Genomic DNA, 115,343 nt, shown 5'->3' with positions numbered 1-115,343 from the left:
GGCGCGATGTACGTAATGCTGGATATTCGCAGCACCGGTATGACGGGCGAGGAATTTGCCTATGCATTGCTCGAGAAACACCACATCGCAGTCATGCCTGGCGAAAGTTTTGGCGAGGCCGCGGCGGGACATATCCGTGTCGCAATGACGATCGAGAACACGCGCTTTGCCCAAGCACTGGCCACCCTGTGTGATTTTGCCGAAGCGCTTGCAGCCTGACACCGGCACCCCGACAAGAACCGATATGAAAGAATCTAAAAAGGCCGGAGGATAATCCTCCAGCCTTTTTGACTGGCACTTTTTATATATCATCTGCCGAAGAAATCGCGTTGCGACGCCCTCGGCAGATACACCGCCAGTTGTCAGCTTATCAGCTTAGAAACGGTAGGAACCACGAACGTTGAATGTGGTTACATCTGCGTCTGCACCGGAAACACCGCCTACGTCATCAAACTTGTGCTCGAGAAGTTCGGCACCAACGCTGTATTGCTCGGTGATTTTGTAATCCATGCCGATACCGTAGAAGGCACCGTCTTCGTCACCAATGGACGTGTCGGCACGAGCGTAACCGCCGGTTGCGTAGATCAGAGTGTTGCCCAGATCATAGCCGCCTTTGATTTTCGCACGAGCAACGGAGTCGATGCTGCCTTGGGTTACGCCGGCTGCGTCATCCAGGTCGATGTCTGTTTTGTCATAGTCGAGCTCGCCGCCCAGTACGAAGCGACCGAAGTCGTAGTTATAACCAGCGTGGAAACCGTAGGAACCGTTGTCGCCGTCAACACCAAAGTTGGTGTCGGCTTCGGAATAGCCCAACTGCAGACCTGTGTAGAAGCCTGTCCAGTCGCCGCCCAAGTTTGGTGCAGCAACGGGCGCGGTCATTACGGGCTCGATCACTGGCTCCGACAGGCTACCAGCGAATGCTGCGCCAGCGAATGCTGTGGATGCCAAAAAGGCTGCGGATGCAAGTTTCATAGTGCGTTTCATAATCGTAACTCCTCGATCAGTTTGTATCGGAGCGGGCGCTTCCCGCTTCATCGACACAACACGGCAGCTAAGCTCTGGTTGCAGGATTTCCCAATCACGGGTTGGTGATCGGTAATATGTTGCTCAAATGCACATTCCTTCGGCAGAGCACTACCGCCGTAGCCCCTTATAAATAACACCACGCAGGCGGTTTCACCGCACCCTGACACAACACTCGAAAATAAATTTTCCTAAAGCTGGAACCATACCCACGCGCACTGTAGTCAAAATTCGGCAAAAATGCTGCAAAATGTGGCGGCTAGACCGCTATGTGCTAGGTAGCTGAGCAGCCCGGATGGCGGGATTTTCTACGACTCAGGGGCAAAACGACCATGATTGCATTTCTCACCACTCATATAGAGGTTGTTGGCGTTATCCTGCTGACGCTTGGTGTGGCCTTTATTCTTTTGCAACAGCGCCGCAGCCCGCAATCAACGGCCGCGTGGATCCTGTTTTTGGTGGTCATGCCTTATGTTGCTGCTCCACTGTTTCTGGCACTGGGCTTCCGCAAGCAAGGGAAACGCTACGAGCCCATCCACTTTACTCAAAAGGAAGATCCACAAACTCCGGTGCATGCGCTTGACCAGATGTTCCAGAACTTCGGCCTGCCCCCCGCGCTAGAGGCGCAGCGGTTCAACCTGCATGAAACACCACAGACTGCCTACACCGCAGCGATGGAGCTGATCACCAGCGCGACACAGACCATCGATGTGCTGTTCTATATCGTTTCGGATGACGATACCGGTAATCATGTCGTCAATGCGCTGACCGAGAAAGCCCGCAATGGTGTAAAGGTCCGCTTGCTGATGGACCGGCTGGGCACGTTGCGCGGCCCCTCCAAGGCAGTCAAAGCGCTGCGTAAGGCGGGTGGCGAGGTTCTGTTCTTTTCGCCGATCCTGCAGTTGCCCAGCAGTGGCCACCTGAACCTGCGCAATCACCGCAAGATGATCATCGCCGATCACGCGCGCGTTTTTTCGGGCGGGATGAATATTGGCGAACACTATATGTCTGACCATCCCCACGCGGATCACTGGGTTGATCTGGCCTTTACCCTGGAAGGTCAGTCGGTGCAGACGTTTTGCGATGTGTTCCGGTCCGACTGGGAAGTCGCCTGTGGCGAAGATGTAGACCATATTACTACGCCCGCCCCCACAACGGCGGGCAATGCCACGGTACAGCTCATCCCGTCGGGCCCTGATATCGTCGAAGACCCGCTGCACGACGGGATCATTCGTGCGCTGCATCTGGCGCAAACCCGTATCTGGATCGCCACCCCGTACTTTGTCCCGACAGAGCCGCTGGCGAATGCGCTGCGCATCGCCGCGTTGCGCGGAGTCGATGTACGTATTCTGGTGCCGCATAAATCCAACCAGCATATTGCCGACTTCGCGCGCGGCGGGTACTTGCGCGATGCCCATACAGCGGGTGCTAAAGTCAAATATTACGAACCCGCCATGATCCATGCCAAGGCTGCGCTGATTGATGATGTGGGGCTGGTAGGCACTGCAAACTTTGATGTGCGCAGTATGCTTTTGAACTTTGAGGCGATGTTATTCGTTTATGACGCAAACAGCGTGGCAATCCTGTCGGATTGGTTCAAGGCCCGAGAGGCAGAGTGCCACGAAAACATGCCAAGTCCGCATCTGCCCCGCCGCCTAGCCGAGGGCGTCTTTCGCATAGGAGCACCGATCTTGTGACCCAGACCACCCTTCGCATCGCCAGCTATAACATGCGCAAGGCCATGGGCACGGATCGCAAGCGCGACCCGGACCGCGTGATGAGGGTGATAGAGACGCTCAATGCAGACATTGTCGTGCTGCAAGAAGCCGACATGCGGCTTGGGCCCCGCCCCTCGGCGCTGCCGGTGGATCAGGTGACCGCGCAAACCGGGCTGATCGCCGTGCCCGTCCCCAGTGAAGTCAGCATCGGGTGGCATGGCAACGCCGTTCTATTAAGCCCCGACGCAAAGCTGGTCGATGTCAAACACCTGAACCTGCCCGGGATGGAACCCCGCGGTGCGATGGTTGTCGATTTCGACCTCTACGATATCCCCATGCGCATCATCGCCACCCATCTGGGCCTTATGCGCAGATCGCGTCGCGCGCAGCTTTCAGCGTTGATCGCGCATCTGGATGAACAGTCTCAACGCCCGACGCTTATCGCGGGCGACATGAATGAGTGGTCGCTGAACGTCGGTCTTGGACGGCTGGCGCATCATTTTGAAATCTATGCTCCGGGCAAAAGCTATCACGCACGCCTGCCGCTGGCAGCACTGGACCGCATCGCGGTAGACGCCGCGCTGAACGTCACAGACGGCGGCGTATGCGAGACGGACGACGCCCGCCGCGCCTCGGATCACCTGCCGATCTGGCTTGATTTTACGCAGTCAGCGGGTCAGTGAATTCAGACACTTAACGCTGAAGCATAACATTATAAAACCACCGCATCCCACTGTTTTTATTTATTTTAAATCCGAAGTTAAACTGAACTATCAAGTTCTATTCTAGCGCCGCTCTCAACTGTAGCTCTTGCGCATGCGCGGCTTCGACAGCGGCGTGTTTTACCGGTCCGAAACCGCGTATATCCAACGGCAACGCCAGCAGCTTATGCACTACCTCACTGCGTGCATCATCAACCTTGGCCGGCAGCTCATCCATCAAATCTTCGTACCAGCGGATCAGGGCCACCTCTTCGCGGCGCTCTTGCGTGTAGCCAAACACATCCAGCGTCGTACCACGCAGCGGGCTGAGCTTCGCAAGGCCGGACAGCACAGGGGTGAGCCATCCACCGAAAGCACGCTTAACCGGGCGCCCGCGTGCATCCTTGCGCAAGGATACGATTGGCGGGGCCATGTGATAGTTGATCTTGAACCCCGGCTCGAACTCTTCCTCCAGCAGCGCGGCAAAGGTGGGGTCGCTGTGCAGACGCGCGACCTCGTATTCATCTTTGAACGCCATCAGCTTGTACAACGCCTTGGCGGCAACCTGCGTCAGATCTTCGGCGTGAGCGCGCGGAAGTGCGCTGCGGAATTGAGCTAAGCGATCAAGATAGCGCTGCGCATATCCGTCGTCTTGATACGCACGCAGCCGTTCAGCCCGGTCTGCGATAATCGCGGGGCTGTCCGCTGTCGGCTTTGTCTTTTGCGGCAAGGCAAGCGCATCGGGCGTTGCCGCCATAATGCGACCCAGATCAAAGGCGCGGTGGTTTTTGTTTATAGCCACGCCGTTCAATACAATCGCCTGTCGCAATGCCGCGTGGGATACCGGCACCAGCCCTTTTTGCCACGCGAAGCCCAGCATCATCATATTTGCAAAAACCGTATCGCCTAAAAACCGTTCGGCCATGGCGTTGGCGTCAAAACCAACAAGGTTCTCGCCCCCCACTGTAGCGCGGATAACCTCCTCACGCAGATCGGTGTGCAGCTGCGCATCGCGGTGCAGCACCAGATCACCCGTCGGCATTTCCGCAAGGTTCAGCACAACCTTGGTGTCGGCCCCATAATATACCGAGGCCTGCGCGGCTGAAGACACGACGATATCGCATCCAATCACGGCATCCGCCGCCCCGTGGTCAATACGCACCTGATGGATCGCATCGGGTGACGTCCCGATCCTGATAAAGCTCAGCACGGTCCCGAATTTCTGCGCAAAGCCGGTGAAATCCAGCACGCTTGACCCCTTGCCTTCCAGATGCGCCGCCATCGTGATCAACGCGCCCACGGTAATGACCCCCGTGCCGCCAACCCCTGTGACCAACAGGTCAAATGGCGTCTGCAACTTTGGCAATACGGGCGGGGTTATGTCGGACAGCAGCGCGTCGATATCCACCTCGGCACCGGTTTTCTTGCGCCGAACAGCGCCTTCAAGGGTCACAAAGCTCGGGCAGAAACCGTTCAGACAGGAAAAATCCTTGTTGCAGCTCGACAGGTTGATCTTGCGCTTGCGGCCCAGTTCAGTCTCCAGCGGCTCGATGCTCAGGCAGTTGCTTTCGAGCGAGCAATCGCCGCAGCCTTCGCAGACAGCCGGGTTGATGAAGGCAAAGCGTTTTGGGTCCTCCATCTGGCCGCGTTTGCGGCGGCGGCGTTTTTCGGTGGCACAGGTTTGCTCGTAGATCAGCACCGATACGCCTTTGACCTCGCGCAGGTCGCGCTGGACGATATCCATGTCTTCGCGCGAATGGAAGCTGGTGCCTTGCGGGAAATCAGCACGGTCGAATTTGTCGATGACATCCGACACCAGCGCGATCCGCGCCACCCCTTCGGCACGACACGTTTGGGCGATACCGGCCACGCTGATCGGCCCGTCCACGGGTTGCCCGCCCGTCATCGCAACCGCATCGTTATAAAGGATTTTATACGTTATATTCGTCTGTGCCGCGACCGCCTGACGAATGGCAAGCGAGCCCGAGTGGTACCACGTGCCCTCGCCCAGGTTCTGGAATAAATGCTTGCCACCGTTAAACTTGGACGCCACCACATGCGGCACGCCCTCGCCGCCCATTTGCGCATAACCGCCGGTTTCGCGGTCCATCCACCCCGCCATGACGTGACAGCCAATGCCCGATGCAGCCTGCGAGCCCTCGGGCAGTTTTGTCGATGTATTATGCGGACAACCCGAACAGAAATACGGCGTGCGCTTGGCCCCTGGCACGTTCAACAAAACAGGCGGCTTTTCAGTCAGCGCACGCGCCTTTTGCAGCAGGTTTTCATCCGGAAAGAACGCATCAAGCCGTTCGGCCACGACCGGCACCAATGCCAGCGGGCTTAGCTCTCCGGTCCATGGCAGCAGCGGATCGCCCGCCGCGCGGTGTTTGCCGACCATGCGACCGGGCTTGTGCCCCGGCCAATCGTAGAAATATTCCTTAAGCTGGCTTTCGATGATGCCGCGTTTTTCCTCGATCACCAGCACCTCTTTGGTGTCGGACACAAATGCCAGCGCATCCCGTCGCGCCAAGGGCCAGACCATCCCGACCTTGTAAATATCGATCCCCAAGCGCCGACACGCCGCCTCGTCCAACCCCAACAGACGCAGCGCTTCCATCAGGTCCAGATGGCCCTTGCCGGTGGTGACGATGCCAAAGATCGCGTCTTCCAGATCATAGATGCGCTTGTCGATCGGGTTGGCTTCGACAAAGGCTTCGACGGCACGCAGCTTATGTTCCAGACGTGTCTCGATCTCGGGGCTCGGCATATCAGAGCGGCGTACATGCAGACCGCCGGGCGGTGGAGTGAACTGCGGAAGAGTGAACGCGCGGTCAGGGCGCAGGATCACCGATTGCCCGCTTTCCACCGTTTCAGAGATCGCCTTGAAACCGACCCATGTGCCCGAAAACCGGCTAAGCGCCAGCCCGTACGCGCCAAACACAAGGAATTCGCCCACGTTTGCAGGGTTTAGCGTGGGCATCATCCACGTCATGAACGCCACATCGGACTGATGCGGCATCGATGACGACACGCACCCGTGGTCGTCCCCCGCAACAACCAGAACGCCGCCCTTGGGCGACGACCCATAGGCGTTGCCGTGGCGCAGTGCATCGCCTGACCGGTCAACGCCCGGCCCCTTGCCATACCACATGGAGAACACGCCCTCGACTTCGCAATGAGGGTCGAGCACCGCCTGCTGCGCGCCCAAGACGGCTGTCGCCCCGAGGTCTTCGTTTACAGCGGGCATAAAGGTGATATTATTGTCCTTCGTCACATCCCGCGCGCGCCAAAGCTCTAGATCGACGGCCCCAAGCGGCGAGCCGCGATATCCCGAGATAAACCCCGCAGTGTTCAGCCCCTGCGCCGTATCGCGCCGCGCCTGATCCAGCATAATCCGTACCAGCGCTTGCGTGCCGGTCAGAAACACTGTTCCTTCGGTCCGCGTATAGCGGTCCGACAGGGCGTAGGGGTAAAAGTCGTGGGTCTCTTTGGTCATAATGGCGATCCTTGGCTGTCATGACCATCAAACCACATTTCCGTGAAATATCTCTCCCCACTTGCACCCGATTGCGGAATGATCGAAAATTGTATTCGCATATGACAAGGAAGATGAAATGTCTGACCAGATGAACTTTGACGACCGCGACCGTCGGTTGCTTGATCTCTTGCAGCGCGATTGCCGTATCTCGAATGCCGAATTGGCCGACAAGGCAGGCATGTCCGCTTCTGCCTGCTGGCGACGGGTCAAGGCCTTTGAAGACGCGGGCGTCATCGAGCGGTATCGCGCGGACGTATCCCCGACCAAGGCAGGCAATAGTTTTCAGGCCTTGGTACAGGTGCAATTGGCCCGCCATAATCAGGAGAAACTGGCCGAGTTCATTAACGCAATTGCGCATCGCGCCGAGGTGCTGGAATGTTATGCCACGACCGGGCAAGCCGACTACCAGATGCGCGTCCTATGTCGTGACATCGCCGCCTATAACCGGTTTCTCGAAGATTTTCTGTTCCGTCTGCCAGCGGTCGAAAGCGCCCAGACCAACGTAGTGCTGCGCGAAATCAAGCGGAACACCAGCATCCCGATGTAAGCGGATATCGCGGATGGGAAAGCCGATATCTCGGTAAATTGCATCCTCGCTCAAGTGCTACCCACGCGAGGTCCCGACGCAACCAAAGAGATATCAACCCTGAGCTGAATACGGGCGCAGCTTGATCCGTCAAAAACCTCTTATAGACACATATGCCATTAGGGTTATTCGCTATGGGAAACGTAATATGTTTTCATCAGGAATTGAAATACAAAACGAAGGGAATATCAAAATGAAATAGATTTTATATCTACGCCAAACAGCACGCTGTTCTCATCATAAAACGCGACGTTCGAGTTATTCCAGGAATAACCGAAACTCACGGCGACATTCTTGTGAACCTGACTTTTTATATTTACTGCGTACTGATTGTCTTCTCTCGGTTCTCCGAAGTGCGAACCTCCCCCGAAATTCCCATATGAAATAGAAAGTGTTGTCTTTCGTTTTAATACGGGACGTGTGATCGACGCAGTCGCCCCCCATCGTGATGTGTGTTTTCCCGCGATTTCCTCGCCCCAACTTACACCCGTATAGATTGCGCCCACATCGGGCATGGCGCTCAGCAAACCAACGTTGAGATAACTTTTCGGATAGTCATCCCGGAACGATCTTTTGAACGCCCATTTTGCTTCGTGGTGCCCCCAGCCAGTCGCGAAGGCCTGCGATCCGCCAAGCGACGCGTACACTTCTTCGACGCTGGCGTTCTTCTTTTCGGCAACGCGCACGCCCGCGCAACTGTCGATCCAGGTATAAGACGCGACATGGCTGCCAAGGCACGCCGACGCCCCGACAGCGTGTTTTGACAGGCTGTGTTCGGGGGCGAATTCGTATGAGCCGTAGGCAGAAAATTTGAGAACATGCGCCGGTGCAACGCTGTACAGTAGCGTACCCATCGCCCTGGCACCCACGGTCATCCCCGCCTTGGCCTGATCTTCTTCGTCGGTGCGGAAGGTAAACTTTCCGATATTGAATTCGTCGCCGGGCAGACCGTTGTTGATGTTGGAATCGTAGCCGATCAACGGCTTGAGCCCCACGTAGGACAGCAGCTTCTGCGGCCCCCTTCCAGGTCGGTGCATCAAACCGTCATACCGCATAAGGCGCTTCAGGTAAGTCTCGTGTCCCGGCGGTTTGGCCTTGAGCACGCTAAAAAAGCTCAGACGCTGAGATCCCGATATCATCGCGGATTTCCATACTGGCAGAGGATCTGCCAAGGGCGCGGTCGCCAAGCCGCACAATAGAATAGCGGTGCCCGCTTTGAATAGGTTCAACAAATTAATTCTCAACATTTTTAGGAGGTTAAGGGGCGACATATGCCGCCCCCAAATTTTACTGAAGTTCCGGAGAGTATTATTTCTCTTCGACAATCCAGCCGCCGCCGACAAAGGAGCCATCGCTCTCGCCGTTGCTGAGGGTCGCCTCAATTTCGCCTACAGCGGCTTCTGCGTTGTCGCCCACGAACGCGCCGGTTGTTGTCCCTACCAAGGTAAGAGTTTCATCAGGGCCGTCGCCGGTTGTTTCAATCGTTCCCGTAAGATCGGCCGTCAGATCACCGCCAGAGATGGAGCCGTTAGCCAGATCAATTTGACCGCTTACGGTCATGTCTTCCTCGTTCGTTTGCAGATTCGTCATCGAACCGGTGATGGAGGAGCTGTCGAAGTCCGCAGTCAGATTGAGTGCCGCAACAACGGCGGGGTCTGCATCATTTTCCATGCGCTGCGCAAGGATTTCCTCGCTGTCGGCCACCCACAAACCGGCGACGCCGGTATATGTTGCCGAACCGGAACGCTGGGACATTTCCTCAGCGGTGGTGATGTTTTGGTACTCTTTCGTTTCCTCGTTGTAGTCGCCCACTACTTTTACGCGATCGATTACGGCGTCGGCTTTATTTACCAGCTCTTCATAGTCAGCAATACCGTTGCTGCTGCCGCATGCACTCAAGGCGACTGCGATGACAGGGGTAGCCAAGGCGAGTTTGAATGTTGAGAATTTCATGAAATATTCACTTTCTATACTTACGTTTATACACGTCGAAATTGAACAACTCCTGTTTTCCCCAGAGACTTCAGACGCACAACCCACAGTTCACAACCATTTGAACGAACGTATGTACTTGTTGCAGAATTGACACTCGTTTAAAGTGTACTGTGCTAATTCATAAATTGAGGGCACCGCGAAATACGGCACCCCCAAGTTGGTAATGAAATAGATTTTTAGCATCCATACTGTAGCGTCATTGCAATAAAACCGACGCGGAAAACTCAAAATCGAGAAATATAAGTTTCACAAAAAATGTCATCCATCTATACGCCCCATCGGTTAGAAAGGGTGATCGAGTCGATAACAATATACCTTGTCAAATATCTCTTTTTTAAACTCTCACGCAGGGCTGACCTGCGATCGATGAAAAGGTGTTACGATACCCTTTTCGACTCGTCTACCCCTGAGGGTATTATTTATCGCAAAAGTAGAATTATCGACGGATACCTCGGCGCGGGGGGCTAAAATTTGGCTCAGCGCGCAACCGTTCGGGCAATCATACAGACCTAGGCGCGTCAGCTCGAATAACGTCCTCCCGTATTTGCGGCATCCGACCGGGATATTGTCACTTTTGCCAGTTTCGCGGCTTTTGGTTTGGTGGCAAGGTGATAACAGCAACGTCAGATGGAGATGATCTCATGACACTCGACCCCGATCTTCTTGCCGCAGTCGACACCTATTTCGACGCGATCCATGACTGTGATATCCAAAAGCTGAACGCCGTGTTCCACCCGCAATCCAGCTTGTTTGATGCCGACAACGGATCGATCTTTGTAGAGCCTATAGACAGCTTTAGCCGCGACGTTGCGGGGCGTCTGTCACCGGCGTCCAAAGGCCAACCGCGTGAGGCCGAGGTATTGATGATCGACCACCTGTCGCCGATCAGTGCAACGGTCAAAATCCGTATTCGCGCGCATCAAAACATCTTTGTCGACCATCTTGGCTTTGTGAGGGGTGAGAATGGGTGGCAGATCGTTTCCAAGATCTGGCACCTCGAAGATACGCTGGGCGCGGCAGACGCGGATGACGAAAGCGCCTAAACCTCGATCAATCCCGCTTTGGCCAAGCGATGGGTCAACGCCCCCCATCCCTCGTCCCTCGTCCCCCGCGACAGGTCTTTCAACCCTGCGGATAGACAACGCCCAAACGCCAGTCAGAACCCTGAAACTTGATGGCGCAGAGTTTCCTCTGTGCTCCGGTTTGGTTTCGGGGTATCGAACGGTCCTATGAATGACACAGCTCCCCCATGCCCCGAATGCGCCTCGATCTACGTCTATCAGGTCGATGCCTTATTGAATTGCCCAGAGTGTGGACACGAATGGGGCGCTCAAGACCCCTCCGACACCGCGCCGGCCACCCGCGATAGCGTCGGGAATGTGCTAGAGGATGGTGACACCGTCACCGTGATTAAGGACCTGAAGATCAAAGGGTCTTCGTCCGTGGTTAAAGTCGGAACCAAGGTGCGCGGCATTCGGTTGGTCGACGGCGATCACGACATCGACTGCAAGGTTCCTGGAGTCGGCCAAATGGGTCTGAAATCCCAGTTCGTAAAGAAAGTGTTTGGATAGACGGCCCAAAAGGCTGGATTTTCCATCGCAAGGGCGAAGCTATCACGTGGCAGTCGCTGCTGCGTTCGACGCACCACACCGGGCTACAGACCACCTGAATGCCGGGCGTGGCAAAGCCCTTGGTCGCTTACACCGACAGTGCAGCCAAGCGGCTGATACAGATCACACCGAAGCGCATGGCCGGCAAACAGGATTTTCACTCGCTCATCACGCCAACATCCGAACGAAACGCTGCAATTCATAGCGTCGTCGCATGGTTCTTGGCGCAGGCAGAAAAACGAGCCTAGCCTAGCTGCAGATCAGAACTTTGCGGAGGGTCGAGTTCTAGTTCATGGCGCATGGCCCCAGGCTCAGACACAGCGTCAATCATGTGGGCCTTTGGCGGGTTTCTGCCACAAGTCGCCAAAGCTTCCAGCGCTGGACGCGTTGACAGATCGCTTTGTGTAAGGCACTGATTTGCCCATGCGTTGTCTTAAATCCATATCAAACCTCTTTCGCCTCGTTCTAGGCGCGGTATTGGTATGCGGCTTTTTGTTGCTGCCCCCCTCGTCGGCGCACGCGAACAGCGGGATGCACGAGGGTGCACATGCGACGCACCACACTGGGGCTGATTCTGAGATGGCCTTGAATCATGCGCAGCAAGCTGCGGTCGCTCAGCCTGCGCCCGACGACACACCTGACAGCTTTGAAGGTGACGCCTGCTGCGGCGGCATATGCATGACTGCTGCGCTTTGCGCATCGCAGCACGCTGAAGTGACAGCCGTTCAATCCGCCTGTTTCGCGCTCAGCTACCGGTCCATGGCCTCAGCCGACGCAACCAGCCAGCTGCGCCCCCCTCGAGCCTGACCTGATCGCCGCTGCATAGCGGCATTTGCGCCTGCGATACATTTGCGTCCGCGGGCAAGATCACCTAAATTTCAGGTCAAATATCCATGAAAACAGTATTGATTGCAGGGGCGATGTCCCTGACCCTTGGGGCTTGCGCAACCACGCTTCCACCCTTTCCCGATGTCACGACTGCCTATGTGCAACAGCCCACCCCCCTGCCCGAAGTCGCCGCGATGACCGCTGCTGACAGCAGCGCGCGTGGCAGCGCCACAACCGCCACTGAACAGCCCTTTGCAGGCTACCGCCGACGTGGCGTGGTGGAACCGCTCGACTGGCGACGGCTGAACGCGGAACAGGCACCGATGCAGGGGATGAACCACTGATGCGTTGGACATTGAAAACAGCCGCTGTCATCACGCCGCTCGTTCTTGGCGCCTGCACAGCCTCGACCTTGCCCGTCAGCTATTCCGCACGCGATGCGGGCTTTGCCGCCGTCGAGACGCGCACCTCCAAAGCGATTGGCAAGCGCACCGTTTGGGCGCAGTCGCAGTCCGAAACGGTGGCCACTTCGAAACAAGTCCGCGCCATGGTGCAGGGCAAGACAATTAACGCCGAAACCGCCGTGCAAGTCGCTTTGCTGAATAACAAGGGGCTACAGGCGTCTTACGCGCAGATCGGTCTGTCGGCAGCAGAAGCATGGCAACAGTCCACGCCTGAAAACCCTGTCGTCTCGGTTGGTCTTTTGGGCATCGGCGCGCCTGAGGTGGGGCTGTACCGGGCCCTTGAAAGCATGATCGCCGTCAACCTGCTGGATGCTCGCACTCGCAAACAGCGCATCGCCGCTGCCGAAGTGCAGTTCCAACAGGCGCAGATGCAAGCCGTCAATGACACGCTGGCACTGGCAAACGAGACTCGCGAAGCTTGGGTCAACGCCGTCGCGGCGTTCGAGACGGTGAGCTATCTGAAACGCGCCGCCATCACCACCGATGCGGCCGCAGAACTGGCGCAACAGCTTGGCAAAACCGGTGCTCTTAACAAGGCGGCACAAGCGCGCGAGCAGGCCTTTAACGCCGAGATGGCCGGTCAGGTGGCGCGGGCGCGGCTTGATGCGGAATTGGCTAAGGAACAGCTGACCCGTTTGATGGGGCTCTGGGGGCAAGACGTGGCGTATTACGTGCCCGATGCCCTACCCCGCGTGCCCAACACAGTGAATGGTCACCGCGGGATCGAACGGCTGGCGCTTGCCAATCGGGTTGATCTGGAAGTGGCGCGGCTGGGGCTCGCGGCCACAGCCAAGGGTTATGGGCTGACCGATGCAACCCGCACCTTGACCGACCTTGAAGTGATCGCCGGCGCAGAGATTGAACGCGAGGTAGAAGACGGCGAGATCGAGACCAGCATCACCCCGCAGGTCGAGTTCGAATTCGTCATCCCGATCTTCGACAGCGGCAAGGCGCGGATGCGCAAGGCAGAGCTGAGCTACCTTCAGGCTGCGAATGTGCTGGCTGAACAAGCGGTGAATGTGCGGTCCGAGGCACGCGCAGCAGCCACGGCCTATCGCTCAAGCCACCAGATTGCGCGGCACTATTCGGACGTGGTGATGCCCCTGCGGCGCACAATCAACGAAGAGGCGCTGCTGAGCAACAACGGCATGATCACCAGCACCTTCGACTTGCTCAATGACGCGCGCGAGAAGCTGTCGAGCGAGTTGGAAGCGGCTAACGCCAAACGCGACTTCTGGCTGGCCTCGGCTGGTCTGACCGCCGCGATCTATGGCGGTGGCAGCGGCGGCGGTGGTGCAGGCGCAGAGACGCAAATCGCCGCCGGTGGCGGTGCAGGACATTGAGACAGGAAAACAATCACATGATGAACAGACGTCAACTGCTAGGGGCCGGCGCGGCTGGGGCCACGCTTGTTTCCTCCAAAGCATGGGGCCAGACCATGAACATGGGCCTGCCCGAAGCCGCGGTGATGGACAGTGCCCTCACCCAGACCCCCACCCGCCCCACCAGCGGGCCTGACTACAATCCGGTCGTAACGCTCAATGGGTGGACTTTGCCGCACCGGATGAACAACGGGGTTAAGGAATTCCACCTTGTTGCAGAACCGGTCGAGCGCGAATTGGCCGACGGGATGGTTGCGCGTCTTTGGGGGTACAATGGCCAATCCACCGGCCCAACCATCGAAGCCGTCGAAGGCGACCGCGTCCGTATCTATGTGACCAACCGCCTGCCCGAGCACACAACGGTACACTGGCACGGGCTGATCTTGCCCTCGGGCATGGACGGTGTCGGCGGGCTCAGCCACCCCGGTATTCCGCCGGGCAAGACCTTTGTCTATGAGTTCGACCTGACCAAATCCGGCACCTTCATGTATCACCCCCATGGGGATGAGATGGTGCAGATGGCGATGGGTATGATGGGCATGTTCGTGGTCCACCCCAAAGACCCGGACTTCATGCGGGTTGATCGGGATTTCCTGATCATGCTGAATGCTTTCGACATTGATCCGGGCACCTACATTCCGCGCATCATGACCATGGCAGATTTCAACTTGTGGACTTGGAACAGCCGGATTTTCCCTGACATCGACCCGCTTGTGGTCAATCAAGGGGACAAGGTGCGCGTGCGCGTCGGCAACCTGACGATGACAAACCACCCGATCCACATGCACGGCTATGACTTCAAGGTCACCTGCACCGATGGCGGCTGGGTGCCGGAATCGGCGCAATGGCCCGAGGTGTCGATCGACATCCCCGTGGGTGCCATGCGCGCCTACGAGTTCACCGCAGACCATCTGGGCGATTGGGCGATCCACTGCCACAAGTCGCACCATACCATGAATGCGATGGGTCATGACGTGCCGACGCTGATCGGCACCAACAGTTCGAACATGACGCGCCAAGTCCGCCGCGTGCAGCCGGAATTTATGCCCATGGGCACGGCCGGCATGGCGGATATGGGCGAAATGTCGATGCCGCTGCCCGACAACACCGTGCCGATGATGGCCGGCTGGGGGCCGCATGGCCCGCTGGAGATGGGCGGCATGTTTTCGGTCGTGAAGGTGCGCCAGGGCATCGACGCGGACGATTACGAAGATCCCGGTTGGTACGAAAACCCACCGGGCACCGAGGCGTATGAATGGACCGGAGAGCTGCCGGACTTTGCGCAGAACCACAGTCCTAAAACACAAATCACGCCCAAACCTACCTCCAAGGGCTGAAGGGCCCTTGGAACACTATGAAAAACCACAATCACCAAAACTTACAGGAAAAACCATGAACAAACTTCTTATCTCGACCGCCCTGACACTGCTCCTTTCGGCCCCTGCTTTCGCTGCTGGCAGCCATGACGGCGGCCACGGCAATGATGGCCACGGCGACATGCATAAAGAAATGGCGATCGGCATGCCCGGTAAGGCAGACGCCGTCGACCGCACGATCGAAGTCACCATGCGCGAGACCGACGACGGCGAGATGATCTTTGAACCGTCCGAGTTCGACATCAAAAAAGGTGAAACCATCCGCTTCGACGTCACCAACAAAGGCGAGATCGAGCATGAATTCGTGATCGACACGATGGACGGCAATTCCGAGCACAAAGAAGCCATGGCCAAGATGGATATGGAGCATGACGACCCGAATTCTGTGCGTCTGGATCCCGGCATGAATGGCGAAGTGATCTGGACCTTCAGCAATGACGGCAGCTTTGAGTTCGCATGCCTGATCCCCGGCCACTATGAATCCGGCATGCACGGTCCGATTACTGTGGCGCAGTCAGACGAGGCCCCAGCGGCACCTGCTGTCTTCTCCACGGGCAAGATCAAAAAAGTCGACGCCAAAGGCAAAAAGGTCACCATCATCCACGGGCCGCTTGAAAACCTCGACATGCCGTCCATGACCATGGTGTTCAAAGCTGATGAGGCGCTGATCGCCAAGATGAAAGAAGGTCAGGACATCGCATTCGTCGCTGACCGCGTCAAAGGCAAGCTCACCGTCACACAGATGAAGTAAACCCAGCTTCGGGGCCGGTCACATTGGTCGGCCCCGAAAGCACTCTTTTTCCTAGCTAGCGCCAACTTTGAACTCATCCGGTAAGACACGATATGAATAGACGACAGTTTCTCGCGAGCGTTTCAGCCACAGCGATCTTCCCCCTGCCGGGATTGGCAGCTGGGGCTCCTTTCACGCTTAGGGCCGAACCCGTCACGCGGCAGATCCTGCCGGAAGGCGAAGGCAGAACCGCAATGCTGGGCTTCAACGGGTCGATGCCTGGGCCAGAGATCAGGGTGAAACGCGGCGAACGTATGACGGTGGAGGTCGAGAACGGTCTGGACGAAGGCACCGCTGTCCATTGGCATGGCATTCGGCTTGAAAACCGGATGGACGGGGTACCGATGATGACACAGGATCTGATCAACCCCGGCGACAACAAGACCTATAGCTTTGTGCCACCGGACGCGGGGACCTATTGGTATCATTCGCACTACATCTCGCAAGAGCAGGTCGCACGCGGCATGATGGGGCCATTGATCATCGAGGATGATCTGCCCCCAGATGTGGACCATGACATCACGGTACTTCTGTCTGATTGGATCATCGCCGAAGATGGCAGCCTCGTCGACGAATTCTCGGATATGCACAGCGTCGCCCACGCAGGCTATATGGGCAATTTCGCGCGGGGCTTCCTCTCGCAGGATGCGGTGAAAAAAACTGACCGTGTCCGGCTCCGTATTATCAACGCGGCCACAAACCGCATCTTTCCGTTGGCGGTTACCGGCGTCACCGGATCGGTCGTTGCACTAGACGGCATGGCACTTGAAACGCCGCGCAACTTGACTGACCTCGTGCTGGCCCCCGCGCAGCGGGCGGATCTGATCGTTGATATCACCGGTCCCGTGGGCTTTGACATGCAGTCGCGGCAGGGGTCCTACCGTCTGGCTGAGTTGGCAATCTCTGGTACAAACACAGATCGAAAGCCCAAACCGATTGCCCCGCTTGCAGTGCCGAACCTGCCAACGCCGGGCGACCCCAGCCAGCATCTGACGCTCACCATGATGGGCGGCGCTATGGGCGGGCGACACGGGGGGGCTAATATCTGGTCCTTCAACGATATCTCTGACCTGCACGACGACCCGTTTGCTGCGTTTGAGCGCGGCGAGACTGCGCGGATCACCTTCGCGAACGATACCGCATTCCCGCACGGCATTCACCTGCACGGCCACCATTTCTACGAGGTTGCCCCTGATGGTAGCCTCGGTGACCTGCGCGATACATCACTGGTTGCCGCAGGCGAAAGCAGGGATGTAATCTGCGTCTTCGACAATCCGGGGCGTTGGTTGATCCATTGCCACATGTTGAGCCACGCCGTCGGCGGGATGCGGACATGGGTCAAGGTCTCTGATTAGGGTCAGCTGTGCTCCGGCTTTGTGCCACCCGCCTTGGGTGGTTGCTCGTGACCAAACAACGATGCGCCGTCGTGCGCGCTGGCAGAGGTTTCAAATTCAAGGCTTGAATGGGAAATACCGAAATCAACCGCGAGCGTTCGTTTAAGCTCGCGCTTCACGGCGTCAAGTTCGGTCCAGTCCTGCCCCACCAACACGACATGACAATCAAGCGCCACCTCATGTTCTTGCATCTGCCATAGGTGCACGTGATGCACGTCACGCACCCCGTCCATTTTGGTCATCGCCTCGACGACTGCGGTGGCATCCATATCAGGTGGGCTGCCCAGCATAAGCATGCGGATCGGTCCGCCGATTTCGGTCAGCGCAAGATAGAGGATATACACAGCGATACCGATTGTGATCGCAGGATCGACCCAACGCAGGTCATACAGAATAATGAGCGTACCGCCGAAAATCACTGCGACCGAGGCCAGCGCATCTGACAGGTTATGCAAGAACAGCGCCCTGATGTTCACACTGTCCTTTTGCATGGAATAGGTCAGCAGCGCTGTCAGGGTATCAATCACAAGCGCAACACAGCCCAGAATGACCACGGTCCAGCCCGCCACTTGAGGCGGGTCGATCAGGCGCATTCCGCCCTCGTATATTAGGTAAAAGCCGACCAGAATCAGCGTGGTATAGTTGATAAGGGCGGCCACGATTTCGATCCGGCCATAGCCGAATGTCATGCGCGCATCCGCCGGCCGCCGCGCAATTTTGCGGGCGACAAACGCAATGACCAAAGAGGCCATATCAGAAAAGTTGTGAAGCGCATCGGCGACAAGCGCAAGCGACCCTGATAACACCCCGCCCACAATCTGCGCGACCGTGAGCAGCGCATTCGCCCAAATCGCGACCGACACTCTGCGATCACCGCTTTGCGGGTCAATATGGGCGTGATCTTGGGACATGGGGGCTACCTTTTTTTTCGGGAGAGCAATCGCTGCGCGTTACGCGGCTTCGTAGCTCGAGAACACTTCGGTGCTGCCATCGCGGGCGATCAAAAACACGTCATACGCTTCGCGCTTGGTCTCTGGCCCCATTCCCGGCGAACCATAGGGCATCCCCGGTACGGCGAGGCCAATGGCGTCTGGACGCTCGGCCAGTAGTTTGCGGATGTCAGCGGGCGGCACATGGCCTTCAATCATATAGCCGTCGATCTTTCCGGTATGACAAGACGCCATGTTCTGCGGAATGCCGTTGTCTTGCTTGTAGCGGATCAAGAGCGTTCCTAGGCTGCGTTCAGTCGTGACAGCAAAGCCCTCTTTTTCCAGGATATTGATCCAAGCTGAGCAGCACCCGCAGTTGGGGTCTTTCATCACGTGGATCGCAGGTTTCTCTTTGGCCCATGCCGCAAAGGGTGCGGCGGCGGCAAAGCTCGCAGTACAGGCCAACAAGCTGCGTCGTGTGAGGGTCATATCGTGTCCTTCCGAGGGTTCAAAATGTGGTTATTATAGGTTGTAGTGCGGCTGGCGGGTTCGGCCAGCCCATCAGCAACGGTTGGCCGGAAGAACAGCAGACGCAGCGCGTTCAACGTCACCAGAACGGTTGCCCCAGTATCAGCCAGGATCGCGATCCAGAGGCCCGTCACGCCGAGCATCGTCGTAACAAGGAATATGCCCTTTAGTCCAAGAGCTATGGCAATGTTCTGCCGGATATTGCCCATCGTCGCGCGGGCAAGCCGGATTTGGGAGGGTACATCTGTCACCCGGTCGCGCAAAATCGCTGCATCAGCTGTCTCGAGCGCCACATCGGTGCCGGACCCCATCGCAACGCCCACATGCGCTGCGGCTAATGCAGGCGCGTCGTTGATTCCGTCGCCGATCATCATGACCTTGGCCTCAGCCGCCAGGCTTTGAATGGCCGCGACCTTATCCTCGGGCATCAGCTCTGACCTATGGTCGATGCCAAGCCCTTCTGCGATAGAAAAGGCTGTGCGGCTGTTGTCCCCTGTAAGCATGACCGATGAAATTCCCAAGGCGTTCAACTGCGCCACCGCCGCTGCCGCATCGGCGCGCGGTTCATCACGCAGGGCAATGATGCCTTGAGCGACGTCATCGCGCAGTACGATCACCACGGTTTTGCCCTGCGCCTCGAGTGTTTCGACCTCGGCGCGCAAAGCCTCTGACAGCGCCCCGCGTTCTGCCGCCAAACGGGGTGAGCCCACGCAAATGGTAGCCCCTGCAATCACCGCCCTGGCCCCTTTGCCGGGCAAGGCGCGTGACTGTGTCGCAGTGGCGGGGTCGATCCCGTGCGCTTCAGCCGCGCTGCAAATAGCTTGGCCCAGCGGGTGGCTCGCGCCGCTCTCTACTCCGGCGGCAAGGGCCAAAAGACCTGTTTCGTCGCCGACGATGGTTCGCACATCGGTCACTTGCGGCTTTCCGTGGGTCAACGTTCCGGTCTTGTCAAAGGCCACATGCGTGACCCGCGCGGCCGCTTCAATCACTGCGCCGCCCTTCATCAACAACCCGTTGCGCGCCCCGGTGGACAGGGCCGAGGTGATCGACGCGGGCACCGAAATCACCAGTGCACAGGGGCAGCCGATCAGCAGCAAGGCCAGTGCACGATAGACCCATTCGTCCCACGCGCCTCCGAAGGCAAGCGGGGGCACGACGGCGACCAATACAGCCAAGCCCACCACGGCGGGCATATAGATGCGGCTGAACCGGTCGATGAACCGCTCGGTCGGCGCGCGGGCGCTTTCTGCCTCTTCGACCAGCCGCACAATTCGGGCGATGGTGTTGTCTGCCGCGGCTTTGGTGACGCGCACGCGCAGTAGGGCTTCGGTATTGATCGATCCGGCAAACACCTCCGCGTCCGGCTCTTTGAGGCGCGGCACACTTTCGCCGGTAACGGGGCTTTCATCGACGCCCGAAGTGCCGCTGACCACCTTGCCATCACAAGGCACCCGGTCACCGGGGCGCACCTGCACGATCTGCCCGACGCTGAGCGTCTCTGCCGCCACCTCGCGTGTCTTACTGCCCACTTCAAGCCGCGCCGCTTTCGGCACCAGCTTGGTCAGCGCACGGATGCTGTTACGCCCCTTCCCGGCAGAGACACCTTCCAGAAATTCGCCCACGGCAAAGAGAAAGACCACCAGCGCGGCCTCTTCCGGCTCTCCGATCACAAGCGCACCACTCGCGGCGATGGTCATCAGCATTTCGATGGTAAACGGCATCCCCACCCGCGCCATTGCGACCGCACGGCGGGCCACGGGAATGAGCCCAATCAATGTGGCCAGAACGAACACCCAGTGTGAAACCTCGGCTGGCAGGATCAACCGCGAGGCCCATCCCGTAGCAAGCAAGGCACCGCTGCCAAGCACCAAACGCGCTTTCGCAGTCTGATACCAATTAGGTTCTGGCGGTGCATCAGGGGCGCTGCGTGGCTCAGGCCCCGCCCCGTCATCGTCAGGCATCGCGTCGTCAGGCAGAACGAAACCGGCTTTCGGCTTTTCTGCCTTCGCCCCCTTCGGCGAAATGCCAAAACCAATGCCGCGCACCGTTTTCTCGATGCGCTCGGGCGAGGTTTCACCGTCGTTGAGCGTCAGGCGCAGCCGTTCGGACATCAGCGCAACATCGACCTCCGCAACCCCCGGCAAACGTTCCACCGCGCCGCGCACCTTGGCCGCGCAGGCCCCGCAGTCCATTCCCGTAACCCGCCATTCCCGTTGTACCGCCTTGCCGTCCGCCATCTTATCTTCCAATCTGATTCACCGTCAGAGGCAGACATACGACCTACAGCAACTGTAGCTTCAAGCGATATTTGATTTTTTTTTATCAGGCCCCGGCATTAGAGCACTGGGGACATAACGCCATTCAACGACGCCCACCTTGTGCGCAGCTGACGGGCGATTCTGACCTACAGGCTTGCGCGAAACGCCTCCAAAACCTACAACGACTGTAGGATAAAGGAGATCATACATGCTCGCCATTGGAACATTGGCAAAGCGCACCGGCACCAAGGTGCAAACGATCCGCTACTACGAACAGATTGGCCTTATGCCTGAACCCGGTCGCACCGAAGGCGGGCAGCGGCGGTACGAAAATACCCAGTTGGACCGCCTCGCCTTCATCCGCCATTCCCGCCAGCTTGGCTTTCCGCTTGAAGCGATCCGAGAGCTCCTGGGCCTGTCAGACTCGCCCGATCGTTCTTGCGCTGAGGTCGATGCTATCGCCCGAAGGCAGCTCCGCGAAGTCGAGGCGCGGCTTGTGCGGCTCGAGGCGCTCCGCGTTGAATTGCAGCGAATGATTGGTGCGTGCAATGCGGATCGGGTGGCCGACTGTCGCATTCTCGAGGTGCTGCGCGATCACGAGGAATGCCTTGCTGACCACGGGGCCGCCGCATGATGCCTGCCGCCCTGCTCTATCCGCTTGCGGCCTTGGCCGAGATCGCGGGGTGTTTTGCGGTCTGGGCGTGGTGGCGTGGTGCGTCGCCGCTGTGGCTGGTGCCGGGGCTGCTATGTCTGGCGGTATTTACGGGCTTGCTGGCGATGGTAGAGGCCGGTTTCGCCGGTCGGGCGTTTGCGGCCTATGGCGGCATCTATATCGCGGCATCGCTTGTGTGGATGTGGGTTGTGGAGGAGCAGCGGCCGGATCTTTGGGACGTTGCTGGCGCGGGCTTGTGCGTTCTTGGTGCAGGATTAATCCTTCTGGCACCCCGCGCGGGATAGACCACATAGGCACGCCGCTCTGACGACGGGACGGATAAGTCACCGCCGTCAGAGTGGCCCGCCCGCTTCTTACATGAGAAGTTGGGCTTCAAACCTTTTGGCAACCGTCCGCGCTGATTGGAATTTTTGCACCCCTTCGACAGAGTGCAATTCGGGGAATAGGGTAAAGATCTCATTTCTCTGGGCGTCGTACAGCCCTTCTAATGAATATTCGCCGGGCTGGAAGCTTTCAGTCCACGCGCCATTGGCCAGGATCACTTGGTGTTGTTCGCACATGATGTGAATGTAATTCACGCCAGTATACGCCTCGACCGTCGTAATGCCGGCTTTTCCAGTCATATGTTTCGCAGCGATTAGAACTTCGGTTTCCGACATGATCATCTGAACGGAACTGCCGGTCATGAGCATTCTGTGGTTCGGCGACACCAGCATATCGACTTCTGGGATGTTGGGCGCGATTGAACCGGCCTGAATCAGAACAGGGCGCAGCTCGGGGTGGCCTTGCAGGTGCTGCGCAGAAAGGGCTTTCGATCCTACCCAACAAACGGGTTGCAAGCCGCTGTCACGGGTAATCAGGCGATCACCTTCGCGAATGTCTTCTACGCGCACCTGACCACGGTCCGTTGCGATCAACGTGCCGGGGGTAAAGCAGATGACTTTAGGGGGCGGGCTGGCATCCTCAACGGAAGCAATTTTACCGATGTCGTCAAATACTACGCGCGTGCCATCATCCAAGAGAACAACGCCACCATCCTGAAGATCATCGTCGATGTCGTCATGCTTGTTTACGATCTGGCGCATTTGACCAGGAGTCAAAGTGAAGGTCTCTCCGCTTTGGAGCGTGACCGTCACTGGACCCTCGACATAAAGGATGTCGTTTATGTCTTGTCCGCTCGCAGACCCGTACGGAGGGTTCTTGCTTCCGCCGCTGCCACCTGTACCACCGCTTAAATACTTGCTCCCAGGAGCACCACCATACACGGTGTCGGTACCACCGCCCTGCCGACCGACGTAAAAGGAGTCGCCCCCGCCACCGGAGCCATAACCGGAACCAGAGCCGCCTTTCCCGCCAAACATGAGGTCCTCTCCCGCGCCGCCGTACAGGCTGTCGTTGCCAGAGCCGCCGAAGATAACATCGTCACCGTCATCGCCGCAGATAATGTCGTCGCCGGATCCACCGCTAATGGTGTCATCGCCATCGTTTCCGCGGATGACATCATCGCCCGATCCGCCGTAGATCAGGTCATCGCCTTTACCGCCGGAAATGCTGTCGTCACCCTTTTGACCGTAGAGGGTGTCGTTCCCGTTACCCCCCAGAACAACGTCATCTCCGGAACCGGCCTTGATGTAATCGTCACCATCACCGCCTGCTAGACGGTCATCACCCTTGCTGCCGTAAATGGTATCATCGCCCGCTTCGCCATAGAGCTTATCCCCAGCACTGCTGCCAGATCCGCTGCCGGAGCCGCTGCCGGAACCTCCGGTTATCTTATCGTTGCCGGCGCCGCCGTAAACAGTGTCTTGCCCCTTGCCGCCGTCGATGGTGTCATCGCCATCACCGCCGTAAATAACGTCATTGCCATCATCACCATCGATATCGTCATTTCCCGCCATACCGAAGACGGTATCATCACCGTCTTTGGCGTTGATGGTGTCACCATTAGAAGTGCCGTTGATGACGTTGTCTTGATCATTACCTCGGATATCGGTCATTTGATGAGCATCCTTTGAACCTAAAAATACTAGGTGTGACTTTGCAGCATGACTGCGAATTTGAAAAACTGGGGTGTAGAGAACTAAACTAATCTATAGCGTGCAGGAAAAAGCGCGCAAGAGCCATGAAATCAGCGGGCCAAGCCAAACGATGCGCAAAAAGGACTTTTATCTCTAATACGTTGATTTTAAACTGAAATAATGCACCATCATAGAATTGTGATACTTTTAAGGCAAAAGAAGAAACGTTTCTATTTCATACACAATAGCAATGAAACACTCCCGCTGTAATCAAAAAGAGGTAGATGCCGGCAGGTTATCCTTTTCGTTCCTAGCTTGATTCATTACACAGCGCCACCCGTACAGGTTGAATATCACGTGAATACGCCAGACCATCCAAACAAAAACCCCAAACCAAAGCGCCCGTCGGCAGATCATGCCGCACAGGCAGCAGAAGCTTTTTTTGGCAAACCCATAGAAAAAATAACCGCCCCCGGAGGGCGGGAAAGGGCGAGCGTCCGGATACATTTTCACGACCAACAGATCATCGCGTCATGGCGCGCTGACCCAAAACGCCGGCTAAGAGAAATTCGTATTCTAGAATATCTTTCACAGGCCGAGGCGGACGTTCCAGCTTTGCTCGGTGTACACGACGGCTGGACATTTCAAAGCGATGTGGGCAGCAGACGTCTGACAAGTGCATTGTTGCGACGGTCGGGCGCTGACAGAGATGACCTTGCTGTTGCGGCAATCGAAAGTCTGATGCGTATAAAGCGGACTATTCAAAAGGACTTCTTGCGCGAGACCCCCTCGATTGCGACCAATCCTGCGTGGGCGATGCGCTTTGCATCCGGACCGCGGCGTCTTGGACAAGCCCTAGATGCCCCTGCCCCCGAAATTGATGAAAACGCGCTCGCACATAGCATTCTAGGCTTGCCCGTAGAATTTGTGAAATGGGACGCCCGACCAGGAAACGCAGCCGTTTCAGATGACGGTAGGATCATATGGTTCGACTGGGAGGATTACGGCCGCAGAATTGGGATGGAGGATGCTGTCTTCCTTGTCGCCGACGAATTCTGGCCGTTTACAGCGGACAAATCGGTCGAACTTCTGGAGCAAACCGGCGTTTTGAAACAGCAAAATAGATCCGTTTTCTTCAGGTTCGCAGCGCTTCAGGCCATACATCGATGTCTCCTCATCGTAGACCAGCAACAAAAGTTCGGTTGGTACGATGCAGATCGCGCCAGACGGTATGATCGCATCGGCGTGACCAAAGAGCTCCTCGCGAACTGTATTAAAAATGCAGAATTTTTCGCAGCTCAGGATCAAAGGACCAAATCTTTGGCGCCCTGGCTTACAAGGCTGAGCACTTCATCGAAGGTGCTGTGAGTTCGAGGTACCGATGACGCGTAGGGATTATGCGCATCGGTGCGCTCGGACTTGTGGCCGCATCATGGCTTCGCACCGGCCCTTACGCAGCTTGGCAGCGTCTAACCATCTACCTGCGGCCAAAGCTCAATGCGTTCAGTGCCCGGGCGCAGCATGACAGCCCCCATCACCAACTGCCGCATATATCGCCTAAAACGATGACGGGTTCCGCCCTGCAACGGCCGCGCCACGCTAGAAATTGCGCTGCTCACCGGAATAGGAGGCGTGAGCCCATACCGTGACGCCATATCGATTTGGATGGCTTGTGCGGGGGCGGACTGCCAGCGCTTGAGCTGGGGGGTCTCTACGATCACGGCGTCTGCGAGCGCCGGCACTTTCGCCGACCGCTCAAGAAGCTTACGCGCCCCTTCGGGCCAAAGGACATAAGCGGCGGCCCCGCTTCGGTCGAGCCACAGCCGCCGCAGGTCTGGCATCTGCGGGTGCGCGGCCCCCAACAGCTTTTTACGGCCGCGTGTTTCAAGGCTCAGGTGTTCTATGCCCGTAATCTGGCTGGCTTGGGCAAGAAACGGGGCGACAGAAGGCATAAGCCACGCGTCATCCTCCAGGATGAGGACCGGCTCGCCCGCTGCGACAACCCGCTGCCACGCAGACCGATGCGACAAAAGGCACGCTTTTTCGACATCTCGTAAAGGTCTTTGCCAGCGGCTCCAATCCAGATCATTCGCAAGGCTTGGCAGCTGCGCCACGCCTATCGCGGGCACCACATCAAGCCCTAAACCCAGCCGTTCAGCCTGGGCGCGCTGAAATGCCAACCGTTGCGTTTCACGGGCAAGATTGATGACAAGCGCGCGCATCAAGCTAACCGCTGAAGTCGCCAGAGAAGACTTTTAGATAGGCGTCCACAATGGCGGATTTGCTAAAATACTGGTCCAGACGCTCACGGGCGCCAGCAACAAAAGTCGCAGCGAGCGTTTTATCATCGCGGATGCGCGCCAAACCTGCCGCAATCGCGTCGTGATCATCGATTTCGGTTACGATACCGTCAATGCCATCCCGCATATACCAATCCGGCCCTTCGGACCGGGTGGCAACGGTTGGCACGCCGACTTTCCAGGCCTCCAAAAGAGTGTTGCCAAGCGGTTCATGGCGCGAGGGCATAACGAAAGCATCGGCGGCAGCCACGACGTGAAATGGCTCGGATACCCAGCCGGTAAAATGAACCCTCTCTGCCATGCCAAGCTCGCGCGCTAACGCCTCAAGGTTGCCGCGTTCCCGACCGTCGCCCAGCAACCATAGATGAGCCCCAGGCAGCTTGGCCACAGCCCGTATCAGCACATCAAACCCCTTGCGCGGCACAAAGCGTCCGCTTGCAGCCACGACAAAAGCGTCCTCGGGCGTGTTCAGGCTGGCGCGGTCAATCGCGACCGGCGTAATGTCCCGTGCAAAGTTTGAGATTGTCAGCACAGGCTTGGTCCAGCCAAGATCCCGACACCGCGTTGCAATGCCGGGCAGATTACCGACAAGCAGGTCGCATTTGCCAAAATGCTTGAGGTTTTGCGGAAAGTCACCCATCCGAGCGAGCTTTACAGTATCAGGCCAGCTGTGCAAAAGCCGGCCCGCCCGTGGCATCCATGCCATTACCGCGTCTGGCTTCCAACTTTTCACCCAACGGTCAGCTTGATAATGCGCGACAAGCGACATCGGCGAGATGCGGCTGAAATTATTGCGTATCACCGGACCAAGCGGGGATATCTCTGGCTCCCAACTGCGGTTAGGCCGGATAATAAAACGCTGCTCGACGCCGCGCTCGGCAAAGGCATGGGCTAGGTTCACAAAGAACCGTTCGGCGCCACCTTCTTTGCCAAAGTGAATGTGGAGAACCCGTGGCTCCCTGGTCTTGGCCGCGGTCACGTGCGCCATCCTTCGCGCCGTCTATGCCGCGCCAAAGCAAGGCGATACCTCAGCGCGTAACGTGCGCGGTGCAGAAATTGAACGAAACCGCCGCGACGCGCTGTGCGCCGCGCCCGTCCGACTGTTCCGGTAACGGTCTGCTGATCCCCAAGAACCACAGGCGGCGGCAAAACCAAAGCGACCCGCAGCCCGGTTTCCCAGACGAATTTTTGGTCTTCATCTACGGGACGGAAAAACGGCAAGGCTTGGGCAACCAAACGCGCAGCCGCGCTTTTGGTGAGCGCATAACCTATCAGACAGGTTGGCACACGGTAGGGCGTGCCGATCAAGACATCATCAAGCAATGACCGTGGGCCACAAAGCTCCACATCTTTATCCAGCGTGAACAGTTTGGTCATATCCCAGTCGCCAGCTGTGTCGACGCTCAGCGCCCTTAAAACGGGCCCGAGCTGCGATGTTGCGTCGAAATCATCTTCAAAGATAAATCCGCCTGCGGCGTCACCGTCTGCAATGCGCTGCCACGCCGCTATATGCGACAGGTAACACCCGATTTCAGCCGGCACCAACGGATGACGGCCCTCTTTGGCATTGCGCATGGCGTCGTAGGTTCGGGCAATCTCGGCCTCGGTCAAGGCCCAGCCGTTCACGCCTTCGACCCGCTCGAAGGCAATGCCCTGTGCGGTCATAATTTTAGTGACCGCGTCAAGACGGGCGGTGTTGTCAGCAAGGTTAATCACATAGGACGGCCACATCTTATGCGTTCCCGCTTGACTGGAGGTTCTCGTGAACGCGTGCCGCATCGGTGCATGCGCGGGCGCGACTATCCACAACCATCGCCTGATCTGCGGCCTTAGTCATATCAATCATTACTGTGATCCAATCATCATCCATACCGTCGACGCGACGCAAATATTATCGACGCTGTGCCCACAAATAATTTTGATCGTGCAGCAGCGGCTTTGCCGTCAAGATATCAAGCAACATTGCTATATGTAACCACATCGATGGCAAGGGTCCATACGTGTCCGATTGAGGGTGCAGCGGTGAGAGTTACGACCTGTCAGGCTGGTTTAATCATAGCGTATTGCGAGGGGTTACCTTGGGCTGAACAGACCGCGCAGCAGAGGGCGCAATACCCGGCCCGCTCTCCTACCAACCCTGCATCGCGCATTTTTCAGCTTACGGCTATCCCGCCAGCAAGTTCTTTTTTCATAACGATGTACCTTCCGACGGTCAGCCTCAGCCACATAGTTGAACCTCCGGCAGCACAGATGCAGAGACTGTGTTTAGGGACACGAAGGTGTTCCATTGGATATCGAAACAGTTTACGAAGTCAGCTGTTTGGTGCCTAAGTTTTCATTGTGCAGTAGCTATCCTTGAAAAATGTTATATTGGGTGCTTTTTTGGAAAGAGACACGATATGACAGCTCCGTGGCAGGAATACCTAAACCATGTCAGCGGCCCTCTATCTTTCGATAAACGCATTCTCTGCCTGTTTCTAATCCATAACGAGGCACATCTGCTCCCCGATCTCTTCGCGCACTATCGCGCCATGGGGGACATGCAGTTCGTCGTAGTGGACGACCGTTCAACCGATGAAACCCCCGATATCCTTGCGCGCGAACCCGATGTCACCGTCTTTGCGCCCCAAGAGGGTTCCACCTATGCAAAGGATAAACGCGCCTGGCGCGGGACCCTTCTAGATGGGCTCTCAGAGGGCAGATGGTGCCTGAGCATTGATGTGGATGAACGACTGGTCTGGCGCGGCTACCCGCAGCGCTCTCTTGCGACGCTCATCGACGACATGGATCGCAAAGGCGCGCAGGCCTTAATCGCCAGCATGCTCGACATGTATGCTGACCGCCCGATCGCCGAACATATGGCGGGCCCCCGCCCGCTTGGGGAATCTTTTGACCACTATGACGACCCACGGAAAGATCCCTTTGCATACAGCTCGGCCCTGATGCCGCGACGTTTCCGCGAAAAATTCCCCCTGCCCAATACGATGCTGATGGGCGGCATGCGCGAGCGCCTTTTTGGGAGTTACACCGCCGGCCCGCTGGCGCGGTTGCTTCAACGCGATGCGCTGAAGCAACCGCGCCACCTGCCCCCGATCTGCCTTCCTCTTGCAGCGCTCGCCAAGAAACTTTCTACCCCGCACGGCGCAACGCCGCCCATGAACCAAACCAAAGTACCATTGGTGAAGTGGCGCACCGGCCTGCGCTACAATGGTGGCGCGCATCACCTTTCGCTCCCCCTCCGGCCTGCGTCAGAATACGGCGTCCTTCTACATTACCCGATTACCCGCGGGGTCGAGGGGATCAATTATACCGCCACCCGTGGCCAACACGCCCATGGCTCTGCCCATTACCACACGATGGGGACCTCGGCATCGCTGAGCGCATTGAACCCTGTTTACAACGGCACGTCCCGTCTTACTGACTTCTCGGCCCTTGCCCCCTTTTTCGGAGATCCAAACCAGTAAAATCTCGGGTCCGCAGCTTTAAAGATTGGGGACAGTCTGGCTAGTGCGTTGATAAAATTCCAACCAAAATGTCGACAAAGCTAGGGGTGCCTTACGGCTACAGGCACCGACCTAGATTTCAGTACCTTTTTTTATTCCCAGTGGGTTGTCACACAGGCTTCTCATTCTATTTTTGCCTAATCGGTGCCGCCAGAGCGACGTACAGACTTGGGACAGGGAAGGTAAGACCACCATGAGCAACCTCCGTTCGGAGCGTCGGCAGGAACATCTGTCCGATGTAGATTGGCCTTCCGTATTTAATCGGCTTCACGAGGGGTTGGTGATTGCTGAAGTCGTTCACGAAAGCGACAATGAGGTCAATTGGCGGTACCTCCATGTGAACGAAGCGTGGTCGCAGCTTACAGGGCTGAGTTCGCAGGGCATTGCGGGAAAGCTCGTCACAGAGGTTATTCCCGGTGTAGAAAAACATTGGCTTGAAGGGTTCGCTCGGGTCGCGATCGTTCAGCAGCCTCAAACTTTTGTTGGCCCTGTTTCAGAGCTCGGGCGCACCTACGATATTCGCGCATTCCCCGTCAGCGAAAATCGCTTCGGTTTGTTGTTTTTTGACGTCACCGAACGCGAACAGAACGAGCTGCGTTTGAAAGAACGTGCGGTTGAGCTGGAAAATAAGATCAAGGCTGAGCTAGGCGCTAGAGCCAAGACGTGGGACGTTTCCCCGGACATCCAAGTCGTCTCAAATCACCTTGGAATCTTCGAGCAGTGTAACCCGGCGATGACAGCGGTCTTGGGCTGGACGCAACAAGATCTTGCATCTACCCCCTTCCCAGATCTTGTTCACCCCGATGATCTTGAAGACACGCTTCAAGCGTTCGAGGCTTGCAAGAACAACCAGCCTGTTCTTCGTTTCGTCAACCGGTACCGCCACCGGAACGGCGGCTATCGCTGGCTGTCGTGGGTTTCAGTGCCTAACGATGGCAAAATCTATGCCACCGCACGAGACATCACCGAGGAAATGGCGCGGGAAGCCGAGCTGGAACTCCGCCGCGCCGAGCGCAGCAAGCTGTGGTCCGCGTCGCCTGATCTTCACCTTATCCTTTCCCTTGAAGGCCGCTATCTTGAGGCAAGTGACGCTTGGGAGAGACAGCTGGGATATGCGCCAGCCGATCTAAAGGGTATGCTGTTTGACACGCTCATTGCCGAAGAGGACAAGGCTTACGCGCACGACCTTTTCGCTGGGTTGTCGGAAACCGGGAAAGTCGATCATTCTGAAATCAGGATAGTAGACACGCAGGGCAATCGGCATTGGTACGGGTGGACCGCTGTTGTTAATGGCGGGGTGATATTTGCAACAGGACGCAATGTCGACGAGCGTCGCAGGCAGGAAGAACAGCTTAGGCAGACCGAAGAGGCGCTGGCGCAATCCCGCAAGATCGAGACTTTGGGACAGCTTACCGGAGGCGTCGCGCACGATTTCAACAACTTACTTGCCGCCATCCAGTCTAGCCTGCACCTCTTGCAAAAACATGCGAGCAATGAGAGCGATCAAGCAAATGCCCTGCTGCAAAATGCGCTCGCAGGTGCGGATCGCGGGAAGCGGCTCGTTCAGCATATGCTTGCCTTCGCAAAGAAACAGGAACTTGCGCCTAAGGCTGTAGACCTACAAAGCATTCAAGACATGGACCAGCTTCTGCGCAGCTCTGTTGGACCCGGGATCGAGATATCGTACAACTTCGCACCTGATCTGCCTGCGGCTATGGTCGATATGGGTCAGCTGGAGATGGCGATACTGAACCTCGCAGTGAACGCACGAGATGCACTTGACGGCCAAGGCCAGCTATCAGTGAATGTCAAGAAGCTGGAAAACGACGCACCAGCGGATTTGCTTGACGGAGACTATTTGTCCATTTCGGTTATCGACGACGGACCGGGAATGGATGCCCAGACCCTATCCCAAGCCACCGAGCCTTTTTTCACGACAAAAGGCGTGGGCAAAGGTACGGGGCTTGGTTTGAGCATGGTTCACGGCCTTGCCAAACAGTCTGGCGGAGCATTTAGGCTTAAAAGCGCTCCGGGCCAAGGTACGACCGCGGAAATCGTGCTTCCGAGTTTGAGCAAAGAAGCAATTATCGTGAACGAGCAAGAGCCATCGCACCAGTCTGCCCCCTCCCCTCTTGATAGGGATCTTCGGATACTTGTCGTCGACGATGACTGTCTTGTTCTGATGGGAACGGTCGCCATACTCGAGGATATGGGACATGATGTTTTGGATGCTACGAACGGTGATGATGCGCTCTCTATTCTTGCGGAAAATTCGGATATCGACCTTGTCATCACGGACCAAGGCATGCCCGGAATGACCGGCGTTCAGCTTTCAGAGAGGATTGCGGCGCACAAACCGGACCTACCCATTATCCTTTGCACTGGCTACGGCGAATTGCCGGAGGGGTCCTATCGTTACATGGCAGCACGCCTCGCAAAGCCGTTCGCGGACAGTCATCTCGGCGACGTAGTTGCCAAGGCGCTCGCTTCCGGCTCACAGTTGAGCCAAGGTAATCGTGATGGGTGAATTGAGCGCTGCCTTCTGTGTGAGCTGCCTTCTGTGTGAAGCGTGATCCGTCAGGAGGCCACGTTGAAGGATAACCCTGCCCTTTTGGATAATTCAGGCGAGCACCTGGACCTTCTGCTTGCAACGTCTGAAATCGGAATTTGGGAGTTGGACGCCGTAACGGGCACGGCACTGCGAAATTTGCGACATGACCGGATATTTGGATATGACAGTCTGCTTCCTCATTGGAGCGCAGAGATCTTCCTTAAGCATGTCGTAGAAGAAGACCGGGAGCGGGTAAACGCCCTGTTGACCGCGTCCCTGAATGATCGGAAATCATGGTCCTTTGAGACGCGCATACAGCGCGCGGACGGCGTGGATCGCTGGATCAGCGCAAAGGGGATGCCAAAGTTTTCGGATAAAGGCGAGATCACCAAGTTTATTGGCCATGTCATCGATATTACCGAGACAAAGCAGAACGAGGATCGCCTCAGACTGCTATCAAACGAGCTCAACCACCGCGTTTCGAACACCTTTACGATCATGAACGCCATGATCCGTCAAACGTCAAAGAAGAATGATACTGTTGAGCAGTTCGCAAACACACTGGTAGAGCGTTTGGCGGCCCTTTCCCGTTCAAATAAAGTCCTGATCGCTAAAGAGGCCGAGCGCTCAAGCCTGTCCGAAATATTGAAAATGCAGATGGATGTGTTCGCCGACTGGCAAACCCGTATTTCTGTGACTGGCAACACAAGCGTCTGGTTCTCGGGTGAGGCATCCGAGGCCCTAGCTATGATCTTTCACGAGCTGCTGACAAATGCGTTGAAACACGGGGCGCTCTCGGTCGCGGCAGGCAAGGTTTCAGTATCCATCACCAGTGTCGGACGCGAGTGTCATATCAGATGGGCAGAGTCTGATGGACCAACTGTTGCTGCTGAACGCAGCACTGGCATCGGCTCAACAATCCTGCAAAATTCCCTGCGGGATGAAGGCACTGTAAAGCTCGATTTCGCACCTCAAGGTTTGATATGTGACATCGTCATCAAAGACAGCTTTCAACGGGAAACGTCGGACAAACCTACGCCTGCAGCTACGAGGACGCGAGAGCAAGGCCTCGGGGGTGTCTCTTTCTCGGGCCAAAGGATATTGGTTATTGAAGATGATCCAATCATCGGTCTGGACATCGCAGATATCCTTGAGACTCGAGGCGCGACAGTGAGCGGGCCGTTCACGTCCGTGGCGAATGCGCTGGAAGCTATGCGTGAAATCCCAGACGCCGCACTACTTGATGTGAATCTCGGTCATGAGACGACCGATGCCATAGCGTTGCAGCTCTCTGAGCTGTCAGTCCCGTTTCTAATTCTAAGCGGTCAGGATAGGTCAGATTTGGGAAGTGCCTACAATGGAGCATCCATCATCAGCAAACCGTTTAGAGAACAAGACCTTGTGAACGAACTCTACCGGATTGTTTGTTAAGACTAAGCTTGCTGCAATGGATGTCGGTCCAAAGCGCCGTTCTTGACCTGTCGAAAAGCGGCATATCCATCCGGCAGTACAACCAAGACAATGCCGCTCAATGCATCGTATGCTCCGAGCTGGACCTGACCTGCCCCCGACGCCCCCTCATTTATGATGAGGGTTTGCGGGTTTTGTGAAGCTGCACAGCAGTGCAATCTGACACCGTGAAAGTCAGCTCGGAATCGCACGCGAATGATTTTATGACGGGCGCAGAGCGGTCCTTCGCTGCAGTAACAAACGATGTCCGCTTCCTCGTTCCCGAGCAGTCAAAAATTATCGCAGATTCCAACCGGCGCAGGACCAATCCGGCTCAGAACGCTAGACTTCCACATCCGGCAACCGACTATTTCCCAATCATCATTTAGTCAGTCTCGGAAGTACAAGGGCGTCGCCCACTTTTCGCCTCACATGCCTGAAACCTGATCACGAAAGCCGTAGCGACGGTTCCGATGGCGACAGTGAGGTAGTTTTATTCGTATCGGAGTAAGGCAAAATGCAGCTTGAGCTGCTGCTCTCCCCAGCCATTATGTAATTATTAGTAATATTTTTTGCGGCATATGTCGGGATTAACTACGTATTTTGGACAAATTAGTATTACAAATATTGACACATATGTCGCGCGGGTATAGCTCTTTGCCTAAGGCTTCGGGAGGAGCAGGCTAGAGATCTTCGAAAGTTCCGGACCCTGAGCGGTATCGCTGCAAAGGGAAGGAAATATCTACAAAGCCCTATTTTTCTCGAAGTGCAAAACTCTACACCAGGGGAAGAAGTAATGAACGAATACAACCTGTCTGACGAAACCCGCGACAAATTACGCAAGGTCTCGACAGCCTCTGTGGCTACCGCGCTTTACAAGCGGGGATTGCGCAATCAGTTCGTACAGGGCGTCACGCCGGTAGAGCGCAAGGCAGTGACCATGGTGGGGCAGGCTTTTACGCTGCGCTACATCCCGGCGCGCGAGGATCGCAACCCAATCACCGTATTCCGCAATCGTGACCACAAACAGCGTGTCGCCGTAGAGACTTGCCCCGAGGGGCATGTGCTGGTGATGGACGCGCGTAAGGATTGCCGCGCTGCAACAGCTGGTTCGATCCTTATTACACGGCTGCAGCACCGCGGTGTTGCAGGTGTGGTATCCGATGGCGGCGTGCGCGACGCGGCTGGCATTGGCGCGCTGGATATGCCCGCCTATTTTGCGCGGCCTTCCGCCCCTACGAACCTGACCCTGCACGAGGCGATCGATATCAATGTTCCGATCTCTTGCGGTGATGCAGCAGTCTTTCCTGGCGATGTGATGCTGGGTGATGGCGACGGTGTCATGGTTATCCCGGCGCATCTCGCAGATGAAATCGCGGACGAATGCAGCGAAATGGAAGCCTATGAGGATTTTGTTCTCGAGCAGGTCAATGATGGCGCGGGGATCATCGGCCTCTACCCCGGTACCGACGACGATAGCATCGTGAAATTCAACGCATGGCGTAAAAAGGCAGGACGATAAATATGACATTCACACCACATGGCGACCATCTGATTGCTGGCAAGCGCGTGAGCGCTGAAGCCAAATTCTCCTCCGCACCGGCCAGCGGCGCGGCCTTCGAATACTCGGCCGGTTCGCCCGAGCTGGTCGCAGAGGCCTGTGCTGCCGCACATGCTGCCTTCCCTGAATTCGCAGCCACCTCACGCGAAGAGCGGGCCGTGCTGCTGGAAACCATCGCCGATGAGATCGACGCCCGTGGCGCTCAGATCACAGAGATCGGCGCCGCTGAAACCGGCCTGCCCGATGCGCGGCTTGAGGGCGAGCGCGGCCGCACCACTGGTCAGCTGCGTTTGTTCGCAACTCATATTCGGGATGGTGCCTACCTCGACCGCCGCCACGACACCGCCCTGCCGGATCGCCAGCCGCTGCCGCGCCCTGATCTGCGGATGATGCAACGCCCCATCGGCCCGGTTGCCGTGTTTGGCGCTTCGAACTTCCCTCTCGCTTTCTCCACCGCTGGTGGCGACACCGCTGCGGCGCTGGCAGCGGGCTGTCCAGTCGTGGTCAAAGGCCATGGTGCGCACCCCGGTACCGGCGAGATTGTCGGCGATGCCATCGTTGCGGCGCTGGCCAAACTTGACATGGACGGCGGCATCTTCAGCTTCGTGCAAGGCGGCAGTCGCGCGGTGGGTGAGACGCTTGTGACCGATCCTCGGATCAAGGCCGTTGGCTTTACCGGCAGCCTTGGCGGCGGGCGCGCGCTGTTTGACCTTTGCGCTAAACGCCCCGAGCCGATCCCGTTCTTTGGCGAGTTGGGCAGTGTCAATCCGATGTTCGTACTGCCGAAGGCTGCAGCCGCGCGGGGCGCCGACCTGGGCACCGGCTGGGCCGCGAGCCTGACCATGGGCGCGGGCCAATTCTGCACCAATCCCGGCATCGCGATCGTGGTAGACGGGCCAGAAGCGGATGCCTTCGTGAACGCTGCCAGCGAAGGTCTGAAAGCTGTGGCCGCCCAAACCATGCTGACCGATGGCATGGCCGATGCTTACCGTGACGGCGCGCGACGCGTGTCCGAAGGGGCTGGCGTGAAATCGCTGCTGACCAGTACCTGCGAGGGCCGATCCGCTGCGCCCTATCTGTTCGATGTTTCGGCCGAAGATTGGATGACCAACGAAGAGCTGGCGGAAGAGGTGTTTGGCCCGCTGGGTCTGGTGATCCGGGTCAAGGACGCCGAGCAGATGCAGGCGGTGGCCGCCAATTTCAAAGGTCAGCTGACGACGACGCTGCAAATGGACGACGGTGACATCGATCTGGCGCGCACGCTTCTGCCTGTGCTTGAGCAGATGGCCGGACGGGTGCTTGCCAATGGCTTCCCCACCGGTGTCGAAGTGGCGGACACGATGGTCCATGGCGGACCTTATCCGGCCTCGACCAACTTTGGCGCGACATCTGTCGGCACCCTGTCGATTCGGCGGTTCCTGCGTCCTGTCTGTTACCAAAACTTGCCGGAGGCGCTGCTGCCTGCCGATCTTAGGGCAGATTGACAAAGAAGGCGCACAGACAGCCCGCCGTCCCTATGTCGGCGGGCTGATCCGAACTTTTGGGGAGTGACTTTACACCTTATGCGGAACGCGCCGTCTGAATAGAGATTTACGACCATTTATAAATGAATTTGGCAGTATGTGTATTTATTCCGAACAAATATTGCACATAAATAGGTGAATTAGGACGGTTTATCAGGCATATTTGTGTTGATTTGTAAAATATCACTGCATAATGTGACTAAAGCTTCAACGGCCACGGCCCCATGGGCAGACACCCGGTGAAGCAATAGGCCAAGGCGAAAGGGGAGGATCGCATCGACCGTATCGGAGGCACAGCTTTCGTGTTTCCGAGCGCAAGACAAAGACGGGACTGGTGCACGTCGTGCCTGCACCGCCACCAGAACCGGTAGCCATGCGATAGCCGATCTATCTGGCCCCATGGCGCAGCCCACCAACGACAATGCTGACCAACAGTCAGAATGCCGAGCCGGCAAAGCGCAGCTTTTCCGGACCAGTCGGCGCACGCATGACGCCAGACTCCGTCTGGCCCACGACATCTGTAGAGGAGGAACAGATCTATGTTTTACAAAAGCTTGAAAGCCACATTTGGTATTGCGCTTGGCGCAGCCGTTCTGGGTACAACCGTCGCGGCGGCGGAGTTCCCGGCCCGTGATATCCGTCTGATCGTGCCATGGCCTGCTGGGGGCGGCGCTGACGCGATCTCGCGCAAGATCAGCAACATCGCCGAGCAGGACTTGCCCAAATCCATCTATGTGGAAAACATCGCCGGCGCAGTCACCGCCACCGGGCTGATCCAGATGACCAACGCGCGCCCTGATGGACACACGGTCGGCGTGCTGACCTATGACAGCATCATCACCCTGCCCCGCGGCGAGATGGTGCCGGGCTATTCGCTGGACAAGATGAAGCCGATCGCCCGCATCACCTCTGAGGCCGACGCCATTGTCGTCTCCAAGCATTCGGGCATCGAAAGCTACGAGGACCTGATCTCCCGCGCCAAGGAAAACCCTGGCCAAGTGCGGGTCGGCGTGGCCCCCAAGGGCTCTGGTCCGTATCTCTCGGCAATGCAGCTGGAAAAACTGCTCGACGTGGATTTCAACGTCATCACCTATGCGGGCTCGTCCAGCGCCGAAGCCGAAGCGCTGCTTTCGGGTGAGTTGGATGCGGCCATTTCGAGCCTTGGCGACTTCAGCGGCATCCTGGCCTCGGGCGATGCCAAGGGCGTGGTGGAGCTAACTTCGGTGCAGAACGCCACCTACACCGATGTGCCGACCTTGAAATCCAAAGGCCACGACCTGCAAACCGGCAGCTTCATCGTGCTCGCGGCTCCGGCCAACACCCCCGATGAGGCGGTCGAAACCTTGGAGGCCACCTTCAAGGCTGCCTACGACAGTCCCGAGTTCAAAGACTGGCTGGCGCAAATTGGGGTGACCGCCGATTGGTTGGGCTCGGATGAAGTTGTCGGTTGGATCGACGAATTGCAGACCAAGACGTTCACGCTGATGGACGAACTGAACCTGTAACCCTCATGCCCCCATGTCTCCGGCTCGACGGGTTGGAGACATGGTTTCGGCGCGGCCAGCGATACGACGTGACCGCTGGCCAACCGCTGTTTTACCTCATTCGAAGTCGAAGTCGAAGCCACCGGCACGCGGGGCAATGCACCCCACCGCACCGAAAGCCGGCTTGTGCGGGCGACCCCTCACACCCATCCTTGGAGAAGACGATGCTCATTAATAGGCAATTGGTATTTCTGTACGTCACTCTTGCAGTGTCCATTGGTTATCTGGTTACGGCCCTGAACATAGGCGCGCCGATTAGCGACGGCGGGCTGACACCTGCTTTCTTTCCGATTCTTGTGGGCGCAGCAGCGATTGTCTTTTGCAGCCTCCTGATCGTGCAGGCGCTGCGGGCCGAGCCAGAGACCGCACCAGCCGATCAGAAGCGCAGCTACACCCATGTCTGGGTGGTGGTGGCGATCTTCTTCTACATCGTGGCATTCAAGCCGTTGGGTTACTTCGTTTCATCCGGCCTTTTTGTCTTTGCGCTGATCCTGTTGTTTTCGCCCTTCGAGAAACTGGTCCTAAAGGCCATCATATCAGCGGCAATCGTCGGGGTCGCCTTTGTCATGTTCCAGCAATTGTTCGGGGTTCGCCTCCCGACCCTGTGGGGTTAAACCATGGACTTCATCTTCCTCGTTTTCAGCAGTTTTTCCCTGCTGGCCGACCCGGTCAACTTTACGTATGTGATCCTCGGCTTCGTGATCGGCACGATCTTTGCCGCCATTCCGGGCTTGACCGCGACACTGGCGATGGCGCTCTTGCTGCCCTTGACCTACACGCTCAGCGTTGAGACCGCGCTGATGGCCTGTGCCAGCATCTATATGGCCGGCATGTGTGGTGGGTCAATTACCGCCACTACGATCAACATTCCCGGCGCGCCGTCCTCCATGATGACCGCGCTTGACGGCTATCCCATGCAACAGCAGGGCAAAGGCGCGCTGGCGCTTGGCCATGCCGCATTGGGCTCGATGATCGGCGGCGCAATCGGGGCGCTATTGCTGATTGCGCTCGCCCCTTTCGTGGCCGAACTGTCGCTTTTGGTAAAAACCACGGGCAAGTTTTCGCTGCTGGCCTTTGCGATCATCGTCGTGGTGATCGCTCAGCGCGGGCGCATTCCGCAGGCAGGGCTTGCTGCTTGCATCGGTCTGATGCTCGCTACGGTTGGGCTTGACGCAATGGAGCCGATCACCCGCTTCACCTATGGCTATTCCAGCCTGACCGCCGGGATCGACTTGATGCCGGTGATCATCGGCACCTTTGCCATCGCCGAAGTGCTGACCCAAGCAGTCACGCGGGCCGATATCGGTGCCGCCGCCGCAGCCGCAGCGGACAAGGTCAAGATCCGCCGACGGGATTTTCTGCCCCCATTGTCAGACATTCGCAAAATCGGCTTTGGTTGCTACGTCAAATCCAGTCTGATTGGCTATTTCGTCGGCACCCTGCCGGGCGCAGGTGGCTCGATGGGGTCGTTCCTCGCCTATACCGAAACCGTCCGCACCTCGAGCGAGCCCGAGACCTTTGGCAAGGGCAACCCCAAGGGCATTGCCGCGTCCGAAAGCGCCAACAATGCGGTCTGCGGCGGGGCCATGGTGCCGATGCTCACCTTCGGAATTCCCGGCGATCCGATCACCGCCATCATGCTCGGCGTTCTAGTGATCAACGGCATCCAGCCCGGGCCACAGCTGATGGCGGATCAGGCCGGGCTTATTGCCCCGATGCTGGCCGCGCTACTGTTCAGTGCCGTGGTGTTGATCCCACTGACGCTGTGGTTGATCGGGCCCTATTTCATCAAGATCGTCACGGTGCGCAAGGATGTGCTTTACGCCGTGATCGCGCTTCTGGCCGTGGTGGGCAGCTATGTTTCCACCTATTCGACCTTTCAGATGTTTATGGCACTGGCCATGGGGGTCTTGGCCTTCTACCTGCGCCGCAATGGCTTTCCGGTGATCACCATGTTGCTGGGCTATATTCTCGGGCCGAATCTGGAGGAGTTCCTGCGCCGCTCTCTAGCGCTGTCGAACGGCGACCCAACGACCTTCTTTACCAATCCCGATAGCCTATTCTTTGTCGTGCTCACGCTGGTTTTCTTCTACTTTTTAGTGATCCGAAAACCGACAAAGGCCCCAGCCGTCGGCACTGCAAAATAGCGACTCGGCCTTTGACCGTCCCTTTCGACAGGGGCGGTCAGTCATATTGCAGTCGCGCGCGCGCCACCCCTGTCTTTTACTCAAACGCGGGCTATAAAGAACACACCGCACGTCCGGCATTAAGCAAGGAGATCACGTTGTCAGAAACAAGGCGGCCCTCACTGGCAGATCAAGTATATGATCAGCTCCTGACCAAGATCCTTGAAGAAGAGTATCCAGTACACAGTCGACTGCCGACCGAAGAGGTGCTGGCCGAAAACTTCGGTGTGTCGCGACCAGTGGTGCGCGGAGCGCTGTCGCGCCTGCGCGACGATGGCATCGTACAGTCGCGCCGGGGATCGGGAAGCTACGTACTGCGCCGTCCCGATCGCGAGTTGATCAGTTTTGTGCCACTTGAGTCGGTCTCGGATGTCCAACGTTGTTACGAGTTTCGCATCGAGGTCGAAGGGGCTGCGGCCGCTTGGGCGGCGCGGCGGCGCGATGACGAGGATATTGCGGCGATGGATGCGGCTTACCTGGAAATGGAGCAAACCTATCAGCAAAACGCCCCGGGCGTAGAGGCTGACCAGCGTCTTCATCTGGCAATCGCCCGCGCAGCCAAGAACCCGTTCTTTTCTTCAGTACTGGAATCCTTGAGCGAACAGATTGCTTATGGCGTCAAACTATCGCGTTCCCTGACCCTGCTTGATGCCCCGGTCAGGCAGGAGCTGGTGCTGGCAGAGCACCGTGCCATACTCGACGCGATCCGCCTACAACAGCCCGAAGTGGCGCAGGCTACGATGCGCCACCACATCACCGCTGCGAAAGACCGGATGTTCGTAGACCAGCAAGAGAATTAACGAGATAGGTATCGCCTGGTTTTCTACGGAAATGACACAGGACTTCTGCCAAGAAAGCATAAATTCAATAAGGAGCGTTGCAGAGATATTTTCACATCTGTTGGCATTTGGCGGTCTCAGGATCCGATCTAGGGAATACATTCGGGTAAAGGCTCGCATCTTGCCCATCGTGGCTAAGGTCAGCAACAAACCCGTTATGATCGATGCTACACTTTTCGCAAACCTCAGCGTCGCTGAGCAAAGTTAGCCTTCTGAGCAAGGAATAACCGCTTTTTACGCCCAGATGATAGCGCCGGCGATAACGCCCTAGAAAGCGCCGGCGATAACGCCCTAGAAAGCGCCGCTTATTCCAGAAAAGGTCATGTCGCTTGCGACTATCACAAACGTCGGCGCTGGCGTCTCTAATTGGGTGGGTTTCGTGAATGCAGCCGAAAGTGAGCCATATTGGTACTTAGCCCTCAGGTTTCCAATCAGGCTGGGTTGCAAATGAGACGACCTCTTTTCCGAGTTGATCCCAATGGGGTTTGTCGCGCTCAAATATGACAACCTCAACGTCCAATCCACTGGCATCGTCCATCGTGCCAAGCGTGAACGTCAGATGATCTTCTAATCGGGTATTCTTTCCATAAACTGGACTACCGCAATTCGAGCAAAAGGCCTTAGTAACCTCTGAATCCTTTCCGGATGAGTACTTGAATTCGCTCAGTTTTCCGCTCACGCTCACGGCCTCTGACTTGAACATGGCACCTACTGTATGACCTGTTCCGCTTAGGCGGCGACACTCTTCACAATGACATTGCGCAACGACGATTGGCCGCCCTTCAGCAATATATGTGACTTCGCCGCAAAGGCATTTCCCAAGGTATTTTATCATGGGTCGAATACTACAGAGCCAACCAAGTTGCGCAACCACGCAACCGCTCCACAAAGGACCGCTTGTTGAACGGATCACCGCAGTGCTGGGGCACAAGGCGAACGGCAGCTTCTCTAATTGGGTGTTTGGGTCAAGCTCATTTTCCTTCTTTCTTTCGGGTCTTTGTCACTCATCCGGGTCACGCTTCTCTTCGCAGTCTGGTTGATGCCGTGATGGCACCGCTGCACGCATATGTCGGATCGGACGTGGAGAGCCTTGCTTTGAGACGCGCTTCAAGATGCGCAGCAGACATTTTCGGCTTTTCCCACGAACCTCGTCCGGTGAGGGACGACCCCGTCAGGTTGGTGATGGCGTTTTAGATCATGCTTTGCCTCCCACCTGATCCTGACGGAATTCCGTGCCATCAATCCACATCCGGTGGAGCAAGACGGCGAGTTTGCGTGCGACAGCCACAACGGCGCGGCGACGTCCCTTGGTGCGCATCAACCGCATGCCCCACGATTTGATCTGAGACCCGGCCATCGTTCGCATGAGCAAAGCGTTGGCCGCGGCGTACAAAGTTGCGCGGACGTCTCTGTCCCCCGCTTTCGATATGCGGCCAGGATTGTCGTGCTCACCAGACTGGTATCGTCGCGGTGTCAGCCCAAAATGCGCGCCAACAGTGCGAGATCGTTTGAAGCGCGTCGGATCGTCCACAGCGGCTTTGAAAGTCAGGGATGCAATCGGACCAACGCCTGGGACCGTCATCATCCGCATGCACACCTCATCATTACTGGCAGCGCGTTTGACGCGCCGATCCAGTTCCAGAAAGTGCTGATACAAAACCACACGTGCGTCCAAGAGTGGCACCAAAGCGTGGGTCAGAACTTCATCCATCTCGATCAACGGTCGCACGACACCGTCAAAACTGCCGTGCTTCACGGTCATGGGCAGGCGAATGCCAAAGATCTTCAACAGCCCACGAACCTCATTGGCGAGGTCCATCGTCTTCTTCAAAAGCGCTTTGCGGGTGCTCAGCAATGCACGGACGCCATGCGCTTCGCGGCTCTTCATGTGAACAGGGCTGAACCAACCGGTGCGCAGTACTTGCGCGATGCCGCGTGCGTCATTTTTGTCTGTCTTGTTGCGCATTGCCGACAGCGCTGCATTCACCTGACGTGCTTCCATGCAGACAACGTCAAAACCTTCCGCTTTCAGGCCATGGAACAGATGCTGGCTCATGGTGCCGGCTTCAAAACCAACCCGTTCAATCGGATGGGGAAACGTTCCAAGATACTCAGCGATGTCGCTGACCTCGCATGGCAGCTCTCGCTCAAGCAATACCTTTCCCTTGCCATCAACAATGCAAAGCGCACAGGATCGCAGCGACACGTCTATTCCGGCAAAATATTCCATTTCTCATCTCCCTTGTTCACAGTAATCCTGTGATCTCATCGGGAGCTCGACCTCAGAACAGAGGCCAGCCCAATTACGTATGCTTTGGGCCGTTCGCGACATATTACCATCTCCCAGTGTAACAAAAATAGCTCCCGTTTCACCCGTTATAATTCAAGCGAAGGCCTGGTGCCTTCCAGCGCGCGCCATAAAGACATCCCGTTCCTGAAGCCGTAATCCATGCATCGCTCATACCCTCACCGCCAAAGCAAATGTTTGTGGTATAAATGTTTGTGGTATAGGGGTCCCCCTCCACCTCGACGAATTCGACTTCGCCGCTTTCGGGGCACACAATGCTGATCCCGCCCCTATATTAGCCGGCTCCTGAACGCTGACGGCATTGACCTGAGCCCCTAAAACTCCTCCAAATTTGTGTAGAGTCCGCCCAACAAAAGGACGGACAAATGAAGGCGAGATTTACGGACGAACAGATCATAGCGATGATCAAGGAACAGGAATCTGGCGAGAAGACTGCCGATGTATGTCGGCGGCATGGGATCAGTTCAGCGACGTTCTACAAATACAAATCGAAGTACGGCGGCATGGAGCCGTCTGACGCGAAGCGGCTGCGAGCGTTGGAAGACGAGAACGGTAAGCTGAAGAAGCTACTGGCCGAACAGATGTTGGACAACGCCATGCTGCGAGACATCAATTCAAAAAAGTGGTGACGCCCGTAGCGAAGCGGAAAGCTGTGGTTCACTTGATGGAAGTTCATCAGGTCAGTCAGCGACGGGCGTGCGATGTGCTGCAAGTTGATCGGTCATCGGTGCGGTATCTGTCGCGTCGTGGTGATGATGCTGAACTGCGAGATGCTATCAAACGGGTTTCGCGAGAACGGCGACGGTTTGGTTGTCGTCGTGTCCACGTGATGATTGCGCAGGAGGGTTTTGTCGTGAACCACAAAAAGGTCAGGCGCATTTACGTCGAAGAGAAGCTTCAGGTACGCCGTAGAGGTGGCCGAAAGCGTGCTTTGGGCACAAGGAAGCCAATGGTGCTGCCGGATGGCCCGAACCAACGCTGGAGCTTGGACTTCGTGTCAGACGCGCTGACAGACGGGCGCAGGTTTCGCATCTTGGCAGTCGTCGATGACTTCAGTCGTGAGAACTTGGTTCTGGTTGCTGATACATCGCTGTCCGGACACCGGGTTGCTCGTGAACTGGACAAGGTGATCGCAGAACGAGGCATGCCGAAGACAATAGTTTCAGACAACGGAACTGAGTTCACCAGTATGGCGATCCTCAAATGGGTTCAAGACACGGGTATCGATTGGCATTACATCGCGCCTGGAAAACCCCAGCAGAATGGCTTTATCGAAAGCTTCAACGGCAAGCTACGAGACGAATGTCTCAACGAAACGTTGTTTGGAACACTGGGTGACGCCCGCGAAACTGACCTGCCCCCCGAGGCTCCCTCATTCATAACGAGAGTTTGCGGGTCTGGGTTTCATATTCTTCGTCGTCAGTTTGGGCAAGCGCGTCTTGCGCGGAGCCCTCAAATTGCTCAAGCGCTCGACGAGCTTCTGCCGGTGTTTGGTTCCCAAGCGATGAGTGCGGCCTGACGTTGTTGTAGTCGTATCGCCAGAGTGCCAGCTTGCGACGGGCGTCATCCAACGTATCGAAGATTTCCTCATTCAACAGCTCGTCGCGCAGGCTGCCATTGAAGCTTTCTATGAAGCCATTCTGCTGGGGTTTGCCGGGGTCGATGTAATGCCAATCAACGTCGTTATCACCGGCCCATTTTAGGATCGCACGACTGGTAAACTCCGTGCCGTTATCACTGACAATGCAGGCAGGCTTTCCATAAATACGGACAAGCGCGTCAAGTTCCCGCGCGACACGAGCGCCCGAGATGCTGGTGTCAGCCACCAAGCAGAGGTTCTCGCGGCAACAATCGTCGTTTACAGCCAGCATGCGGAACTTGCGTGACGCGCCGAACGTATCCGACACAAAATCTAAGGACCAACGCTCGCCAGGACGCAAAGCAACCGGCATTGGTGTCCGCGAGCCACGCGCACGCTTGCGGCCCCTGCGCCGTCTAACGCCCAGCTTTTCTTCAGTATAAAGGCGATACAGTTTCTTGTGGTTCATGATCCTTCCCTTGCGTTCCAGCAGCACACCGATCCGGCGGTAGCCAAAGCGCCGTCGCTTGCTGGCAATCGCTTTCATCTCTTCGCGAACTTCTGGATTATCCGGTGACTGATCGCGCCGGACGGTCTTGGGATCGACACCGACAAGCCTGCACGCCCGGCGCTGCGAGATATCATGGTCTCGCATTGCCTTGCGTGCTGCGGCCCGTCGCACATTCGGTGTCGTCAGTTCTTTCCCAGCAAATCCTTCAACACAACATTGTCCAACATCGTGTCCGCCAGAAGGCGCTTCAGCTTGGCGTTCTCATCCTCCAGCGATCTAAGGCGATGAGTATCAGAAACGTTCATGCCACCATATTTGGCTTTGAACTTGTAGAACGACGCGGGACTCAAGCCATGCCTGCGGCACACCTCTGCCGTCGGCATGCCAGCTTCCTGTTCTTTGATCATTCCGATAATTTGGGCTTCAGTAAAACGGCTCTGTCGCATCTGTTTGCTCCTTCGAAGGTTGAGCAAACTCTACATTAAACTGAGGGAAGTTTCGGGGGGCAGGTCAAAACGCTTGAAGAATGGCAGGAGGATTACAACTGGCGCAGACCACATTCAGCATTGGGCAACCTGACACCGATGGAATTTTTGCAGAGAAAGACAATGGACAAGATGGCGGCTTAACGCCAAAGATTTAACTCCAAGGACTCCGCTCAAAGCTGGAGGGAACTTGGGGCTCAGGTCAACCTTTGCGAAGATGGTTCAGATGTCGATGCAAGCGCGATGGACGGCATCGAGATTGAGGTATGGGGTGATGGAGACACCTACGACGTTCGGCTCCGCACAGCACAATTAACCAAATCGTGGCAATCTTTTCGCACTGATTTTGTTGCCCAACCACGCTGGCAGAAGATCAGGGCTCCCTTTTCTTCACTTGTGTCGCATCGGGTAGAAGCGGTATTTGACCCAATGTGCCTTAGGCGAATTGGGATATTGGCGATAGGAAGCGAACGGTCCGCTTACATCGCAGTATCGCACATTGGATTTTATTCAGCCAATTGAGTATATATTCTACGCTATTCTGCTAAGCTGAATTCGCAGTTCAGATCGCTACAATCCGCCTCAGCTTCGATCAAGCTGGCGGCAAACCATTCATACAACCCCAGTCTCAATCTAACCAACTTGCCTTGCTATATCGGCAACGGATATTCTGCGACTGAAGCCGCTTGTGTCCAAAGCTCGGCTTGTGCATGCTCATCAGGAACTTGTTTCAATATCGAATATGCAATGCGTAAGCTAAGTGTCTTTGCGATATCACTGCATTCGTTGGCGGCTGGCTCGAAGCGAACAACCAGCCTAAACCCAGCCCTTCGCAGAACGATCTAAACCTTTTGGACAAGTTCGCCCGGCTACCGCACCACCGGTAGATCTTCCATTCGCGTGGTATAGCGCGGGCTTCGATGATCTGCGCGAAGTCGCCACGTCTGCTCCATACCTTCGCTTGCAAGAACGATTGTCTTCTTCCCGAACCGATCATTCACCTCATCTAAAGCCTTCATCAAAGCCGGTGATTTCGGACGGGCTTGGTCGAAGAGCGTTTGAGGGCGATCTTCAAACCGCACCAGATCATTCAGCATAATGCCGGCCTTGGTGAAGCCAAAGGTTTCGGTATCTGACTTTGGCCAGCCAGCTTCAGCGCAGCGTCGAGCAGCTTCAACGAGATCCAAAGTATCCGACGACATCGGTGTCATGCGGGTTGTTCTGGATGCTGCATACTGAGGACGATCTGGCCGGTGCTTATTGGTGTGAAAGAACACAGTCAGCGTACCAGCAACCAAGCCGTGCTGGCGTAGCTTTTCAGCGCCCCGTGATGCGTGCGCAGTGATCGCTTGGAACAGCGTGTCGAAGTCTGTCATCGGAGTGCCTGCGGACCGCGTTACAGCCATACCTTTGCGCTGTGGCTCTACGTCTTCAAAGGCGAGGCAGGCCTCACCCTGTAGCTCCAACACGATCCTCTCCAGCACCACAGTGCCGACAGCCCGGGCTTGCCGAATTGGCAGATCACGAAGATCAGCTGCCGTGTGTACACCCAGGGCCTTCAACTTGTCGGTGGTCTTTCGACCAACGCCCCAGATGTCCCCGACGGGCACGCGTGGCAGCAGCCAGCTTGCAAGGCTCTCATCCATCATATCCAAGACCCCTGCAAAGATGGGGTTCTTCTTGGCGATATCATTTGCGCATTTCGCAAGTGTCTTGGTCGGTGCGATGCCGATGCGTACTGGCACCCCTACCCTCCTTAGAACCGCTGCACGCAGTGCCATGGCATGTGCAGTGCGGTCTTTGAACCCGACAAAGTCGAGGAAGCACTCATCGATGGAATAGATCTCGACGTTTGGCGTAAAGTCTTCATAGACCTCAACCACCCGACGAGAGATGTCGCCATAGAGGGTGTAGTTGGAGCTGAAAACCCGGATACCATGGGCTTCGACTTTATCGCGGATGTGATGCAGCGGAGTGCCCATCTTGATCCCCAAGGCTTTGGCCTCGTCACTGCGCGCTATGGCGCAGCCGTCGTTATTGGATAGCACGATCACCGGGACGTTCTTTAGCGTTGGATCGAATATGCGCTCAGCGCTCACATAGAAGTTCGCGCTGTCACTGATGGCAATAGGCCGTTTCATGCCAAGTCGTAACGCCGGACAACACCAGCGATGACGCCCCAGATCTCGCTATCCTCTGTCAATTCGACGTCGGGGAACTGCTCCTGGCTATTCGCAGGCGCGAGGTAGTACCTGTCACCTCTTTTACGCAGGATCTTTGCTGTGACAGCACCCTCCACTACGGCCAGCACGGCTCGCCCAATGCGGCGCTTGCCAGCACGGTCTACAGCGATGATGTCACCATCACGTATCCCAGCGTCCCAGAGGCAGTCCCCTTCCACGCGCCACCAAAAAGTCGATGCAGGATGTCTAACCACCCATGCCATAGGGTCGATCTCATCTTCGAGGTCGTCTCCAGCTGGCGAAGGAAAACCTGCGCTGACTGGTGTGCTGACAATTCGAACAGGTTGGGAAGGCATGTGGACGGGTTCATCAACTGGGTAAACGGGCATAGAAATCCTAACTGTTCGCTATTTGTTCTCAATCGGCGATTCACCTGCCCGATGTCAAGTTTGGTTTGGGGCAATGCGGACAGGAGACTGGCATCAGAACGAACCGAGTTTGCAAACTCAACGATGGAGGATAGCGCCCTAAGCCCCTGCCGTGCTTACAGAATGTGAAGAGCACCTCACTGCAAGAGTACCGATTGAAGCATATCGTCAGTGTCTAACTTCAAAACACTGCGCCAGAGAGGGCTTTTAAACACGTGGACAGCGCGCATTTCCAAGCCCTGCTCTTGGGACGACATCAGCAGTCCGGCCCATTCAAGCGGTCGCAAAACGCAGGCCTTGAAGGCGTATGTGTCCCGCTTGGCAGCATTGCGGTCACTCTCCGGTTCAACATAGAACTTTTGGTATAAGGCAACGTCGCTGATGCCGTGATCGGCCTCTACGTTGATCACATTCATCCAGACATCCCAATTCCCGAAGGGTTGGTCATCAAAGCGCGCATAAGAGGTGTGATCGACCTCGTGTACAAAATACGGGATCAATTCGACAAATAAGCGCCCGGGGGATTGGGCCAACTCTTTGCCACGCTTGGTGAGCCGGAACTCATCTTTGAAGTGGCGACCCAGGCGTAATTCGATCAGCAGGAAGTGCAGCACTTCGAGCGGAGCGAAGTCGGCTTCATTGACCACCTTATGATAACGGAATACCTCATCCGCACCTTCTCCGGGCCAGTCAAAATTCTGTACAGCCCAATGCACGAAGGTACGCTTGAACGCCTTGGTTTTAGTGATCCCTATCGATCCGTGTTCTTGCGTATATTGCAAGGTTAGAAGAGCTGCACGTAGCAGCGGTGACTGTAAAAGGTCGGGATGGTCGTCAGCGAGGGTTTGGTATTCGATCATATCCGAAATGTTTCACACACCGAACCGATGTGCCATGATATTCGCATTAGTTGAATTGTTAGGAAACAATGGCAGGCGACTTTGGACAGTAAACCAATGCAGCTGGGTGGGAAAACTCTACTTACGTCGCGCGCTGAAAGGGCGGAATGCGGGCATTCGCTGCGTATGCGAATATATATAGAGGCATACAGTCGCGACAGTTTTCTGCCAAACCATCCCTTTAAGGCCATCATTCCCTTGAAAGGAAATAGCTTTGCAATCAGGGTGCGTGCATTGTCGCACTAAGGAGTATCGCATTTTGACTGATTCAACCGGTTTTCGTTGGCTACATTTTAGCGACATACACGTAGGTGCTAGTGGTTTGGAAGATATGTGGCCACGCTTCAAAACCCTATTACTGGATGATCTTGAAAATCTGCAAAATCGTACTGGTCCAATTGATCTCGTAGTGTTTTCAGGTGACCTTGTACAGTTTGGTGCGGCTAGTGAGTTCGAAGCTTTTGACGAAATTTTGCGCGATATTCTGGACCACATAGACCAGTTTCAAGATAGGCCTCAAGTCTTGACGGTCCCTGGAAACCATGACTTACAGCGCCCGAAATCAAGCTCGGCTGAGGCCATTGCACTCTCACAATATTGGAAAAACGATGCGTTAAGAGGGGAATTTTGGGCTGAAGGATCTCAATACCGTACTTTTATAGGCCAGTGTTTTGAACAGTTTATGGTTTGGAGAAGTAATGCCATCTCAGAAGGCTTACATTTGGAGCCAGAGAAGATTGGTCTATTGCCGGGCGACGCCTCATACATATTTAAGAAAAAGGACACCCAAGTTGGCATCGCTGCGCTTAACTCGACTTGGTTGCAACTCGGTGGTGGTGACTATGAAGGTGAATTGCACGTTGATGCCAAACAATTACTAGCGATTACAGATCGAGATCCAGATGCTTGGGCGAGTAAAAATGACATAAACCTTATTGTTACTCACCAACCACCTAGTTGGTTGAATGCAGGAGGCTCAACCACATGGGAAAATGATGTTAACCCTTCCGGTCGATTCGACCTGCATCTGTTCGGGCACATGCACGAACCTACAGCTAGGACGATTACGATCGGCGGTAGTAGCCCGAGGAGGGAGCTACAAGCCGCGTCTTTGTTTGGCCTTCAAACCTTTGGTGGGGGCGAAATTGATCGAATTCAAGGATATTCCAACAACGAAATTTCATCTCAGGCAACTAGTAAGAAATTCCAATGTTGGCCTCGCCGCTTAACAAAAGTCAGTGATGGTAGCCTCAAGCTAAAGCCAGACTTTACGTTGGATCTTGATGAATATACAAATAGTTTCTCTTTTGATTATCAAGATTCGAAGAAACCGCGGCCATTGGCGTTGGTGGCCGATCCTAATGTTAAAGCCGAAGAACAGGCAGTTTCACTCAATGTTGATAGCAAATTTGATATGGATTTGCTTCGACAGCAATCACCAGAGTCTACAAGCGCCCATAAGAGAATTCGAGCTTTGGAAAGAAGCACCTGCATTGAATTCTTAAAGAGCGATCGCGTGCTTTGGGTGGCTTCAGATTGGGGAATGGGGCTCGACGGCTTTCTGTCTTCCATCATTGAAGACGTTGATGCCACAATTAAGGACATTTATTATGTAAATTTGTCGGATTTTTCAAGTAGAGAAGCATTTCTCGAAAGTTTCAAAATTCAATTTGGAACTACATTTCCAGATATGTGTGAGGCCCTATCTGATGCCGGGAAGTGTATTTTGGTCCTCAATGATATTGAGGTTACGCTTCAAAGCCCCATCGAAGGAAGCGTACTTCTTGACGTAGAGGATATTGCTCAAACGATCCGAGACTATGCACCTGAAGCATTCGTTGTCTTACGGTGCAGGAAACCGCCCAAATCCGTAACATTCCGGATTATTACGCTTAAGCCACTCGATGAGCCTGATCTAGCTATCTACGTCAAGGAAAGTGAACTTGGCAGTGAGACTTATAGTAAACCCGCCAACGCATCGATCTTGTTCCGTCACACAGATGGTGTTCCCGGCCGGATTGATTCTGCTTTACGGGATCTAGAATACATGTCTATCGGAGAGTTGGTTGCGGTTGACCCAGACTATTCGGACAGCCAAGTTGTTGGTGGTTCGGTACCATCAGGATTAGTAGCTGCGGTATCAGACTTACAGGGTGCGGAAGATCGAAACACTGGCAGAGCATTTCAGTTGTTGCTTGCACTTTCTGCACTGCCAAGGGGCGAACAATTAGCTACCCTCAAACGATTTCTGGGCCCCCATCCATTTGGCCCAGTCCACGCTCGCATCTTGCATGAAAGATCTTTAATCGACACCAGCACTCTAGTGCAGCTGGATGGTATACAAGAAGCGTCCACTTTTAAAACACTATCGGTCCCAAGACCTGTGCGAGAATACATCCGAGAAATCACAGATGCTGAGAAAGCTAAACAAATTGACGTGGGCGCACTCAATCTCTTTTTCGGAAATGATTGGAAATCCGGAAATATAGAAAAGTCTCAGATCGCCAGACGAGTGGCTCTAGCAGTATGCGGGGACCATGAGATTGTTAATGCAAATACGCTCATTTATCGCGCCCTAAACAGGGCACTTGAATTAGACGAGGACGAGGAAATTAGAGCGGCGACGGCATTGGCTTCAGCATTTATTGGAAAACTCATCGATGGGGATCATTTTAGAAGTGCTAGCAGACTTTGCGAGGATATTTTGAGTTTATTAGGTAAAGGTTCGGATCTAGTCTCAGAGGTTAACTTTCTCAAATATGCACACGCAAGGTCGCTTCGAATGACCGGGCAGCATATCGATGCAAAGGTGCTATTTGAAGATCTAGACTATGATTTGCTCAACCGACCACAAAAGCAGTTAGCTAAGTTGAGCTATGCTCTCTGCTTGGACAGCATGGATGAGACAGCAGATGCAATTCAAGCCGCAAAGGACGTGATAAAAATATCGAAACACACCAATCAAGCATTGCATGCAGAAGTTATCATCGCTGAGCAAACCGTCGATGAAGAGAAGAAATTGCTTCAGCTAAATAGGCTGTTACGGAAGGCGGAGAAAAAGAAGAGTTCCGTTATTGCTAGCAACATTCAGCTAACCATTGCGGATCTAGCGCGAAAAAATGGCAATGATTCTGTATCGCTTCTTCGAAAGGCCCTGGAACAATCGATCTTGAAGGGTGATCATTATACAGCCGCTCGCTCAGTTGTAGACTTGGCGACCCATACTGCGCAAATTAGTGATTTAAATGATATGGAACGAGCGCGACTAGTTGAAGCATATCACTATCTATACAATGAACGTCTCTTTACTTTGTTTGACCGTTGTCACGCGGCTCTTTGGCGAGTGTTTGATGACAAAGGTGAAACTACAAACCTCTTGAACTTGTTCCGCCACAGCTCATTCATATGGCGACTAAATGGAAGACAAGAGCGGGAAAAAAAATACCTCCAAATGTTGTTGGACAAAACCCAAATGATTGCAAAAGTCATTACCGGACGCGACGGCGTCTACTTCACCGTTCGGGTTGGAGTCGTCTTGGGTGGAACCGTCTCACGCTAGATTGTGTGTCGGCGCAGATCGCCAACGACGTTCAGTACCACCTGTTTGCAGTTCAATGGTTTGATCCATCGAATGGACCATCACCCCCCGTTTTGGGGTGGGCTGCACTGCCGCATTTCGGTCCTCAGCGAATGTCCGGTTTGGGCCGTTTGCGACACAATACCATCTCGCAGTGAAATCAAGATAGCTCCCTTTTCACCCGTTATAATTCAAACGGAGGCCTGGTGACTTCCATCTCGCATGATAAAGACATCCGGTTCCTGAAGCCGTAATCCATGCATCGCTCATGTCCTCTCCGCCAAAGCAAATGTTTGTGGTATAGGGGTCCCCCTCCACCTCGACGAACTCGACTTCGCCGCTTTCGGGGCACACTATGCTGATACCGCCGCGCATCAGCGTTGCGACGCATATCTTACCATCCGCCTGAACAGCCAAGCTATCGAGCAGCTGGTAGTCAGGCAGCGTTGCAACCAGTCTACCGGGCATATCGAATGATAGCGGTCCAATTTCTCCTGGCGCGACAAGGTCGAAGCTCCATATTCGACTGGTCCTCGTTTCAGCGACGTAAACCGTGCTGTTGTCTGGGGAAAGCCCAATTCCATTAGGTGTGATCATCGGTGAATGAACCCGAGCTATATGACTGCCGTCAGTCTTGGCATAGTAAAAAGCACCGTGATGCACATAGGTTGATGTCGACTTGCCAAGATCTGTGAAGTAGAAGCCTCCATTCGCATCGAAGACTATATCATTTGGCCCTCTGAGCGGCTGACCTTCACAGCTCTCATAAATCGTTTCGAAAGAGCCGTTACTAGGATCCACTCGTTGGATTGACCCTCCTTTATAGCCCTCTGGAGTTCCAATCGGACGCCTGATGCCATCTGTCTCGGTCCAAACAAAGCCGCCGTTATTGCAGACATATATCATACCGTCAGGACCGACGGCGGCACCGTTTGGCCCTCCCCCGAGCTTTGCGATAACATCGATCTTACCCTCGGGGTCTACGCGAGATAGTGTCTGACCCCGGATTTCGACTAAAATGACCGTGCCGTCAGCCATAGCTATTGGTCCCTCGGGAAAGTCTAGACCCTCGCAAACTTTAGTAAGCTTCATATTAAATCGCCCTTTTTACAAGTTTTTTGCATTTATTAACGGGTAATAAAACTCAGATAATTAACGGGTATGCGAGTTCTACGCTGTCATCTTGATAGAGAAATTCCACACGCCGTTTATTGAAAGGCCAGGCACGACCCCTAGTAATCCCGACACGGATACCGATCAAAATGTGCGGCTCTAAACCCTAAATCATTTTCGCATATCACTTCTTTGCTTCACGACCTTAATTCCCGTTGCCAAGGCCTTCCGTCAGTCGATACCAATTTCTCAGACGTATTGTGTGTAAGGATACGATCTATCATACTTAGGAAATTCTGTTGCTCATCACTGGCCAACGGCGAGAGCATATTCTGAATAGCGTCTTCAATAAGGGGCGCGGCATCGGTGATAGCTACTTTGCCGGACGAAGTTATAAACGCTACACGAGATCGTTTATCTCTTATCCCGACTTCTCGTTTGACCATACCGTGCTTTACAAGCCGCTTCACTACGTCGGCGACAGTTGAGGCATCTAAACCAGCTCGCGATGCAATGCTCGTTTGCTCAACTCCGGGCTCCATATCGATTATCACAAGGATCGTATATTGGATCGGCGTCAAGTTAACGTGCTGCAAGCAATCCAGGAAAACGGCAACTGATAACTGGTGTAAACGCCGAATTTGGTACCCCGGCGTTCGAATTCTTGCCCACGATTTTTTGTCCATCAAACTTTCGATTCAGGTTAAACTCGTTATCTTCTGAGCTGGTTTTCACCAAGCTTGTCTAAACGTAGAAACGTATGTGCGTTAGGCCGATAAAAATTTTACCGGCCTAACCTCTAATTCAACCATGAGACCGGTATCAATACCAACTCTGGGAAGGCGACAAGTATGCTGCCGATGACCAAGTCAATCATCAGAAACCACAAAATTCCCTGAAAAATACCACCTAGAGATACCTTGTCGCCAACAACCCCTTTGATGACAAAGACATTCATTCCCATTGGAGGCGAAATCATTCCGATCTCAAGAAGTTTGGTTAGGAAGACGCCAAACCAAATGAGGTTAAATCCAGCCGTCTCGACAATAGGTAGCACGATTGGAAGTGTTAGCAGCATTGCGCCGATGGGTTCGAGAAACATACCCAAAACAAGGTATATTACTGCGATCCCGAGGATCAGGAATATCGGATCCGAACCAAAACCGATAACTAGATTTGTTATGAATTCTCCTGAACCGCTGAGCGCGAGGAAACGTATAAGTAAAGCTGCGCCACAACCGATTATAAAAAGGCCAGACGTGGTGGTTAAGGTTTCGACCGCTGCTTCCCAGAGGTCTTCGAAGCTTAAAGAACGAGACGCAATCGAAATAAGTATCGAGAGCACCGATCCCACCGCTCCCGCCTCTGTGGGTGTAAAGAACCCAGCGAGAAGACCTCCGAACACCCCCAGGACCAATACTAAGATCGGTATTGTCTCCCTTAGCGCCCTGAAACGCATTCCCCAAGTGATCTCTTCGTTTACCGCCGGCGCAAGTTCAGGCTTCAACTTCACCCGCACAATAATCAATCCGATGTAACCAAGTGCTGTGATCAGACCGACAGATATCCCGCCCACAAAAAGTGACGCAATTGGGACCTGCGCTATAATACCGTATAGGATCATCAGGATTGACGGGGGAATAAGAGCCCCAAGCGTCCCGGCTACGGCTAGGGTGCCAGCCGCAAGCTTTGGATCATAGTTATATTTGACCATTTCTGGGAAAGCGATCCTACCCATCGCGGCCGAGCATGCGATGGAGGAGCCTGCGACGGCTGCGAAACCAGCGGCCCCAAATACAGAAGCTACCGCCAAGCCTCCCGGCAACGCCGATAGCCATAGACGAGCGCATTTGAACAGACCGCGCGTTAGCCCCGCCCGGTAGCTGACATAGCCCATCATAAGAAACATCGGAATCGAGCTCAGTGTCCATGTGGCTGCAAATGTCTGCGGCACTAGACTGATGGTTCCCCAAGCGGCTCTTGGTCCACTGATCCAGTAAATTCCTACAAAAGACACGCCAATAAGAGCAAATCCAATCGGGACCCTATTCGCCACCAAAAAAACAAGGACACCTATGCAAATCAGGCCTATTTCAAGATTGCTCATAATTGACTATCTCCGCGTAGCGGTTCGTTTTCGGGCAATCTACCAATTAAGAACTGCAAAAAGCGCATGGCTACGAATAGGCACAAAACACCGCACCCTACCGGCAATAGCCAGTAGGACGGCCATACGTACAAACGCAGGCCGGATTCCATGTCGAAGGCCCCAAGTTTGTATTTTTTTAACGCTGTCAACCAAGCGCTGTAGGTAAGCAAGCTGAACACGACCAGCGTAACCAAATGCCCGCAAGCAACTTGAAACTGCCCCCATCGCCGAGGCAACAGTCCAGAAATTGCATCCATGGATATGTGCTGTCCCAGTCGCTCGGTATACGCCAAAGGTAAAAATGCGCAGGCAACCATATAGTATTCAGATACGATTACGATTGTCCCAGGAAGAGACCGACCGAGAATCAAGCGGCTGATAACGTCAGCCGTGACATGTGACATCATAAGCAGGACAGCAATTACAGCCGCCACCATGAGTAGATCGACAATCTTGTCGACCGCCGCCCAAAGTCCAATTGACCCTGGGCGAAGATTGTTTTTGATCATGATTGGAACCCCATTATCCAACAGCCTAATTCAGGCCGTAGGTTTCAAGGTTCAACTTCGAATGTATTTCGGTCCAGTACAGCTCGGTTAAAGCTTCAGTGTCAGTCGGATCAAGTGGGTCGGTCAAAGCTTTCCATTTTTCCAACAATCCTATGAAAGTTTCGACTTTTTCATCAACTTTTTCCAAGCCGAAATCATCGCGATAGATCGCTTTGATTGTCTCGATATCATCCTTGATGAATGCTTCAGTTGCAGATTTCAGATCGGGATCAGCCTCAACTATCGCAATTCCTTGATCACGTGCGGTTTGAAGGTCTATCACTTCTTGCTTCATGTATCCGGTAACCATGAAAGCGGTGGCTTTCGACATACCACGCGCCACTGCCTTGCGATCCTCGAGCGAAAGGCTCAGCCAAAAATCAAGGTTCAACTGCCCGATACCCGAGCCGCCAAATGTCCCTCCTGGCATGCCCGGAGTAATTCCACCGACAACATCAAAAAGGCTTAGGTTACTCATTTCGCCCACTGCGTTGATAGTGCAATCGACAAGGCCCTGATTTAGACCATCGAAAACTTCATTCGCAGAAATCGTTATCGGTGAGGCCCCCATGGTTTCAGCCCAACGTCGAAATACACTCACTGGACCACGTATCGCACGGCCCCTGACGTCAGCGACCGATGATATGGGCTCCTTGCACAGCAACGAGAATTGAGAACCTGGTGCGAACGCTAGCCCAATCTGGTTCTGAGCCAAATTCTGCTCAACGCACTCAGGACATTGAATTGTGACATATTCCATCAACGCCCCACCCACCGTCGCACCGATGCTGGTTGGCCGTTCTCCCAAATTAGCAACCATTGTCAGATCTGCGACGAAATTCTGTTCAGAAAACTCGCTTGGAAAATAGGCGGTTAACAGCATAGTAGAATCCGCCACGCCAGATGTTAGCCCTGGTGAAGCTTGCTTGAGATCCAGCACCGTTAGCGCGAAAACTTCGGTATCAAGATCAGTATTTTCTTCGACATGTTGCGCGAGCGTTTTAAAGGTATCATCTACAATTGATTGAGCCGGGAACCCGTGGGCGATCCGCATTGTATCGGCTTGAGCAACCCCAGCGGCTGACATTAAACTTAGCGCAGCGGCCACCTTTATTAGATTATTTTTCTGCATCACTTTCCTCCTCCTCGCTTTAGCCGCTTGGGCCAAAGCACTCCCCTCGCCAGACTCAGATATCTGACAAAAAAATGATGCACCGAGACGGATTATTTATCAAGTATACTCATTATATTGGTAAAACTCATTTATTATCATATAGTTAAACCAACATCCTACACTCAAAAGATACCAAACCTATGGCAAGATATGGAACGAACTTCAAAACCCGAGGACCATATTTTAGGTAATTACGAAAAGTGTTTGATGATTCTGTATTTCACAGCCATTTCCAAAATGAAGAAATTTTACACCCTTGCACTAGCTCCAAAAATCAAGTCGTAGACACCGACGTTCGCTGAGCAGCAGCGCGGATTTCGAGTGTAAAGCGGACCTTATTACTCAGAATTAGCTATCAAAGTTCAATCTATCACCACACTGCGAATTCCATAGCGCTATTGCTTGTTGGTATAGAAACGAAAAAAGGGTGCCCGGAGGGCACCCTAAGTTTCGCATAGCCAAGCTCATCGTTTACCACTCGTTTGTTTTATGCCTGCGGCTTGGCCGTCGTTAGGGGCTAGCGCACCGGCCCCCTGTTCGATGGAATGAGAGAAGAAACTATCTCTTTTCTCATTTCGAAACTGCTAAGATCTTGAAGCCGCACTAGGGCTCGATGCTATTCCGTTTGTACCCTCATGCCCCCAAAAGATGTCTCGTTCCCCTCCGTGATTGCTGCATTAGGCCATCAAACTCCATAAAGGATCTGCCCCCAGCCCGCGTCAATAAAATCAACAACTTACGCGAACTGGGCGTTAATCACCCTGTAAATGGCCGCCGAAACACTCGAAATGGGCTTCATATGCTTGGCTTTTCATCAACAAACTCACTCAAATTGCTTTAGCTGCAGCCGGACGTGCCGCCGCAGGTGTTGCACTTCATGCAAGTTCCATTGCGGACCAGTGTGTAGTTTCCGCATTCCCCACAGGCTTCGCCCTCGTAGCCTTGCATCTTTGCCTTCACCCGTGCGTCCATGCTGACTGCACCGCTCGAGACCGCTGTGGTTGACCCCACGGTTGCTGACGCGGATAGCTGCGCAGCCTGAGGCATTGCACGGTCCAAAGTCTGGGTGCCGCCCTGCCCATTCCCGCCTTGCAGCAATACCAGATCCTGAGGCATCCGGTTGCGCAGATAGCCGGTTGAGCTAATCTGCCTGAGAACCTCCAGCGACCGCGTTGCCGCAGTTTCCGAGAGCTCTGAGACGTTCACAACGCTTTCCTGATCTCCGCGTCCGATGCTGTCAAAGCTGGCACCTTCAGGCTGGACATGGGCCAGATCAGTGCGATCTAGATAGGACACGGCCAGCTCGCGGAAGATATAGTCAAGAATAGAGGTCGCGTTCTTGATGCTGTCGTTTCCCTGAACCATGCCGGCGGGTTCGAACTTGGTGAAGGTGAATGCGTCAACGAATTCCTCGAGCGGGACACCGTATTGCAGGCCCACGGACACGGCGATGGCAAAATTGTTCATCATCGCGCGGAAGCCCGCGCCTTCCTTGTGCATGTCGATAAAGATCTCGCCCAAGGAGCCGTCTTCGTATTCACCGGTGCGCAGATAGACTTTGTGCCCGCCCACATTGGCCTTTTGGGTATAGCCCTTGCGCCGCTGAGGCATCTTTTCGCGATGCGATTTGATGATCTCTTTGACAATAACTTTCTCGACGATTTTTTCAGCCAGCACGACAGCCTTCTCGTGGTTTGTGCCGGATTCCAGCGTTTCCGCCGCTTCGTCGTCATCTTCGACCAACGCAGAGGCCAAGGGCTGCGACAGTTTTGATCCGTCACGGTAGAGCGCGTTGGCTTTCACCCCGAGGGACCAGGAAAGCTCGTACGCGCTTTGGCAGTCTTCGATCGTGGCATCATTGGGCATGTTGATCGTCTTGGAGATCGCCCCCGAGATAAACGACTGTGCTGCGGCCATCATGTAGATATGGCAGTCCACGGACAGATAGCGCTTGCCCTTTTTACCGCACGGGTTGGCACAATCGAAGATGGCATAGTGTTCAGATTTGAGGAACGGCGCGCCTTCCAGCGTCATCGTCCCGCAGACGTGGTCGTTGGCTGCTTCGATGTCTTTTTTGGAAAAGCCCAAGGATTTCAACAGGTCAAACGTCGGATCATTCAGCTTTTCAGCCGGGATGCCCAGAACTTGGGTGCAGAATTCCTCGCCCAGGGTCCACTGGTTAAAGACAAAGCGGATGTCAAAGGCCTGCGCCAGTGCCGCGTCGATCTTGGCCAGCTCGTTGGGACCGAAACCGTGGCCGACCAGTGTCGTGTGGTTGATCGCCGGTGCGTTCCCGATGGTGCCGTGCCCAACAGCATAGCTTACAATTTCTTCGATCTGCGCAGAGCCATAGCCCAGTTTCTCGAGCGCTGCTGGTACCGATTGGTTGATGATTTTAAAATAACCACCCCCCGCGAGCTTCTTGAACTTGACCAGCGCAAAGTCGGGCTCGATCCCCGTGGTATCACAATCCATCACCAGACCAATAGTACCCGTAGGCGCGATGACGGATGTTTGCGCGTTGCGATAACCGTGTTTCTCGCCAAGGCGCAGGGCCTCGTCCCACGTTGCCGTTGCAATGGCGATCAGGTTGGCTTGGGGGCAGTTGGCTTGATCCAGCGGTACGGGCTTGACCGAAAGCGCCTCGTAGCCGTCTGCATTTCCATACGCCGCATTGCGGTGGTTGCGAATGACGCGCAGCATGTGGTCTGCGTTCTTGGCATGGCCCGGGAAGGCCCCCAATTCACCGGCCATCTCGGCCGAGGTTGCATAAGATACGCCGGTCATGATCGCGGTCAGCGCACCACAAAGCGCACGGCCTTCAACACTGTCGTAGCTAAAGCCCATGTTCATCAGCAAGCCGCCAATGTTGGCATAGCCCAGACCCAATGTGCGGAAGTCGTAAGACCGCTGCGCGATTTCCTTGGACGGGAACTGCGCCATCATCACCGAAATTTCCAACGTAACAGTCCACAAACGCGAAGCGTGCATATAATCTTCGACCATGAACTCCCCGTCTTGCAGGAAGGTCAGCAGGTTCATCGACGCCAGGTTACAGGCCGTGTCGTCCAAGAACATGTATTCAGAACAGGGATTTGACCCACGGATCGCACCATCTTCGGGGCATGTGTGCCAGTCGTTGACCGTGTCGTGGTACTGGATGCCGGGATCGGCGCAGGCCCATGCCGCGTGGCCGACCTGTTCCCACAGATCACGGGCGCGGATGGTTTTCGACACGCGCCCTGTGGTGCGGTCCAGCAGTTCCCAATCGGCGTCTTTCTCGACGGCATGCAGGAACGCGTTGGTGACGCGGATCGAGTTGTTGGAGTTCTGGCCCGAGACGGACGAATAGGCTTCGGAATCCCAGTCGGTGTCATAGGTCGGGAATTCAATCGACGTGTGGCCCTGTTTGGCATAATCCAGTACGCGCTTGACGTATGTTTCTGGGATCGCGCATTTTTTGGCGCTGCGGATTGCTGCTTTCAGCTGTTCGTTTTTCGCGGGGTCATAGGCATCGGCTTGTGTCCCATCCCACGCCTTGATCGCGGCGAAAAGCTTGTTCAGCTCGCGTTCATGCATCTTGGAGCCGGCGACGATAGATGCGACCTTCTGCTCTTCGATGACCTTCCAGTTGATGAAGTCCTCGATATCGGGGTGGTCCGCATCGACGATAACCATCTTGGCCGCGCGCCGCGTGGTGCCGCCGGATTTGATCGCGCCCGCCGCACGGTCCCCGATCTTGAGGAAGCCCATCAGACCCGACGACTTGCCGCCGCCCGACAGCTTCTCCCCTGCCCCGCGAAGGCTGGAAAAGTTGGTGCCCGTGCCGGACCCGTATTTGAACAGACGCGCTTCGCGGACCCACAGGTCCATAATGCCGCCGTCGCCGACCAGATCATCAGCAACCGACTGGATGAAACACGCATGGGGCTGCGGGTGTTCGTAAGAAGAGGTCGAACGCGTCAGCTTGCCAGTTTTATAATCAACGTAATAATGCCCCTGCGCCGGCCCATCGATGCCATAGGCCCAGTGCAGACCGGTGTTGAACCATTGCGGGCTGTTGGGAGCACCGCGCTGGCTGGCCAGAATGTGGCGCATCTCGTCATAATAGGCTTGGGCGTCTTCTTGGGTGGTGAAATAGCCACCTTTCCAGCCCCAATAGGCCCAGGCACCGGCAAGGCGGTCGAACACCTGCTTGGAGGATGTCTCTCCGCCCATCGTGGCACCCTCGGTGGGAACGGAACGCCACAGGAATTCCGGCACCCCCTTTTCTTTGACCTTCTTGGTCTCGGAGGGCACGCCCGCTTTGCGGAAATACTTCTGGGCAATCACATCAGAGGCGACCTGGCTCCAGCTTGAGGGCACTTCGACGTTATCGAGGCGAAAAACCACTGACCCGTCAGGATTGCGGATTTCGGAGGCGGTGCTCACAAAGTCCAGTTCAGCATATGCATCCTGACCGGATTGCGTGAATTTTCTTTCGATTTTCATAAGTGCCGCCCCAATTTCCAAACTCTCAACCCGCGGCATGATGAAGCCGCTCGACGCTGTCGCAGGTGTGCATCGTCGCCTGTACACCGGTCAGGCCGGCCTCGCATCGGTGCCATTTTAACTGGCGCAAACCCGCGATACCTGAAGTCACCTGATCCAAGCGCCGCCCCTATCTGACACCAGATATAGTGCCACGCCCATCAACTCACACAAACTGGCGTATGCAGCCCTATCGGGTCAACGGGTTTATTATCGTCTTACGGAAACTAGAGGCTTGACCGGATCGGCATTTTTTGAAGCTTTGGCGAATGCGGCGATTCAGCAAAATGATATGCACAGAGCACAAACGGGGTGACCCGAATGTGGCATCTCGGATAAAGTTAACAGACACTGGCGTTTAGCACAGTTGCCTCATGCATCGCCTGAGTTATCCACAAAACACCGCACAGCGGGCTGGGGATAAGAAATGCTGAACTGTGGACTATTATTTTTTTAGCAGTCACCAGATCTAGCCTGCAAGGCGGGGCCATTTGGCCACATCTAGAAGGCGGTTCTGTTGCAAAAAGGTAAGATTGCACACAAATACAGCGTTCTGATCTGCATGAAGCAGATCAGGAACACTATATGTGGTGGTTCTTAAAGTGGTCGGGGCGAGAAGATTCGAACTTCCGACCCCCTGTACCCAAAACAGGTGCGCTACCAGGCTGCGCCACGCCCCGACTGCGGCCTACTTAGCCCCAAGCAATCGGATTGAAAAGCCCTAACTGCACAGAAAACGATAGTTTTTGAAGAACTAACAGGGCCACGCGGGATTACGCCCTGCAAAGGCAGGATGGCGCAGCTGTGTGCCGGTGGTAATACCCATGCGCGCGCTTAATCCGCCGTTAATTTCCAACACAGCAAGCAACGCATCACTGCCCCCCTCCAGCGGAGATTCGTCGAGCGGAATGGCATTGCGGTGGATATTCCGAACCACACCCCGCGCATCGATGAACAACAGGTCCAGCGGAATCAATGTGTTACGCATCCAAAAGCTAAGACGTTGGGGTCTGTCATAAATAAATAGCATGCCTGCACTGCCCGGCAGCGATGTGCGATGCATCAACCCTTGGGCGCGTTCACCGTCATCATCGGCGACCTCGACGCTGAACCGCGCCTGTCCCCAATCCCCGCGCAAGGTCACGCTGTCTACGCGACACGCAGCGGACGCGCCGCTTGCAACGGTAACCGCAGCAAGCGCAAGAACGCCCGCGCGGATCAGCTTTGCGCGGTGCCGGATGAATCGAGCCGTATCGTTTCCCATGCATGTACCTCTGCCGCCATTTGCCCGCGCTCACCTTGGATGACACGCAGCGCCAGCGCCTCGCCCGGCTGCAAATCCGACAGACCCGACTGGCGCAACACCTCTATATGTAGAAAGATGTCTTCGCTTTTGCCAAACACATTTGCGAAACCAAAGCCCTTTGACTTGTCGAACCATTTGACCCGGGCGGGTTCCAGTGGTGCTGCAGCCACAAGGGCGGGGTCGATGCCCACAATATCGGACAGGGCCATGGCCTGGGCTGAGGCAGGCGGGTGCACGGCATGGATTTGGGTCGCTTGCACACCGCGTTCGGTCTTGTGAACCGTGAGATCAATACGCGCGCCATCCGCGACAGAGCTTTGACCGTAATTGCGTAACACATTGACGTGCAACAGGATATCGGGCCCGCCTGAGTCAGAGACAACGAAACCGAACCCCTTTGCGGGGTCGAACCATTTCACCACGCCGGAAACGGCAGAGCTATTGCTGGATACTTCTGACACAAATGTCCTTTGGTCTTCTCTAGGTCAGGCAACTGTGTGCCCGCGTACAAAATATCAGCGACAAAAAATCGCCTTATGGGTTTAATCTCGTTACGCTCCAATCGTCGCTTGGTCCGGCACGTCGCCAGACAAAACGGTCATGCAATCTATACTCTCCGTCAGCCCAGAACTCTATCTCAACCGGCGTAATCCGGTAGCCACCCCAAAAAGCGGGGCGGTCTGGGTTTGGTCCCTTCTTGGCGGTAACCTTTGCCACCTCGGCAACCAAGGCCGCGCGGCTGGCAAGAGGGGACGATTGGTCAGAGGCCCAAGCCCCCAACCGGCTTTTGAGCGAACGTGATTTATAATAAGCGTCCGCCTGTGGGCCTTCTTCTTTTGTAATCGTGCCGCGCACACGAATTTGTCGGCGCAGCGATTTCCAATGCATCACAAAGGCGGCTTTGCCCGCCTGATCCAGTTCCTGCGCTTTGGCGCTGGTATAATTGGTGTAAAAGACAAAGGCCGCGTCTTCTATATCTTTCAGCAGAACCATCCGCGCATTAGGCAACCCGTCCGCATCCACAGTGGAAAGCGCGATAGCGTTCGGGTCGTTGATCTCGGTATTTGTGGCTTCATCGAGCCAGCGGCGTGCAATGTCGAAAGGGTTATCACCGGCAAATATACCTTTGCGCGCTTCCATAATCCTGACCCCCTTCTATGCGCAGCAGCGCAATCTTGCGCCATTGCTGTATATCAAATGACATATAAGAACAACTAAAGACACCCCCGCGCCTAGATCCGCCGAGGCGATTTTCTACGGAATGCTCTGAAAGTGCCGCGCTCATCGTGCAGCCTTGATGCCAAACTATCAATAGCATAAACCGGATAAAAGCTCAGTGACATAGTCGAAGGAAAAACAATGGCAAATGACCTTATGGCAGGCAAACGTGGACTTATCATGGGCCTTGCCAATGACAAGTCGATTGCCTGGGGAATCGCACGCATTCTTGCTGACGCCGGTGCAGAGCTGGCGTTTTCCTATCAGGGCGAAGCGCTGAAAAAGCGTGTTGGCCCGCTGGCAGAACAGTTGGGAAGCGACATTGTTCTGCCCTGTGACGTTGGGTCGGAAGAGTCGATCGATGCGTTGTTCACTTCTCTTGGCGAACGCTGGGACGGGATCGACTTTATCGTGCACGCGATCGGGTTCTCGGACAAAAACGAATTGCGCGGGCGCTATGTGGACACCAGCCGCGCCAACTTTGCAATGTCGATGGACATCTCTGTCTATTCCTTCACCGCTGTGATGCAGCGCGCGGAAAAGATGATGAAGCCGGGCAGTAGTGCGGTGACCCTCACCTATTACGGTGCGGAAAAAGTGATGCCGCATTATAACGTGATGGGCGTCGCCAAGGCTGCACTGGAAGCGTCGGTTAAATATCTGGCCGAAGATCTGGGCAAAGACGGCATCCGCGTCAACGCGATCAGCGCCGGCCCGATCAAGACTTTGGCCGCCTCGGGCATCGGCGACTTCCGCTATATCATGAAGTGGAACGAATATAATTCGCCGCTGCGCCGCAATGTCACAATCGACGATGTGGGTAAATCGGCGCTGTTTCTGCTCAGCGATCTTGGGTCTGGCACCACGGGCGAGAACCTGCATGTGGACGCGGGCTATCATGTTGTTGGCATGAAAGCCGTCGACGCCCCAGACATGACAAAGGAATAACGACATGAGCAAGGATGCCTCGCGCCTGCCCCACGAAAAAGGGTTCCACATCAGCTGGGACCAGATTCACCGTGACAGCCGAGCGCTGGCGTGGCGATTGGACGGTATGGGCCCTGACGATGGCGGCTGGCGGGCTGTGGTCGCCATCACCCGTGGCGGTATGGCCCCCGCGATGATCGCCGCGCGCGAGCTGGACATCCGCACCGTCGATACGATTTCGATCAAGTCCTACGACCATCAGGACCAATCAGAAGCGGTCGTACTGAAAGCCCCCGATGCCGAGTTGATGGGCGACGGAACGGGCATCTTGATCATCGACGATCTGGTGGACTCAGGCAAAACCCTCGAGGTCGTCCGCCAGCTTTACCCCAATGCACATCTGGCGACGGTCTATGCCAAGCCCAAAGGACGCCCGCAGGTGGATACGTTCATCACCGAGGTCAGCCAGGATACTTGGATTTTCTTTCCTTGGGACATGGCCTTGCAATACGTCGAACCCTACCGCGGCAAGGACTGAACGCGCGCCCGAAGACACATGCCTTCGGCGAGGATTCAGAACCATTTGGAAGCAGACGCTGCGTGCAGTCTAGGGCTCCATTCAGGTTCGCTCGCCGGAGCATCCCCTCCCTCGCCTAGCCAGGAGCACCTTTGACATGATCCCGCGTACCGCAGCGACTTTCTCTCCTCCGGTGATGGAGGCGCGCAAGTGGTTGACAGGCGTCCATTTTGACGCTGACCGGCCCTTGATCAACGTCAGTCAGGCTGCCCCTGTCGACCCGCCCCCGCAGGCGATGCGTCAGGCTATGGCGGATGTCGCGCTGAATAATGATGACGCGCATCTTTATGGTCCAGTTCTGGGTCTGCCCGAATTGCGCGACGAGCTGGCCGCTCAGGTCAGCGCCCATTACGCCGGTGCCGTGGAACCTGCGCAGGCGGCAATTACATCAGGCTGCAATCAGGCATTTGCCGCTGCGATTGCCACGCTTTGTACCGAGGGCGACGAGGTGATCCTGCCGGTGCCTTGGTACTTTAACCATAAGATGTGGCTGGATATGTCGGGCGTGGCCGCCGTGCCGCTGGCTGTGGGCGACGCGCTTTTGCCTGATCCCAATCACGCGGCCTCGCTCATTACCGACCGCACCCGCGCCATTGCCTTGGTGACGCCAAATAACCCCGGCGGCGTCGAATATCCCGAAGAGCTGGTGCAGGCGTTTTTCGATCTGGCCCGCGCCCGCGGCATCGCGCTGATCGTAGATGAAACCTATCGTGATTTCGACAGCCGTTCAGGCCCGCCGCACCGTCTGTTTCAAGACCCCGACTGGCATGACACGCTGATCCACCTCTATTCCTTTTCCAAAGCGTACCGTCTGACGGGGCACCGCGTGGGTGCGATTGTCGCATCAGAAGACCGGCTGACCGAAGTCGAGAAGTTCCTTGATACGGTTGCCATCTGCCCCGGGCAGATCGGACAGCATGCCGCCCTTTGGGGGATGCAGAACCTTGACAGCTGGCTTGCCGGCGAGCGGCGTGAAATACTTGCGCGGCGTCAGGCCATCGCGGATAGCATGCACAGGTTGGACGCCAAAGGCTGGAAGCTTTTGGGGCTTGGTGGCTATTTTGCCTATATGTCCCATCCGTTTGAGGAAAGCTCTGCTTTGCTGGCCCCGAGGTTGGTACGCGATGCGGCGGTTCTGACGTTGCCCGGCACGATGTTCCACCCGACAGACGACCCCACCGGCGCGCGTCATTTGCGGATCGCCTTTGCCAATCTGGATGTCGCAGGGATCGACGTGCTGTTTGACCGCCTGACACAGGTCTAACGGGCCTCTTGCCCCCCTGCTACGCACCGCATAGACAGGGCAAAATGTGCGTTTAAGGGATGAGACCATGAAAGCCAAAGGCAACAGCTTTACGAAAACCGCAGTATGGGGGCTCATGGGTCTTTTGATCCTGGGTTTAGGCGGTTTTGGGGCGGTCAATCTGAACGGCAGCGCACGCACCGTCGGCGAAGTGGGCGACAAATCGATCTCAGTCGATAATTATGCCCGCGAGCTGCAACAGCAGATCCGCGCCATCGAAAGCCAGTCCGGCGAGCAGCTTAGCTTCCAAGAGGCGCAAGCCATAGGTCTGGACCGCGCCGTGCTGCAACGTTTGGTGCGTTTGCGCGCGCTGGACAATGAGGCTGACGAAATGGGTTTGTCGATCGGTGACACAAACCTGCGCGAACGTGTTGTCGACATTCCGTCTTTCCAAGGCGTGGACGGCAACTTTGACCGCGAGGGATATCGTTTCGCGCTGCAACAGGCCGGTCTGAGCGAAAACGAATTCGAACAATCCCTGCGCGAAGAAGCAGGCCGGACGCTGCTGCAACAGGCAATCACCGGCGGTGTTTCCATGCCCGAAGCCTATGCGAATACGCTGGTGTCCTATGTGGGCGAGCAGCGCAGTTTTACATGGGCCAACCTGACCCAGGATGATCTTGATGCGCCCCTGCCCGACGCGACTGATGCGCAGCTGCAAGCCTTTTATGACGACAATGCCGATCGCTTCATGCTGCCCGCCAGCAAGACGATCACCTATATCACGATGGGTCCGCAGGATCTTTTGGACGAGGTTGAGCTGACCGACGAAGAGCTGCAGTCCGCCTATGACGACCGCGCCGACGAGTACATCCAGCCAGAACGCCGTCTGATCGAACGTCTGGTCTTTCGTGATCAGGAAGCTGCCGATCAGGCCGCCGCCGCACTGGAGGTTGACGGCACCACCTTCGAGGCGCTTGTGGCCGACCGTGGTTTGTCCCTGTCGGATGTTGATTTGGGGGACCTGAGCCAGCAACAGCTTGGCGCAGCGGGCGACGCTGTGTTCAACGCTGAAGTCGGCGATATTGTCGGCCCCCTGCCCAGCAACCTCGGGCCTGCATTGTTCCGTGTGAACGGCGTGCTGCCGTCGCTGAATACCACCTTCGAAGAGGCGCGCCCGACGCTGGTACAAGACTTGGCCGCCGACCGCGCTGCGCGTCTGGTCGAGGTCCGCGCCCGTGATCTGGACGATCAACTGGCCGGTGGTGCCACGCTCGAACAGATCGCAGAAGACAGCAAAATGAACCTCAGCACTATTGAATGGACGCAGGATAGCAGCGAAAGCATCGCTGCCTATGCCGGTTTCCGCGAAGCCGCGACGCGCCTGACCGAGAATGATTTTCCACAGATCGAACAGCTGGATGACGGCAGCGTATTTGCCATGCGTCTTGACGGCACCAAAGAAGAACGCCCCAACCCATTCGACGCCGCGCGCGCCGATGTGGCAGCGGCATGGCAAAACGAACAGTTGATCGACGCCCTGCGTGCCAAAGCAGAAACCTTGCAGGCAGAGCTTGCTGATGGGGGCGATTTCGCGGAGCTGGGGCTTGAGCCCAAGACCGGTACCGACCAGTCTCGTGATGCCGTTGTCAGCGCTGCCCCCCAAGGGTTCATTGCCGCTGTGTTTGATGCAGCAGCCGGTGATGTGAAGCTGCTTGAAGGCACCGACGAGGTCGCACTTGTGCGCCTTGATAGCATAAAAGATGCCGCCAAGGATGACCGGATGACACAGGTCAAAACCAAGATTGCCACGCAGCTGGATAATCAGCTTTCTCAGGCGCTGTTTGCTGCGTTTTCCGACGACGTGATCCGCCGCACGGCACCGCGCGTCGACCAGCAGGCGATTGACGCCGTTCACGTGAACTTCCCCTAAGGTAGGTCTCCCATGTCGTTGACACCCGATTATGACAGCTTTGCCGCAGGATATGCCGCAGGCAAGAACCAGATCGTTTACACCCGTCTGGCAGCCGATCTGGACACGCCTGTCTCGTTAATGCTGAAACTCACCGGTGCCGCGCAGAACGCCTTTGTGCTGGAATCGGTGACCGGCGGCGAAGTGCGTGGACGCTATTCCATCATCGGCATGAAGCCGGACCTGATCTGGCGCTGTCAGGGCACCACGTCGGCGATCAACCGTGCGGCACGCTATGATGTCGATGCGTTTGCCGACGTCGAAGGCAACCCGCTGGACACGTTGCGCGCAGTGATCGCGGAATCGAAAATCGACCTGCCCGATGACCTGCCGCAAGCCGCTGCCGGTTTGTTCGGGTATCTGGGCTATGACATGATCCGGCTGATCGAACACCTGCCGAATGTGAACCCCGATCCCTTGGGGCTGCCCGATGCAATGATGGTGCGCCCCTCGGTGATTGCGGTACTGGACGGCGTCAAGGGAGAGGTCACCATCGTCTCCCCCGCTTGGGTGTCGGACGGGCAATCGGCCAAGGCCGCCTATGCCCAAGCCGCCGAGCGTGTGATGGATGCGGTGCGCGATCTGGAACGGTCCATGCCCGGCACCAGCCGTGATCTGGGCGAAGCGCACGAAGAAGCGGCCCCCGTCAGCAACTTCACCCGCGACGGCTATAAATCCGCGATCGAGAAAGCCCGTGAATATATCGTGGCAGGCGACATCTTTCAGGTGGTGCCGTCGCAACGGTGGGCGCAAGGGTTCTCGCAGCCGCCGTTCGCGCTCTATCGCAGTTTACGCCGGACCAATCCGTCGCCCTTCATGTTCTATTTCAATTTCGGTGACTTTCACGTCGTCGGGGCCTCGCCCGAAATCCTCGTACGAGTGTTCGGTGACGAGATCACGATCCGTCCCGTCGCGGGCACCCGCCGTCGTGGTGCTACGCCAGAGGAAGACCGCGCCCTCGAGGCCGACTTGCTGGCCGACGAGAAAGAGCTGGCCGAACACTTGATGCTGCTTGATCTGGGCCGCAACGATGTCGGCCGCGTCGCTAAAATCGGCACCGTGCGCCCAACCGAAGAATTCATCGTCGAACGCTATAGCCACGTGATGCATATCGTGTCCAATGTCGTGGGCGAGCTGCGTGAAGACCGCGATGCGCTGGACGCGTTCTTTGCCGGGATGCCCGCGGGCACCGTATCAGGGGCCCCCAAAGTCCGCGCGATGGAGATTATCGACGAGCTTGAGCCCGAGAAACGCGGGCTTTATGGCGGCGGTGTCGGATACTTCAGCGCGGGCGGAGACATGGACATGTGCATCGCGCTTCGGACTGCCGTGATCAAAGATAAAACCCTGTATATTCAAGCCGGTGGTGGTGTTGTCTATGACAGCGATGCCGAGTCCGAATATATGGAAACGGTCCATAAGTCCGATGCAATCCGGCGTGCTGCGGCGGATGCGGCACGGTTTGCGGGCCAAGGGAATAGCTGAGGATGCCGACGCAAGCCCCGTTCGAGATTTCGGGCCAACAAGTCGCGCCCGGCTCTCGTGTGCAGATTGACCTACCGATCTCGATCCTGCCGGACCACACGCCTGTTGGCCTCTCGCTTGAGGTGATCCACGGCAAACGCCCCGGCCCTACGATGTTTGTCAGCGCCGCCGTCCATGGCGACGAGTTGATCGGGGTGGAGATCGTGCGCCGTCTGCTGCGCGCGCCGCAGTTGAAATCGTTGCGGGGCACGCTGCTGGTGATCCCAGTGGTAAACTCCTTTGGCTTTTTGAACCGGTCGCGGTATCTGCCGGACCGTCGCGATCTGAACCGCTGTTTTCCAGGGCATCCGTCGGGGTCATTGGGATCGCGGCTGGCGCATATCTTTTTGAATGACGTGGTGCTGCGCTGTGATTTCGGTATCGATCTACACTCTGCCGCGATCCATCGCACCAACCTGCCGCAGGTGCGTATTTCTCCATCAGACGCCGTAACGCGGCGCATGGCCGCCAGCTTTGCTGCGCCGGTTGTCCTGACCTCTCCGCTGCGCGACGGGTCGCTGCGCGCGGTCGCTGCCGCCAAGGGTACGCCCGTACTGCTGTACGAGGCTGGCGAAGGGCTGCGGTTTGACGAGATGGCTGTGCGGGCGGGCGTTGCGGGCATTCTGCGGGTGATGCATGTCGAAGACATGCTGCCTGCCAAGGGCATTGCCCCCTCGCGCCGCCAGTCACATGTCTGCTCCAGCTCGACCTGGTTGCGCGCGCCGGTCGGTGGCTTGCTGCGCACCTTCCGTGCCGAGGGTGAAACCGTTAAAGAAGGCGACGCTTTGGCAACCGTCTCCGATCCGTTTGGTAAGACCGAAGAAGACATTACCGCCCCCCATGACGGCATCCTAATCGGCCGCGCGATCCTACCTGTGGTGAACGAGGGCGATGCGGTGTTTCATCTGGCCAAGCTGCTGCCAAAGGCCGTGGCGGATACAGTCGAAGACATGATCACCCAGCTGGAAAGCGACCCGCTGTTCGACGAAGACGAGATTATCTAGGTCAATTGAAACGGGCGCAGTGCGTCCGTTTCAATTCCGTTTGCCTCTATGTCACTTTGCCGTGGCGCTTGTCAGAACGGCTGATATCGGTGCCAGCGCGACTTGGCTTGCACGGTCCTGCAATCCCCAGACCAACAACGCCGAGATCGTCTCGGGGCGCATCCGGCCCATCATGATCACCGACCCTTCGATGCCCGCCTTGAATGCGGCCTGATCCAGAAAGCGCCGGATCACGGTGGACGTCTGGCCCTTGCTGTCAAAGTCGCGGAACACCGATGCTGCGGGCACACCCTCTTTGACGGCCAGTTTCGGCATGGTGTTCAACCCTTTATCCTGGGTCACCAGCCCATAACCGCCCTGCCCGAGGATCGCCGTCACCTGATCGGCCGTGGCGCGGTCTGGTTGCAGGCCGGCACCCAAACCTTCAAGCACACCGATCACCTCTGGCAATCGCGAAAAGGCCACCGCCAGCGTGGTTTCGGCATCGCTGGGCTGCGCGCCTTGGGGCAGGTCGACCATCGCCAGCACCTCGAAGCCTTCGTCGCGGTAGATCTTCATGCGGTCTGCCGCGTCTGGCAGGCTGACATCAACCGCAAAGCTTAGAGGGTAGGGAAAGCTGCGTAATGCGGCGATGCCGACCTCGCCTCCCAGAAGATCGCTGCCGACATCCATCAACAGCACGCTCATCAGGGGTTTGTCGTCGGGGTTGGCAAAAGACTGACCGAAACGGGTGATCGCCGGACCTTGCACCGCGGCTTGGGCGTCGGGGGCGACCTGTTCACCTGACTGCGCCGTAGGCAAGCGGTTGATCGTGACGCCTGTATCGCGCTCCGATGTAATCGCCGCTGGCGTTCCAATCGTGGGGCGCCCGTCCGTGCGTTCGTCAGGCGCACCAAAAACGACATCGGCGGGTGTCTCCGTGGGCTGCGCGTCGGGGGCGCTTGGCGCGGTGGCAATGTCGGTATCCGGCGTGGGTGTCGCCGGGGCCGCAATGTCTGCATCGGCCTGTACGCGCGGTGCCGTCTGGGTTTCAATCGCGAGCGTATCCGGTGCGGAGGGCTCCATCGGGGCAAGCGCCATCGGGTTCGGCAGGATCGGATCATCAAGCGCAATGTCCGGTGCCGCCGCATCAGGTAGGGTGACGGACGCTGCAGCGTCAATATCCAGCGCGACCAGCGGTGCAGGTGCGGGTGCAGGTTCAGGCGCTTGTTCTACCTCGGTTTCTGCCATCTTAATCGATTCTGCATCTGGCGCAGCATCGGGGGTGTTCTCTGCTTGAAGTTCCTCGGCAGCAGCAGCCTCGCCCTCGGACACCGCAACGTCCGGTTCATCCCCCTCGGGCACCCCTTCACTCTGCGGTTCAGGCATCGGCTCTGCGACAGGCTCAGGCACTACCACGATCACAACATCGTCAGTGCTTTGCGCCAAATCCTCGGGCGGCGCGACGACCAGTGGCCGAGGTACTTGCGCCGCCTCAGGGGCTTGGGTCGCATTGTCACGATCACCCTCACCGCTTGGCGCAGGTGCGGTCGGCAACGGCGCAGGCCCGATAGGCACCATAAACGAAGCAACCCCAGCCACGCCAACACTGAACACCGCACCAATAAGGATACCGCCAATAAACCCGCGTGACATATTATGATCGCTCCTGTTTTTGTTCCGGTTCGCGCGGCTCTGCCGGCCTGCTGCCCTTGACGATGGGTCTTAACCCTGAACATGTATTAGTGGACATTATACCGTGTTTTTGCGCGGTTCCTCTAGCCCTAAACCCTGCCCCAATACAAAGAATTACCGCATGCTGCTCTTGATCGATAACTACGATAGCTTCACCTACAACCTGGTACACTATCTGGGTGATCTCGGGGCCGAAGTTGAAATCCGCCGCAACGATCAAATCGACGTGCAGGCCGCGATGGCGATGAACCCGTCGGGGATCATCCTGTCCCCCGGTCCGTGCGACCCTGATCAGGCGGGCATCTGTCTGGCGCTGACCGCTGCGGCTGCCGAGACACGCACGCCGCTGTTGGGCGTGTGCCTCGGGCATCAGACGCTTGGTCAGGCATTTGGCGGCAAGGTCGTGCGCGCGGGCGAGATCGTGCACGGCAAAATGGGCATGATGCACCACGAGGGTCAGGGCGTTTTTGCGGGGCTGCCGTCACCCTTTGCAGCGACACGCTATCATTCGCTGATCGTCGAGCGCGCCACCCTGCCCGACTGCCTTGAGGTCACCGCAGAGCTTGAGGATGGTACGATCATGGGCTTGCAGCACCGCAACCTGCCCCTGCATGGCGTGCAGTTTCACCCTGAATCGATCCGTTCGGATCACGGGCACCAGATGCTGCAAAACTTTCTGAACAACGTAAAGGTGCCCGCATGAGCGATGCTCTGAAACCTCTTATCGATGCGGCTGCCAATGGCCCGCTGACGCGCGATCAGGCCGAAGCAGCGTTCCAAATCCTGTTCGAGGGCGAAGCTACCCCAAGCCAGATCGGCGGCTTCCTGATGGCCCTGCGCACCCGCGGCGAAACGGTGGATGAATATGCCGCCGCAGCCTATGTGATGCGCGCCAAATGCCACCCCGTCAACGCACCCGAAGGCGCAATGGACATCGTGGGCACCGGCGGAGATGGCAAGGGCACGCTGAATATCTCTACCGCGACGGCCTTTGTCGTGGCGGGTGCGGGCGTTGTGGTGGCCAAACATGGCAATCGGAACCTGTCGTCGAAATCGGGTGCCGCAGATGCTCTGACCCAGATGGGCCTCAAGGTCATGGTCGGGCCCAAGGTCGTCGAAGCTGCCCTGCGCGATGCCGGCATCGGTTTCATGATGGCGCCGATGCACCATCCCGCGATTGCCCATGTCATGCCCACACGGTCCGAGCTGGGGACCCGTACGATATTCAACATCCTCGGTCCGCTGACCAACCCCGCTGGCGTAAAGCGACAGCTTACCGGTGCCTATCGCCGCGATCTGATCCGCCCGATGGCCGAAACGCTTGGCGCGCTCGGGTCTGAAAAAGCGTGGCTTGTGCATGGGTCTGACGGAACGGACGAGCTGACGATCACGGGTACCAGCTGGGTCGCAGCCCTGAACCCAGACGGCACCATCTCCGAGTTCGAGATCACGCCCGAAGACGCCGGCCTGCCCGTGCATCCGTTCGAAGACATCATTGGCGGCACACCCGAAGAAAACGCACGTGATTTCAACGCACTGCTGGACGGCACCCCCTCGGCCTACCGTGACGCGGTTTTGCTTAATTCGGCAGCGGCACTGGTGGTGGCGGATGCGGCACCAGACCTGAAAGCCGGCGTTGAGATGGCGCGTCACAGCATCGACAGCGGTGCTGCGCGTGACAAAATCACCCAAGTCGCGCGGATCACACAAACCGCATGAGCACGCTCGATCTGTCGCGGCTCGGGGCTTGGCGCGATCTTGCATTTTTTGACGATACCCTGCCGGGGATCGCCACAACGCTCGCTGCGGAAGTGCGCCAAATTTTACCACCGCAACCGCAAATCTTTGCCGCGCTTGAACACACGCAACCCGATGCGGTGCGGGTGGTGATCCTGGGCCAAGACCCCTATCCCACCCCCGGCCATGCCCATGGTTTTGCCTTTTCGGCCCACGCCGACACCAAACCACTGCCCCGCTCGCTGTCCAACATCTTTAAAGAGATGACCGACAACCTCGGGGCCTGTCCGCGCACTGCCGACCTGCGGTTTTGGGCGGATCAGGGCGTGCTGCTGCTGAACACGACGTTGACGGTACCGGCAGGGGATGCAGGCGGCCATGCCAAGCTTGGGTGGCATCTGCTGACGATGCAAATTCTGGACCGCCTGTCGGACCGTCCCCGCGCCTATCTTCTGTGGGGGGCCCATGCGCAAAAGGCAGCACGAAACGTGGACGGCGTAGCGAACCTTAAGCTGGAAACCCCGCACCCTTCGCCGCTGTCTGCACGACGTGGGTTTTTCGGGTCACGCCCGTTCTCGCGCTGCAATGACTGGTTGCACGCCCAAGGCCAAGGCTCCATAAACTGGGCAACCCCGGAGACATCATGACCGATACCAACACTGGCACCATCCTAGACAAGATCAAAGCCTACAAGCTGGAAGAGATCGCCGCCGACAAGGCCGCCAAACCGCTTGAGGCCGTAGAGGCAGAGGCACGAGCAGCTTCGCCCGTGCGCCCCTTTGCCGACGCGCTGTTCGACGCGTCGCGCGAAGGCTACGGACTGATCGCAGAGGTCAAGAAAGCAAGCCCCTCCAAGGGGTTGATCCGCGCCGACTTTGACCCTGCTACCCTGGCTGCTGCCTATGCCGCCGGTGGGGCGACCTGCCTGTCGGTACTGACGGATACGCCCAGTTTCCAAGGGGCAAAAGAGTATCTGGTGGCCGCGCGTGAGGCGTGCACCCTGCCCGTGCTGCGCAAGGATTTCATGTACGATCCCTATCAGGTCGCCGAAGCCCGCGCGCTTGGGGCCGATTGCATTTTGATCATCATGGCATCGGTCAGTGACGCACAGGCCATAGAGCTTGAAGACGCCGCCGCACAATGGGGCATGGACGCGCTGATCGAAGTGCATGACAAGCAAGAGCTGGACCGCGCTGCCGTGCTCAAAAGCCGCATGATGGGGATCAACAACCGCAACCTCAAAACCTTCGAGACATCGCTGGATACCACGTGTCTGCTGTCAAAACATGTGGATGTGGAAAAGATGATCGTGTCTGAAAGCGGGCTGAACACGCCCGGCGATCTGGCCGATATGGCGAAATACGGATCGCGTGTGTTCCTGATTGGGGAAAGCCTGATGCGCCAAGACGATGTAGAGGTCGCAACCCGCAACTTGCTTGCGACGCCGCTGCGTCCGGGGGGCATGTAATGGCGCTTACGCATTTTGACGGCAAGGGCGACGCTCATATGGTCGACGTGTCGGACAAGCCCGTCACATCACGCGTCGCCACCGCAAAAACCCACATCAAGATGCAGCGCGAAACCTTTGATATCATTACCGAAGGTCGCGCAAAGAAAGGTGACGTCATGGGCGTCGCCCGTTTGGCTGGCATCATGGCTGCAAAGCGTACCGCTGACCTGATCCCTCTGTGTCACCCGCTGCCCATCACCAAAGTCTCTGTTGAACTCACGCCGGACCCCGATCTGCCGGGGCTTCAGATCGAAGCGACGGTCAAGACTACCGGCCAGACCGGTGTCGAGATGGAAGCATTGACGGCTGCCTCGGTCACTGCGCTGACCGTCTATGACATGGCCAAGGCCGTGGACAAAGGCATGGAAATCGGCGGTTTGCGCGTCGTACTGAAAGATGGCGGCAAATCCGGCCGGTATGAGGCCGAATGATCTCCGTCAGCGACGCCCTGTCGCACCTCTTTGATCTCGTAGACGCCACCACGGTGGAACAGGTCAGCCTACGACAGGCGGCCGGTCGCGTTCTGGCGACGGACGTCGTTGCAGCCCGCACGCAGCCCCCCTTTGCCGCGTCCTCAATGGACGGCTACGCGCTGCGCCAGACCGAGGTCGAACCAGACGCCATGTTCAAGGTCATCGGCGAAGCCGCCGCAGGCCACCGGTTTGACGGTGTGGTCAAGGCCGGACAAGCCGTGCGTATCTTTACCGGAGCCCCCGTGCCCGAAGGCGCTGATTTCGTTGTTATTCAAGAGGATACAACCCGTCGTGGCGATCTGATCATGCTTGGGCACGACATCGGAGCCAAAACCAACATCCGCCCGGCCGGCGGCGATTTTCACGCAGGCGACACGATGGAAGCCCCGCGTCTGCTGCGCCCCGCTGATATCGCCCTGCTTGCGTCAATGAACGTGGCAACGCTGCCAGTCTATGCCAAGCCCCGCGTGGCGATCATCGCCACCGGGGACGAACTGGTGCAACCAGGCGAGGTGCCAAACCCCGATCAGATCATTGCGTCAAATACCTTTGGCCTTGCCGCTTTGCTGGAACAACACGGTGCGCAGTGTCGCATGATCCCGATCGCCCGCGATACGGTACCATCGTTAACACAAGCCTTTACCATGGCGCAGGATGCCGACCTGATTATCACCATTGGCGGTGCTTCTGTCGGCGATCACGATCTGGTCGCCCCTGTCGCCGCGCAAATGGGGATGGAGCAGTCTTTTTACAAAGTCGCCATGCGCCCCGGCAAGCCTCTGATGGCGGGGCGGTTGTGCGATGTGGCGATGATCGGCCTGCCCGGCAATCCGGTATCAGCTATGGTCTGCGGCGCCGTCTTTGTCGTACCTGTCTTGCATAAAATGCTGGGGCTACCCGCCGTCCCTGCCACCCGTGCTGATATGCCCCTTGGGGTCGATTTACCCGCCAACGGACCGCGTGAACATTACATGCGTGCGATGGTGCGTGACGGGGCGGTTCACCCCGAAAGCAACCAAGACAGTTCGCTGCTGGGTATCCTGTCACGCGCCGACGTGCTGATGGTCCGCCCGCCCGACGACGGCCCACGTCAAGCCGGAGAAACCATTGGTTGTATCCCCCTCTGACTGTTGACACAAAACAGGAACATCTCTAGAACAAACCCCAAATAGAAACGGGGAATGTCCGGATGCTGACCAAAAAACAACTCGATCTGCTGGCCTTTATTCACAAGCGTGTCCAACGCGATGGCGTGCCGCCCAGCTTTGACGAGATGAAAGAAGCACTGGATTTGCGGTCGAAATCCGGCATCCACCGGCTGATCACAGCTTTGGAAGAACGCGGGTTTATCCGCCGCTTGGCGCACCGTGCCCGCGCGATCGAAGTTGTGAAACTGCCCGATACTCTGGGTGGTATGTCCGGTGCCGGCTTTACACCGCGCGTGATTGACGGCGACCGCCCCGACGGACCGCCCCCCTCTGCTGCGCAACCCGTCAGCGCGTCGTCCTTTGATGTGCCGATGATGGGTCGGATCGCCGCTGGTGTCCCGATCGAGGCGATCAGCACCATGACCCAATCGGTCGCCGTCCCAGGCGGCATGATCAGCGGCAGCGGCGAACATTACGCGCTTGAAGTCCAAGGCGATTCCATGATCGACGCTGGCATCAATGATGGTGACGTGGTGATCATCCGCGAAACCTCTGTCGCGGACGATGGCGATATCGTGGTTGCGTTGGTCGAGGATCACGAGGCGACGCTCAAGAAATTCCGCCGCCACGGCAGTTCGGTCGCATTGGAAGCGGCGAACCCCGCGTATGAAACGCGGGTGTTGCCATCGGATAAGGTCAAGGTTCAGGGCCGTTTGGTCGGGTTGATCCGCACCTACTAACGGTTATTTTTCTTCTTTTGACCGCCATGCTGTCCACAATCGCGCGCCCGCCTTTTGGCGGGCCGTTTGCATTGTCACCTGCCCCTTGTTGATCTTTAGTGCAACCGAACCCGTGGCGCGCAGCCTTTCGGGGTCAAATATCTTACATCCGCCTCGAAGCGGTGGGTCAGCCATGACCGAGAGCACCACGATCTGACTGGCCTGACAGTCCCCGAAGGCAGTGCGCGCCCGTTTGCCTGACAGGTGAATGACCTCTGCGCCCCCCAGCTTGAGCCGAGCGCGCCAACGCGCTGCGGCTTGGGCTTGATCCGCACCGTCTCCGTCATTCTCTAGCCAATTGAGCGCCACGAACCCCGCACTTTTCGGCTTGCTGAGCGCCCGCCCTGACGGGGTCATAACACCGACCAGACTGCCGGTATCGGAGATCAAGACAGCAGGTCGGTTTGCACCGTACCAAAGCATAGCCGCGGCGAGGATAGCAGCGAGCCCGGCAAAGCGCATGCGCCCCTGCCAGAGCAATAGCCACAGAAACCCAAGCGAGAGCAGCGGCAACACCCATGGACCGGGGGCTGGCACATGGCCCTGCGCACCATCGATCCCGGCGATCATCTGGGCCACCCCCAAAATCCAGCGCAGACCTGCACCCATGATCCAAAGCGGGGCCCATTCAAGCCCAAGCGGCGCAACGACCAAGCCCATTACTGCGGCCGGCATTACCAAAACCCCCATCAAGGGCACCGACAGCAGGTTCGCAACCAACCCATACTGCGCGACCGTGTTGAAATGTGCAGCCCCGATCGGTGCGGTAAAGGCCCCCGCCACAGCAGAGGAAATCACCGTCGCAACCGCAGGAGCCAGCCATCTTGGCCCCAGCGAAATCCTGGCACTGCGCAGCCAACCGAACACCGCGACCAATCCGGTGGTGGCAGCAAAAGACATCTGGAACCCCGGCCCCGTCAACGCTTCGGGGCGCAGGACCAGCACGATGGTCGCAGCAATTGCGACGGCGCGCAGGGTCAGCGCCCGCCGCCCGATGATCAATGCACCAAGCGCTACGGCGACCATGATAAATGCACGTTCGGTTGCGACATTGCCGCCCGACAGCAACAGATAGCCGCAGGCCGCAATCAGCGCGCCCGCAGCTGCCATGCTGCGCGTCGGCCACCTGAGCGCGACCCACGGCACCAGCGCCAACATCGCGCGCAGCGCCCCGAACACCACGGCGCTCAGCAGCCCCATATGAAGCCCTGAAATTGCCAAAAGATGCGCGAGGTTGCTGGCGCGCAGATCGCGCAACGCGTCTTGGCTAATCGCACTCCGATCACCGGTAGTAATCGCTGTGGCGAACCCGCCTATGTCACCGGGCAGCACGGCTTGGATATGTGCCGACGCCGCCATCCGCAAACGGAACACGGCCAGCCCCCGGTGCCCCTCGGTGGCAGGGCTCGCCGCCAGCAAGGGCGTGCGACTATAGCCGACGGCCCCTAGGCGCGCGAACCAAGCGTGACGCTGAAAATCAAATCCCCCCGGCTCTACTGGTCCACTTGGCGGCGACAGATGCCCTGTTGTCATCACCCTTAATCCCGGTGTGATCGTTGCATCAAAGGCTCTGTCACCGTGCAATGACACGCGCACATGCAGGGGCGTACGCGTTGTCGAGATGCGTTCCAATACCACCTGATCCAGCGTCAGACGTTGCGCGTCAGACTGGCTCCGGTCCAGGGCCACCACCCGCCCTGCGATAGGCCCGTAGTAGCGCCACACCAACACCGGTCCGCCAACCGCATGTGCCCGCCACGCCGCGAGATCAAACCCGATCAAAACCAGCGCAGCGCCCAGAATGACAGGCCCCGCTACCTCGCCCGCCCATACTGCGAGGGCCACCAGCAGTGCAGCACCACCAGCCCCCCACAGCAAAACCGACGCCGAAGGTTCCACGCGCTGCGTGAAATAGGCCCCGATGCCCACGGCCAGACATACGGGCACCCAGCCGATCAGATGCCCGCGCTGCGCGCGCATCGTCTGCGTCCCATAGGACAACAGCCCCATACTTGCCCCCGTTCTCTGCACTGGGTAGATAGTCGGTAACGCTATCTCCAAAGGAGTTAGCAAATGATAAACGGCACCCCGAACGGGCGTTTTCCGTGAACTTCTGCTGCAAAGGATCCTCCGCCCATGACAACGCCCGTCGTTACCCGTTTCGCCCCGTCTCCTACCGGCTATCTACACATTGGCGGCGCACGGACGGCGCTGTTCAGCTGGCTTTATGCGCGCGGACGTGGCGGAAAGTTCCTGCTGCGCATCGAAGACACCGACCGCCAGCGCCACACCCCCGAGGCGACCGCAGCGATTCTGCAGGGCATGGCGTGGCTGGGTCTGGACCATGACGGAGATGTGGTCAGCCAGTTCGAAAACGCGCCCCGCCATGCCGAGGTTGCTTTGCAGCTTCTCGCCGAAGGAAAGGCCTATAAGTGCTTTGCATCGCAGGAAGAAATCGCAGCCTTCCGCGATCAAGCCAAGGCCGAAGGCCGCAGCACATTGTATCAGTCCCCGTGGCGTGATGCCGCGCCCGAGACGCATCCCGACGCCCCTTATGTCGTGCGTATCAAAGCCCCACAAACCGGCCAGACCATTATCCGCGACGCGGTGCAGGGCGATGTGGTAATCGGCAATGATCAGCTTGATGACATGGTTCTGTTACGTTCGGACGGTAGCCCCGTATACATGTTGGCCGTTGTTGTTGATGACCACGACATGGGCGTGACCCATGTTATTCGCGGGGATGATCACCTGAACAATGCCGCGCGTCAGATGATGATTTATAACGCCATGGGTTGGGACGTACCGGTCTGGGCCCACATCCCGCTGATTCACGGCGCAGATGGGAAAAAACTGTCGAAACGTCACGGTGCTTTGGGTGCGCAGGAATATCAGGCCATGGGCTTCCCTGCCGCCGGTATGCGCAATTACCTCGCCCGTCTGGGGTGGAGTCATGGCGACGACGAATTCTTTACCGACGCACAGGCGCAGGACTGGTTCGATCTGGACGGTATCCGCAAAAGCCCCGCGCAGTTCGATCTGAAAAAGCTGGAAAACATCTGTGGTCAGCATATTGCCGCGGCGGATGATGCTGCATTGCGGCACGAGATCGAGGCTTATTTGACCGCCGCCGGGTTGCCCGCGCTCACATCTTCGCAAGCGGACGGGTTGGAGCGGTCCATGTATTGCTTAAAGGAACGCGCGAAGAAATTCCCAGATCTTCTTGAAAAGGCTGAATTTATCCTCGCTGAACGCCCCATTCAACCGGACGAGAAGGCGCAAAAGCATTTGGACAATGTATCCCGTGGTATGCTGACTGAATTGACGCCGCAGTTGCAGAATGTTACTTGGGATAGAGAAATGCTGGAGGAGGCGCTGAACGGCTTTGCTGCCGCTCACGATACCAAATTTGGCAAACTGGCGGGGCCGCTGCGCGCAGCACTCGCCGGGCGGGCGGCAACCCCATCAGTTTTCGATATGATGCTGGTACTTGGGCGCGACGAAAGCCTTGCCCGCTTAAACGATGCAGCTATCTAAAATATGCGAATGCATATTCCTGATATGCACAAAAATAACTGAGGGGCGGACCGTCTCGGTACCACCCCAGTCGACGGCATAACGCGCGTCGATACCACAATAGGAAGGGACTTCATGGCCGAAAGTACAAAATCCGCAACGTTGACCATCGACGGGAACAGCTTTGAACTGCCGATCTATTCCCCATCGGCGGGACCGGATGTTTTGGATATCCGCAAGCTGTTCTCCCAGGCGAATGTCTTTACATATGACCCTGGTTTCACCTCGACGGCGGCCTGCGACAGCACGATCACCTTCATTGACGGAGACGAAGGTGTGTTGCTGCATCGTGGGTATCCGATCGACCAGCTTGCCAGCGAATCCCACTACCTCGAGGTGTGCTATCTGCTGCTGTACGGCGAGCTTCCGTCGGCGACGCAGCTTGAAGAGTTCGAGGCTCTGGTCACCAACCATACCATGATCCACGAGCAAATGATCAACTTCTTCCGCGGCTTCCGCCGTGATGCGCACCCAATGGCGATCATGGTCGGCGTTGTCGGCGCGATGTCTGCCTTCTATCATGACAGCACCGACATCAACGACGCGCACCAGCGTGAAGTGGCGACGATCCGTTTGATTGCAAAAATGCCGACGATTGCCGCGATGGCCTATAAGTACACTATCGGCCAGCCGTTCATCTATCCGCGCAATGATGTGGATTACGCCGGTAACTTCCTGCGCATGTGTTTCGCCGTCCCTGCCGAAGACTATGTGGTTGATCCGATCCTGTCGCGCGCGATGGACCGTATCTTTACCCTGCACGCGGACCACGAACAGAACGCATCGACATCGACCGTGCGTCTGGCATCGTCCTCGGGCGCGAACCCCTTTGCGTGTATCGCAGCGGGTATCGCCTGCCTTTGGGGTCCGGCGCATGGCGGCGCAAACCAGGCCTGTCTGGAAATGCTGAAAGAGATCGGCACGCCGGACCGCATCCCTGAATTCATCGCCCGCGCCAAGGACAAGAACGACCCGTTCCGCCTGATGGGCTTTGGTCACCGCGTCTACAAAAATCACGACCCACGTGCGACCGTGATGAAAGAAAGCGCTGACGAGGTTCTGGAACTGCTGGGCGTGGAAAACAACCCGATCCTGCAGGTTGCCAAAGAACTGGAAAAACAGGCGCTGGAAGATCCGTACTTCGCAGATAAAAAGCTGTTCCCGAACGTCGATTTCTATTCGGGCATCATCCTCGAAGCGATGGGTTTCCCCACGTCCATGTTCACGCCGATCTTTGCACTGGCACGGACCGTTGGCTGGATTTCCCAGTGGAAAGAACAGATCAGCGACCCCCAGTTGAAAATCGGTCGCCCCCGTCAGCTGTATCTTGGCGAGACACCCCGCGACTACGTCGATATCGAAAAGCGCTGATTTCCAGTGTGTTAGATCTTAAATGCCCCGCCCCAACGGCGGGGCGTTTTGCGTTTTGATCAAGGGTACAGGGCGCAGGAACGGCGCAAAGAGAATCGTTTCACTGCGGCACCACCGGGCCAGCGTGATCAAAGCACCTTTTTCGAGCCTACTGTTTCGACAGACTTTTCAACATTTCGAAACCATCGCGCCCGAAATATGACGGTTTTGTATCGTTGTTTCGAAACCGCGCATAATGGGCGAACGTCATTGACCAAGTGTCGCGATCACCCCAAGTTCAGCGTCAGTACATCACAACAGCGTCCTTTCAGACGCACCGTCGCGCAAATGACTCACGCCGCCTATGCGGAAAGGACCACCGTATGAAGGACCCTCGGCCCCGACTACAATGGGATAACGCGACCAGTCTCAGCTGCAAAACCGCACGGCACCACCCGGCGCCGCAGGGGTCTTTTGTGCACGATACTCAACAGAAATGTGACCAGATTGCGGTGGTATACGATAAGGGTCAGATGCCGCCCAGGATCACTGTTAAACAGGTGTCAGGCAGCGTCCACACCGTGCTGGCAGACGGTATCGCAGTCGCCGTCGTAGCAAGCGCCTCGCGCCCGACCCTCAACCCCGATGATGTGTTGCTGGTCGAACGCTCAGTCTAGACGGATTAACGGCCTTCAAAGTACGCAGGGCGTTTCTGCATGAAGGCGGTCACGCCCTCTTTGAAATCACGCGACTGACCGCATTTGCCCTGCTCCTGCGCCTCCAGCGACAGCTGATCCTCAAGCGTGTTGTCCCAGCTGGCACGGATGGCATTTTTTGCAGCGGCATATGCGCTGGTCGGACCTTGCGCCAGATGCGCTGCTTTGGCACGCCAATGCGCGTCAAAATCCCCATCGGCAACGGCTTCCCAGATCATGCCCCAATCATCGGCCTGACGGGCCGAAATCTTGTCCGCAAACAGGGCTGCGCCCATAGCCTTGGCGGTGCCCATTTGACGGGGCAGCGTGTACGTTCCGCCAGCGTCGGGCATCAATCCAATGCGCGTAAACGCTTGAAGAAAATAGGATGATTCCGTCGCAAAGACCACGTCCGTCGCCAGCGCGAGGTTCGCCCCTGCCCCTGCCGCCGGACCATTAACCGCCGCGATTGTTGGCACGGGGCAGTTGGTGATCGCCTGCAACATCGGGCCATATTCTTCGCGCAAGGTCCGTTCCAGATCCAGCGATCCCTTGCTGGTGCTATCACTCAGATCCTGGCCGGTGCAAAATGCGCGCCCGGCACCAGTGATAACTACGCACCGCGCTTCTTTACCAGCTTGGGTAAACGCGTGTTCGATCTCGGCCCGCATCTGCGTGGTGAGCGCATTCATTTTGTCCGGGCGGTTCATCGTGACCACGGCTAGCCCGTCGTTCAGGTCATAGGTCAGGGTTTGATAGTCCATGGCGCGGGTCCTTTTTGCACATTTCTTCTGCACATTACCCATAAGGCCACGCGCTGCCAGCGCAACCCCGCGTTAATCTTTTAGAATATCGTCCAGACGTGCCTGTTCACTCGCGCTCAGCGGGGCCTGTTCTTCGCCCGCGGTCCGAGCACGGCCCCGCAGATAGACAAGCCCGACCCCGCCTGCAAGCAATAGCATCAGCGGCCCGGCCGCCCAAAGCACCCAGGTCGACCCGCGCGCAGGTGGGTTGAGCAACACATACTCCCCATATCTGTCCACGATATAGGCCACCGCCTCTGCATCGGTGTCGCCTGCGACCAAACGCTCGCGCAGCAGGATACGCAGATCACGCGCGAGGCTGGCGTTGCTTTCGTCGATGCTTTCGTTGCGGCACACAAGGCAGCGCAACCCTTTGGACAAGGTCCGAGCGCGTTGTTCCAACACCGGATCAGACAGCACCTCGTCTGGTTGAACCGCCCATGCGGGCGTAACCAATAACATCAGCGCGAGGACCATCGCCCTCATTGCGCTGGTACCTGCTTTGCTTTTGCCGCCCCCGCCGCGACGCGGTAGCGACGGTCCGAAAGGCTTAGTAGCCCACCAAGTGCCATTAGAGCGCAGCCAATCCAAATCCAGTTGGTCAGCGGCTTGATATAGGTACGCACCACCCAACCGCCGCCGGCCTGTTCATCCCCGATCACGACATAGACGTCACGTAGCAGGTTATAATCAATCGCAGCCTCGGTTGTCGGCATCTGCGCCACGGGATAGAACCGTTTCTCAGGCCGTAGTTGCGCGATCTCTGCCCCGTCATGAAACAGTGTCACGCTTCCAGTGGTCGACACATAGTTCGGCCCCTGACTGCGCTTAACATCATCCAGCTGCACCGTATAACGCCCCACGTCATAGGATTCACCCAGCGGCACCGCGCGGATATCGTCCATCGACCACGCGGTAAGGCCAGCGACCCCTGCCATCGTGACGCCAAGCCCCGCATGGGCCACCATCTTGCCCCAGTCTGCCCGCGGCAATCGGCCAAGCCGGCGCAGACGGTTCTCACCGCGTCCGGTGCGGCCCCAGAGGTCGACAATGGTACCCATCACAATCCAGGCACCTAAGAACAACCCCAGCGGCCCCAATAAGCTGCGCCCTGATTGAATCGCATAAGCAAGCGCCCCGATCGCAATTGCCAAGACAAACACATACCGCAGCGGTTTCAGTGCGCGCGTAATTACCGCACGTTTCCACGGCATCGCTGACCCAATCGGTAGGATCAGACCCAACATAACCATGAAAGGTGTGAAGGCCGCGTTAAAGAACGGGGGGCCAACGCTTAATTTTCTGTCGAAAAACATTTCTGCCAGCAACGGCCACATGGTGCCGATGAAAACCACAAAACAAGCGACGGCCAACAGGACGTTATTTACCAGCAGCGCCGACTCGCGGCTCACCATGCTGAATACGCCTTTCGCCTCTAATGCGCGGGCGCGGGCGGCGAAGAGCACAAGCGCGCCGCCCATGAAAAATGCCATGATCATCAAGATAAAGACGCCGCGTTCAGGGTCATTCGCAAACGCGTGGACCGAGGTCAGCAGGCCAGATCGCACGATAAACGTCCCGATCAACGAGAAGCCGAACGCAAGAATCGCCAAAAGGATTGTCCAGCTTTTCAAACTCTCGCGCTTTTCAACCACGACTGCCGAATGCAGCAGTGCTGCCGCCAGTAGCCATGGCATAAAGCTCGCGTTTTCAACGGGATCCCAGAACCAAAACCCGCCCCAGCCAAGTTCGTAATAGGCCCACCAGGACCCAAGCGCGATACCGATGGTCAGGAAAATCCACGCCGCAAGCGTCCAAGGACGTACCCATCGACCCCACGCGGCGTCGATACGCCCCTCGATCAGCGCGGCAACGGCAAAGCTGAACGTCATCGAAAGCCCGACATACCCCAGATACAAAAACGGCGGGTGGAACGCGAGCCCGGGATCTTGCAGCAGGGGGTTCAGATCCTGCCCGTCAAAGGGCGGCGTGGCGAGACGCAGGAACGGGTTAGAGGTAAACAGGATAAAAGCAAAAAACGCGACGCCAATCGCAGCCTGTACCGACAACACCCGCGCCCGCAAGGTTGGAGGTAAGTTACCTCCGAACCACGCGGCCATGGCCCCGAAGAGCGAGACAATTAACACCCAAAGCAACATTGAGCCTTCGTGATTGCCCCAAGTGCCGCTGATTTTATACAACATCGGCTTCATCGAATGGCTGTTCAATACCACCAGCCGAAGCGAGAAATCGGAGCTTACAAAGGCCCACATCAGTGCGCCGAATGCCAGTAATGTCAGCGCGAACTGCGCGCCAGCGGCTGGCTCTGCTACGGCCATCCACCCCGGCCAGCGTTTATGGGCACCGATAAGGGGTACCACCATTTGAACAATGGCGACACCAAAGGCGAGTATAAGGGCGAAATGTCCGAGCTCTGTAATCATCCTGCGACCATAGGGCGGAGTGCGGTGCCTTGCCATGGGAATTCACACCGAAATCACGTCAGTGTGCGCAGCAAAGCGTCGCAGGGCGCGCCTTAGGCCGCAGCCTTGCGCCAATCGTCCAGTGCAGCGTTGTCAGATTCACCCGGAGCCACCTTTGACGCAAATGGGACAACGTCTTCGGTCTCCATTTGTCCCTCACCAGTTTGCAGCGCGTTCAGGTGTTCGATGTTCCGTATTACCGCCGGTGTCTGCGCGATGGTACGCGCGATAGAGTGTTGGAACTCTTGCGTTTTCACCTGATGCCGCGCGCCAAAGTAGAACGATACCACAGCGCCTAGTAACCACCACAACGGATCGGGCACCATCGCCACCCCTTGCATACGACTGGCAAACCAAACCGGGTCGACCATTGCCGCGACAAACAATCCTAACGTTCCAAGCGCTAAGGCCGGTCGTGGAAAACGATTCACACCATTCATAACGCGATCGAAGCGCCCCACCGGCGCTACGCTGAACTCAGCCGCAAACTGCACCATCGCCTGCTCTAGCGCGGCCGCATCACGCGCAGCGGTATTTTCGGCATTCTGGCGGAATACTTCGACCGTATCCCGCAAAACATTCCGACCATCACCAAAAACGAGGCCCAAAGCCTTATCAATCACCGCCATGCTGCGACCCTTTCGTTAAAGTCACGCGGGCTCAAATGATACTGCGGGGACATAAATTCCTCTGCGCGTTTGATCCATCCCCCTTTCGTGCCAGCCCGCGTGCGGGCGTATTTGCGACTTGCCGGTCGCTGATCGGCCAGCCCAAAATAATAATTACGGCGCGCCACAGCATAGGCGTTCACAAACTGTGCCGGAGCTTGAGCATAAGCGTGTCCCGCCGCACCCAAAGTCTGCGGCCCAAGCACACCATCTATAGCCACATCAAACCCCATATCCCTTAACAATCGCTGAAGAATTTTCACTGCATTGCCGCCAGCGTTCACGTACATATCGAATACAGACGGCTGCAACGGTTCGGGCAACTGTGCGATTTTGGGTTTGTGGAAATAATGTGTGATGAAAATCTCGGTCGCCTGAGCTTGGCTAAGCGCTTGAACATCTGCAACATTCACCGTGCCATCGCGATTTAAATCAAGCCCCAAACGGCGCATTGTATGGATAGTGACACCATGTTTGGTCGCCCCACCCGGATCATCTGGATCATTTACAAAGCCCCCTTCGCGCGCAACGATGGAATTGGCAATTTCTTCAACAGTTTGCATCAAATCGGCCCTTCTTACAGTTTTGTCCCTGCAAGAATGGCTGTTCAGATGTTAATTAATTCCGGCATCGCCGTACGCATCAGCCCTCGGGGGCCACGTAGACGCCCTGCTCTTTCAATGCGTCCACGACTTCTTTTGGCATGTAGTTTTCATCATGTTTAGCAAGGATTTCAGTCGCTTCGAACGTTCCGTTGATGTATCTTCCCGTACCGACCATACCCTGGTTTTCCTCGAAAAGATCGGGCAGCACACCGCTGTAGGTCACAGGAACAGTCGCGCCGCCATCGGTCACGGAAAAGCGGATGATCAGGCCATCGCCGCGCACAAGACTGCCTTCTTCGACCAGCCCGCCGATACGAAACACCTCTGTCGCGGCGGGCGGCTCTGCGATCACCTGACTGGGCGCGCGGAAAAAGTTGATCCCGTCACGCATGGCGTATCCAATCAGCGCGGTAGACAGCACAAGCGCCACCACTGCGACACCGATAACCTGAATACGTCGCTGCTTTTTAAGACTTTTCATGAGACCTCAGGGAAATAGCGGGGCCATCATCAGCCCCTCGACCTCGTCAATACCTAGCATCAGATTGGCGTTTTGCAACGCCTGCCCGCTTGAGCCCTTGGTCAAATTATCAAGTGCTGCGACCACAATTGCGCGCCCTTCAATCCGATCAGCCACCACGCCGATATGGCAAAAGTTCGACCCGCGAACATGACGAGTGCTCGGGGCTTCGCCAAACGGAAGCACCTCAATAAAAGGCTCGGCGTCATAGGCATCGGCCAACGTCTGGTGGATTTTCTGCGCCTCACCTTTAACGTAGACGGTCGCCAGAATACCGCGGTTGGCCGGCAACAGATGCGGGGTAAACTGTACTTTGACCGGACGGCCCGCGATGGCTGAAAACTCCTGATCGAATTCTCCCAAATGCCGATGCGTGCCCCCCAATGCATAGGCGTGGTACCCCTCGGACAGCTCTGCGTGCAGCAAATTCTCCTTTAAAGAACGCCCCGCACCAGAGACCGCGCATTTCAAGTCCAGAATGATATCGTCGAGATCGATCACGCCCTTCTCGATCAAGGGGCGCAGGGCGAACTGACCAGTGGCGGCATTACATCCGGTGCCGGCAACCAAACGCGCGGATTTGATTTCTTCGCGGTAGAATTCGGTCAGCCCGTAGACCGCCTCTTTCTGCTGCTCTAGCGCGGCATGGGGATTGCCGTACCACTTGGCATAGGCTTCAGGATCGCGCAGCCGGAAATCGGCCGAAAGGTCAACGATCTTGAGGTCTTTGGGCAGGTTCGCGATGACCTCTTGGCTGGTTTTATGCGGCAGCGCACAAAAGCACAGATCGATCTGTGAAAAATCGATCTCGTCGATGGTGACCAAGGCGGGCAGATCCATGTGGCGCAGGTGTGGAAACACCTTTGCTATTGTTTGCCCCGCCTTAGAGTTCGCCCCCAAGGCTTTGATCTGCATCGATGAATGGCCAGCGATCAGCCGGATAAGTTCTGCGCCGGTATAGCCGGAAGCACCAAGAATGGCGATGTTATGGGTCATGTCGGGTTCCGTTTGGAAAGTGTTAGCAAATACGTGTTAGGCCGCTTGGAAGGTCAACGGTCGTCGCAAGAATTGCGTTGCACGGCTGCTGACTTTTTTGGGGTCGCCCGTGGTCAAGAAGGCGGCCTCGCCCGTGCCCAACATATTGGGGTGACGTTGCAGGTAATCGCCCAGGCTATGCGCGACCAAATTGGCTTGGCTGAACACTTTGACATCGGGGCCAAGCGCATCCTGAAAGGTTTCCTGCATCAGCGGATAATGCGTGCACCCCAGAATCGCGGCCTCTGGCGCAGGCATTTTGCGCTTTAGCGCGTCCACGTGGCTGCGTACCAAGGCCTCGGCGAGGATGAAATCACCGTCTTCGATCGCATCGACGACACCGCCACAGGCCTGCGCTTCGACATCGACACCAATCGCCCGAAACGCCAGTTCGCGTTGGAACGCACGGCTGGCAACCGTCGCGGGCGTCGCAAACAGCGCCACATGTTTCAGATCGACCTCGCGCGGGGGGGAATTATCACCCCACTGGCGCTCGGTCATCGACTCAATCAGCGGCACGAAAACACCCAAGACGCGCTTGCCCGACGGGACCCACCCTTCTTGCATACGGCGCAACGCGGCCGCAGAGGCGGTGTTGCATGCAAGGATCACCAGATCGCACCCCGCATCAAACAGCCGCTGGGTGGCCGCTGTCGTCAGGTTGTAAATGTCGTCGGCATTGCGCACGCCGTATGGGGCATGGGCGCTGTCAGCCAAATACACGAAATCCACGTCGGGCAACTGCGCCTGAACGGCATCCCACACGGTCAGCCCGCCAAGACCAGAATCGAAAATACCAACTGCCATAACACCTTACCGTCATCTGTCGGCGCGATGCCGATCTTCAAATTCAAACCCCAGATCAAAGGATTTTGCGGGCTCTGGTGACAACTCATACGTCGCTTTGCGCAGGAAATCCATCATAGCTTTTGCGTCCTTTGCCATCGGGTCCAGCACATTCCTGCCGATGGGTTCGCCGATGACTACGCGCACAGGCGTATCGACCCGTTTCCGGAATTCTTTGATCAACAACCCCATGCGCAGGGTGTGATGAAGGTGGCTCGCAATCTGGAACATCCGACTGGTGTGCCCATCGAAATAGATCGGCACCACGGTCGCATTCGACTTGCCAATCATACGCGCCGTGAAACCGCGCCAGCCCGGATCCATCGGACGTGAGAAGGGTCGCGCCCCGGTGCTGACGGTACCGCCCGGAAAAACCCCGACAGCACCGCCCTGTCCCAGATAGTCCAGCGCGGTCTTGCGGGTGCGCAAGTTCAGCGCCAGCGCCGCCTTATCCTCATCAAAGCTGATCGGCAGCAGATGGCGGTTCAGGTTCGGCGCGCGGTTAAATACCGAATGGGCCATTATCTTGAATTCGCCTCGGCTGCGCGACAGCATGTGACCAAGCATCAACCCGTCAAGAATACCATAGGGATGGTTCGCCAACGCGATGATAGGGCCAGTGGTGGGGATGTTCGACAGGCTGCCGCCCACCACCTTAAGCGTCAGCCCATAGCGCTGGACCATCACGTCAAAGAACCCCATGCCGTGCGACATGTCATCTTCATAGCCGATGGCACGTTTCATCAGCCCCAGACGGCCTGTGCTGTTTTCCATCAGCCGGATAAATGCACGCGCAGGACGCGACTTGGCGGAATAGGCATAGCTGATGTCACGCGCTGTCATCGGTTTGAGGTCACGCTGCTGGAGGGTCAAGATCAGTTCCTTTTCAAGGGTCCTGCCTTGTCCTCTAGCAGCGCTTCATGACAGGCGCGTTACAGCCGCCCAATTCAACAGGCCTATTCTGCCGCCCTATTCTGCCGCGCGCGACGTTTGCGTGCCCCCTGACCGGATCACCGCCAGCAGTTCCTCGCGGCGCTTGGCGGCCTTGGACTCATTCGCCTGCTTTACCGGGCCAAAGCCGCGGATTTGCAGGGGGAGTTCGGCCAGAGCGACAATCGCGTCATGCGTCGCTTCGGTCAGCTGGGGCAATACGTCCTTCATGTCGGCTTCATACTGGGTGATCAAGGACCGTTCCATCCGGCGTTCTTCGGTGCGGCCAAAAGGATCAAACGGCGTGCCGCGCAGGAACTTCATGCGCGACAGCAGCTTGAACGGTCCCTCCATCCATGCGCCAAAGGTCCGTTTCATCGGGCGGCCATCAGCGCCGGTTTTCGACATGATGGGCGGTGCGAGGTTAAAGGTCATCTTGGGGTCACCGTCAAACGCCTCTGCCACTTTGGCACGGGTGGATTTCAACAGGCGTGCGACCTCGTATTCGTCCTTGTAAGACAAGAGCTTGTGATAGCCCAACGCCATGGCCTCCTTCAGGCGGTCATCCGTGATCTCGTCCATCATCGCGCCATAGCGTTTCGCCAAACCCTTGCCCTGATAGGCCGTCAGGTGGTCTTTCCGGAAGGCGATTTTTTCGTCCAAGGTTTTTGGCAGCGCGACGACATTTGGCGTCATTACACGCTTGGCGTCTTCGGGGTGCAACACCGCCCAACGGCCCATTTCGAACGCACGCAGGTTTCGTTCAACCGCCGCGCCGTTCAGCGTGATCGCCTGTTGCAAACTATCAAGCGAGAGCGGGATCAACCCTTGCTGCCACGCCGCGCCAAAGATCATCATGTTGGAGTAGATCGAATCCCCCAGCGTTGCCTTGGCCAAATCGGACGCATCAAAAAGCGCCACATCATCTTTCAACCGCGCCTCTAGTGCGAGGGTCAGCCGGTCATAGGGCATCTGGAATTCAGTATCGCGGGTAAATTCCCCCGTGATGATCTGGTGCGAGTTCACAACCGCCCCCGTCCGCCCAGCGCGCGTCAGGCCAAGTGTCTTTGTGCCGGCAGAGACAACAAGGTCCCCCCCGATCAACGCATCCGCCTCGCCCGTTGCCACGCGAATGGCGCTGATGTCTTCGGGTCGGTTCGCAATACGGCAATGGATGTGCACGGCCCCGCCCTTTTGGGCCAGCCCCGCCATTTCCATCATCCCAGCGCCCTTGCCGTCAATCTGTGCCGCTTGCGCCAGCACAGCGCCGATCGTTACGACCCCGGTACCACCGACTCCGGTGATCACCACGTTATGCGTCCCGTTGATGGCAGGCAGCTTTGGCATGGGCAGGTCGGGGATTTTGACCTCGGTTGTAGGGTCCTTACGGATCTTGGCCCCTTCAAGTGTCACGAACGACGGGCAAAAGCCATTCACGCAAGAAAAATCCTTGTTGCATGACGACTGATCAATCGCCCGCTTGCGTCCCAGTTCGGTTTCTTCGGGCACGATAGAGACGCAGTTCGACTGCACACCACAGTCCCCACAGCCTTCGCAGACATCCGTGTTGATGAACACGCGCTTGTCGGGATCGGGGAACAGCCCCCGCTTGCGTCGACGACGTTTTTCGGCGGCACAGGTCTGGATATAGACGATTGCGCTGACGCCCTTAAGCTTTGCGAAGTTCTCTTGCACGGTTTGTAGATCGGCACGCTCGTACATGGGCACGTCGCCAAAGGCCTTTTGATCCACATCCTCTTTTTCGTCATAGACCACAGCGATATTCTTGACGCCCATGGCCTTGATCTCTGCCACGATACGCGGCGCGTCCAGATCGCCTTCGTTATGCTGGCCACCTGTCATCGCAACAGCATCGTTGTACAGGATCTTGTAGGTAATGTTCGTCTTGGCCGCGATGGCCGCACGGATCGCCAGATTGCCCGAGTGGTTGTATGTCCCGTCCCCGAGGTTCTGGAACACATGCTCGCGCGTTGAGAACTTGGACTCACCGATCCAGTTCGCCCCTTCGCCCCCCATATGGGTAAAGCCCGTCGTCTCGCGGTCCATCCATTGCACCATATAGTGGCAACCGATCCCGGCATAGGCGCGGCTCCCTTCTGGGAGCTTGGTTGATGAGTTATGTGGACAGCCTGAACAGAAGTACGGCACACGCGCGGCAATGTCTTCGGCGTTATCGGCACGTCGTGCGGTATCCAGCGCTTCCATGCCGGCCTTAATGCCATCGGTATTTCGGCCTTCCTCGATAAAGATGCCCCCCAGCTTTTCGGCGATCCATATCGGGTCCAGCGCGCCACGGGTGGGGAACAGCTCTTCGCCATGCTCCATCCCGGCACCACCGCCTTTGTGCCAGCCATAGACCCGACGATGCGTATCCGAGAACAAGGCCTCTTTGATCTGCACTTCGATCAGCTTGCGCTTTTCTTCGACGACAATGACCAGATCAAGCCCTTCAGCCCAGGAATGGAAGCCCTTCATATCCAGTGGGAAAGTCTGACCGATCTTGTAGAGTGTGAGGCCCAGACGCTCGGCTTCGTTTTCGTCGATGTTGAGCAGGCTCATAGCGTGGATCACATCCAGCCAGTTCTTACCCGCAGCCACGATGCCGATTTTGGCCCCGCGCTTGCCCCACATGCGTTTGTCCATCTTGTTGGCATGGCTGAACGCTTCGGCGGCATATCGTTTATAGTCAATCATCCGCGCCTCTTGCAGGTGCGGCGTATCTTGCAGACGAATGTTGAGCCCCCCGTCGGGCATATCAAACTGCGGCGTGACCAGCTTCATCCTGTTCGGGTCGCCATTCACCACCGATGTTGCCTCTACGGTATCTTTCATCGTCTTGAGACCGACCCATAGCCCGCTAAACCGACTTAGCGCCCATCCATAAATACCGTAATCAAGGATCTCTTGCACACCGGCAGGGCTGACAACGGGCATATAGGCATCCACCATCGCCCACTCGGACTGGTGCAACACGGTAGAGGATTCACCCGTGTGGTCATCCCCCATAGCCATCAGCACACCACCATGTGTGGACGAGCCTGCCATATTGGCATGGCGCATCACATCACCGGAACGGTCCACCCCCGGGCCTTTACCGTACCACAGGCCAAACACACCGTCGTACTTGCCTTCGCCGCGCAGCTCTGCCTGCTGACTGCCCCAAAGGGCGGTAGCGGCAAGATCTTCGTTCAGGCCCGGCTCGAACACGACGTTATGCGCGGTCAGCGACTTGGCGGCGCGCTCCATCTGCAAGTCCACGGCCCCCAAGGGCGACCCGCGGTATCCGGTCACATAGCCCGCGGTGTTTAGACCTGCGGTTTTGTCCCTTGCGGCCTGCATCATCATCATGCGCACCAACGCCTGTGTGCCGTTCAGCAACACTGGCGATTTCTCAAGGTCATACCGGTCAGTTAGTGAAATTTTTTGCGTACCCATAGCGCGTCCTCCCCTACGTGCAATCAATAGCTATGGCTTCACACTAGGTCACAAAAGCTGACCTGTCTAGCGTTGTGTCCGCCCCAATATAACAATGCACCGGACGCGCGCCCTTGATCTTTTGCACACTGACCCGATCTATCCGTGATAAGATAAACGTATATGTCCCGATGCCCCCTGTCGGAGGGTTGTTTTTAAACCGTAATCCGCGCAAAGATGGCTGCTCTTGCGAACAGCGCGCACATCACAAAAGGTGGCCCTCATGGATTGGGACAAGCTCAGAATATTTCACGCCGTTGCGGATGCCGGCAGCTTGACCCATGCGGGGGACAAGCTGAACCTGTCGCAATCTGCGGTCAGCCGCCAGATCCGCGGGTTGGAAGAGCAGTTGAATACCAACCTGTTCCACCGCCATGCGCGCGGGCTGATCCTCACGGAACAAGGCGAGCTGCTGTTTGATGCCACAGTCGCCATGTCGAAACGGCTCGATACCGCTGCGGCGCGCATCCGCGACAGCGAAGAAGAGGTCTTTGGCGAACTGCGCGTCACCACGACAACCGGCTTTGGCACCTTATGGCTGGCACCTCGCCTGCCCAAGCTTTACGAAAAATACCCCGACCTCAAAGTCGACCTGATGCTGGAAGAGCGCGTGCTGGACCTTCCTATGCGTGAAGCCGATGTGGCCATCCGCATGAAAGAACCGTCGCAGGCCGATCTGGTGCGCAAAAAGCTGATGATGATCAAGATGTGCATGTACGCCTCACCCGCCTATCTCGAGGCGAACGGCACCCCGCAGCGGCTTGAAGATATGTCGGACCACCGCCTGATCTGCCAGAATACAGACAGCAACCAGGTGCACGCGGGCCTGAACCTGATCCAGCAGCTAATGATGCATGACGTGCGGTCGATGCTGACGGTAAACAACTACTTTGGTGTGCTCCAAGCGGTCATCAACAACCTCGGGATCGGGGTTCTGCCTGACTACCTGATCCAAGACTTCCCCGACCTCGTGCAGGTGCTCCCCGAGACCGAGTCGGCTGATGTACCTGTGTTCCTTGCCTACCCCGAAGAACTGCGCTCGTCCAAACGGGTCGCGGCATTCAAGGATTTTGTCCAAGACGAGATCATCACCCACCGCAAACTGCTGCGTGAGAAGGAATCCCGCTAGCTATGCGAAAACCGCATATCGGGCATGTCATAGATTAACGATTCCAGCCTTGATCCACGCACTCGCGCCGCATAATTGGGCGGTATGAAGACGGGCGGCTCCGTGCCGCTTCTTCATACCTCCCTGTTGGACTCGGCCGAGCTTCGTGCTCGGCCTTTTTTTTGGCCGACGCTCTTCTCCCGCCTTAGGTCTTTTCCCCGCGCTGCGCTTGATCTAAGAGGTGTGGCATATTGCTAGGGGAAAACGCGCATCATGACCGAACCAGCCATCACGCAAGAACTGATTTCGAGCCACGGCATCAACGCCGATGAATATCAGCGTATTCTGGACATCATCGGGCGCGAACCCACATTTACCGAACTGGGCATCTTTTCGGCCATGTGGAACGAACACTGTTCCTACAAGTCGTCAAAGAAATGGCTGCGCACGTTGCCGACCGAGGGCCCTCAGGTGATCTGCGGACCGGGCGAAAACGCGGGCATCGTCGATATCGGCGACGGCCAGGCGCTGGTTTTCAAAATGGAAAGCCATAACCACCCGTCCTATATCGAACCCTACCAAGGGGCCGCGACTGGCGTGGGCGGCATCCTGCGGGATGTCTTCACCATGGGCGCGCGTCCTATTGCGGCGATGAATTCGCTTAGCTTTGGCTCGCCTGAGCATCGCAAGACCCGTCAACTGGTGCATGGCGTCGTTGCAGGCGTTGGCGGCTATGGTAACTGCTTTGGCGTTCCAACTGTGGGGGGCGAGGTTCGGTTTGACACCGCCTATGACGGCAACTGCCTTGTGAACGCTTTTGCTGCCGGTCTGGCCGACACAGACAAGATTTTCTACTCCGCCGCTTCCGGCGTCGGCATGCCTGTTGTGTATCTCGGCGCGAAAACCGGCCGCGATGGCGTCGGCGGCGCGACAATGGCTTCGGCTGAATTTGACGACACCATCGAAGACAAACGCCCCACCGTTCAGGTCGGCGACCCCTTTACCGAAAAGCGCCTGATGGAAGCCACGCTAGAGCTGATGGCGACCGGTGCTGTAATCTCCATTCAGGATATGGGTGCGGCGGGTCTGACCTGCTCTGCCGTGGAAATGGGCGACAAGGGCAACCTTGGTGTACGTCTGGACCTCGAAAAGGTCCCGACCCGCGAACATGCCATGACCGCCTATGAAATGATGCTGTCGGAATCCCAGGAACGTATGCTGATGGTCCTGCGCCCCGAACTCGAAGCCGAGGCGAAAGCCGTCTTTGACAAATGGGACCTCGACTTTGCTATCGTGGGCGAAACAATCGCCGAAGACCGTTTCTTGATCGTGCACAATGGCGAGGTCAAAGCCGACCTGCCGCTCAAGGCGCTGTCGGGCAACGCCCCCGAATATGACCGCCCCTACGTAGAGACACCCGCAGCCGAACCACTGTCGGATGTGCCGGGCATTGATCCCATCGACGGGCTGCACGCGCTGATCTCCAGCCCGAACTACGCATCCAAAGCGTGGGTCTATGAACAATATGATACGATGGTTATGGGCGACAGCGCCCGCACACCGGGTCTGGGGTCGGGTATCGTGCGCATCCATGGCACAGACAAAGCCATAGCGTTCACCTCGGATGTGACGCCGCGCTACGTCAAGGCGAACCCTGTCGAGGGCGGCAAACAGGCCGTGGCCGAAGCCTACCGTAACCTTTGTGCCGTCGGGGCTCTGCCCCTTGCCACCACCGACAACCTGAACTTCGGCAACCCCGAAAAGCCCGAGATCATGGGCCAGTTCGTCGGCGCGCTGAAAGGCATCGGCGAGGCAGTTTCCGCGCTGGATATGCCCATCGTGTCGGGCAACGTTTCGCTGTACAATGAAACCGACGGCAAAGGCATCCTGCCAACGCCCACCATCGGCGCAGTCGGCCTGCTGAAACACACAGACGAGATCATCGGCAAAGAGGTCCGTGACGGCCATGTCGCTTTGGTTCTGGGTGCCACCGAAGGGCACATCGGGCAATCTGCCCTGCTGCTCGAAGTCTTCAACCGTCGCGACGGCGATGCGCCCCATGTAGATCTGGCCTTAGAAAAAGCCCACGGTGAATTCATCCGTGCCAACCGCGCGCTGATCAAAGCCTGTACCGACCTGTCAGACGGTGGCCTCGCGCTTGCCGCGTTCGAGCTGGCCGAGGAAGCTGGCGTCGGGGTCACCCTGGATTCCGCCGATACACAGGTTCTGTTTGGCGAGGATCAGGCGCGCTACCTGATTGCGTGCAACTTCGACCAAGCCGAAGCCTTGATGGTCGCGGCCCAAAGCGCCGGTCTGCATCTCGAAAGCGTCGGGAAATTCGGCGGCGACCAAGTGAACTTTGGTGGTGTCAAAGCGCCGCTGGCAGATTTGTCGGCGACCTACCGCGGGGCCTTTGCAGCCACCTTTGCCTAAGCCCTAACGGTCGATCAGACCCATCAAACGCGTTTTCTCGCCCCTGTCATCGGGGCGGGAAATCACCTCTGCCAGCTCCTCGAGCGAGGCAATCGAATGGCCGGCGCGAAAACTGTCAACATAGGGCAGCATTGCGCGAATGCCCGCCGCCTTGGGCGCAAAACCGTCCCACCGCAACAACGGGTTCAACCAGATCAGCCGCCGCGCTGACAGCTGCAACCGCTGCATCTGCCGCGCCAGATCGTCGGGCGCGTCGCGATCCAGCCCGTCAGTGATCAGCAGCACAACGGCACCCTGCCCCATGACCCGCCGCGACCAATCGCGGTTAAACGCCTCTATGCTTGCGCCTATACGGGTACCGCCTTCCCAATCCTGCGCCTGTGCCCCTGCCGCCTTCAGCGCGGCATCCACATCGCGGGTGGCCAGATGGCGCGTGATATTGGTCAACCGCGTCCCGAAGGTAAAGGCATGTACCTGCGCCCATCCCGCGCCCTTGGCATTGCTCACCGCATGCAGGAAATGCAGCACCATGCGGGAATACTGGCTCATCGAGCCGGATATATCGCAAAGCACCACCAGATTAGGATAGCGGGGGCGTGGGGTCTTAAATGCCAGCTTGTGCATCTCGCCGCCGCGCCGCAGAGCCGCCCGCAGGGTGCGCGCCGCGTCAATCCGCCCCCTCGGGGAAGTCATGGCGCGGCGCGAGGGCATGGGTTTAACCGGCAGGCTCAACCGCGCCAGCATCTTCTTGGCCTCAGCCACCTCGGCGAGGCTCATCAGTTCGAAATCAAGACTGCGCAGACGTTCGCGCGAGGACATCGTGAGGCTCGCGTCGACCTTGATCTCTGTCTCGCGATCATCGTCGGGGCCGTCTTCTTCGCGTTCGGGCGCTTCGGCACCGTCCAGCAGGGCTTCGGCGGCGCGTTTCTCGGCGGCTTGAGCAGGGCGGTCTTCCTGTACGCCACGGATTGCCGGCAACATCGCCGCCATCATATGTTCCAGATACCGCGGATCGCGCCAGTACAAACGAAAGAGCTGCGCAAAGATGATCCGGTGTTCGGGACGGTTCACGAAACAGGCGTGCAGCGTCCAGTAGAAATCGATCTTGTCCGTGAACCCCGCCACTTCGACCGCGCGGATCGCGTCGATTACGCGCCCGGGGCCGATAGGCAGTCCGGCACGCCGCAGTGCACGGGCGAAATGCGTAATGTTGCCCGCAAGTTTCGGATTATCCGGCAGCTCTAATGGCAGATGTTCCATCAGGCAGTTGCCCACCGGGGGCTCTCAGCCCCCGGACCCCCGAGGATTTTTGTCCATTTGGAAGCAGTGGCGCGGCTCAACTGGATGGGTCCAGACTGGCTTTGGCTTGATCCAGAATCCGTTTCGCTTCAGAACCTTGCAGCTTGGCGATGTCATCTTGGTATTTAAGAATAGCGCCGAGCGTGTCGGCGATGGTTTCGGGGCTCAGGTTGATCACATCCAGTGCAAGCAAGCATTTTGCCCAGTCGATAGTTTCGGCCACGCCGGGTTTCTTGAACAGATCTTCAGTGCGCAACTGCTGAACAAAGGCCACCACCTCGCGGCTGAGCGCGCTGGAGGCTTCGGGGGCGCGGGCGGCCAAAATCTCCATTTCGCGGGTGAAGTCTGGATAATCGACCCAGTGGTAAAGGCACCTGCGTTTAAGCGCATCATGCACCTCTCGCGTGCGATTAGACGTCAGGATCACGATTGGTGGTTCGGGGGCCTTGATCGTGCCAAGCTCGGGGATCGTGACCTGAAAGTCGCTGAGCGCTTCAAGCAAGAATGCCTCAAAGGGGGCGTCCGTGCGGTCAAGCTCATCAATCAACAAGATCGGCGCACCCCGATCGTCTGGGCGCATCGCCTCGAGCAAGGGCCGTTCAATCAGGAAATCATCGCTGAACAATTCGGTGGTAAGCTGACGTCGCGACGTATCACCCGTCGCCTCCGCCGTTCGGATGGCGACCATCTGTGCCGGAAAGTTCCATTCGTAGACGGCTGTCGAAGCATCCAGACCTTCGTAGCATTGCAGCCGGATCAGTTTGCGGTTCAGCGCAAGGGCAAGCGCTTTGGCGATCTCTGTCTTGCCGACGCCCGCTTCGCCTTCCAGAAATAGCGGGCGGCCCAACGTAAGGCTCAGGAAGACGACTGTCGCCAGCGGACGGCCGCAGACATAGCCCTGCCCCGCAAGCAGCTCTTGCACGGCATCAATCGAAGGGGGCAGTTGCATGGCGTTCTCCCGTTTTGGCTGGCACGAGTGGTGCATTCTGATCCGGCGCGGTCAAGGGCCAAGCGCGTCGGAGGCACGAGACTTTGCCTTGGATGCACCACACAATGTGCTATAAATATGCCTTAAATCTCCGCATTTTTGCCTTAATGCGCCGATACCTCATACCAAAGCCTAGGGTTCCTTGGCCCATTTACGATTGAGGACGTTTACCATGATCGATACCCCCTTCACGCTCGAGACATCATTTGCCGATTTTTCGAAAGATGCGTGGCTAGATGCTGTTGCCCAAGTCGCGCAAGACGACGGGTTCTACGAGGCGCTCGGACGCAAACATCATGCGATCTTTATGAAAAAGACGAAAACTCTGCTGGTCAGCTTTGAAACCATCAGCGGGATGCGCGCCCTGTCGTCATTGGCACACCCTTTGGGATGGGAAATGGTCCGCAGCGAAGACTGGTCGCATTTGTGCATCGCCTCCGAAGGGGATACGTGGTTTCGCGACGAAAATGTCTATGCGTTCTTCGACCGGTTGATAGACGACGGGTTCTTTGACGGGTTCGACCGGGTGATTTTCTACGGTGCGGGTCCGGGTGGCTATGCGGCGGCGGCCTATTCTGTTGCGGCCCCCGGCGCACGGGTTGTTGCCATTCAACCGCAAGCGACGCTGGATCCTAGTGTGGCCGAATGGGACGATCGTTTCATCGAGATGCGCCGTACAGATTTCACATCCCGTTTCGGCTATGCGCCCGAAATGCTAGATGCCGCCGAAGCAGCGTATGTTATTTATGATCCAGCAGTGCCCTTGGATGCGATGCACGCCAGCCTCTTTACCCGCCCCAATGTCACCAAATTGCGCATGCGGCGTATGGGATCAGCATTGCAATCCAAGCTGCTAGATCTGGATCAGTTCGAAGCCGTGCTGACCTTGGCCGCCGAGGACGGATTGAACGTCGAAAGCTTTGCGCGCTGCGCACGTGCGCGTCGCGATCACCGCCCCTATCTGCGCAGCCTACTGAACGCACTGGAGCAGGATCAGCGCGAAACTTTTATCCTGATGCTATGTCGCTGGGTAAACGAGCGCATCTCTGCCCCGCGTTTCGCACGGCGTCAAAAACAAATCGAGGCCGACATCGCGCTTAGAAACGCGTCGGCGGGCGACGCTGACGCGGATCAAGACAAGGCCGCCCAAAAGTCGGGATAACTGCGATAGAACCGCCGCAGGTGCCATCCCAAGACTAGCGCGCCCGCACGCCCTGTGCTAGCGGGGAGCCCATGACACAGACCCTCACGCTTCGACGTCCCGATGATTGGCACCTGCACCTGCGCGACGGCGCGATGCTGGATGCCGTATTGCCCTATACCGCCGCGCATTTTGCCCGTGCAATCATTATGCCAAATCTTGTGCCTCCGGTGGTGCGCGGTGCGGATGCCGCAGCCTACCGTGATCGCATCCTTGGCGCTCTGCCAGAAGGCGCAGTTTTCACGCCATTGATGACGCTTTATCTGACCGAAGACACCGACCCTGATGATGTGGCCGCGGCCCATGCCAGCGGTCTGATCACTGCGGTCAAGCTTTACCCTGCCGGTGCAACGACCAACTCTGCCAGCGGCGTCGCAAATTTCGACAACGTCGCGCCCGTGCTTGAACGGATGGCCGAGATCGGCCTGCCCCTGTGCACCCACGGCGAGGTGACCGACCACGAAATTGATATTTTCGACCGCGAGGCCGTGTTCATCGACCGCGTGCTGGACCCGATCCGCAGCCGCCACGCTGGGCTGAAAGTCGTGATGGAGCACATCACCACCGCCGACGCCGCCCAGTATGTGACCGAAAGTACAGGCAATCTGGCAGCAACCATCACCACGCACCATCTGGTGATCAATCGCAATCATATCCTCGCGGGCGGGATTAAGCCGCATTACTATTGCTTGCCTGTTGCCAAACGCGAGATCCACCGGCTTGCCTTGCGTGCTGCAGCGACATCCGGCGATGCGCGGTTCTTTCTGGGCACGGATTCCGCGCCCCACACGGACGAGAACAAGCTGCTGCCCTGTGGCTGCGCGGGCTGCTTTACCGCGCCAAACACCATGTCGATCCTCGCCGAGGTGTTCGAACAGGAAGACGCGCTGGAGCAGCTTGAACGCTTTACCTCGTTGAACGGGCCGGATTTTTACGGGCTGGCACCGAATGATATGACGATGACGTTGACCCGCACACCGGCGACTTATCCCGATCATATTGACACGCCTGAAGGGCCGGTCACCGTTTTTGATCCTCTGATGCCGTTGAACTGGTCCGTCAACTCTGATTGACCACCCCGCGATATAGACTTTTGCCGACCCAGTTATGATGCGGGCCGGCAACCAACGACTGCCTTTGCCAAGGCCCCAAAAGGAACGCACGACATGATCCCTACCAGCTATCCCGACTCGACCGAAATGGCGCGCCTGACTGCGCGGATGTTGCTGGAGATCAAAGCGGTCCATTTCAACGCGGCAGAGCCTTTCACCCTTGCTTCGGGTCTGCCAAGCCCAACCTATATCGACTGCCGCAAGCTGATCAGCTATCCGCGTATCCGCGCCACCTTGATGGATTTCCTGACGGTGACGGTGATGCGCGAAGCCGGTTTCGAGGCGTTCGACAATATCGCGGGCGGTGAAACTGCGGGTATTCCTTTTGCCGCGATGGTGGCCGAACGCATGGCTCTGCCGATGACCTATGTGCGCAAAAAGCCCAAAGGCTATGGCCGCAACGCCCGGATCGAGGGTGAAATGACGGAAGGCCAACGGGTTTTGCTTGTCGAAGACCTGACAACCGACGGCGGGTCAAAGATCAGCTTTGTCGACGCGATTCGTGATACGGGTGCGACCTGTGCGCATACGGCGGTGATCTTTTACTACGGTATTTTCCCGCAAACCGAAAAGACCTTGGGCGATCACGGGGTTACGCTGCATAGCCTGTGCACCTGGTGGGACGTGCTGGCCGAAGCCAAAGCGCAGAACGCTTTTGACACCGAAACCCTGACCGAAGTCGAAGCCTTCCTGAATGCGCCCGAAGCCTGGCAAGATGCGCGGAAAAACCCCTAATAGGTCCACATGATATTGTGTCGCGTGGTGCAATGCCACGCGACATATGCTACGCTAGCCCAGAGATCAGGTTATCCACAGCTTATAAAGATTGCGGGATGACGGGCGGCTCGGGTAGACAAGCCTCGGGTCATTTATCAGTGGGACGACACGTAGCATGAACGAAATTTCAAGCATCGACGGCAACCAGCTTACGGTTAAAGCGGCAGAGACGATGCCGCATTCCATCGAAGCGGAACAGCAGTTGCTGGGTGCAATTCTGACGAACAACGATATCTATGATCGGGTGGCGTCGGTCATTGGCCCCAAACATTTCTATGACCCCGTCCACGCGCGTATTTTCGAAGTCGCCGCCGCACGGATTGCAAAAAACAACCTCGCCTCTCCCGTGACGCTCAAGGCGTTCATGGAGGATGACGAAGGGCTGAAAGAACTGGGCGGGCCTGCCTATCTTGTGCGTCTTGCCGGTGCCGCGATCAGTGCCTTTGCCGTGCGTGACTATGCGCAGATGATCTATGATCTGGCGGTGCGCCGTGACCTGATCCAGCTGGGCCGCGACATTTCCGCCAAAGCAGCACAGGTCGATGTCGCATCAGAGCCGCGTGAACAAATCGTCGAGGCAGAACAAAAGCTCTATAAGCTGGCGGAACAAGGCCAGACCGAAAGCGGTTTTCAGAGCTTTCTAAAGGCCGTTACCGATGCGGTGAATGTTGCCAACGCCGCCTATCAACGGGATGGGGGCCTGTCTGGTGTCTCTACCGGTTTGATTGATATGGATAAAAAGCTGGGTGGCTTGCACCCGTCTGACCTTTTGATCCTTGCGGGTCGTCCGTCGATGGGGAAAACCTCGCTGGCGACGAACATCGCCTTTAACGTGGCCAAAGCTTATCGGCGCGGCACCTTGCATGACGGCACCGAAGGCGCTGTCGATGGCGGGGTTGTCGGGTTCTATAGCCTCGAGATGAGCGCCGAACAGCTGGCCGCACGGATCCTGTCCGAAGCAGCAGAAATCCCGTCGCAGCAGATCCGGTCCGGTGATATGACCGAAACCGAATTCCGGCGCTTTGTGGACGCCGCCAAGGCGCTCGAGGCCTGCCCGCTGTATATCGACGACACGCCTGCCCTGCCGATCAGCCAGCTGGCTGCCCGTGCGCGGCGGCTCAAGCGGACCCACGGGTTGGACGTCTTGATCATCGACTACCTTCAACTGGTCCGCGGGACAGGCAAAGGCGAAAACCGGGTGAACGAAATCTCGGAGATCACCATGGGCCTCAAGGCCATCGCCAAGGAGCTGCACATCCCCGTGATCGCGCTGTCTCAGCTGTCGCGTCAGGTGGAAAACCGCGAAGACAAACGCCCGCAGCTGTCGGATTTGCGTGAATCCGGGTCGATCGAACAGGATGCCGACGTCGTGATGTTCGTGTTCCGCGAGGAATACTATAAAGAACGCGAAAAGCCCGGTGATCACGAGCTGGACAAAATGGCGATCTGGCAAGAAGAGATGGAGCGTCTGCATGGTCGCGCCGAGGTGGTGATCGGCAAGCAGCGTCACGGACCGATTGGCACTGTCGACCTAAGCTTCGAAGGACGCTTCACCCGTTTTGGCAACCTCGTGAAACCTTGGCAAAGTGATAACGGCGGCGGCGATCAGGAATTCTAATCACCCCACACATCACATCACGCGCAGCGGTTTAGACGACTGCTGCGCGTGAGATCTCTGCCTCTGACAGGTTGTATTTCGCGGCAAAGCGGTCCCGTGCCGCGACCAGCCTTTGGTCATCGGGACGCATCCCCAACGTTCGAATGAATTCGATCCGTTGTTGATGCTTCAGCGCCTCTCGGTTGATTGATGTCCCCATCACGCGATCGATCACTTCCCCGCCGGGGCTGACGTGAAACCATTTACTGAAATCGCGGAAATGGTGCTGGTTGTGCAGCGTGGTCACGTACCGCTCTACCCGCGTTTTGGACACGTTCACATGTGCTGTCATGTGGAACCACTCATAGATCAAAAACGTCAGCACGCCGCCTACAGGCACCACTGCCACCGAAACCCACCCCGCCTGCGGCACCCCGATCAGCGCGAGCACACCCCAAAGCACGCCCCCGTTCACCACCAGCATCGGCAACGCTACCCAGATCGGAACGAAAAACAGCTTGGTGTTCGTCGGAAAATCATGGTGGCCGTAATGCGCCATATAAAGCAGGTCAAACGCCCACTGCGCCCTTGGGGGTGTCAGGTGGAAAACATAACGATGCAGATTGTACTCATTCAGCATCTGCGCCGCGACCCCCAACGGGACCAGCGCCCAGACCCACAACGACGCGAACAGCGCCAAGCCGATAAGCCCTGCCACGCATGCGACCGCCATCACCGCGACAGCCGCATGCGAGAACATGATACGCAGACGCATCATGCGCGTGCCTCCTTATTCAGGAGACATGGTTTCATAGCGCAACCCCTTGGCGGTGTCCTTGTCGAACCCCTTCCAATAGTTGTGGTCCTCTTTCGGGGTACCGTCCTCGTTCATCGACCAGACCCCGTCGTTGGAGTTTTCGACGAGATCAAGATAGCCGTCCATTTCGGCGTCGCCTTTCAGGTGCTGCCCCATCCAGACCGTGGCGAAATGCTGCGCAATATTGTTCATACGCGCCGTGTCCCAGACCGGATCAGTGTAGTGGCTCGAGACATTGAACCCCAGATCAGCGTCATCGCGGAAGGATTCTGCCGGTGCAGGCATGGGTGCCGCCGCATTGTGGCCGCCATTTTCAAAGGTCAGCAAGGCACGGTCGACGCTGCTTGCGTTCTCCCAAATGCCGCGCACCCCTTTTTCGTAGAGCGATACCATGTCTTCCGACCCTGCCATGAACAGCATCGGAATCTGTACCCCCTTCAGCCCTTCGGCGTCCCAAAAGCCTGTGTTCATACCCCAGGGGCCGATTGCAATCGCGGTCTTGATCCGCGGGTCAGGCAGGTTGGTATGCGTCTCTGATCCCGCCTGATGGATACCCAAGGTGCCGTGCGGTCCGCCCCAGCCATATCCGACCGAAGCTTCCGTCACGCCGCCGCCTGCAGTAATCACCGCGCCGTAGCCGCCCATCGAATAACCGATCAAACCGGTGTTATCCGCGTTCACCAATCCGTTCAGGAATGAACTTTCATCCTGCGACAGACGCGCCATTTCATCCAGAACGAACAGCTGGTCCAGCGACCGGTTCACCAACGTGGAACCAAAGGCAGCCTGCGTGCGATAGGTCGAATCCGTGTGGTCTATCGACGCCACAACATAGCCTTTCGACGCGATATTTTCCGCCAGATGCGACATCAGGAACCGGTTACCGGGATATCCGTGAGAGACGATGACCAACGGATAGGCGGCGTCGGGCTGGGTAGGATCCACGTCGCGCATGGCTTTGCCTTGCAGGGTGACTTCGGTCTTGCCATCGCGAATGAACGCCTTGATCGCGGTGTCGCCCGTGGCCCCCTCTGCTGCGGGGTACCAGACCTCGACGGTCAGGGGGCGGTCATAGCGTGGTAGGGTTTCGGGTTTATCAGCCGCCGGATCAATTGACAGAATATCGACCTGGTCCTTATGCACCAGATCAAGCTGGCGCACCCCGATGGCAGCGTCCCCGTAGGCCGCCATATCCGGTGCGTTCGGCATCTGTGTGTCGATCCGGTTCTCTGCCTGCGCCATGGGCGCGGCCATTGCTGTGATCACCGCCAAAGCAGTCCCCGTCGTCTTTGTTGCAATTCGCATGATGTTTCTCCCGTCCTATATCCGGCTGCTGATCGTAGCCTGTCTTTTGTCAGGCACAGGCTACCCCGTTCGCGGCACCATGCAAGCGTCATGCGAAGGTTTCGTTACGTTAGGGAAATCAGTTCGATAAACCGCCGGTGGTCCCCAGGAGGACGGATATTTGAACGCGACGGGTGCTGGTGGCTTGACCTTCGCGGGTATCCGGTCGAAACAAATCCTATGACAACAGCGACCCTCTCCATCGACCTCAATGCGATTGCCGCCAACTGGCAGGCGCTGAATGAAATGACCGGCTGCGAAACCGGTGCCGTGATCAAGGCCAACGCCTATGGTCTGGGGATCGACCGCGTCGCCCCTGTTCTGGCAGCCCAAGGGGCGCGCAAGTTCTTTGTTGCCGTCGCCGAAGAGGGCGTAGCGCTGCGCCGCGTATTGGGGCCCGGCCCTGCGATCAACGTCTTTGCAGGGCATATGCCCGGAGACGCCGATATGATCCGCTCTGCCGCGCTGACACCGATGATCAATTCGGTCGACCAGCTGATCGCGCACGTCGAGACCCTTCCCGGCCATCGTTTCGGCGTTCAGCTCAACAGCGGTATGAACCGTCTGGGCATGGACCCCGCCGAATGGAGCGCGCTGCGCGACATCGCACTGGCCCAGAACCCGACGCTCATTATCTCTCATCTGGCCTGCGCAGACGAACCGAACCACGCGATGAACGCCCGCCAGCTTGCAACCTTCCGCGAGATGACCGACGGGCTGAACGTACCGCGGTCACTGGCGGCCACGGGTGGCATTCTGCTCGGGCGTGACTATCACTTTGATATGACCCGCCCCGGTATCGGGCTTTATGGCGGGCTGCCCTTTCTGGATGCACAGCCCGTGGTGACGCTGGATGTGCCCGTTATTCAGGTACGCGAGGTCAGCACAGGCCACTCTGTCGGCTATGGCTGCGCTTGGACTGCACCGCGCCCGTCGCAGGTCGCCACCATCGCTGCCGGCTATGCCGATGGGCTGATCCGCGCCTTGGGCAACGGGGCGACCCTGACACACGAGGGCCGCAGATTGCCGGTCATCGGGCGTGTCTCAATGGATTTGATTACGGTCGACGTGACCAGCCTTGCCGAGGTGCCCGAACACCTGCAGTTGATCGGTGGCCATCAATCGGTCGATACCGTCGCAGGGTTTGCGGGCACCATCGGATACGAGGTGCTGACCGCGCTTGGGGCCCGCTATGATCGGGTCTATGTCGAATGATCCACCGCAAAAGGGCGTAGGCCGCGCAAAGACGCTGCTGCGGTTTTTGAACCTGTCGTTGCTGATCCTTTATCCCGTCGCATGGGGTGCGCCGCTGTTGCGTGCGGGCGTGCTGCCACTGTTCGGACTGACCGAGATCTCGGTTCTGAGCGGTTTGAAATCGCTTTGGCAAACCGACATGTTTCTAGCGCTGGTGGTGGCGCTATTTGCGTTGGCGGCCCCCTATGTAAAGACTGTCGGGCTGGCGCTGGTGCAGTTTGATCTTATCGGCCCGCGCACCCTACCTATCTTGCAGGTAGTTGGCAAACTGGCGATGGCGGACGTTTTTTTAATTGCCCTCTATGTGACCTTGGTCAAAGAGATCGGGATCGGTCGGATAGAAACGGCCTGGGGTCTTTATCTTTTCACTGCATGTATTCTAGCGTCTGTTTTAATAGGCTATCTTACGCAAAAATTCGCCGACCATCGGGGGCGACCACGTCACCACAACTCCCGTTAAGGTTGAATATAGGGTATTTTGGCCCTTTTAGATCGATTCTTTTACCAAAAATAGAAGATTTTCTTCGCCTTTTGCCGGCGCCGGCATATTCTTGCTTATAACGGACACATAAGCACAAGGTGAGACAGATGAACGCGTTGACGGCACTTATCCAGTATATCTTTCAAAGACTCGCAGTCGCGCTATTCGCTGTTGCCGCCGTGGCGATTACCGTCTCGACTGTGATGGCGGCCTTGGGAATATGGGCGTGGGTCGAACTGCCCATCAGCTATGCCGGTGAACCGGTCGAGAACGCGGGCATGTACGCACAAATCGGGTTGACCTTTTTGGCCGTCGGCATCTGCTTTTTCCTTCCGACCAATCGCCGTGTCATGCAGCTTGAAACGTCACACCGCCAGTTCTCTATGAATATGAATGATGTGACCCGCGCTTACGGTGCGGTGCATGCGGCGGATCGCGGTGAAGTGTTTCAGATGTCGTCGGAGTTCGATTCCGTGCGTGAACGTCTGGCCTATCTGCGTGACCACCCTGACCTGAGCACGCTTGAGCCCGCCCTTCTCGAAGTTGCGGCACAGATGAGCCATATCTCCAGAGAGCTCGCGACGGTCTATGCCGACGAAAAGATCGAACGCGCGCGCAACTTCCTGAAAGAGCGTCAGGAAGAGGTGAACCTGTTCAACAGCCGTCTGGATCAGGCCAAAGGTATCACCACCGAGATGAAGCATTGGCTGCACGAGGTCGAGCTTGAAGAAAGCGTTGCTGCGGCACAGCTGGACCGTCTACGCGCCGAAATGCGCGAGATCATGCCAGAGCTCGGCATCGACCGCATGGTGACCGCCGATGATATGGCGCGTGATTCACGGGTTGTCGAACTGCCCCCCAAAGCCGCAGAGTAACTCTGCGTGATCTGCACGGTTTTGCTTTGACGTTGCTCGTTTGTTCGGCCAGAAAGACGCATGGCTAAAACTCCCGTTACATTCTCCTGCGCCGCCTGCGGTGCTACCTACAACAAATGGTCCGGGCGCTGTGACGCCTGCGGTGAGTGGAACACGATCCAGCAAGACAAGGGCGTGGCCTCGGGTCCGCCCAGCAAATCGCTGAGCACACGGCGCGGCGCGGCGATGGTGCTGACCAACCTCACGACCAAGGACACCCCCCCGCCCCGCAGCCAGTCCGGCATTGCTGAGCTTGACCGCGTGTTGGGCGGCGGGCTTGTACCCGCGTCTGCCATTCTGGTTGGCGGCGATCCGGGCATCGGGAAATCCACACTCTTGCTGCAGGCCGCCGCGCATTTCGCCCGCAACGGCTTGAAAACGATTTACGTCAGCGGCGAGGAAGCACCGGCACAGGTGCGTATGCGCGCACAGCGGTTGGGGCTGGCCGATGCCTCTGTGCAGCTGGCCGCCGAAACCAACCTGCGCGATATTCTGACCACGCTGGAAGAAGAAAAACCCGATCTCGTCGTCATCGACTCGATCCAGACGATGTGGGCTGATAATGTCGATTCCGCTCCAGGCTCCGTCAGTCAGGTCCGCGCCGCCGCGCACGAGCTGACAAGCTTTGCCAAACGGCGCGGCGTATCGGTGATCCTTGTGGGCCATGTCACCAAAGACGGTCAGATCGCCGGCCCTCGGGTGGTCGAACATATGGTCGACACCGTGCTCTATTTCGAAGGCGAGCGCGGGCACCAGTTCCGAATCCTGCGCGCGGTCAAAAACCGTTTTGGCCCGGCGGATGAAATCGGCGTGTTCGAAATGACGGGCCAAGGGCTGGCCGAGGTGACCAACCCCTCTGCCCTGTTCTTGTCCGAACGCGGCACCCCCGCGGCGGGGTCGGTTGTTTTCGCAGGTATTGAAGGTACACGCCCCGTCCTATGCGAGCTGCAGGCGCTTGTGGCCCCCTCGCCTCATTCGCAAGCACGGCGCACGGTCGTCGGCTGGGACGGCGGCCGTCTGGCAATGATCCTCGCCGTGCTAGAGGCGCGCTGCGGCATCCCCTTTGCGGGGCTGGATGTATATCTGAATGTCGCAGGCGGCATGAAAATCTCGGAGCCCGCAGCGGATCTTGCGGTCGCTGCGGCGCTGTTGAGTGCACGAGAAGACGTGGCCCTGCCCGCAGAAACCGTAGTTTTTGGGGAAATCAGCCTGTCCGGTGCGCTACGCCCCGCCAGTCAGACCGAAAATAGGTTGAAAGAAGCGCAAAAACTTGGTTTTACCAGCGCCATCGCGCCCGCGGGCGGAAAACCTGTGGGCAAGAACGGCATAACGCTTAATACCATGAGCGATCTAACCGGATTTGTAGGCGAAATATTCGGGGCTGGTTAACCGCCCCTTCAAGGAAGGCAAGACGATCATGGAAGGTTTTACCATCATTGACGGGGTTGTGGCGCTTGTCATTATTCTGTCCGCTTTGCTGGCCTATGGCCGCGGGCTTGTACGCGAATTTATGGCCATTGTCGGCTGGATCGCCGCCGCGATACTCGCGTTTCTCTTTGCGCCGCAGGTCGAACCGCTGGTGTCAGAAATTCCGGTTGTGGGCGAATTTCTTGCCGACAGTTGTGAATTATCGATTATCGGGGCCTTTGCAATTGTCTTTGCCATCGCGCTGATCGTGGTGTCGCTGTTCACCCCGCTGTTCTCGTCGCTGGTACAGCGATCGGTTCTGGGGGGTCTTGATCAGGGGCTTGGGTTCCTCTTTGGTGTGGCCCGCGGCATCCTGCTGGTTGCAATCGCGTTCTTTGTCTACAGCACCGTGATCACAGGCCAGTCCTTTACCATGGTTGATGAAAGCCGCTCTGCTCAAGTGTTCGGGCGCTTTACCGGCCAGATCGAAGACCAAAACCCCGAAGCTGCACTGGGTTGGATCACCACCCGCTATGAAGCGCTGGTTGGTGCCTGCGACGTCTGATCGCCGCCAAAACTTCGACATAACATACCTACGCTCCCGTTTTCGGGGGCGTTTGCGTTTTGGCAATATGTTGCATCGCAGCATTTGACCGTGCAAATTGTAACGGCGGGGTGACAAGGCGCGTTCTAAGTCCTACACAGCCCCTATCCTTTCATCGGATTCGGAGTTTCCCCGTTGTCCAAGATCATGCCCCCCGCACACCCATTTGATTCCTCGTATCTGCGTGACGCAGATGATGGGGATAAACTTAAAGAAGAATGTGGGGTGTTCGGCGTGATTGGCGTTGCAGACGCCTCGAACTTTGTCGCCCTCGGCCTGCACGCGCTGCAGCACCGTGGTCAAGAAGCGGGCGGGATCGTCAGCTATGACCCCACCGCCGGCTTCCAATCGGCGCGCCGCTTTGGCTATGTGCGCGATAACTTTACCTCGCAAAAAATCATGGAAACACTGCCCGGCGAACTGTCGATCGGGCACGTGCGCTACTCTACCTCGGGCAACAAAGGCCCGACAGCGATCCGTGACGTGCAACCGTTCTTTGGTGAATTCGCCATGGGCGGTGCCGCGATTGCCCATAACGGCAATATCACCAACGCCAACGCCCTGCGCCGCGAACTGATTGAACGCGGGTCGATCTTTCAGTCCTCGTCGGATAGCGAATGTATCATTCACCTGATGGCGCGCTCGCTTCAGCAAAACATCCCCGAGCGGATGGAAGACGCCCTGCGCCGTGTCGAAGGCGCATTTTCGGTTGTGGCCATGACCCGCACCAAACTGATCGGCGTGCGCGATCCATTGGGTGTGCGTCCGCTGGTTCTGGGCAAGCTCGGTGACGGTTGGGCGCTAAGCTCTGAAACCTGCGCACTGGACATCATCGGTGCCGAATTCGTTCGTGAAATCGAACCGGGCGAAATGGTGGTCATCACCCCCAAAGGTGTCGAAAGCCACTTTCCGTTTCGCCGCGTCGCATCGCGCTTTTGTATCTTTGAACACGTCTACTTCAGCCGTCCTGACAGCATCCTTGGCGGGCGGTCCGTCTATGAAACCCGCGAGGCGATCGGCCGTGAACTGGCCAAAGAATCCCCCGTCGACGCGGATCTTGTCTGCCCCGTGCCAGACAGCGGCACGCCGGCAGCCATCGGGTTTAGCCTCGAATCGGGTATCCCCTATGCGATGGGGATCATACGCAACCAATAC

Annotated in this window: 95 protein-coding genes, 1 tRNA gene and 3 pseudogenes (2 of these 99 running past the window's edge); 56 read left to right on the top strand and 43 right to left on the bottom strand. The window is 57.0% G+C overall.

Going from position 1 to position 115,343, the window contains the following annotated elements:
* Positions 1–219 carry the 3' end of a pyridoxal phosphate-dependent aminotransferase gene (locus tag E5180_RS03310; RefSeq protein ID WP_138923149.1) on the top strand. It extends 960 nt beyond the left edge of the window, so only the last 219 of its 1,179 coding nucleotides appear in the window; its start codon lies off the left edge, out of view; the stop codon is at positions 217–219.
* Between the two features lie 156 nt (positions 220–375).
* On the opposite strand, the gene E5180_RS03305 is transcribed toward E5180_RS03310, so the two are convergent.
* Positions 376–984 (bottom strand): outer membrane protein, encoded by a 609-nt coding sequence (locus E5180_RS03305; protein WP_138923148.1) that lies wholly within the window; start codon positions 982–984, stop codon positions 376–378.
* Between the two features lie 371 nt (positions 985–1,355).
* On the opposite strand from E5180_RS03305, the gene E5180_RS03300 reads away from it, so the two are divergent.
* Both E5180_RS03300 and E5180_RS03295 read left to right on the top strand, forming a co-directional pair.
* On the top strand, positions 1,356–2,720 hold the full coding sequence (locus tag E5180_RS03300; protein ID WP_138923147.1) for a phospholipase D-like domain-containing protein: 1,365 nt from the start codon (positions 1,356–1,358) through the stop codon (positions 2,718–2,720).
* Positions 2,717–3,424: an endonuclease/exonuclease/phosphatase family protein gene (locus E5180_RS03295; protein WP_138923146.1), complete on the top strand. Its 708-nt coding sequence runs from the start codon at positions 2,717–2,719 to the stop codon at positions 3,422–3,424. The genes E5180_RS03300 and E5180_RS03295 overlap by 4 nt, the downstream gene beginning before the upstream one ends.
* A gap of 97 nt (positions 3,425–3,521) precedes the next feature.
* On the opposite strand, the gene E5180_RS03290 is transcribed toward E5180_RS03295, so the two are convergent.
* Positions 3,522–6,941, bottom strand: coding sequence for an indolepyruvate ferredoxin oxidoreductase family protein (locus E5180_RS03290; protein ID WP_138923145.1), 3,420 nt, complete (start codon positions 6,939–6,941; stop codon positions 3,522–3,524).
* A gap of 118 nt (positions 6,942–7,059) precedes the next feature.
* Here E5180_RS03290 and E5180_RS03285 point away from each other — a divergent pair, with 118 nt between their 5' ends.
* Positions 7,060–7,530, top strand: a complete 471-nt coding sequence (locus E5180_RS03285; protein WP_138923144.1) for an Lrp/AsnC family transcriptional regulator — start codon at positions 7,060–7,062, stop codon at positions 7,528–7,530.
* 227 nt (positions 7,531–7,757) lie between these two features.
* Here the strand turns inward: E5180_RS03285 and E5180_RS03280 are convergent, their stop codons facing one another.
* On the bottom strand, positions 7,758–8,840 hold the full coding sequence (locus E5180_RS03280; protein ID WP_138923143.1) for a hypothetical protein: 1,083 nt from the start codon (positions 8,838–8,840) through the stop codon (positions 7,758–7,760).
* 37 nt (positions 8,841–8,877) lie between these two features.
* The gene (locus E5180_RS03275) at positions 8,878–9,522 is read right to left on the bottom strand and encodes a transferrin-binding protein-like solute binding protein (protein ID WP_138923142.1); all 645 of its coding nucleotides are present in this window, start codon (positions 9,520–9,522) and stop codon (positions 8,878–8,880) included.
* A gap of 683 nt (positions 9,523–10,205) precedes the next feature.
* Here E5180_RS03275 and E5180_RS03270 point away from each other — a divergent pair.
* From E5180_RS03270 to E5180_RS03235, 8 genes are all read left to right on the top strand, one after another.
* Entirely contained in the window at positions 10,206–10,607 is a 402-nt protein-coding gene (locus E5180_RS03270) for a nuclear transport factor 2 family protein (RefSeq protein WP_138923141.1), read from the top strand.
* 186 nt (positions 10,608–10,793) lie between these two features.
* A complete protein-coding gene (locus tag E5180_RS03265) occupies positions 10,794–11,135 on the top strand; it encodes a zinc ribbon domain-containing protein YjdM (RefSeq protein ID WP_138923140.1) in 342 nt (113 codons plus the stop codon).
* A gap of 98 nt (positions 11,136–11,233) precedes the next feature.
* Positions 11,234–11,422: a hypothetical protein gene (locus E5180_RS03260; RefSeq protein WP_138923139.1), complete on the top strand. Its 189-nt coding sequence runs from the start codon at positions 11,234–11,236 to the stop codon at positions 11,420–11,422.
* A gap of 645 nt (positions 11,423–12,067) precedes the next feature.
* Positions 12,068–12,346, top strand: coding sequence for a hypothetical protein (locus tag E5180_RS03255; RefSeq protein WP_138923138.1), 279 nt, complete (start codon positions 12,068–12,070; stop codon positions 12,344–12,346).
* The gene (locus tag E5180_RS03250; protein ID WP_138923137.1) at positions 12,346–13,809 is read left to right on the top strand and encodes a TolC family protein; all 1,464 of its coding nucleotides are present in this window, start codon (positions 12,346–12,348) and stop codon (positions 13,807–13,809) included. The genes E5180_RS03255 and E5180_RS03250 overlap by 1 nt, the downstream gene beginning before the upstream one ends.
* 17 nt (positions 13,810–13,826) lie before the next feature.
* Positions 13,827–15,185: a multicopper oxidase family protein gene (locus E5180_RS03245; protein ID WP_138923136.1), complete on the top strand. Its 1,359-nt coding sequence runs from the start codon at positions 13,827–13,829 to the stop codon at positions 15,183–15,185.
* A 55-nt stretch (positions 15,186–15,240) separates the two neighbouring features.
* The gene (locus E5180_RS03240; protein WP_138923135.1) at positions 15,241–15,975 is read left to right on the top strand and encodes a copper-binding protein; all 735 of its coding nucleotides are present in this window, start codon (positions 15,241–15,243) and stop codon (positions 15,973–15,975) included.
* A gap of 92 nt (positions 15,976–16,067) precedes the next feature.
* On the top strand, positions 16,068–17,369 hold the full coding sequence (locus E5180_RS03235; RefSeq protein ID WP_138923134.1) for a multicopper oxidase family protein: 1,302 nt from the start codon (positions 16,068–16,070) through the stop codon (positions 17,367–17,369).
* Between the two features lie 2 nt (positions 17,370–17,371).
* Here the strand turns inward: E5180_RS03235 and E5180_RS03230 are convergent, their stop codons facing one another.
* Genes E5180_RS03230 through E5180_RS03220 form a run of 3 tightly spaced genes read right to left on the bottom strand, consistent with a single transcriptional unit; the run spans position 17,372 to position 21,102 of the window.
* The gene (locus E5180_RS03230) at positions 17,372–18,319 is read right to left on the bottom strand and encodes a cation diffusion facilitator family transporter (RefSeq protein ID WP_138923133.1); all 948 of its coding nucleotides are present in this window, start codon (positions 18,317–18,319) and stop codon (positions 17,372–17,374) included.
* Positions 18,320–18,358: 39 nt separating this feature from the next.
* On the bottom strand, positions 18,359–18,826 hold the full coding sequence (locus tag E5180_RS03225; protein WP_138923132.1) for a DUF411 domain-containing protein: 468 nt from the start codon (positions 18,824–18,826) through the stop codon (positions 18,359–18,361).
* Complete coding sequence (locus E5180_RS03220) at positions 18,823–21,102, bottom strand: heavy metal translocating P-type ATPase (protein ID WP_138923131.1); 2,280 nt, start codon at positions 21,100–21,102, stop codon at positions 18,823–18,825. Before E5180_RS03220 ends, E5180_RS03225 begins: the two co-directional genes overlap by 4 nt.
* Before the next feature lie 229 nt (positions 21,103–21,331).
* Between E5180_RS03220 and E5180_RS03215 the strand changes: the two genes are divergently transcribed.
* Entirely contained in the window at positions 21,332–21,757 is a 426-nt protein-coding gene (locus E5180_RS03215; RefSeq protein WP_138923130.1) for a MerR family transcriptional regulator, read from the top strand.
* Positions 21,757–22,080: a YnfA family protein gene (locus tag E5180_RS03210; protein ID WP_138925099.1), complete on the top strand. Its 324-nt coding sequence runs from the start codon at positions 21,757–21,759 to the stop codon at positions 22,078–22,080. Before E5180_RS03215 ends, E5180_RS03210 begins: the two co-directional genes overlap by 1 nt.
* Positions 22,081–22,149: 69 nt before the next feature.
* Here E5180_RS03210 and E5180_RS03205 read toward each other — a convergent pair whose 3' ends face one another.
* Positions 22,150–23,793 carry a Hint domain-containing protein gene (locus tag E5180_RS03205; protein WP_138923129.1) on the bottom strand — a complete coding sequence of 548 codons (1,644 nt, stop codon included), beginning with the start codon at positions 23,791–23,793 and terminating at the stop codon, positions 22,150–22,152.
* 378 nt (positions 23,794–24,171) lie between these two features.
* Here E5180_RS03205 and E5180_RS03200 point away from each other — a divergent pair, with 378 nt between their 5' ends.
* Entirely contained in the window at positions 24,172–25,182 is a 1,011-nt protein-coding gene (locus E5180_RS03200) for a hypothetical protein (RefSeq protein ID WP_138923128.1), read from the top strand.
* A 101-nt stretch (positions 25,183–25,283) separates the two neighbouring features.
* On the opposite strand, the gene E5180_RS03195 is transcribed toward E5180_RS03200, so the two are convergent.
* The 3 genes from E5180_RS03195 to E5180_RS03185 are packed head-to-tail and all read right to left on the bottom strand — an operon-like array spanning position 25,284 to position 27,845.
* Positions 25,284–26,036, bottom strand: a complete 753-nt coding sequence (locus E5180_RS03195) for a glycosyltransferase family 25 protein (RefSeq protein WP_138923127.1) — start codon at positions 26,034–26,036, stop codon at positions 25,284–25,286.
* Positions 26,037–26,040: 4 nt separating this feature from the next.
* A complete protein-coding gene (locus E5180_RS03190; RefSeq protein ID WP_206338725.1) occupies positions 26,041–27,093 on the bottom strand; it encodes a glycosyltransferase in 1,053 nt (350 codons plus the stop codon).
* On the bottom strand, positions 27,090–27,845 hold the full coding sequence (locus E5180_RS03185; RefSeq protein ID WP_138923125.1) for a glycosyltransferase family 25 protein: 756 nt from the start codon (positions 27,843–27,845) through the stop codon (positions 27,090–27,092). The genes E5180_RS03190 and E5180_RS03185 overlap by 4 nt, the downstream gene beginning before the upstream one ends.
* Positions 27,846–28,513: 668 nt before the next feature.
* Here E5180_RS03185 and E5180_RS03180 point away from each other — a divergent pair.
* The 9 genes from E5180_RS03180 (at position 28,514) to E5180_RS03140 (ending at position 41,231) form a co-directional block, all read left to right on the top strand.
* A complete protein-coding gene (locus E5180_RS03180) occupies positions 28,514–29,578 on the top strand; it encodes a glycosyltransferase family 2 protein (protein WP_138923124.1) in 1,065 nt (354 codons plus the stop codon).
* 232 nt (positions 29,579–29,810) lie between these two features.
* On the top strand, positions 29,811–32,144 hold the full coding sequence (locus tag E5180_RS03175; protein ID WP_138923123.1) for a hybrid sensor histidine kinase/response regulator: 2,334 nt from the start codon (positions 29,811–29,813) through the stop codon (positions 32,142–32,144).
* A 63-nt stretch (positions 32,145–32,207) separates the two neighbouring features.
* Complete coding sequence (locus tag E5180_RS03170) at positions 32,208–33,599, top strand: HWE histidine kinase domain-containing protein (protein WP_171048889.1); 1,392 nt, start codon at positions 32,208–32,210, stop codon at positions 33,597–33,599.
* Positions 33,600–34,413: 814 nt separating this feature from the next.
* Positions 34,414–35,139, top strand: a complete 726-nt coding sequence (locus tag E5180_RS03165; RefSeq protein ID WP_138923121.1) for a ribonuclease activity regulator RraA — start codon at positions 34,414–34,416, stop codon at positions 35,137–35,139.
* Positions 35,140–35,141: 2 nt separating this feature from the next.
* Positions 35,142–36,662, top strand: coding sequence for an aldehyde dehydrogenase (NADP(+)) (locus E5180_RS03160; RefSeq protein ID WP_138923120.1), 1,521 nt, complete (start codon positions 35,142–35,144; stop codon positions 36,660–36,662).
* Between the two features lie 578 nt (positions 36,663–37,240).
* Positions 37,241–38,206, top strand: a complete 966-nt coding sequence (locus E5180_RS03155) for a Bug family tripartite tricarboxylate transporter substrate binding protein (protein WP_138923119.1) — start codon at positions 37,241–37,243, stop codon at positions 38,204–38,206.
* A 191-nt stretch (positions 38,207–38,397) separates the two neighbouring features.
* Positions 38,398–38,859, top strand: a complete 462-nt coding sequence (locus tag E5180_RS03150; protein ID WP_254700520.1) for a tripartite tricarboxylate transporter TctB family protein — start codon at positions 38,398–38,400, stop codon at positions 38,857–38,859.
* A gap of 3 nt (positions 38,860–38,862) precedes the next feature.
* On the top strand, positions 38,863–40,392 hold the full coding sequence (locus E5180_RS03145) for a tripartite tricarboxylate transporter permease (RefSeq protein ID WP_138923118.1): 1,530 nt from the start codon (positions 38,863–38,865) through the stop codon (positions 40,390–40,392).
* Positions 40,393–40,529: 137 nt separating this feature from the next.
* Positions 40,530–41,231 carry a FadR/GntR family transcriptional regulator gene (locus tag E5180_RS03140; protein ID WP_138923117.1) on the top strand — a complete coding sequence of 234 codons (702 nt, stop codon included), beginning with the start codon at positions 40,530–40,532 and terminating at the stop codon, positions 41,229–41,231.
* A 451-nt stretch (positions 41,232–41,682) separates the two neighbouring features.
* On the opposite strand, the gene E5180_RS03135 is transcribed toward E5180_RS03140, so the two are convergent.
* A complete protein-coding gene (locus E5180_RS03135) occupies positions 41,683–42,105 on the bottom strand; it encodes a GFA family protein (protein ID WP_138923116.1) in 423 nt (140 codons plus the stop codon).
* A 360-nt stretch (positions 42,106–42,465) separates the two neighbouring features.
* Positions 42,466–43,500 (bottom strand): IS110 family transposase, encoded by a 1,035-nt coding sequence (locus E5180_RS03130; RefSeq protein ID WP_138923115.1) that lies wholly within the window; start codon positions 43,498–43,500, stop codon positions 42,466–42,468.
* Positions 43,501–43,943: 443 nt separating this feature from the next.
* Between E5180_RS03130 and E5180_RS15870 the strand changes: the two are divergent.
* A pseudogene (locus tag E5180_RS15870) lies at positions 43,944–44,923 on the top strand (IS3 family transposase); the annotation flags it as partial.
* 31 nt (positions 44,924–44,954) lie between these two features.
* Here E5180_RS15870 and E5180_RS03115 read toward each other — a convergent pair.
* Positions 44,955–46,114, bottom strand: a protein-coding gene (locus E5180_RS03115; protein ID WP_138922942.1) for an IS3 family transposase whose coding sequence is annotated in 2 segments (ribosomal slippage) — positions 44,955–45,865 and positions 45,865–46,114 — 1,161 coding nt in all. Because the reading frame shifts where the segments join, the coding sequence is not laid out codon by codon here.
* A gap of 75 nt (positions 46,115–46,189) precedes the next feature.
* On the opposite strand from E5180_RS03115, the pseudogene E5180_RS16025 reads away from it, so the two are divergent.
* Together E5180_RS16025 and E5180_RS03105 are read left to right on the top strand one after the other, a co-directional pair.
* Positions 46,190–46,297: pseudogene (locus E5180_RS16025) on the top strand (integrase core domain-containing protein); the annotation flags it as partial.
* A gap of 69 nt (positions 46,298–46,366) precedes the next feature.
* Positions 46,367–46,675, top strand: a pseudogene (locus E5180_RS03105) (CIA30 family protein); the annotation flags it as partial.
* Between the two features lie 347 nt (positions 46,676–47,022).
* On the opposite strand, the gene E5180_RS03100 reads toward E5180_RS03105, so the two are convergent.
* The 3 genes from E5180_RS03100 to E5180_RS03090 form a co-directional block, all read right to left on the bottom strand.
* Positions 47,023–48,294, bottom strand: coding sequence for a Y-family DNA polymerase (locus E5180_RS03100; RefSeq protein ID WP_138923113.1), 1,272 nt, complete (start codon positions 48,292–48,294; stop codon positions 47,023–47,025).
* A complete protein-coding gene (locus E5180_RS03095) occupies positions 48,291–48,725 on the bottom strand; it encodes a LexA family protein (RefSeq protein WP_138923112.1) in 435 nt (144 codons plus the stop codon). The genes E5180_RS03100 and E5180_RS03095 overlap by 4 nt, the downstream gene beginning before the upstream one ends.
* A 176-nt stretch (positions 48,726–48,901) precedes the next feature.
* A complete protein-coding gene (locus tag E5180_RS03090; RefSeq protein WP_138923111.1) occupies positions 48,902–49,624 on the bottom strand; it encodes a hypothetical protein in 723 nt (240 codons plus the stop codon).
* Positions 49,625–49,922: 298 nt separating this feature from the next.
* On the opposite strand from E5180_RS03090, the gene E5180_RS03085 reads away from it, so the two are divergent.
* Positions 49,923–53,222: a metallophosphoesterase gene (locus E5180_RS03085; RefSeq protein ID WP_171048888.1), complete on the top strand. Its 3,300-nt coding sequence runs from the start codon at positions 49,923–49,925 to the stop codon at positions 53,220–53,222.
* A 195-nt stretch (positions 53,223–53,417) separates the two neighbouring features.
* Here the strand turns inward: E5180_RS03085 and E5180_RS03080 are convergent, their stop codons facing one another.
* The 10 genes from E5180_RS03080 to pdxH form a co-directional block, all read right to left on the bottom strand.
* Positions 53,418–54,332 carry an SMP-30/gluconolactonase/LRE family protein gene (locus E5180_RS03080; protein ID WP_138923109.1) on the bottom strand — a complete coding sequence of 305 codons (915 nt, stop codon included), beginning with the start codon at positions 54,330–54,332 and terminating at the stop codon, positions 53,418–53,420.
* Positions 54,333–54,550: 218 nt separating this feature from the next.
* A complete protein-coding gene (locus tag E5180_RS16020; RefSeq protein WP_138923108.1) occupies positions 54,551–55,039 on the bottom strand; it encodes a MarR family transcriptional regulator in 489 nt (162 codons plus the stop codon).
* 113 nt (positions 55,040–55,152) lie between these two features.
* A complete protein-coding gene (locus E5180_RS03070; RefSeq protein WP_138923107.1) occupies positions 55,153–56,460 on the bottom strand; it encodes a TRAP transporter large permease in 1,308 nt (435 codons plus the stop codon).
* Positions 56,457–57,011, bottom strand: coding sequence for a TRAP transporter small permease (locus E5180_RS03065; RefSeq protein ID WP_138923106.1), 555 nt, complete (start codon positions 57,009–57,011; stop codon positions 56,457–56,459). The genes E5180_RS03070 and E5180_RS03065 overlap by 4 nt, the downstream gene beginning before the upstream one ends.
* Before the next feature lie 25 nt (positions 57,012–57,036).
* On the bottom strand, positions 57,037–58,182 hold the full coding sequence (locus E5180_RS03060) for a hypothetical protein (protein ID WP_254700583.1): 1,146 nt from the start codon (positions 58,180–58,182) through the stop codon (positions 57,037–57,039).
* 879 nt (positions 58,183–59,061) lie between these two features.
* The gene (locus E5180_RS03055) at positions 59,062–62,715 is read right to left on the bottom strand and encodes a vitamin B12-dependent ribonucleotide reductase (protein ID WP_138923104.1); all 3,654 of its coding nucleotides are present in this window, start codon (positions 62,713–62,715) and stop codon (positions 59,062–59,064) included.
* 642 nt (positions 62,716–63,357) lie between these two features.
* Positions 63,358–63,434 (bottom strand) — tRNA-Pro (locus tag E5180_RS03050).
* A 74-nt stretch (positions 63,435–63,508) separates the two neighbouring features.
* Positions 63,509–64,018: a DUF192 domain-containing protein gene (locus E5180_RS03045; protein ID WP_138923103.1), complete on the bottom strand. Its 510-nt coding sequence runs from the start codon at positions 64,016–64,018 to the stop codon at positions 63,509–63,511.
* Complete coding sequence (locus E5180_RS03040) at positions 63,973–64,521, bottom strand: cold-shock protein (protein WP_171048887.1); 549 nt, start codon at positions 64,519–64,521, stop codon at positions 63,973–63,975. Before E5180_RS03040 ends, E5180_RS03045 begins: the two co-directional genes overlap by 46 nt.
* Before the next feature lie 73 nt (positions 64,522–64,594).
* Positions 64,595–65,200 (bottom strand): pyridoxamine 5'-phosphate oxidase, encoded by a 606-nt coding sequence (pdxH, locus tag E5180_RS03035; protein ID WP_138923102.1) that lies wholly within the window; start codon positions 65,198–65,200, stop codon positions 64,595–64,597.
* 219 nt (positions 65,201–65,419) lie between these two features.
* Here pdxH and fabI point away from each other — a divergent pair, with 219 nt between their 5' ends.
* The 6 genes from fabI (at position 65,420) to E5180_RS03005 (ending at position 72,525) form a co-directional block, all read left to right on the top strand.
* Positions 65,420–66,226 (top strand): enoyl-ACP reductase FabI, encoded by an 807-nt coding sequence (fabI, locus tag E5180_RS03030; RefSeq protein ID WP_138923101.1) that lies wholly within the window; start codon positions 65,420–65,422, stop codon positions 66,224–66,226.
* Positions 66,227–66,230: 4 nt separating this feature from the next.
* Positions 66,231–66,743 (top strand): xanthine phosphoribosyltransferase, encoded by a 513-nt coding sequence (gene gpt, locus E5180_RS03025; RefSeq protein ID WP_138923100.1) that lies wholly within the window; start codon positions 66,231–66,233, stop codon positions 66,741–66,743.
* Positions 66,744–66,879: 136 nt separating this feature from the next.
* Positions 66,880–68,046 (top strand): aminotransferase, encoded by a 1,167-nt coding sequence (locus E5180_RS03020; RefSeq protein WP_138923099.1) that lies wholly within the window; start codon positions 66,880–66,882, stop codon positions 68,044–68,046.
* A gap of 67 nt (positions 68,047–68,113) precedes the next feature.
* Complete coding sequence (locus E5180_RS03015) at positions 68,114–69,958, top strand: peptidyl-prolyl cis-trans isomerase (RefSeq protein WP_138923098.1); 1,845 nt, start codon at positions 68,114–68,116, stop codon at positions 69,956–69,958.
* A 12-nt stretch (positions 69,959–69,970) separates the two neighbouring features.
* A complete protein-coding gene (gene trpE / locus E5180_RS03010; protein ID WP_138923097.1) occupies positions 69,971–71,482 on the top strand; it encodes an anthranilate synthase component I in 1,512 nt (503 codons plus the stop codon).
* A 2-nt stretch (positions 71,483–71,484) separates the two neighbouring features.
* Positions 71,485–72,525, top strand: coding sequence for a succinylglutamate desuccinylase/aspartoacylase family protein (locus E5180_RS03005; RefSeq protein WP_138923096.1), 1,041 nt, complete (start codon positions 71,485–71,487; stop codon positions 72,523–72,525).
* Between the two features lie 51 nt (positions 72,526–72,576).
* On the opposite strand, the gene E5180_RS03000 is transcribed toward E5180_RS03005, so the two are convergent.
* Complete coding sequence (locus E5180_RS03000) at positions 72,577–74,160, bottom strand: divergent polysaccharide deacetylase family protein (RefSeq protein ID WP_138923095.1); 1,584 nt, start codon at positions 74,158–74,160, stop codon at positions 72,577–72,579.
* A gap of 160 nt (positions 74,161–74,320) precedes the next feature.
* Here E5180_RS03000 and E5180_RS02995 point away from each other — a divergent pair, with 160 nt between their 5' ends.
* From E5180_RS02995 to lexA, 7 genes are all read left to right on the top strand, one after another.
* Positions 74,321–74,902 (top strand): anthranilate synthase component II, encoded by a 582-nt coding sequence (locus E5180_RS02995; RefSeq protein WP_138923094.1) that lies wholly within the window; start codon positions 74,321–74,323, stop codon positions 74,900–74,902.
* Entirely contained in the window at positions 74,899–75,918 is a 1,020-nt protein-coding gene (trpD, locus tag E5180_RS02990; RefSeq protein ID WP_138923093.1) for an anthranilate phosphoribosyltransferase, read from the top strand. The genes E5180_RS02995 and trpD overlap by 4 nt, the downstream gene beginning before the upstream one ends.
* Complete coding sequence (locus E5180_RS02985) at positions 75,915–76,583, top strand: uracil-DNA glycosylase (protein ID WP_138923092.1); 669 nt, start codon at positions 75,915–75,917, stop codon at positions 76,581–76,583. The genes trpD and E5180_RS02985 overlap by 4 nt, the downstream gene beginning before the upstream one ends.
* Positions 76,580–77,404, top strand: a complete 825-nt coding sequence (gene trpC, locus E5180_RS02980) for an indole-3-glycerol phosphate synthase TrpC (RefSeq protein ID WP_138923091.1) — start codon at positions 76,580–76,582, stop codon at positions 77,402–77,404. The genes E5180_RS02985 and trpC overlap by 4 nt, the downstream gene beginning before the upstream one ends.
* Positions 77,404–77,877, top strand: a complete 474-nt coding sequence (gene moaC, locus E5180_RS02975; protein WP_138923090.1) for a cyclic pyranopterin monophosphate synthase MoaC — start codon at positions 77,404–77,406, stop codon at positions 77,875–77,877. The genes trpC and moaC overlap by 1 nt, the downstream gene beginning before the upstream one ends.
* Positions 77,874–79,046: a molybdopterin molybdotransferase MoeA gene (locus tag E5180_RS02970; protein ID WP_138923089.1), complete on the top strand. Its 1,173-nt coding sequence runs from the start codon at positions 77,874–77,876 to the stop codon at positions 79,044–79,046. The genes moaC and E5180_RS02970 overlap by 4 nt, the downstream gene beginning before the upstream one ends.
* Positions 79,047–79,108: 62 nt before the next feature.
* The gene (lexA, locus tag E5180_RS02965) at positions 79,109–79,807 is read left to right on the top strand and encodes a transcriptional repressor LexA (RefSeq protein WP_138923088.1); all 699 of its coding nucleotides are present in this window, start codon (positions 79,109–79,111) and stop codon (positions 79,805–79,807) included.
* A 3-nt stretch (positions 79,808–79,810) separates the two neighbouring features.
* Here the strand turns inward: lexA and E5180_RS02960 are convergent, their stop codons facing one another.
* Positions 79,811–81,856, bottom strand: a complete 2,046-nt coding sequence (locus tag E5180_RS02960) for a ComEC/Rec2 family competence protein (RefSeq protein ID WP_138923087.1) — start codon at positions 81,854–81,856, stop codon at positions 79,811–79,813.
* A 126-nt stretch (positions 81,857–81,982) separates the two neighbouring features.
* Here E5180_RS02960 and gltX point away from each other — a divergent pair, with 126 nt between their 5' ends.
* From gltX to E5180_RS02945, 3 genes are all read left to right on the top strand, one after another.
* The gene (gltX, locus tag E5180_RS02955; RefSeq protein ID WP_138923086.1) at positions 81,983–83,383 is read left to right on the top strand and encodes a glutamate--tRNA ligase; all 1,401 of its coding nucleotides are present in this window, start codon (positions 81,983–81,985) and stop codon (positions 83,381–83,383) included.
* 114 nt (positions 83,384–83,497) lie between these two features.
* Positions 83,498–84,793: a citrate synthase gene (gene gltA, locus E5180_RS02950; protein ID WP_138923085.1), complete on the top strand. Its 1,296-nt coding sequence runs from the start codon at positions 83,498–83,500 to the stop codon at positions 84,791–84,793.
* A 455-nt stretch (positions 84,794–85,248) separates the two neighbouring features.
* Positions 85,249–85,449: a hypothetical protein gene (locus E5180_RS02945; RefSeq protein ID WP_254700519.1), complete on the top strand. Its 201-nt coding sequence runs from the start codon at positions 85,249–85,251 to the stop codon at positions 85,447–85,449.
* A 5-nt stretch (positions 85,450–85,454) separates the two neighbouring features.
* Here the strand turns inward: E5180_RS02945 and E5180_RS02940 are convergent, their stop codons facing one another.
* From E5180_RS02940 to E5180_RS02895, 10 genes are all read right to left on the bottom strand, one after another.
* Positions 85,455–86,231: an enoyl-CoA hydratase-related protein gene (locus E5180_RS02940; protein ID WP_138923084.1), complete on the bottom strand. Its 777-nt coding sequence runs from the start codon at positions 86,229–86,231 to the stop codon at positions 85,455–85,457.
* Between the two features lie 72 nt (positions 86,232–86,303).
* The gene (locus E5180_RS02935) at positions 86,304–86,756 is read right to left on the bottom strand and encodes a cytochrome c-type biogenesis protein (RefSeq protein ID WP_138923083.1); all 453 of its coding nucleotides are present in this window, start codon (positions 86,754–86,756) and stop codon (positions 86,304–86,306) included.
* Positions 86,753–88,714, bottom strand: a complete 1,962-nt coding sequence (locus E5180_RS02930) for a heme lyase CcmF/NrfE family subunit (protein WP_138923082.1) — start codon at positions 88,712–88,714, stop codon at positions 86,753–86,755. The genes E5180_RS02935 and E5180_RS02930 overlap by 4 nt, the downstream gene beginning before the upstream one ends.
* 92 nt (positions 88,715–88,806) lie before the next feature.
* Positions 88,807–89,382, bottom strand: a complete 576-nt coding sequence (locus E5180_RS02925) for a holin family protein (protein WP_138923081.1) — start codon at positions 89,380–89,382, stop codon at positions 88,807–88,809.
* The gene (locus E5180_RS02920) at positions 89,373–89,984 is read right to left on the bottom strand and encodes a holin-associated N-acetylmuramidase (RefSeq protein ID WP_138923080.1); all 612 of its coding nucleotides are present in this window, start codon (positions 89,982–89,984) and stop codon (positions 89,373–89,375) included. Before E5180_RS02920 ends, E5180_RS02925 begins: the two co-directional genes overlap by 10 nt.
* Positions 89,985–90,063: 79 nt before the next feature.
* Positions 90,064–90,507: a cytochrome c maturation protein CcmE gene (ccmE, locus tag E5180_RS02915; protein ID WP_138923079.1), complete on the bottom strand. Its 444-nt coding sequence runs from the start codon at positions 90,505–90,507 to the stop codon at positions 90,064–90,066.
* Between the two features lie 6 nt (positions 90,508–90,513).
* On the bottom strand, positions 90,514–91,542 hold the full coding sequence (argC, locus tag E5180_RS02910; RefSeq protein ID WP_138923078.1) for an N-acetyl-gamma-glutamyl-phosphate reductase: 1,029 nt from the start codon (positions 91,540–91,542) through the stop codon (positions 90,514–90,516).
* A gap of 36 nt (positions 91,543–91,578) precedes the next feature.
* Positions 91,579–92,388 (bottom strand): glutamate racemase, encoded by an 810-nt coding sequence (locus tag E5180_RS02905; protein ID WP_138923077.1) that lies wholly within the window; start codon positions 92,386–92,388, stop codon positions 91,579–91,581.
* 12 nt (positions 92,389–92,400) lie between these two features.
* On the bottom strand, positions 92,401–93,270 hold the full coding sequence (locus tag E5180_RS02900) for a lysophospholipid acyltransferase family protein (RefSeq protein WP_138925096.1): 870 nt from the start codon (positions 93,268–93,270) through the stop codon (positions 92,401–92,403).
* Positions 93,271–93,396: 126 nt separating this feature from the next.
* Positions 93,397–96,813 carry an indolepyruvate ferredoxin oxidoreductase family protein gene (locus E5180_RS02895; protein ID WP_138923076.1) on the bottom strand — a complete coding sequence of 1,139 codons (3,417 nt, stop codon included), beginning with the start codon at positions 96,811–96,813 and terminating at the stop codon, positions 93,397–93,399.
* A 262-nt stretch (positions 96,814–97,075) separates the two neighbouring features.
* Here E5180_RS02895 and E5180_RS02890 point away from each other — a divergent pair, with 262 nt between their 5' ends.
* Both E5180_RS02890 and purL read left to right on the top strand, forming a co-directional pair.
* Positions 97,076–97,981, top strand: a complete 906-nt coding sequence (locus E5180_RS02890) for a LysR family transcriptional regulator (protein ID WP_138923075.1) — start codon at positions 97,076–97,078, stop codon at positions 97,979–97,981.
* Between the two features lie 252 nt (positions 97,982–98,233).
* Positions 98,234–100,393, top strand: coding sequence for a phosphoribosylformylglycinamidine synthase subunit PurL (gene purL, locus E5180_RS02885; protein WP_138923074.1), 2,160 nt, complete (start codon positions 98,234–98,236; stop codon positions 100,391–100,393).
* Between the two features lie 3 nt (positions 100,394–100,396).
* Here the strand turns inward: purL and E5180_RS02880 are convergent, their stop codons facing one another.
* Entirely contained in the window at positions 100,397–101,653 is a 1,257-nt protein-coding gene (locus E5180_RS02880; protein WP_138923073.1) for a vWA domain-containing protein, read from the bottom strand.
* 76 nt (positions 101,654–101,729) lie between these two features.
* Positions 101,730–102,641 (bottom strand): AAA family ATPase, encoded by a 912-nt coding sequence (locus tag E5180_RS02875; protein WP_138923072.1) that lies wholly within the window; start codon positions 102,639–102,641, stop codon positions 101,730–101,732.
* A gap of 211 nt (positions 102,642–102,852) precedes the next feature.
* Here E5180_RS02875 and E5180_RS02870 point away from each other — a divergent pair, with 211 nt between their 5' ends.
* The 4 genes from E5180_RS02870 (at position 102,853) to E5180_RS02855 (ending at position 107,388) form a co-directional block, all read left to right on the top strand.
* Complete coding sequence (locus tag E5180_RS02870) at positions 102,853–103,842, top strand: phosphoadenosine phosphosulfate reductase (RefSeq protein WP_138923071.1); 990 nt, start codon at positions 102,853–102,855, stop codon at positions 103,840–103,842.
* Positions 103,843–103,913: 71 nt separating this feature from the next.
* Positions 103,914–104,954: a dihydroorotase gene (gene pyrC / locus E5180_RS02865; RefSeq protein ID WP_138923070.1), complete on the top strand. Its 1,041-nt coding sequence runs from the start codon at positions 103,914–103,916 to the stop codon at positions 104,952–104,954.
* 93 nt (positions 104,955–105,047) lie between these two features.
* Complete coding sequence (locus E5180_RS02860; RefSeq protein ID WP_138923069.1) at positions 105,048–105,728, top strand: orotate phosphoribosyltransferase; 681 nt, start codon at positions 105,048–105,050, stop codon at positions 105,726–105,728.
* Positions 105,729–105,885: 157 nt separating this feature from the next.
* Entirely contained in the window at positions 105,886–107,388 is a 1,503-nt protein-coding gene (locus E5180_RS02855) for a replicative DNA helicase (protein ID WP_138923068.1), read from the top strand.
* Between the two features lie 31 nt (positions 107,389–107,419).
* Here the strand turns inward: E5180_RS02855 and E5180_RS02850 are convergent, their stop codons facing one another.
* Together E5180_RS02850 and E5180_RS02845 are read right to left on the bottom strand one after the other, a co-directional pair.
* Positions 107,420–108,145 (bottom strand): sterol desaturase family protein, encoded by a 726-nt coding sequence (locus E5180_RS02850; RefSeq protein WP_138923067.1) that lies wholly within the window; start codon positions 108,143–108,145, stop codon positions 107,420–107,422.
* Between the two features lie 12 nt (positions 108,146–108,157).
* Entirely contained in the window at positions 108,158–109,489 is a 1,332-nt protein-coding gene (locus E5180_RS02845) for an alpha/beta hydrolase family protein (RefSeq protein WP_138923066.1), read from the bottom strand.
* A 219-nt stretch (positions 109,490–109,708) separates the two neighbouring features.
* On the opposite strand from E5180_RS02845, the gene alr reads away from it, so the two are divergent.
* The 6 genes from alr to purF form a co-directional block, all read left to right on the top strand.
* Positions 109,709–110,743, top strand: coding sequence for an alanine racemase (gene alr / locus E5180_RS02840; protein WP_138923065.1), 1,035 nt, complete (start codon positions 109,709–109,711; stop codon positions 110,741–110,743).
* Entirely contained in the window at positions 110,733–111,242 is a 510-nt protein-coding gene (locus E5180_RS02835) for a paraquat-inducible protein A (protein WP_138923064.1), read from the top strand. Before alr ends, E5180_RS02835 begins: the two co-directional genes overlap by 11 nt.
* A 128-nt stretch (positions 111,243–111,370) precedes the next feature.
* Entirely contained in the window at positions 111,371–112,138 is a 768-nt protein-coding gene (locus E5180_RS02830) for a DNA repair protein (protein ID WP_138923063.1), read from the top strand.
* 60 nt (positions 112,139–112,198) lie between these two features.
* The gene (gene radA, locus E5180_RS02825; RefSeq protein ID WP_138923062.1) at positions 112,199–113,566 is read left to right on the top strand and encodes a DNA repair protein RadA; all 1,368 of its coding nucleotides are present in this window, start codon (positions 112,199–112,201) and stop codon (positions 113,564–113,566) included.
* A gap of 28 nt (positions 113,567–113,594) precedes the next feature.
* On the top strand, positions 113,595–114,149 hold the full coding sequence (locus E5180_RS02820; RefSeq protein ID WP_093732581.1) for a CvpA family protein: 555 nt from the start codon (positions 113,595–113,597) through the stop codon (positions 114,147–114,149).
* Positions 114,150–114,335: 186 nt separating this feature from the next.
* A protein-coding gene (purF, locus tag E5180_RS02815; protein WP_138923061.1) for an amidophosphoribosyltransferase crosses the window boundary here: on the top strand, positions 114,336–115,343 show its 5' portion. Its footprint extends 477 nt past the window's final position; the window shows 1,008 of its 1,485 coding nt (coding positions 1–1,008); its start codon is at positions 114,336–114,338; the stop codon falls past the right edge of the window.

Origin of the sequence: Sulfitobacter sp. BSw21498 (assembly GCF_006064855.1) — a bacterium.
GTDB lineage: Bacteria > Pseudomonadota > Alphaproteobacteria > Rhodobacterales > Rhodobacteraceae > Sulfitobacter.
This window is presented reverse-complemented; position numbering and strand designations above follow the sequence as displayed.

Excerpts from the sequence above, each read along its gene's own strand:
- E5180_RS03305 (WP_138923148.1), bottom strand. The coding sequence starts at position 984 with ATGAAACGCACTATGAAACTTGCATCCGCAGCCTTTTTGGCATCCACA.
- E5180_RS03300 (WP_138923147.1), top strand. The coding sequence starts at position 1,356 with ATGATTGCATTTCTCACCACTCATATAGAGGTTGTTGGCGTTATCCTG.
- E5180_RS03290 (WP_138923145.1), bottom strand. The coding sequence starts at position 6,941 with ATGACCAAAGAGACCCACGACTTTTACCCCTACGCCCTGTCGGACCGC.
- E5180_RS03285 (WP_138923144.1), top strand. The coding sequence starts at position 7,060 with ATGTCTGACCAGATGAACTTTGACGACCGCGACCGTCGGTTGCTTGAT.
- E5180_RS03280 (WP_138923143.1), bottom strand. The coding sequence starts at position 8,840 with ATGTCGCCCCTTAACCTCCTAAAAATGTTGAGAATTAATTTGTTGAAC.
- E5180_RS03275 (WP_138923142.1), bottom strand. The coding sequence starts at position 9,522 with ATGAAATTCTCAACATTCAAACTCGCCTTGGCTACCCCTGTCATCGCA.
- E5180_RS03270 (WP_138923141.1), top strand. The coding sequence starts at position 10,206 with ATGACACTCGACCCCGATCTTCTTGCCGCAGTCGACACCTATTTCGAC.
- E5180_RS03265 (WP_138923140.1), top strand. The coding sequence starts at position 10,794 with ATGAATGACACAGCTCCCCCATGCCCCGAATGCGCCTCGATCTACGTC.
- E5180_RS03260 (WP_138923139.1), top strand. The coding sequence starts at position 11,234 with ATGCCGGGCGTGGCAAAGCCCTTGGTCGCTTACACCGACAGTGCAGCC.
- E5180_RS03255 (WP_138923138.1), top strand. The coding sequence starts at position 12,068 with ATGAAAACAGTATTGATTGCAGGGGCGATGTCCCTGACCCTTGGGGCT.
- E5180_RS03250 (WP_138923137.1), top strand. The coding sequence starts at position 12,346 with ATGCGTTGGACATTGAAAACAGCCGCTGTCATCACGCCGCTCGTTCTT.
- E5180_RS03245 (WP_138923136.1), top strand. The coding sequence starts at position 13,827 with ATGATGAACAGACGTCAACTGCTAGGGGCCGGCGCGGCTGGGGCCACG.
- E5180_RS03240 (WP_138923135.1), top strand. The coding sequence starts at position 15,241 with ATGAACAAACTTCTTATCTCGACCGCCCTGACACTGCTCCTTTCGGCC.
- E5180_RS03235 (WP_138923134.1), top strand. The coding sequence starts at position 16,068 with ATGAATAGACGACAGTTTCTCGCGAGCGTTTCAGCCACAGCGATCTTC.
- E5180_RS03230 (WP_138923133.1), bottom strand. The coding sequence starts at position 18,319 with ATGTCCCAAGATCACGCCCATATTGACCCGCAAAGCGGTGATCGCAGA.
- E5180_RS03225 (WP_138923132.1), bottom strand. The coding sequence starts at position 18,826 with ATGACCCTCACACGACGCAGCTTGTTGGCCTGTACTGCGAGCTTTGCC.
- E5180_RS03220 (WP_138923131.1), bottom strand. The coding sequence starts at position 21,102 with ATGGCGGACGGCAAGGCGGTACAACGGGAATGGCGGGTTACGGGAATG.
- E5180_RS03215 (WP_138923130.1), top strand. The coding sequence starts at position 21,332 with ATGCTCGCCATTGGAACATTGGCAAAGCGCACCGGCACCAAGGTGCAA.
- E5180_RS03210 (WP_138925099.1), top strand. The coding sequence starts at position 21,757 with ATGCCTGCCGCCCTGCTCTATCCGCTTGCGGCCTTGGCCGAGATCGCG.
- E5180_RS03205 (WP_138923129.1), bottom strand. The coding sequence starts at position 23,793 with ATGACCGATATCCGAGGTAATGATCAAGACAACGTCATCAACGGCACT.
- E5180_RS03195 (WP_138923127.1), bottom strand. The coding sequence starts at position 26,036 with ATGCGCGCGCTTGTCATCAATCTTGCCCGTGAAACGCAACGGTTGGCA.
- E5180_RS03185 (WP_138923125.1), bottom strand. The coding sequence starts at position 27,845 with ATGTGGCCGTCCTATGTGATTAACCTTGCTGACAACACCGCCCGTCTT.
- E5180_RS03180 (WP_138923124.1), top strand. The coding sequence starts at position 28,514 with ATGACAGCTCCGTGGCAGGAATACCTAAACCATGTCAGCGGCCCTCTA.
- E5180_RS03175 (WP_138923123.1), top strand. The coding sequence starts at position 29,811 with ATGAGCAACCTCCGTTCGGAGCGTCGGCAGGAACATCTGTCCGATGTA.
- E5180_RS03165 (WP_138923121.1), top strand. The coding sequence starts at position 34,414 with ATGAACGAATACAACCTGTCTGACGAAACCCGCGACAAATTACGCAAG.
- E5180_RS03160 (WP_138923120.1), top strand. The coding sequence starts at position 35,142 with ATGACATTCACACCACATGGCGACCATCTGATTGCTGGCAAGCGCGTG.
- E5180_RS03155 (WP_138923119.1), top strand. The coding sequence starts at position 37,241 with ATGTTTTACAAAAGCTTGAAAGCCACATTTGGTATTGCGCTTGGCGCA.
- E5180_RS03145 (WP_138923118.1), top strand. The coding sequence starts at position 38,863 with ATGGACTTCATCTTCCTCGTTTTCAGCAGTTTTTCCCTGCTGGCCGAC.
- E5180_RS03135 (WP_138923116.1), bottom strand. The coding sequence starts at position 42,105 with ATGATAAAATACCTTGGGAAATGCCTTTGCGGCGAAGTCACATATATT.
- E5180_RS03130 (WP_138923115.1), bottom strand. The coding sequence starts at position 43,500 with ATGGAATATTTTGCCGGAATAGACGTGTCGCTGCGATCCTGTGCGCTT.
- E5180_RS03100 (WP_138923113.1), bottom strand. The coding sequence starts at position 48,294 with ATGAAACGGCCTATTGCCATCAGTGACAGCGCGAACTTCTATGTGAGC.
- E5180_RS03095 (WP_138923112.1), bottom strand. The coding sequence starts at position 48,725 with ATGCCCGTTTACCCAGTTGATGAACCCGTCCACATGCCTTCCCAACCT.
- E5180_RS03090 (WP_138923111.1), bottom strand. The coding sequence starts at position 49,624 with ATGATCGAATACCAAACCCTCGCTGACGACCATCCCGACCTTTTACAG.
- E5180_RS03080 (WP_138923109.1), bottom strand. The coding sequence starts at position 54,332 with ATGAAGCTTACTAAAGTTTGCGAGGGTCTAGACTTTCCCGAGGGACCA.
- E5180_RS16020 (WP_138923108.1), bottom strand. The coding sequence starts at position 55,039 with ATGGACAAAAAATCGTGGGCAAGAATTCGAACGCCGGGGTACCAAATT.
- E5180_RS03070 (WP_138923107.1), bottom strand. The coding sequence starts at position 56,460 with ATGAGCAATCTTGAAATAGGCCTGATTTGCATAGGTGTCCTTGTTTTT.
- E5180_RS03065 (WP_138923106.1), bottom strand. The coding sequence starts at position 57,011 with ATGATCAAAAACAATCTTCGCCCAGGGTCAATTGGACTTTGGGCGGCG.
- E5180_RS03060 (WP_254700583.1), bottom strand. The coding sequence starts at position 58,182 with ATGCAGAAAAATAATCTAATAAAGGTGGCCGCTGCGCTAAGTTTAATG.
- E5180_RS03055 (WP_138923104.1), bottom strand. The coding sequence starts at position 62,715 with ATGAAAATCGAAAGAAAATTCACGCAATCCGGTCAGGATGCATATGCT.
- E5180_RS03045 (WP_138923103.1), bottom strand. The coding sequence starts at position 64,018 with ATGGGAAACGATACGGCTCGATTCATCCGGCACCGCGCAAAGCTGATC.
- pdxH (WP_138923102.1), bottom strand. The coding sequence starts at position 65,200 with ATGGAAGCGCGCAAAGGTATATTTGCCGGTGATAACCCTTTCGACATT.
- fabI (WP_138923101.1), top strand. The coding sequence starts at position 65,420 with ATGGCAAATGACCTTATGGCAGGCAAACGTGGACTTATCATGGGCCTT.
- gpt (WP_138923100.1), top strand. The coding sequence starts at position 66,231 with ATGAGCAAGGATGCCTCGCGCCTGCCCCACGAAAAAGGGTTCCACATC.
- E5180_RS03020 (WP_138923099.1), top strand. The coding sequence starts at position 66,880 with ATGATCCCGCGTACCGCAGCGACTTTCTCTCCTCCGGTGATGGAGGCG.
- E5180_RS03015 (WP_138923098.1), top strand. The coding sequence starts at position 68,114 with ATGAAAGCCAAAGGCAACAGCTTTACGAAAACCGCAGTATGGGGGCTC.
- trpE (WP_138923097.1), top strand. The coding sequence starts at position 69,971 with ATGTCGTTGACACCCGATTATGACAGCTTTGCCGCAGGATATGCCGCA.
- E5180_RS03005 (WP_138923096.1), top strand. The coding sequence starts at position 71,485 with ATGCCGACGCAAGCCCCGTTCGAGATTTCGGGCCAACAAGTCGCGCCC.
- E5180_RS03000 (WP_138923095.1), bottom strand. The coding sequence starts at position 74,160 with ATGTCACGCGGGTTTATTGGCGGTATCCTTATTGGTGCGGTGTTCAGT.
- E5180_RS02995 (WP_138923094.1), top strand. The coding sequence starts at position 74,321 with ATGCTGCTCTTGATCGATAACTACGATAGCTTCACCTACAACCTGGTA.
- trpD (WP_138923093.1), top strand. The coding sequence starts at position 74,899 with ATGAGCGATGCTCTGAAACCTCTTATCGATGCGGCTGCCAATGGCCCG.
- E5180_RS02985 (WP_138923092.1), top strand. The coding sequence starts at position 75,915 with ATGAGCACGCTCGATCTGTCGCGGCTCGGGGCTTGGCGCGATCTTGCA.
- trpC (WP_138923091.1), top strand. The coding sequence starts at position 76,580 with ATGACCGATACCAACACTGGCACCATCCTAGACAAGATCAAAGCCTAC.
- moaC (WP_138923090.1), top strand. The coding sequence starts at position 77,404 with ATGGCGCTTACGCATTTTGACGGCAAGGGCGACGCTCATATGGTCGAC.
- E5180_RS02970 (WP_138923089.1), top strand. The coding sequence starts at position 77,874 with ATGATCTCCGTCAGCGACGCCCTGTCGCACCTCTTTGATCTCGTAGAC.
- lexA (WP_138923088.1), top strand. The coding sequence starts at position 79,109 with ATGCTGACCAAAAAACAACTCGATCTGCTGGCCTTTATTCACAAGCGT.
- E5180_RS02960 (WP_138923087.1), bottom strand. The coding sequence starts at position 81,856 with ATGGGGCTGTTGTCCTATGGGACGCAGACGATGCGCGCGCAGCGCGGG.
- gltX (WP_138923086.1), top strand. The coding sequence starts at position 81,983 with ATGACAACGCCCGTCGTTACCCGTTTCGCCCCGTCTCCTACCGGCTAT.
- gltA (WP_138923085.1), top strand. The coding sequence starts at position 83,498 with ATGGCCGAAAGTACAAAATCCGCAACGTTGACCATCGACGGGAACAGC.
- E5180_RS02940 (WP_138923084.1), bottom strand. The coding sequence starts at position 86,231 with ATGGACTATCAAACCCTGACCTATGACCTGAACGACGGGCTAGCCGTG.
- E5180_RS02935 (WP_138923083.1), bottom strand. The coding sequence starts at position 86,756 with ATGAGGGCGATGGTCCTCGCGCTGATGTTATTGGTTACGCCCGCATGG.
- E5180_RS02930 (WP_138923082.1), bottom strand. The coding sequence starts at position 88,714 with ATGATTACAGAGCTCGGACATTTCGCCCTTATACTCGCCTTTGGTGTC.
- E5180_RS02925 (WP_138923081.1), bottom strand. The coding sequence starts at position 89,382 with ATGGCGGTGATTGATAAGGCTTTGGGCCTCGTTTTTGGTGATGGTCGG.
- E5180_RS02920 (WP_138923080.1), bottom strand. The coding sequence starts at position 89,984 with ATGCAAACTGTTGAAGAAATTGCCAATTCCATCGTTGCGCGCGAAGGG.
- ccmE (WP_138923079.1), bottom strand. The coding sequence starts at position 90,507 with ATGAAAAGTCTTAAAAAGCAGCGACGTATTCAGGTTATCGGTGTCGCA.
- argC (WP_138923078.1), bottom strand. The coding sequence starts at position 91,542 with ATGACCCATAACATCGCCATTCTTGGTGCTTCCGGCTATACCGGCGCA.
- E5180_RS02905 (WP_138923077.1), bottom strand. The coding sequence starts at position 92,388 with ATGGCAGTTGGTATTTTCGATTCTGGTCTTGGCGGGCTGACCGTGTGG.
- E5180_RS02900 (WP_138925096.1), bottom strand. The coding sequence starts at position 93,270 with ATGACAGCGCGTGACATCAGCTATGCCTATTCCGCCAAGTCGCGTCCT.
- E5180_RS02895 (WP_138923076.1), bottom strand. The coding sequence starts at position 96,813 with ATGGGTACGCAAAAAATTTCACTAACTGACCGGTATGACCTTGAGAAA.
- E5180_RS02890 (WP_138923075.1), top strand. The coding sequence starts at position 97,076 with ATGGATTGGGACAAGCTCAGAATATTTCACGCCGTTGCGGATGCCGGC.
- purL (WP_138923074.1), top strand. The coding sequence starts at position 98,234 with ATGACCGAACCAGCCATCACGCAAGAACTGATTTCGAGCCACGGCATC.
- E5180_RS02880 (WP_138923073.1), bottom strand. The coding sequence starts at position 101,653 with ATGGAACATCTGCCATTAGAGCTGCCGGATAATCCGAAACTTGCGGGC.
- E5180_RS02875 (WP_138923072.1), bottom strand. The coding sequence starts at position 102,641 with ATGCAACTGCCCCCTTCGATTGATGCCGTGCAAGAGCTGCTTGCGGGG.
- E5180_RS02870 (WP_138923071.1), top strand. The coding sequence starts at position 102,853 with ATGATCGATACCCCCTTCACGCTCGAGACATCATTTGCCGATTTTTCG.
- pyrC (WP_138923070.1), top strand. The coding sequence starts at position 103,914 with ATGACACAGACCCTCACGCTTCGACGTCCCGATGATTGGCACCTGCAC.
- E5180_RS02860 (WP_138923069.1), top strand. The coding sequence starts at position 105,048 with ATGATCCCTACCAGCTATCCCGACTCGACCGAAATGGCGCGCCTGACT.
- E5180_RS02855 (WP_138923068.1), top strand. The coding sequence starts at position 105,886 with ATGAACGAAATTTCAAGCATCGACGGCAACCAGCTTACGGTTAAAGCG.
- E5180_RS02850 (WP_138923067.1), bottom strand. The coding sequence starts at position 108,145 with ATGATGCGTCTGCGTATCATGTTCTCGCATGCGGCTGTCGCGGTGATG.
- E5180_RS02845 (WP_138923066.1), bottom strand. The coding sequence starts at position 109,489 with ATGCGAATTGCAACAAAGACGACGGGGACTGCTTTGGCGGTGATCACA.
- alr (WP_138923065.1), top strand. The coding sequence starts at position 109,709 with ATGACAACAGCGACCCTCTCCATCGACCTCAATGCGATTGCCGCCAAC.
- E5180_RS02835 (WP_138923064.1), top strand. The coding sequence starts at position 110,733 with ATGTCGAATGATCCACCGCAAAAGGGCGTAGGCCGCGCAAAGACGCTG.
- E5180_RS02830 (WP_138923063.1), top strand. The coding sequence starts at position 111,371 with ATGAACGCGTTGACGGCACTTATCCAGTATATCTTTCAAAGACTCGCA.
- radA (WP_138923062.1), top strand. The coding sequence starts at position 112,199 with ATGGCTAAAACTCCCGTTACATTCTCCTGCGCCGCCTGCGGTGCTACC.
- E5180_RS02820 (WP_093732581.1), top strand. The coding sequence starts at position 113,595 with ATGGAAGGTTTTACCATCATTGACGGGGTTGTGGCGCTTGTCATTATT.